Below are 108,199 nucleotides of genomic sequence, written 5' to 3'. Positions count from 1 at the left end.
CGCGGCCCGAGCGACGAGTAGTCCTGGGCGAGCGACTTTATCATCCGCGGCGCGCCCGTCCACGAACCGACAAGCATCCCGAGCCCGCCGCCGACGAGCACGGCGAACGTCGAGACCATCCCGACCTCGTCGAGTAGCGGGAGCAGCGGCCCGACGGCGAGGCCGACCTGACTCCCGCCCGCGGAGAACGCCACGAGCGAGCCGAGTGCGAGCAGCACGCGCCGAAGGCCACCGTGTTCGTCGCGACTGACATCCCACCAGACGGCCGCCGCAACGGCCAGCGCCGCGAGGCCCGTAATCCCGACCGCCGTCGCGATCCCGTCGACTGCTAGCACCCGCTGCCCGAGCCCGCGGACGGTTCCCGATGTGCTCCCCTCACCCAGGAAGCTGAACCGGACGTTCACGAGGACTGCCCCGACGAGCCCGGCGAGGACGGGAACACTGTACCGTTCGGGGACGCCGGGACGCGGAAGCAAGCTCGCGATGGTGAACGCGATACCGCCGCCGACGAAGGGGGTCAGCACCCAGACAGCGGCGATCTGCTGGTACTTCGACCAGACCGGCGTGCCGCCGAGGGCGAGGCCGACGCCGATGACGGCGCCGGTCACGGTGAACGCAGTCGCGATCGGATAGCCGGTCGTGATCCCGACCGCCATCAGCCCCGCGCCCAGCACGAGCACGAGGATGACGCCGGCGATCGGCAGGCTGATGCCGCCGACGAGGCCGCTCCCGACGGCTTCAGAGACGTTGCCGCCCTGTGTGACGGCGCCGGCGAAGCCGAAGATGCCGACCAGAAAAGCGGCTCGCATCGTCGCGATGGCGTTCGCGCCGACGGCGGGAGCGAAGGGGGTCGCGCCGCTCGACCCGGCGCCGATGACCCACGCCATGAACAGGCTGGCGAGCGCTGCACCGGCGAAGAGGGCGACGAGAGCGGGATCCATAGAAGCGGGTTAGTCTGCGCCCGTGGGGGCGGTATCTCGCGCGTGGTTCCGACTCCGCCAGTAGCCCTGGGCGTACGCGCCGAGGAACATCCCGGCGAGCGCCCAGAGGATCGTGACGTTGCCGACGCCGAGGCTCGCGTACGCCGCGCCCGGACAGATGCCCGAGAGGCCCCAGCCGACGCCGAAGACGGCGCCGCCGACCAGGACGTTCCTGTCGAACGGCTTCAGGCGCCGCTCGTAGGGGTCGCCCGTGAGCGGCGCGGCGTCCCGAATACGGGGCAACAGGGCGAACGCGATCCCGGAGACGATCGCAGCGCCGAACATCACGAACGGGAGGCCCAGATCCTCGAACTGGAGGAAGTTCAGCACGACCTCCGGGCGCGCCATGTGGCTGAACCCGAGCCCGAACCCGAACACGATGCCGCCGACGAAGACGAGCGGCTTGAACAGCGGGTGCCGGTCGCTCATGGGCTCACCCCCAGCGCGGCGACGACCTGTGCCGTCCCGATCGCGACGGTCAGGAACGTCAGGACGCCGGCCAGCGACGTCTTCGACGCCGAACCGACGCCGCAGACGCCGTGGCCGGACGTACAGCCCTTGCCGATCCGGGTTCCGATGCCGACCAGGATACCGCCGACGAACAGCCGCCACGGCTGGACGTCGGTCTGCCAGAGCGTCACGCCGGCGACCTCGTAGAGCTGGCCGGTCGTACCGGGCTCGTACAGCGAGCTCGTGACCAGGCCGGACTGGACGGTAGCGGCGAACGCCAGCCCGCCGAGGATGATACCGGCCGTGAACACGAGCCGCCAGTCCCGCGAGGCGACGTACTGCTGGAACCGGGACTGGTCGGAGACGTACGACAGCGTCGACTCCAGGAACGTGCTGGCCCCGGCCGGGATGCCCGTCCCGACGTATATCAGGACGGTCCCGAGGCCGACGAGCAGGCCGCCGACGGCGTACCGGCTGATCCCGTTCGGGAACAGGTCGGCGGCCGCCTGGAGCAGTACTGGGTCAGTGACCATCGGCGTCGTTAGTCACCCGCGAGCGAGTCCTGGCTGGCGGCGCAGTTGTTCGGCCCCAGTTCCAGAGTGAACGCTTCGTCGTCGTCGACGGCGTTCTGCCCGAGGTTCGTCGCGATGATGTCCTCGTAGTTGGCCGGCCGCGGCGGCATGTCCGAGAGGATCAGCTCGACGAAGTCGTCCTCGTCCATCCGTAGTGCGTCCATCTCCGCGACGAGCTCGCCGATGGGCGCGGTGTAGGTGCCGTCGGCGGCGGGTTCGGCGGCGTCGCTGAAGTGCGCGCCGCCGACGAGCGTGTCGTCGGGCAGCGCCAGGACGCGCTCTTGCAGCGACTCGTGGAGCATGCGCGCGGCGTCGGGCGCGCCCTCGTCGCCCTCTTCGAGGTCGGGGCGGGCGACGCTCTCGACGAAGAGCCCGTCGCCGGTCGCGAGCAGACTGTCGTCGACGAGGTACGAGGTCATCCCGGTCGTGTGGCCGGGCGTGTAAACGGTCTCGATGGTGGCGTCGCCGACTTCGAAGGTGTCGCCGTCCTCGGCCGTGGTCAACTCGTCGGCGTATGTGACGCCGCGGTCGACCGCTGCCTCGGGGACGACACCCTCGACGCCCTCGTCGTCGAGGTCACGCACGGCCGAGATGTGGTCGGCGTGGATGTGCGTGTCGAGCGCGTACTGCAGGTCGACGCCGAGGTCGTCGGCGTCGTCGAGATAGCGGTCGGTGAACGCACGCAGCGGGTCGATGACCGCTGCCTCGCCGTCGTCGTAGAGGAGGTAGCCGAGACAGCCCGAGGAGGGACGCTGGTACTGGACGAGTGTGCCAGCGCCGTCGTAGCGGTCGACTTCGACGGCCTCGTAGATGCTCGCCCAGCCGTTCATACCGTCTTCGAGATGGTTCACCTCGTAGCCCCGCTCCGCGAGCGTCCCCGCGACGAACTCGCTGGCGCCGCCCTTCGCGCACAGGACGGTTACCTCGCGGTCGTCGGGGATCTGGTCGAACACGTCCTCGTCGATGTCGTCCTCGAGGAACTGGAAGTACGGGACGTTGATCGACGTGACGTTCTCGCCGTCGATGCGCCACTCCTCGTAGTCCGAGCTCATCCGCGCGTCGAGCAGCGTCACGTCCTCGCCCGCATCGATGCGATCCTTCAGCGTCTCCGGGGCGACCGTCTCCACGTCGGCGTCCGGAGTCGGGAAGTCTTCTGCGTTCATGTCGTGCACCCCCATCTATCGGACGGACGTACTAAAGGGTTTGCATAGTATTCCACCTTCTGCACAATATAGAAATGCCCTTCGGATCTGGTGGGGGCGGTATATACGACTACACACCCGATGGTGGGGTGATTGCGATTTCATCCATGGCCCAGTAGTTTGCGGACGCCACAAGAATCGGCATTCTTTTAACCACGGAGCCAATATTGTGCGTTAGCTCCAAGACGGACCAACGGAGCGGACACAACAATGAGTGCAGAATACGACATCGCGGAGACGCTCGACGTGAAAGGCGCATCGTGCCCGATGCCGGTCGTCAAGACCAAATCGGCGATCGACGACCTCGGCGCCGACGAGGTCCTGGAGGTACTCGCGACGGACTCGGGCAGCATGAGCGACATCGACGGCTGGGCCGACGGCACGGACGGCGTGGAACTGCTCGCGCAGGAGGAGAGCGGTGACGTGTACAAACACTACGTGCGCAAGACGGAGTGAAGATGAGCACGGACACGTCAGACACGACAGCCGAGGACGCCCCCGACGCGGCCGAGGGTGACGCCCCCTCCCGCGCGGAGCTGGCCGCACGCGTCGCCGAACTGGAGGAGTCGCTCGCCGAGGCGGAGGCGAACGACGACACGAAGAAGATGTCGATCATCGCGACGAAGGGGACGCTGGACATGGCCTACCCGCCGCTGATCCTCGCCAGCACCGCCGCCGCCTTCGGCTACGAGGTGACGGTCTTCCACACGTTCTGGGGACTGGACATCCTCCACGAGGAGCGCTCGAAGGACCTCAAGCTCAGCTCCGTCGGCAACCCCAACATGCCCGTGCCCAACGCGGTCGCCGCCCTGCCCGGGATGGATCGGGTGACGACGAAGATGATGGAGAAGAAGATCGACGACAACGATACCGCCACCATCGAGGAGCTCCTCGAGACGAGTCTCGACATGGGCGTCGAGTTCCAGGCCTGTCAGATGACCATCGACCTGATGGACTACGACGAGGACGACTTCTACGACGGCGTCACCACTGGCGTCGGCGCGGCGACCGCCCTGCAGGACATGGCCGACGCCGACATCCAGCTCCTCGTCTAAACTCCGATGAACGAACTCGAAGGCCCGGTTCCACAGGTCGTCGATGCCGTCGCGGAGGCAGAGGGCGTCGAGCCAGCCACACTCGACCCGCCGCTAACCGAGGTCGTCGACCCGGACGCGCTCGAAACGTTGATCGAAGATTCGACGACGTCTGCCCTCGAAGTTCGATTCGCGTATCGCGGTCACGATATCGTCGTCGACGACAGCGGTCGCGTACGGGTCGACTGAAGCAGACGGGACATCTCTCCGATAGCGGTATCCACCGACGGCCACTCCAGCAGCGCCGTCCGATTTCAACGAGTAGTCTCTGAGAAACTATCGTAGCAGGGGCAGCGGAGAACGGTGGTCGCGTTAGGGCCACTCCGATTCGAGGGCGTCCAGCAGGCGCTCGACCTCGGCGTGCGTGTTGACCGCGTGGACAGACGCGCGGACGGCATCGGGCGTCGGCAAGGCACGAACGACGATTCCCTCCGACGCGAGTCGGTCGACCGTCGCTTCGGGGTCGTCCACGTCTATCGTCACGAGACCCGACTCGGGATCCGAGGGACCGAGAAGTCGGTCGTCGGGGACGCCATCGGCCAGTTGACCGGCCAATTGCTGGCTCCGGTCGGCGATACGCTCGACCCCCACCTCGTCGATAGCGTCGATGGCCTCGGCCAGAGCGACGTGCGGAGCCGGATTGGACGACCCGACCTCGAATCGACGGGCTCCGGCCGCGAACTCGTAGGGGTCCGCGGTCGGGGTTTCGACGCTCCGGTAGCCGACTGTGGCGGGCCGGAGCGCTTCAGCGGCGGTGCGGTCGACGTAGAGGAAACCGCCGCCCCACAGCCCCAGCAGCCACTTGTGGCCGGCCGCCGCGACGGCGTCGGCCCCCCACTCGCCGACATCCATCGGGAGCTGTCCCGGCACCTGCACGGCGTCGACGAGCGCGAACGCGCCGGCGTCGTGGGCGATATCTACGAGGTCGGCGACGGGCAACCGGGTGCCGTGCGTCCAGGTCACGGCGCTGAAACACGCCAGCCTCGCTCCGTCGACGGCCTCGGCGAAGGCGTCGAGATCCACACGGCCGTCCGCAGTCTCGACGACGCGAACGTCGACGCCCTCCTGTTCCAGGCGTTGCCAGGGAAGTGTCCCGGCCGGGTGTTCGAGGTCGGTCCGAACGACAGTATCGCCGGGCTCCCAGTCGATGGCGTTCGCGACGGCGTTGATGCCCGCTGTCGTGCTCTCCGTGAGCGCGATCTCGTCGTCGGCCGCACCGACGAAGGCAGCGACGCGCTCTCGCACCCGGTCGTACGCGTCGAACGCCACCTCGTAGGGGTCGTTTCGCGTGCTCGTCTCGTACTCGTGGGCCCGCACGAACTCGTCGGCTGCCTCGACGACGTACTGCGGACTCGGGCCGTGGGCACCGAAATTCAGGTAGACGTCCTCGTGCAGGGCGGGCGTGTCGGCGCGGAGTTCTCTGGGATTCATTTCGGTCTCCGCGAATTAGTCACTGTACCGGCCGATCAGTTCCCGGAGCGACTGTTCGGTCTGGCCGCCGCGGAGCCGTTTCACCGGCTCACCGTCCACAAACAGGACGAACGTGGGCGTGCTCTGGGCACCGAACTCGATCGCAGTTTCGAGGTTCGATTCGATGTCGACCGTCAGGACCGTCGCGTCCGTGTCGACGGCGATCGTCTCGAGAACCGGCTCCATCCGTCTGCAGGTGCCACACCACTCCGTGTAGAACTCCACGAGCGCGACGCTGCTGTCTTCGACGACCGCTCCGATGTCGTCATCGCCGAGCGAAACCACGCTGTCGGTCTCTGCTGTCTGTGTCGCCATTATCTTACTGTACGCCCCGCATGTTTAATAGTATTGGGGTTGATGCACAATACAACCCTCCGCGGACGGGGGCCGTCGGGATCGAGCGGTAGAGTGCCCGAATCGGGGGAAACTCATCAGTCCGTCTCCCCGGGGGACCGGTCACGGCCGATCGCGCCTGCAAGCGCCAGCAGGTAGCCCAGTCCGTACTGGACATCTGGGTCGCGTACTCCGCGAAGCAGGCCGAGGGTTCCGACCTGCTCGGGGGGATTCCGCTCCGCTTTACCGACACTCTCCAGCAGCCGTTCGAGGCCGTCACGAGTATCGTCGTCGGACGCGGTCTGCGCGACCTCCCCGAGCGCGGCGCCGGTACCGGCCAGTGACGTGACCATCTCGTCGTCGAGCGCCGCGGTCGCGAGCGACCCGACCTCCGCGAGTTCGGCCAGCTCGTCGAGGGTGCCGCTGCGCTGGAGCGCGAGCAGCGTGTCGAGTGCCTCCCGCAGTTCGTCCCCGTTCTCCCCGACCGTCTCGGCGAGCGCCACGGTCTCGTCGGTCGCCAGCCCGTCGGCCGACTCCGCCAGCGTCGACCCCGTGGCCGAGAGCTCCCGGACCATCTCGTCGTCGAGTGCGCTCTCGCCCAGCGAGAGCACGTCCAGGAGCTCGTTGACCGCGTCGAGGTGGTCCACGAACTCGGCGACCGCCTCGGGGTTCTGTTCGATCGCCGCCTCCAGCTCGGACCGCTCGGGACTCTGCTGGTCGGACATGGTCAGAGCAGTCCCCGTGCAGTCAGCCAGTAGGACTCGTTGTACGCCAGCTTCGACCAGTGGAGTTTCTCCGAGGGCGGCGCCGGCGACGGCGGAGTCTCGTAGTCGAACTCGACGAACGAGGCCGCGTCCATTCCCGTCTCGATGAAACACAGCGTCTTGCCGTCGTAGGTCGCCGTGGCTGGACGACCGCGGATCTCGCTGGCGAGGCGCTGGCCGACGACGCCGGCCTGGTAGTGGGCGACGCTCCCGGCGTTCGGGACGCCCGTCGCGGCCGTATCCCCGAGCGCGTAGACGTTTTCGGCGGCCTCGGCTTCCAGCGTGTGCTTGTCGACGTCGACCCAGCCGTCGTCGCCGAGCCCCGCCTCCTCGATCAGGTCGACGCCGCCGTGGGGCGGGATCGTCACGAGGAGGTCGTAGTCGAGTTCGGTCCCCTCCATCGACGTGACCGTCTCCGTCTCGGGGTCGACCGACTCGGCGTTGAAGAACGTCTCCACCCCGATGTCGCGTTCCTCCATGATAGGCCGGGCCCACTCGGCGATGTGGGGGTTGCCGTGGACGCGCTGGACCGGATACGTGTAGGTGATGTCGACGTCTTCCCGCAGGCCGCGCTCGCGGAACCAGTCGTCGGCCATGAAGACGAACTCCAGCGGCGCCGCCGGGCACATATGGGCGGTTCCGATAACACTCAACACGAGGTCCCCCTCAGTGAACTCGAGCAGTTCGTCGCGCAGGTCGGTCGCACCCGACTCGCTGTAGTAGTCGTGACCGCCCTCCGCGAGGCCGGGGATCTGCTCGGGCTCCAGCGTCGACCCGGTCGCCAGCACGAGGTAGTCGTACTCGATCGGCGAGGTGGCTCCGTGGAACCGGAGTCGCTGGCCGTCGGTGTCGATGTCGGTCACGCGGTCGATCCGGATGTCGACTGCGTCGTCGACGAGTTCGCCGAGGCGACGCCGACCGTCGGCCGGTTCGCGCTTGTCGAACGGCACGTACAGCCAGACCGGTTTGTAGACGTGGTCGGGGTCGTCGTTGACCAGCGTAACGCGAACGTCGCCGGCGTCGAGTTCCGAGTCGAGCCGGTCGGCGAGGTCGTTCGCGAGGACGGTCCCACCGGTCCCGCCCCCGACGATGACGACGTGCTCGGTCATGCTTTCTCCACGTAGAACGCGCTGTGGTCGTCGCGTTCCTCGACCGCGAGTAGTTCGTTGCCGGCTTCCTCGGCCCACTCTGGCACGTCGGTGAGCGATTGTTCGTTGTCGCTCAGCAGTCGGATCACGTCCCCCGACTCGGCGCCCCGGATCGTTCCGATGAGGTCCATCAGCGGGCCGGGACAGGCTGCGCCTCTGGCATCGACGGTATCGTCAGGCTCGATGTCGGTCATGGATGTCTCACAGGCGGCAGTTGGGAACGGGCAGTATTAGTATTGTGTGTTCATTCCAAGATTCTGAAAATCCATGGAGTGGTTATCGGGTGGTAATCGGAGAACCGCGGGGAGAGTTGTGCGACTACCGTTCGAACACGAGCGCGTAGTGGTACGGCGGCAGCTCGACCCGGCGGTCACGCTCGAAGGGAGCCGCCGAGAGCACGGCCTCTTCCGTTTCTCCCGGGGTCATCCGAAGCTCCGTCGGGGGTCCCCGACGTTCACCGCCGACGGTCGTCGTCTCGCGCGGGCGGTCGTGCCAGTTGACGACGACCAGGCGCCCGCCGGATTCGACGGCCTCGAACGCTTGCTCGACGAAGTCCGGCTGGTCGTCGACGCCGTGGAACGTGTTTGCCACGACGAGCGTGGTAACTGGTTCGGGGATGACGCCGGTCAGGTTCCGGGCGTCGCCGCGGATCGGGATGACGTTCTCGATGTCCTGCTGTTCGGCGAGCTCATCGAGTTCGTCGAGAAGTGTCTCGTCCAGGTCGACCGCATACACTGGCTCGGACTCGGCGATGCGAGCGGCCGGGAGCGCGAAGTAGCCGCTCCCACAGCCGACCTCGGCGACCGACTCGCCGGACGCGAGTCCGAGGTCCCGGAGCGTCGCACCGGGCGTCGGCCAGAGTCTGCTCCACCAGTCCCAGTCGGGCTGCCCGGTGTTCTGGAACCGATCCATCGCTACCGGGAGCCCGACGTGTCGACCCCTATCAGGCGGTACAGGAGACAGACCCGGACGAGCCCGGTGCCGACGAGCACGAGACCCAGCAGCGTCAGAACCGCGCCGGCCGCGAGGCCGAAGCCGAGCAGGTCGCCGAGCGACGCGAGTCCCACGGCCGCGAGTGCGATGCCGGCGGCGATCCGGACCACTCTGTCCGTGGCACCGATATTGTTCTTCATACCCAACAGTACACAACACAGAAACCTAAGTCTTGCCCGGAGCGGGCCGCCCGCGATCCGCTCGCTCCGCCCGGCGGTCGTCCGGCGGGCCGCTACCGTTCGGTCGCCGACGCCCACGCCGCCGGCAGTCGCGCGTAGACGACCGCGTTGTCCACGAGCGCGTCGACGGTCGTGTACTCGTCGACGGCGTGGACGGTGTCGGTGCCGAACGCGAACTCGACGGTCGGGATATCGGCGTTACGGAGCGTCTTGGCGTCGCCGCCGCCGGTGGCGCTCCGTCGGAAGACGCGCTCGCCGCTCACCGACTCCGCGGTCGACGCCACCGCGTCGACGAGCGGGCTGTCTATCGGTTCGGCCGTCCCCACGCTCCAGGACACGTCCGTGATGGAGACGCCCTCGCAGTCGGCCGCACAGGACCTGATGTCGGCGAGCACTGACGACGTCTCCACGCCCGCCGCGAGCCGGACGTCGATCTCGGCGCGGGCCGACTGGGGGACGCTGTTGATCGCCTCCCCGCCCTCGAGCGTCCCCAGGTTGATCGACGGGTACGTGAAGAGATCGCGCGCGACCCCCCGGCCCATCGACGGCGCGTAGTACTCGACGGACTCCTCGACGACCGGTTCGACACTCCGGGGGATCTCCAGCCGGCGCTGCCCGAACCGCTCGCGGAGGGTCTCCACGGCCCCGTAGAGTCGGTCGATCGCGTTCTCACCGAGCACCGGCCGCGACCCGTGCGCTGCGTCTCCGGTGGCTTCGAGCGTCAGCCAGATGCTGCCCCGGTCCGCGACCGTGACGGAGTGGCGACCCTCCTCACAGGTCGGCTCACCGATCACACACGCGTCGGCATCGAGTTTCCCGGCCTCCAGTAACGCGGGTAGCCCGGCGTCACCACCCACTTCCTCGTCGCTCACGAACGCGAACAGGAGGTCGACGGGCGGATCAGTGTCGGTGGCTGCGAAGGCTCGAATCGCGAACAGCATCGACGCCACGGCGCCTTTCATGTCGGTCGCGCCGCGACCGTAGACGCGGTCGTCCGCGCGCTCGCCGAGCGGATCGCGGGTCCACGCGTCTGTGTCGAACGGCACCGTATCGAGGTGCCCGTTGTACAGCAGCGTGCGGTCGGACTCGCCGGGGACACGGACGAGGAGGTTCGGCTTCGCGGGGTCGGCCGCAAAACGCTCGACATCGACCGAAAGCGGTTCGAGGAACTCCTCGATCTCGATGACGATCTCGCGCGTGTCGCCGGGCGGGTTCGACGTGTCGATCGCGAGGAGGTCGAGGGTCAGCGAGAGCAGTTCCTCGCGGTGGGCCCGCACGTGCTCGGGGGGAGTCGTGTCGCTCATTCGCTCTCAAACTCCCCCTCGAGAACTTTCGCCGCCGTGAGAATCGGGTCCCAGACGGGGCTGAACGGCGGCGCGTACGCCAGGTCGGCGTTCCGGAGCTCGGTCACCGTCAGGCCCGCCCTGAGGGCCGTCGCGACCGTGTCGATGCGCTTCGCGCCTTCCCGGCCGACGACGCTCCCGCCCAGCAGCCGACCGGAGTCGCGGTCGGCCAGCAGCGTGACGGTGAGCTCGGCACCGCCCGGGTAGTAGTGGGCTCGCGTCGGCGCCGATATCGTGACCGAGACGGGGTGGAAGCCGGCGTCCCGGGCCCGCTCCTCGTCGAGGAGTCCAGTTCGGGCGGCCCCGAGGTCGAACGCCTTGACGATGGCCGTCCCGGCGATCTCGCCGACCGGCTCCGGACTCCCGGCGACGGTCCCCCCGATGGCGCGACCGGCGCGGTTGGCTGTCAGCGCCAGCGGGACGTGGTCCGGCTCGCCGGTCACGACGTGGCGCGCCTCGGCGCAGTCGCCCGCCGCGTAGACGTTCTCGTAGTTCGTCCGACCGTACTCGTCGGTCGCGATCGCCCCGGTCTCCCCCAGTTCGATGCCGGCGTCCGCCGCGAGGTCGGCGTTCGGTTCGACACCGACGCCGACGATCGCGACCTCGGCGGGGTGGGACTCGTCGTCGAGCGTGACGCGCTCGACGCGCTCGGCACCCTCGAAGCCCGAGACGGCAGTGTCGAGGTGCAGCTTGACTCCCTGCTCGCGGAGATAGTCCTCGACGACCTCGGCCACCGCGTCACCGAACGGCTGGAGGACGTGCGGCAGCATCTCGTAGAGGTGGACGTCGACGCCGTGTGCCGACAGCGCCTCGGCCATCTCGATGCCGACGTATCCGCCGCCGACAATCGCTGCGGAGTCGGGCGAGTGTTCGGTGACGTAGGTCTCGATGGCGTCGGCCTCGTCCATGTCGTGGATGGTGAACACGCCGTCGAGACCGAGCCCGTCGAACGGCGGTTCGATGGCGCTCGCGCCCGTCGCGACCAGGAGGTGGTCGTAGGGCTGGTCGAACGTCTCGCCGTCACCCTCGACGGTGACGGTTTCGGCCTCGGGGTCGATACCGACGACCTCGTGGCCGGTCCGGAGGTCGATATCCCGCTCGCCGCGGAACTCCTCGGGCGTCACGGCGACCAGGTCGTCCAGGTCCTCGACCTCGCCCTTGACGTAGTAGGGCATCCCGCAGGCGGCGTAGGACACCCACTCGCCCTTCTCGAAGACGACAACGTCCAGTTCCGGGTCTTCGCGCCTGGCCTTGCTCGCGGCGCTCATCCCCGCGGCGTCACCGCCGATGACCACGAACGTGTCGCTCATAGCCGTAGGTTCGACTGGCTCGAACTAAAGTATTTCGCGAATTTCACAATACCGGGAACGGGGGCTCGACCGCCAGTCTCAGGTATCGAGGCGATCCCGCCCGAGGTATCGTCGAAGGTCACAGACCAGCCGGTTCGGCGACTGCGTCGTCCGCACGGTCGAACAGCGCCGCGAACAGCTTTCGCTCCGCGGCGCGGAGGTGCTGAGTGAACGTCGACTGGTTGATCCCCATCGTCGCTGCGACTTCCTCGCCGCTGGCGTCGCGCGGCCACTCGAAAAAGCCCGCGAAGTAGGCCGTCTGGGCGGCCTCCAGCTGGCGGTCGGTCAGCGACTCCTCGAAGGCGGTCCGGAGTTTCGTCTCGGCGGCCGCGTCGGGTTCGCACTCGCGCTGGGCGACCAGGTCCAGTTCCGGATACGACGACTGCACGGCCTCGACGACCGACCGGATATCGTTGGACCGGGCGATATCGGCGACGAGACGACCGTTACCCTCGGTAACCGTCTGCGACTGGACGGCTGCACCGTACCGGGCCAGCGTCGTCACGACGGCGTCGTCGAGAGTCAGCCTGACGCCGCACCGCTCGTCGCCGTCGCACAGTACTTCGGCCCGTTCGATCCCCGGAGCGTCGCCGGCGTGAGCCGAGACGGCGTCCGGTTCGCAGCCCCTCACGGAGACGTAGGCGGCACAGTCGCCCTCCTCGTCGTCCCCGACCCGGTCGAGTTCGACCGTGCACTCCAGCGCCGACGCCAGCGAGACCAGCGGGTCGTCCGTCCCGTCGAGCCGGAACTCGAGGCGAGTTACCTCGTCGGACGCGAGCGTCCGGCGGTTCTCGGCCGCGTTGATGGCGTCCCCGACAGCCAGCCCGAGCTCGGCGAACACCGACCGATCGATGGCCTCGAACGCGCCGTCCGTCCCGGCCTCGACGAACAGCGCGCCGTAGTCGGCGTCCTGATACGATAACGGGACGACGACGCCCGCGGCCGCTGCGGGGTCGTCGACGGGCGCCCCACCGTCGTCGACGAATGCCGGTCGCCGCTGTTCGAGGACCGTACCGGCGACGTCACGGTAGGTCGACGAGCCGTCGAGGCGTGCTTCGACCGCCTCCGGGTCGACGCCGGCAGCGGTCCGGACCGCGACGTCCCCGTCGACGAGTCTCCGGGTGCCGACCCAGGCGGCGTCGAACAGATGCGATGACGCGAACCGGTCGCAGAGCGCCCGCTCTACTTCGCGCCGGTTCGACGCCGCCACCAGCTCCCGGTTGACGTCCCGGATGACCTCGTTCGTGTTGTTCAGCCGCTCGAGGCGGTCGTTTTGCTCCTCGATCCGGAGCTGTCGCTCCTTGCGCTCGGTCACGTCCCGCTCGACCGCGACGTACCGCTCGACCGTCCCTCCCTCGTCGGTGATCGGCGCGACGGTCGTGTCGACCCAGCACAGCTCCCCCGACTTCCGACGGTTGACGATCTCGCCTTCCCAGACGTCGCCCGAGGATATCTGCTCCCACAGTTCCGTATAGAAGGCTTCGTCGTGCTCCCCGGACTGCCACAGGCGCGGGTTCTCGCCGACGACCTCCTCGGGGCCGTAACCGACGACGCTCTCGACCGCCGGGTTCGCGTACTCGATGGTCCCGTCGGGGCCGGTCAGGAAGATGGCGTGACCGGCGTGCTCGATCGCCTTCCGGAACCCTCTGAGACGCTCGGTGACGCGCCGCTCCTCGACGACGTAGCTCGACAGGTAATACACGGTCAACAGCGCGAGGACGCTGACCGCAAGCCCCGGAAGCTCCTCGACCGGCGTCGTCGAGTTCCGGGCGGACAGCAACTGACGGGTGGCCATCAGCGACAGCATCACCGTCAGGAACCCGAACCGACGGTCGCTGCTCCGGGCGAGCAACACCAGCGAGTACCCGACCCCGGCCAGCCTGAGGATGACGGACGCGACGAGGACCCCGTTCACGAGCGTCCACCTCCGACGACGGGTCGGGCGTGTCGGTCACCGAGCGCGGTCATAGCTCGAACTTGTTCGCACCACCTCGTATAAGCCCTCGGGCTTTCCCAGTCGCTGGGACGCGGTCCAGCGGGCGACCGGCACGGGCCCGTTCCCGGCGTTCCAAACAGTATTGGGTCGGGAGTTATCCCCCGCTTCGGGCCCGTCCGGCGGGGCAAAGAGTATCGGTACCACGCTCACCTCCCCGGCTCGTGTAGGTCTACGCGTATGCCTCAGTTCGACCGGCCATACGGACGCGGCCCGACGTGCGGGTGGTACCGATGAGCGGCGCGAGCGACGACCGGCTGCCGGGCGTCCCGGACGTGGGCGCCGCCGACCCCGACGCGATGGTCGACGCCGAGGCGGCCGATCCCGGGGACGAACTGTCGAAGACCGACCACGACACGGATCTCGGGATCGCGATGGCCGAGGACGCCAAGCGCGTCTCCCGGGGCGAACTGTCGGCCGAGGAGTACTGGGAGCGATACGACGAGGCCGCCGAACGCGAGTTCGGCGACGCCTATCGCGAGACCCCCAACCCGTCGATCGAGAGCGGCGACCAGACGATCGCCGACGAGACCGCGGACTCGCTGGGCTGTTCGGTCGGTTCGATGGACTCGGTCGCTTGCGAGCTCTCCGCCGACGGAGACGGGGCCGACGCGACCGGCGACGGAGCGGACGGCGACGAGCGCTGGGGAATGGTCATCGACCTCCAGAAGTGCGTGGGGTGTGACTCCTGTACGGTCGCTTGTAAGGCCGAGAACCGGACGCCGCCGGGCGTCTCCTACAACGTCGTGATGGAGGAGGAACACGGCGAGTTCCCGGAGGTCACGCGGACGAACGTCCCCCGGCCCTGCATGCAGTGCGAGAATCCGCCGTGCGTGCAGGTCTGTCCCGTCAGCGCGACCTACAAGATGGACAACGGCGTGGTCAACGTCGACTACGACCGCTGTATCGGCTGTCGGTACTGCATGATCGCGTGCCCGTACGGGGCGCGCTATTTCGACTTCGGCGAGAACTACGACGACGAGGTCGACGAGGCCGGCGAGGTGACCAGCCCCGAGTACGGCGTCGACCGCGGGAAGCGCGAGGGCGACGAGTCGCCGGTCGGCAACGTCCGCAAGTGTAGCTTCTGCACGCACCGCCTGGAGCGCGGCGAGGAGCCGGCCTGCGTCGAGACCTGCGTCGGCGACGCCCGGAACATGGGCGACCTCGACGACCCCGACAGCGAGGTCGCCGAGATGGCCGACTCCTCGCGGGCGTTCCAGCTGAAAGAGAGCGAGGGGACCGACCCCAACGTCTACTACCTCAAGTGACCATGGCGACCGAACACTCGCGGTTCGAGTTCGACCCCGGGTTCGTCAGCGACCGCCTGCGCGTCGCCTGGTACGCCGTCCTCGGCGCGCTCCTGCTCGTCGGCGGGTACGCGATGTACCTGCGGATCACGCAGGGGATGGCGAGCACCAACCTGACGAGCACGACCCCCTGGGGCGCCTGGGTCGCCTTCTACATCTACTTCGTCGGCCTCTCGGCGGGGGCGTTCCTCGTCAGCACGCTCGCGAACGTCTTCGGCGTCGAGGCGATGCACCGGATCGACCGCGACGCGCTGTTCGCGGCGATCGTCAGTATGGCCGTCGCGCTGCTGTTCGTCTGGACCGACCTCGGCCGGATGGACCGGATGTACCACCCGTTCGTCTGGCGGCAGTTCACCTCCGCGCTCTCCTGGGAGGTCCACGCCTACGTCGCCTACATCGGCGTGCTCGTGACCGAGCTGTACTTCTCGATGCGCTACGACCTCGCCCGCGTCGCCGAGCGCGGGTCGGGACTGCGCGCCCGACTCGCTGCCCTCCTGACGCTGGGTCGCCGGGCGACGACCGAGGCCTCCCGGACCACCGACCGGACCTGGCTCACGCGAGCCGGGATCGTCGGCATCCCGCTGGCCATCTTCATGGTCCACGGCGGGACGGGCGTCCTCTTCGCCGTCTCGAAGGCCCGCCCGTACTGGAACAGCGGGCTGTTCCCGGTGATCTTCATCGTCTCGGCGGTGCTCTCCGGGACGGCGCTGGTGATGCTGTTGTACGTTCTCCGGACGAAGCTGTTCGACGACGAGCCCGTCGACCGGGACCTGCTCGACCAGCTCGCGAAGCTGCTGGCGGCGTTCGTCGTCGTCGACGTGGCGCTGACCGCCATCGAGGCGCTGATCGCGATCGTCAGCTTCCACCCCCACGTCGTCGAGACCTGGCAGATCATCGCGTTCGGCGAGATGTCGTGGTCGTTCTGGTGGTTCATGGTCGGGTTCGGGTGGGTGTTCCCGCTCGTCATGCTCTCGAAACGGGAGTGGCGACGCACGCCGTGGCTGATGGCGCTGGCCGGCCTCAGCGTCGTGATCGGGGTCGTCGCCGTGCGGTTCAACATCGTCGTCCCGCCGCAGATCCGCCCCGTCATGGAGGGACTGCCGCACGGTTCCTACTTCCCATCGGCCGTGGAGTGGGCGACCAGCGCCGGGATGATCGCGGTCGGACTGCTGCTGTACACGATCGGCGCGGAACTGCTGCCGCTGACGCCGCTCGACGGAGGTGACCACTGATGTCAACCGACGACACCACCGACGCAGACGCCGGAGGGACCGAAGACGAGGGACCGTCGCTCACGCGACGCGACCTCGTGAAGGCGGTCGGGGCCGTCGGCGCCATCGGCGCCGCCAGCGCCGCGACCGTCAACGTCGACACCGACGACCTCTGGACCGACGACACCGAACACTACGTCGGCGACGACCACGGCGAGTACGGCGCGAGCGACGTGATCCACACGACCTGCGGGCAGTGCAACACGTTCTGCCCGATCAAGGTCCGACTGGCCGACGACAGCGGGACCGGCGAGTACAGCTCGCTCGTCCGCAAGCTGGCCGGTAACCCGTACTCGTTCCTGAACACTCAGCCGTTCTCGCAGGTGCCCTACGACAGCGACCCCGAGGACGTGGCTATGGGCGACGTGGCGGGAAGCGGTACCGTGGACGCCGACCGGTGGTCGCTGTCGGGCGGCCGGATCTGCCTGAAGGGCCAGGCCGGCATCCAGACGGCTTTCGACAGCTACCGGGTGCGCAAGCCGATGAAACGCGTCGGCCCCCGCGGCTCCGGGGAGTGGAAGACCATCTCCTGGGAACAGGCGATCGGGGAGATCGTCGAGGGCGACGACGACCTGGGCCACCCCGGGTTACGCGATCTGTGGGGCTACGCGCCCGAGGACGAGGTGATGGACGACTGGGAGGCCGTCCAGTCCGGCGAGCTGGACAAGTCGGCCTTCGACGAGAAGTGGGGCGACGCGCTCATCGACACCGACCACCCCGACATGGGGCCGAAAGCAAACCAGATCGTCGACGTGGGCGGGTTCCGGCGCAACTTCATCCGGACGCGCCTGTGGCACCAGGGGCTGGGGTCGATCAACAGCGTCCACCACGCCGGGACCTGCGGCTTCTCCAGCGTCATGGGGAACGTCCGCTCGCACGCGGCCCGGAAGAAGCGCCAGTACCCCGACGTGGAGAACTGCGAGTACCTGCTGGTGTGGGGGACCAACCCAATGGTCGCCAACAAGGGACCGACGTGGCTCGCGCCGAAGCTGACCAACGCTATCGAGGACGGGATGCGGATGGACGTGGTCGACCCGAGGCTGTCGAAAACCGCCGAGAAGGCCGACACCTGGGTCCCGGTCGAACCCGGCGCGGACGGCGCGCTCGCGCTCGGGATGGCCCGCTGGATCCTCGAACACGACCGCCACGACGTCGAGTATCTCCGCAACCCCGCCGAGAGCGCCGCCGAGAGCGACGGCGAGCCGACCTGGAGCGACGCGACCCACCTCGTGCTCGTCGACGAGGAGGGGGGTCCCAAGGCCCGCGCCGCCGACCTCGGGCTCGTCCCGGCGGACCACGAACTGGCTGACGACTTCGTCGCGGTCGACGCATCGACCGGCGAGCCGCGGCCGGCCAGCGAGGTCGAGACCGGTGTCCTCGACGTGTCGCTGACCGTCGACGGAACCGCCGTCGAGAGTGTCTGGAGCCTGTACCGCGACCGGGTGTTCGAGCACACCGTCTCCGAGTACGCCGAGATGTCCGGCGTCTCGGCCGACCGGATCGCCGAGGTCGCCGACGAGTTCACGAGCCACGGCAAGCGGGCGGCGATCATGGCCTACCGCGGGCCGGCGAAACACACCAACGGGTTCTACAACACTCGCGCCATCGCGACGCTGCAGCACCTCGTCGGCAACTACGACTGGAAGGGGGGCCAGATCACGCCCTACGCTGGCTACAGCACGATGTCCGGCCGCTACGAACTCGGGCAGGTCCCCGACGGCCACTCGCCGTGGGGGATCCCGCTGCTGCGCGGCGGGGTCAACTACGAGGACACCACGCTGTTCGAACGCGACGACGGCTACCCCGCGAAGCGTCCCTGGTTCCCCGTCGCGCCGCCCCAGGCCACCCAGGAGCTGTACGGGAGCGCCGCCGACGAGTACCCCTACGGCGTCGAGGCGCTGTTCATCCGGCCGTACTCGAACAACCACGTGATGGCCGTCGCCGGCGGGGACCGGATCCCCGACATCCTCGGCGACCCCGACACGATCCCGCTGGTCGTCGCCTCCGACACGGTGATCGGCGAGACGAGCAAGTACGCCGACTACATCCTGCCGGAGCCGACGTACCTCGAACGGTGGGAGAACTTCGGCACGTACCCGAACAAGCGGCTGGCCGACGAGAAGATCAGCCAGCCGGCGGTCGAGGTGGTCCCCGACGCGCGGCCGTTCGAGGAGGTCCTGATCGACCTCTGGACGGAGCTGGACCTCCCCGGCGTCGGCGAGGACGCGATCCCCGACGCGGACGGGGAGCTGTGGCCGCTCGAGCGGGCCGAGGACTTCTACCTGAAGCTCGCGGCGAACATCGCCTACGACCGCGAACCCGTCCCCGATGCGAGCGAGGAAGAGATGCGGGTCTTCCGCGGGAGCCACGAGCAGGGGCTCGGCGACTCGTTCGACCTCGACCGCTGGAAGCGGGCCGTCAGCGACGAGGAGTGGGCGAAGGTCGTCACCGTGCTCAACCGCGGCGGCCGCTTCGAGGAACCCGTCGACGACTACGCCGACCGGTTCGCCGAGCACGGCCACGAGTACGACTACGCCGAGCGCTTCGACGACAGCAACGCCTACGACGGCGACCAGATGCGCTACAAGCTCGGCTCGCGCGTGGACTTCTACAGCGAGGTCGTGCCGAAGGGGAAACACTCCTACACCGGCGAGCGGTTCGACCCGCTCCCGCGGGTCGACGACGTCGAACACTACGACGGCGGCGTCCAGGCGCCGGTCACCGACGACGGCGACCCCGAGCGCCCCCTGCGGCTGATCAACTGGAAGCCCCGGACCCAGGGGATGCACCGCACCACGAACAGCCCGTGGCTCCGGGAAACCAGGCCGCAGAACCCGCTCTGGATCAACCCGCGCGACGCCGAGGAGCGCGGCGTCGAGAACGGCGACGAGGTCGTCATCGACGCCGGCCGACGCACCGCCGAAGGGGTCGCGATGGTCACGAATGGTATCCGTCCCGGCGTCGTCGGTGCCATGTGGGGCTGGGGTCGGTCCGGCGACGGCGCGGTCGAAGAGACCATCGACGGCGAGACCCGCGGCCCGGTCGAAGACGACGGCCACACGCCCTACCAGTTCGACGAACCGATGACTGAAGAGGCCGGACTGGCGAAGGGCCGCGACGCCGGGTTCGCGATCAACCACCTCCAGCCGCTCGACGAGGACCTCGGCGACACCGGCCTCTCGGACCTCGTCGGCGGGAGCAACGCCCAGTACGACGCCTTCGTCGAGGTCGAACGGAAGTGATCCCGATGGACGACGCCACCACCACGGCCGTGGGCGGTGAATCCGGTGGCGACGCCGACGCCGCCCGGGCGAGAGCGGCGGTGTACGGGCTGCTCGCCGCGGCGTTCGACGGCGACCACGAGACGCTCGCGGCCGCGCTCGGCGACGGGACCCTGACCGACCTCGTCACCCGGTTCCCGGGTGACGCGGACGGCGATGCGCTCGACCGCCCCGACCTCGACACCGAGGGGCTCCGGGTCGGCTACGACAACCTGTTCGTCGTCCCCGGTCCGCACTACGTCCCCCCGTTCGCGTCGGCCTGGGCCGACGACCCCAGCGAGGACTTCGAGTCCGACTCGCCGTACCACGACGCCGGGGCGGCGGGCGAACTGCTGGGCGACCCCGCCGCCGCGGCCGCGCGGTCCCACGCGGCCGTCGGCTTCGAACCCGAGCGCGGCGACGCCATTCCCGACCATCTCGCCGCCGAACTGGAGTTCATGCGCGCGCTCTGCGAGCGGGAGGCCGCCCTGCTCGCCGACGCGAGCGACGCCGCCGCCGAGGAGCTCGCAGCGGTCCGCGAGCGCCAGCGTGAGACGGTCGGGCGCCTCGGCTGGCTCGACGACTTTCACGAGACCGTCGAGGCCGAAGACGCCGCAGAGGGTGTCTTCGCGGCCCTCGCCCGACTCGCAAGGACCTTCGTCGCCTGGGACGCACGGAGCGGAATCGCCGCTCCAGACAGTGGCACGGTCCCGCCCCAGTGAGCGACCCCAAAACACAAGCGAGACCTGGCGGTAGCAGAAGCCGGGAGATGACCGACGCGGACGACACTGCCGAGTCGACGCGATCGCACTGGTCGTTGCTGGGGATCGGCGGCGCGTTGAGCCTCTGCTGTCTCGTCGCGGCCCCGGCGTCGACCGGCGCGGCCGGCGCCGTCGCTGGCGGCAGTACTACCGCCGTCCTCGGTGGGAACCTGGTCCAGATTCTCGTGACGGCCGTGACCGTCGGTCTCCTGGCCGGCTTCGTCCGGCTTCGGACCGGCGGCGAGTGAACGGTCAGCGGCCACACGCCTCACAGCGCCGTCGCTGATAGTAGAGCAGTCCGCCGAAGGCGGCGACGCTCACGGCGCCGAGCGCCGGTCGCAGCGGGTCGAAGTACGTCATCAGCGCCGAGGAGCTGAACAGCGCCAGCAGCACGGCGTTGCATATCGGGCACCCGAACGCCAGGAACCCGCCGACGATGCCGCCGGCGGCGTAGCGGTCTCCGATCGGGTCGTCGGTCAGCGACCGCTGGTAGACGAAGCCGGCGGCGAACGCCGCCGTAGCGACCAGGAAGAGGTAGTCCGCCGGGGTACGCCCCACCATTCGAACGTACAGGGGGTTCGGGATCAGCCCGGTCACGACCCCGAACAGCAGGAAAGTCCCGACGCCGACGCCGGCGCTCCTGGCGAGTCGGGAATACGGGAGAGCCGTCACTGTCCCACCTCCCGTCGTCGAGTGCTATTCGTTCGGTCGTCCGATGCATTCCACGTCTCGATCATCTGTCGTCGGTTGTTCCATCGCGTCAACTACCCCGGCGTAAACGCCGGGGCTTGTCGGTGAACTCCCGTTCAAGCCGAAACTTCGGCGGACGTAAACTCGTCGCTCACGTTCAACGTTCCCGACTTTAGGGCCAGTTGACGGTTGGCCCGTCCGCTCGGAGACTTCTGCCCCGCGCGGACGTGTTTGATTCCAATATTCTTCGCCGCATTGTAGTCCGCGTGAACCTCGTAGCTACACTTCTGGCAACAGAACCGTTCCTGCTTGGGGCGGTTCCCGCGTTCAGTGTGACCGCATTTCGAACACCGTTGGGACGTGTACGTCGGGTCCACCTGTTTGGTTCGGATGCCAAACTCGGCGGCTTTGTACTCGACGTACTCGTAGAGCCGCCGGAACGCCCACGCGTGGAACGCTTTCGCGCCCGACATCCGCTCCCGAATATCGGTCAGGTCCTCGAAGGCAATTGTCGAACAGTCGTGCGTTATCGCCTCTTGAACGAGGGCCTTCGATATGCGGTGAAGATAGTCTTCCGCCCACCGGCTCTCCCGGTCGCCTATCGAGTCGATAGTGTGGTGAGCCGATTCCGTCCCGGTCTGTTGGAGTGAGCCACGAATCTGCTCGTATTCGCGGCGTCGGTGGTTGAGGTATCCGCTGGACCACAAACGGCCCGTTGAGGTGGCGGCTATCGTCTTCACGCCGAGGTCTACGCCGAGGACCGTCCCGCCCTCGGCTTCCTGCTGCTCGTCGTCTTTTGCTACGCCGACGTGAAGGTAGTAATCGCCATCGCGGTAGTGCAGCGTCGATTCCCGAAGTTCCCACTCGTCGTTTCGCAGGTACGTTGTCTGGGGGTTCTCGCCTTCCGGCGGGAGAACGTACTCGGCTTTCACACGCCCATTGACCGCCGCGAGCGTACAGTGGTCGTCACGGTACGTGACCGCGTTCTTGTTGTAGACGACTGTGTTCGCGGTGAACGTCGGTTGCGTCGCGTACTTCCCGTTCTGCCATGCCGAGGTGACGCCCCTCACTGAGTCCGCCGCATAGTTACGAGCGGCACAAACGAGATCGGCATTCAAACCATCGGTGGCTTCGCGGACCTGCTGGTACGTGAGTTCGTGGAGTTTCGTTTTCGACGTGATGACGTAGCCGTCGTCGTCGCGCTCGAAAGCGCGGTCTGCGACCAGTTGGGCGGCTTGACGGAACCGTTCGGTGGTTTCGCGGAGGTCGTCGTGCCGCTCTTGGGGAATGGCTAACTTGACAACGACGGTACGCCGTATCACAATCCCATATGCAACGGAAGCTATCATAAATGTTTGGGAGTTAGACGGCTGTATACGGCGGTTGCGTAGTGGGAATTACGCGATTCCCGCCCGGCCTAAAGGCCGAGATTCCCTCGCTGAATTAAGATGGTTACGTCGGGTCGATCGAGCACGTCCGCGGATCACCCGCGCGCCCGAGGAAAAAGAGGAGCAGGACGATACCGCCCACGCGGAGAAGGTTGCCGTCGTACGGTAGCGCCGCCATGGCACCGACGAACCCCAGCGCTCCGAGCACGCCCGCACCGCAGCTCGCACAGCCGGCGGCGACCACTCCGGGCAGGACGCCCACGATGGTTGATGCACCTCGGCGACGCGCACGGCCGACCAGCGCCAGCGCGTTGGTCGTCGCGATACCGGTCAGGACCGCGTATCCAGTGACCAGAACGAGACCGACCGCCCCAGTGCTCAGGTACACTTCCCGGGTGAGTGCGCTGACCGCGTAGACGACGTCGCCCGGGTCGTTCGCGAGCACCTGGACCGAGAACTGAGGGAACGAACTCAAGACCAGGACGACGTACGTGACGGCCGTCCCGGCGGCGGTCATCAGCAGCCGTCGATCGGACGTGAGCGGGTACGCGAGCGCGCCGCGGAGGCTGCGAGCCCAGTCGCGACTCGCGATGGTCCGTCTCACGCTCACGATTCCATCACCCGGTCGATGGCGTCGGCGAAGTTCTCGTAGGGGTGGGCCCCGACAAGCCTCCCGGCAGCCCCCGACTCGCGATTGTAGATAACGAAACCCGGTGTGCCCTGAATCCTCGCCTCGCGGGCTACGTCGAGGTTTGGACCCATGCTCTCCCGAATCGAATCCCCTCGCTCCTCGCGGCAGGTATCGACCGAGGATACGTCCACACCGTCTACCCGCTCGGTGACCCTGGTAAACGCATCCTCGTCGGCCCAGTCCGTTCCGGAATCGGGCTGTTCGTCGAACGCCGCCGCGTGCCAGCTCCAGAACGCGGCGGGGTTGCTGTCGGCGACCTGCGACCACACGCAACGCCCCCAGACTGCCGCTGGCATCGAGTACTGTCCGATGTTCGGATAGGAGAGCGCCACCAGGCGGGCGTCGCCGGTGTCGAGGTAGTTGCGGCCGACATCGGGGAGCGTCTCCGTCTCGAACTTCTTGCAGAACGGACACAGATAGTCCGTCCAGTAGTAGATGTCCACCGCAGCGTCGCGCTCGCCGGCGATCGGTCGCCCTGCGAGTTCGACGCCGAAGTCCGTCGTCGCAGTGCTGCCGTGAGAGGTAGCCGGAACGTAGCGCTGCCCACTCGGTTCAGGCTGTGACGCGACGTACGCGACACCGCCCCCGAGTGCAAACACCCCGCCGCCAGCGAGAAGGGCGCGTCGGCGAGTAATATTGCCCTTGCGGTCCATTGTTACCCAATACCACTGCTCGTCGTCTGAAAGACGTTGCGGTCCCCTATAGAGGCTGGAAATAACCGGGTCTACGCCGCGTTTTCGACTGTCTCAATCAGCCATAGGTACCCGTTCGAACCGCATCGACTTATATTTTTGTGTATTTCACACAATACTGTTCCGCCAGAGCGTCGAGACAACGGGAGTCAGGAACAGGACTGCAGCGACTGGTTCTCTCGGTCGTCCGAGTCCCGACTATATCGGTCTTCGAACTCCTGAATGAGCTGTCCGATGTCCGCATACCAGTCGTTGAGCAATCGCTGCATATCGTGAGCGATTTCCTCGGGTGTCCGCGGCCAATACACGTAGTAGTACCCTCCGTTCTCGTAGTTTATTTGTTCCTGTAGGACAACGCCAGCCTCGTGGAGTCGAGAAATCGAGCGATACGCCGTCGATCTCTCGCAATCCAGCCGGTCTGCCACGTCATCGACGGTGAGTCCTCCCTCTGCCTGTTGTAGCAGCTGAAAGGCCATCTGATCCCGCTCGTTGAGTCCGTGAACGCATCCCAGCAGGTCGAGACACCCCATGTCACGCTCAAGGTCCTCACGCACTGAAGCGGTCATCATATCTGGGGATAGGGTGACAGAGAAGATTAAAGCTGTTCCCGAATCTCACAATACTATTATAGCATAGAATGTAGTCGGTGATTCTATCCCCGTATTTAGCGCTTTTTCGGAATTACATCCGAAGAGACTTTCCTCTGTAGACCCAAGATAATACACGAATGACGCTCCCAATCGACCCGAGCCAGATCGACCCGGAAGACATCGGCGAAGAACGTGTGACCCTCGAAATGAGCCACGAAGATGCCATCGAACACGTCCGCGACGTGTTCACCGACGCCGGGTTCGGCGTCCCCGTCGAGTTCTCGCCCTCGGAGATGCTCAACGAGAAGGTCGACGCGGGCCGCGACCCCTACTACGTACTCGGTGCCTGCAACCCCGAGGTCGCCGACCGCGCGCTCGACGCGACCGACAACAAACTCGGTGCGCTAATGGCCTGTAACGTCGTCATCTGGGAAGAGGAACCCGGCAAGCAGGTCGTCTATCACGTCTCCATCATGCGCATCGCCCGGCTGGTCGGGATGGCGCCCGATGACGATGAGATGGCGGACATCGTCGCCGACACCGGCGAACTCGTCGACGAGGCGTTCGCGAACCTCTAGCGTGGGCACCACACGTTCGACGTCGACAGACTCGCAGACGGACGGCGACGAGACTGTGACGGACCCCGGCAGCGGGACCGGGTCCGACACCGACGACGTCGCATCTGCTGTCGACCGCGTGTACGCCGTCGATATCCGGGAAAGGGTGGGCGACTGCTACCGTGAGTCCCCGAGAACGTCGCCCTCGTGACGAGTGGCGTCGACGAACTCCCGCTCGATACCGGAGGCCCTGACGCTGCCTTTTTGACGATGACCTGCCACGAGTTCGCGAGCGACGACGCGCTCGACGGGATCGACCCGAACTGAGGGTCTCCCCGTCGCGGACAGCGGGTTTCCGTGGGCCGACGACCTACTGAACGGCGGACCGGCGCGGACGACCGTCTGCACGCCACGATACCGGTCCGGCGCCGGGGGCGAATGCGACACCGAGTCGGGAGCCGGACCGGCGTTTCGGATCCGAAACCCGGGGTGGCTCGGGCTATCGAACACCGACCCGTTGAATTCGCACGGTTGACCGCCCACCAAGCGTCGATAGCGAGGGCGCGATCAGCCACCGTCGTGCTCCGGCTCCCGCGACCGCCGACCACCGTCCGTTCCGCGAAGAAGCACCCGCAGTACGGTTTTGGAGCGGAGATCAACGGCGGCTGTCAGACTGGTTTCACAGTCACAATCGGGTTAGGGACGGACGCCCATCTGTCTGATATGGAGCGTGCGGAATACGCGATCCTCGCGGTCGTCGCGCTCGCGACCGTCGGCATCGGCGTACTCACCACCCCGGAGCCACTCCCGACGTTTCTCGTCGAGAGCACGCGGGAGTTCCTGACGACGACGGCCGCGATGGCGTGGATCACGTGGTGGGCACTGGTCGTCGGGTTCGCCATCGCCGGCGGGGTCGAGGCCTGGACCTCCAGCGAGGCGGTCTCGGACCTGCTGGAGGGCCACGGGCCGCGCGAGATCGGGTACGCGTCGCTGTTCGGCTTCGCCTCGTCGTCGTGTTCCTACAGCGCCATCGCGACCGCCAAGAACCTCTTCAAAAAGGGCGGGTCCGCCGCGGCCACCCTCGGCGCGTTCATGTTCGCCTCGACCAACCTCGTCATCGAGATCGGCGCAGTCATCTGGCTGCTGCTCGGCTGGCAGTTCCTCCTCGCGGATATCGTCGGCGGATTCACACTCATCGGCCTGATGGCGGTCGGGTTCGTTTACCTGGTCCCCGACGAGGTCGTCGAGCGGGCCCGGGAGAACGTCCGCGACGAGGGTACGGAGACCGTCCGGGATCCGGTCTGCGGGATGGAAGTCGACCCCGGGGAAGCCGACCACTCCGTCGAGCACGACGGGCGGACCTACTACTTCTGCTCGCAGTCCTGCAAGGAGAGCTTCGACCCCGAGGCGGCCAACACGACGGTCCGCGAGAAGGCGACCTCGCTGTCGGGCTGGAAGGAACTCGCGGACAAGCAGTGGAAGGAGTGGGGGATGCTCTGGGACGAGATCGCGATCGGGTTCGTCTTCGCCGGCCTCGTCGCCGGGTTCATCCCCGAACAGGTCTGGATGTCGGTGTTCTCCGGGCCGACGTTCGGCCTGCCGGTGTACGTCTTCTGGACGGCGGTCCTCGGCGCCGGTATCGGTGTCGCGACCTTCGTCTGCTCCGTGGGGAACGTCCCGTTCGGTGCGGTGCTCTTCAGCAACGGCCTTCCCTTCGGGTCGGTGCTCTCGTACATCTACGCCGACCTCATCGTCCCGCCGATCGTGGACGCCTACCGGGAGTACTACGGGACGACGTTCGCGGCCCTCCTCTCGGGGATGATCTTCGTCTCCGCCGTCGTCACGGGCGTCCTCATGCACTTCCTGTTCCTCGGCGCCGGGCTGATCCCCGACCCCGCCAGCGTCCAGGTCGCCGAGGTGGGGATCGAGCTGAACTACAAGCTGGTGTTGAACGTCCTCGCCACGCTGCTCTTCCTCGTGCTCTACTGGCTGCACCGGCAGGACGCGGTCGACGAAACCGGCCAGCGCGGTGAGCACGCCCACACCGCCGACTGACACCGCCACACTGCCGCGTGATAGGCAACACTGCTGACCGAGACCGCCCCAATCCGGTCGAAACAGCCGCTGTGAGTCCACTACAGACAGACCGACCCACCGGTGGCGGGCAGCGAACCCCGATCCCGGAAACGCTTTTGACCGTGCGGTGTGATACCAAGACGATGGAGACCTCACACCGGACGGACGATCCCCTCTCGCGGACGCTGCGAGAACACGTCCTGGAACCGCTCTCGACGGCCGAAGAGCTGGTCGGGGCGGAGCGTGCGGAGGTCGAAGCCGAGCGGCAGGCGTACGTGCGGTTCGCCGACAGAGTCGGGGGAATCGACACAGTGAGCAGGCAGCCTGCGGGGGTAAACCGGACGCGACAGCTGACCGACTCGCCGCCGCGTCGCGTCGAGCGGCTCCGCAGCGCGTTCAGGGAGACGGTCATGAGCGTCGACCACTACGACGAGGTGTACGGCGAGTCGCTGGTCGAGCACGCCGCGGCCGAGCTCTCGGCGGACGTGGCGACCGGGTTCCGCCGCGAGGGCGGCACCCAGTTCACCGAGTTCTACAGGTCGACGCTGGTCTCGGCCGTCGAGGAGGCCGTCGGGTGGCGCGAGCGGCTCGTCGACCAGCTCGACGAGGAGCTGGCGTCGCTGGACCGGAGCCGCGACGCGGTCGAGGACCTGCTCGACCGCTGGGAGGGCCCCGGACCGGCCGAGGGCGTCGAGTCGGACCTGGACGACCTCGCCGAGCGGCGCCAGAACCTCGTCCAGCGGCGCGACCCGCTCTCGGGGACCGACGGCCACGAGCTCTGCCAGTACGTCTACGCCGACGCCGAGTGGACCTATCCCGTCCTGACGGCGGTCGCGCGGGTCCGGACCGCCGCGCTGTAACCACCGCGCCCTCTCCCGCTTCTCTGGGGGTGCGGGAATCGGCGGATGTCACCCGGGCAGTGTCGTCGACAGCCGGACGGTCACGAGAACCGGAAGACGGGTTTGCAGGTCTCGCCGGCGAGGAACGCCTCGAACGCCGCGGACGGGTCGTCCGTCGCGAACGACCGGTCGGCGACGGACTCGACCGGGACCTCGCCGCGCTCCATCAGCCGGAGCGCGCGCTCGAAGTCACGCCACAGCGAGCCGTAGGAGGTGGTGATGTCGACCTCGCCGCGGACGGCCTCGGTGAGCGCCACCTCACTGGCCTCGTTGGGGATGCCGACCACGACGACCTGGCCGCCCTTGCGGACGTGCTCGACGGCCGTCCCGGCGCCGCTGTGGTGACCCGTCGCGTCGAACACCACGTCGAACCCGCGGCCGTCGGTGACCGCCCCGGTCCGCTCGCCGAGGGCCGCCTCGTCGAGGTTGACCGTCGCGATCCCCAGGTCCTCGACCAGCGGGAGCCGGTAGTCGGCGTCCCGTGCGAGCCCGGAGACCACGACGTTCGCGCCCAGCGAGTCCGCGACGGCCGCGACGAGCACGCCGATGGGGCCGGGGCCCTCGACCAGCACGTCGTCGCCGGGCTGTGCCGCCGACCGTTCGAGGACGGCTCGCGTCGCGATGCTCGTCGGTTCCGTCACGGCCGCGTGGCCCAGCGGCACGTCCGCCGGGACGGCGTGGAGGTGGTCGGGTTCGACGGCAGTGAACTCCGCGAAGGCGCCGTCGCGGTGCATCCCCGTGATCGAGAAGTTCCGGCAGACGTTCGCCTGGCCGTTTTGACACTGGAAACACTCCCCGCACTCGTGGATCGGCTCCTCGACCACGGGGTCGCCGACCCCGAACTCGTCGACCTCGCTCCCGACCTCGACGACCCGGCCGCTGTACTCGTGGCCCATGATCCGGGGCATCTGGATCCACTCGTAGCCGGCGTCGTAGACGTACGCGTGGGCGTCGCTCCCGCAGACGCCCGCCGAGTGGACCTCGACGAGCACCTCGTCGGCGCCGATCGCTGGGCGGTCGCGCTCCTGCAGTTCGACCGAACGGGCGTCGGTGTGGACGATTGCCTTCATTGGTCCGACCGAGAACTACACGCAACGACCTGTCGGAACGGCTAATACTTTGCGATGGGGGCGAGCGGCGCGGCGATGTCTCGGGACCGAGCGGTCCACTGAAGCCTCGGCCAGCCATTCACTCAAGAACGTGCCGGCGGAACGACCGACCGGTGATCCAGGTCCGGTCGGACTCCGAGAGGCCGTCGACGTGGTCCAGCCAGCGGAGGCTCTCGCCGTAGGTCGCCACGTCGCTGACGTTCGGGTAGTCCGAGCCCCAGATCACCCGCTCGCGGCCGAACTCCTCTACGAGCCAGCGGACGTGGTCGTGCATATCCTCGTAGGGGAACGCCGTATCCGAGGCGTGGGGCATCTCGGAGACCTTCGCCGCGACGCCGTCGTACTCCGCCAGGTCGGAAAAGCGGGCGAACGTCCCCTCGCCGGTCGGCGTCCCCGGACCCGCGTGGGCGAAGTGGTCGAAGAGGTAGGTCAGCCCGGGGTAGGCCTCGACGAGTTCGAGCGCCTGGTCGAGCTGGCGGTGGTCACAGAGGATCTGGACGGCCGCGTCCGTCTCGACGGCGGCCTCCCAGAAGGCCCGCTCCTCGATTGCGTCGCGCAACCACGTCGCCTCGGGGTCGAACGTCTCCCACATCCGGTCGTACGGGCAGGCCGCCCCGAGGCGGACGCCGACGACGCCGTCGACGGCCATGCACTCGCGGAGGTGGTCGGCCGCGCCCTCCGCGAACGGGTCGACCATCACGATCCCGTACAGCCGGTCGCTGTCGGCGACGACCTGGCGGGTGTAGTAGTTGTCCGTCCACTCGGGGAGAGGGTAGCCGACGACCACCGCCTCGTCGACCCCGGTGCGGTCCATGTCGTCGCGGAGTCGGTCGGCCGTGTAGACGGTGTGGGTGTCGAACCCGTCGACGTCGTCTACCAGCGCCGCGTTGACCCACGGGTGGGCCTCGCTCGGCGGCCCCCAGGCGTGCGTGTGGGTATCGAGCACCATACTCCCCGGGTGGACGGCGGAGCGGGTCCTAAAGATTGCCCCGCCGGAGCCGCCACTGAAGGGGTGGCGGGCGATTCACCCGTCGAGGCGCTCGACGAGCGGGTCGAAGTGACCGAGGCCGACGACGGCGACCACGTCACCCTTCCGCCGGAGCGCCCGGATCCGGTCGGCCATGTGCGCCTCGCGCGTCTCCGAGCGGATCCGCGAGGCGGGCGGTTTCTCGAAGGCGTCGAGGACAGCCGTCGCCGCTCCCGCCTGGCGGCGTTCGTCCTCGGCCTGTCGCTCGGGGGAGTCCGCGGCGGAGACGTCGTACTCCGTCCGGGACCCGACGGTCGGCGACAGCGGCGTCCGGCGCGCGACGGCGGCCGCGACCCGGCAGGCGACCGCCGTCCGCGTCACCGACGCGACGCCCCTCAGCGAGCGGGCGACCGTCCCCGCGGCGGGACGCTCCCGCGCGAACCGCGTCGCGAGTTTCCGACAGAACCGACGGGAGGGGCCGTCGATCCCGACGACCCGGTCGGTCTCCGCGGCCGCGATCGCGGCGCTCATCTCCCCGCCGAACGCCAGCGGGTCGGTCCCGCCGCCCGCGTGGGCCTCGTACAGCCCGACCGCCAGCGGCGGGAGTTCGAGCGCGAGCACGTCGGGTCGACGCCGCTCCACGACCCCGCTCACCCGCGCCACGCTCGCGGGGTGGTCGTGGACCACGCCGACCAGCGTCACTCCCTCCCCGAGCGTCGTCTGATACGCCGATCCCAGTCGCGGGTCCCCGGACGCGTCGTCGGTCATTGTCCCCTCATCGGTTCGGTAGCGTCGGCGTACTCTCCGAAAGGTGAACGTAATAGTGTTGCGCTTCCAGTTTCTTCGCTATAATTATTCGAATACAGTTATGGAATATCGAGAGTGCGTTTCGTTACGTCTCTACCGCTATTATTTCAGATTTAGTTACCAACCATTCATCATATACTAACTCGTAGCGTTCGTATTCGTCGTCATATTTTGAATACGCGACCGGATCGGGCCGGTCGGGCAGTCGAGCCTCGGCGCGGGCGGGCGGTCCGGAAGAGGAGGTGCCCGGATATCGGCCCGTCAATGCGATAGCGCGGCGTTACGTCCGATATTAGCTCTATTACAAAGAGGGCGACGCGAGTAGCCTGTGGTGAAGACCCATGTACGGACTCACTGCGGTCGGCGGTACGGCAGTCGGCGTCGCGACGCTCCCGTTGCAGTTCTTCACGGGGAACTTCATCACGCTGGCCATCGCGTTTTTCCTGCTCGCCATCGTGGCGGCGCTCCTCGGCGCCCGCGGCGTCGCGGGGCTGAGCATGGAGATCGCGAAGTGGCTGGTGCTCATCTTCCTCGTGCTGGCGGTCGCGTCGCTCGTGCTGTGACGCCGGTCACTCGGCGACCCGCGTCAGCGCCCGCCGGCGAAACGTCGCGAGCCGGTAGCGCGTCACGAGGGCGGAGTAGACGACCGTGGCCGCGGCGACCGCGGCGAGCAGAGGGAGATACGACCCGTGAACGAGCGCGTTCGCGACCTGTGCTGCGCCGACGACGAGCGGCCCGAAGGTGAAAAGCGCGGTCCGGAACGGCGTCTCGCGGCACATCTGCCGGAACGACGGCTGCTCTCGCGTAGCCATTAAGGGCGGCTTTCGAACCGACGCGTAAAACGGCTTCGGTCGCCCGCCTCAGATCCGGGGCGACTGTTCCCGGACCGTGGTCGCGAGCTTGTCGAGTTCGCCCGTCAGCAGGACCAGCGCGTCGTCGAGCGTGACGATCCCCTGGAGGCGCCCGTCGTCGTCGACGACCGGGAGCCGGCGGATCCCCTCGTCGCTCATCAGCTGCAGCGCCTCGAAGATTGTCGTCGAGGTGTCGACGGTGACCGGGTCCCCGTCGGTCAGCTCCTCCGACGGCCGGTCGACGATGTCCGGCGTCTCCTCGAGCGCGAGCGCGACCGAGCGGTCGGTGACGACCCCGACCGGTCGCCCGTCCTCGGCGACGACGACCGATCCCACTTCGCGTTCACTCATCTTCGCTACCGCTGTCCGGACCGGACTGTCGCGCTTGACGGTGACCACGTCCTCGGTGACCACGTCGTCGACGGTGACCGGCCTGAGTAGTGGGCGCCCCGGGCGGGTCTGCGGCCGGGTCTGGGGGCGAGACTGGGGCTGGTGCTGGGGAACCCCCGGCTGTGTCCCGGCCGTCCCCCGGGAAGCGGCGGCCTGCTGGGACGCCGCGGGTTGCCGGGGCGGTGCGGCCTGTTGAGGTGGAGCAGCCTGCTGAGGGGGCGCGCCCTGCCGGGGCTGCCCTCCAGTCGGCTGTGCCCCCTGGGTGGCCCGCCCGTGTGCCGACTGACTCTGTCCCGACTGGGGCCGGGTTCCTTGCGGCTGGGTCCCCTGCTGGGCTCCGTACACCGGTGTCTGCCCCTGCTGGCCTCCGGACGGGCCTGGCTGCTGGGCAGGCTGTGACTGCTGGGAGGGTTGCGGTTGCTGGTGGGGTTGCTGGGGCGGCTGTCCGAGTGGGAAGCCCTGGGTGAACTGCGGCGGTCGCTGTGCGGTGCCTCGCTGCTGTCGTGCCCGCGGGTCTGACGGGTCGCGGTCCTGGTTCGGTGACATTGTGATCGTCGGCGCGGACGCTCGCCGGCCGACGGGAGCCCGTCCGCCCGGCCGGTCAATAAACCCCGAAGACCGTCCGCAGGCCGCCCCCGCTCGGACGCCCACCCGGCGGATCGTTCCGGCGCTGCTTACCGTCGAGTACGCGGTCGAAACCAACGGACTGCGACAGGTCAGGACCCTGCCAGGGGAGTCGCTTATACCGGTCGATCCCCTACTCATCTCGACCGGCGACCGCCCCAGAGATCCGCGGTTCGCCGGCCGTCCACCGTGGGATCGAGAAACATGAGCACCCACAACAACGCGGTCAGATCCGTCGCACCGTCCTACCCCGACGCCGAGCCGGTCGGCCCCCACCTCGTCATCGACAAGACCGAGTGGGTCCCCGGCCGCCACCCCGAGTCACACCGCGGGTTCGAAGACCAGCGCGGCTACCGGGAGTCGTACTACCGCTGTGTCGTCTGCGGCGCCGAGCGGCTTTCGAAAGGCGACCTCCCGGAGGAGTGTCCCGGCCGGCGCTGAGCCGACCGCCATCGGCCCGGAGCGACCCGACGCCCCGACCGGCAGGCGACACTGCGCGGCCCGAACTGCCGTGTGTGTCCAGTAGGGGCCGACAAACCGGTCGAATCGTCACGCGATTTTATGCACCCGGCGGGTAACCGTCCCGTGTCAGCACGCTTGACGGCTGGCGCTTACCCATGAGTCCCGACGACACCGACCCGGACCGCGACGAGGAGCGCGAGGCCGACCGGTCCGAAGCGGACGCCGACGACGGCACCGGCGGCCAGCCCCGCGACCCCGAAACCGGACAGTTCCTGCCGAAAGACCAGCGGGGAGACGCTGGCGACGGCGGTGACGACACCGGCGATGGCCTCGACGACAGCAGCGCCGCCGGGACCTGCAGCGAGTCGGCGGCCCCGCACCCGGACCGGGGCGACACCGCCACGGAGCGGACGGGCTCCACACTCCGTTTCACGCGGGTTTCGCCCGGGACCGAACGCGGCCGCCCGCCCGGTCGTTCGCAGCCGTGGGGGGCCGACCCCGTCCTGCCGCTGTCGCTCCACCTCGTGCCGATGCAGGTGCAGCTCACGGGCGAGCGCGTCCGCGGACCGACTGCCAGCGAGCCCGCTGATCGCGGCGGAAGCCGCCGTCTGTCGCGACAGCCGTGACGCCCCAGATGGGGAGAGAGCGAATCGGCGGATCGGAGGACGACGGGACGGAGGGGCCGACGGCCCTGCGGGTCGTAGTCAGGTCGATTCGAGGTGAGCCTCGATGGCCTCGACGTTCCGGAGGTTCGACTTCCAGACGGCGTCGACGAGCGTGCCGAGGACGGGGATCGACCCGACCGCCAGGTCGACGCCGATCCGGCCGAGCATCACGGCGGTCGTCCGCTTCGGGACGCCGACGGCGACGGCAGCGTAGACGACGTACAGCGAGGCGGCCGCGGCGACCAGGTCGCCGGAGAACGGCACGATCCCGAGGATGGGGTCGAGCCCGACCCGGTACCCGACCACCGGGATCCGGACCGACTCGTCGAGCAGTGTCGCGACCGCCCGCGCTCGTTCGAGCGTCGCCTCCTCGGCTGCATCGGCGGTGTCGGTCGCGGCCGAGTCCGACTTCGGGATGACGCTTGTCATGGACGCGGTTGGTGCCGGACCCGATTAGATGTTCCCCCGGCCCCTGCGGCCCCGAGGCGGAGTGCGGTTCCGAGCGATCGACCGACTCCCCGGCGGCGGACGTGAACACCGGCGGCGGACACGAACACCGGGCGAGAAGAGAGGGCGTCGTCAGTCGGCCTCGTGGCGAATGCGCGGCGACACGTCGTGGTCGCGGCGGTGGATCTTGTGGTACAGCGCGTTCGTGATGACCGTCTCGTGGGCGCGGCGCAGCCGCTCGGACAGCGCCTGGTGGGACACGTCGAAGTGCTCGGCGAGCTCCTCCTGGTTGACGGTGCGGGGCACCTCGTAGTAGCCCGCCTCGTAGGCGTCGACGAGCGTCTCGTACTGCCGCTCTGTCAGCCCGAGGTGGCCGTACTCCGAGGCCTCCGAGAGACGGTTGACCCGTTCGAGCTCCAGGTCGATGCCGAAGTCCTCGCAGAACTCGCGGGTGGCCGAGACCAGCTCGTGGTCGGGGAAGAAGACCTGGAGGTGCCAGGTGCCGTCGCGGCCGCAGGCGTCGAGGATCGTCGCGTCCTCCTCGGCGACGATGGAGACGAACACCCGCACCTTCGCCGACCAGTCGACTCTGAATAGCGCCTCGCCGTCGAACTCCGAGAGCAGCGTCACGGACTCGGTGGTCGGGTCGTCGGCCAGCGCGTCGCGGACCCGGTCGGCGTCGTCGCAGCCGGCCCAGACGAACGGCATCACGTACTCCGACCCGTGCGCGACGAGTCGCACCATGCGGATCTCCGTCGTCGGGACTCTCGACAGCGCCTCCGGGAGCGCGAACTGGTCCGCCGGGACTGTCGCCTCGACGATCGTGCTCATCGGGTAGGCATTCGCAGGCGCCAAGAAAAGAACACGGCGCCTACGCAAGCCCGAATCGTTCGGCCCGTTCCGTCCGCCCGTCACGCGATTCTCGCCGAGCCAGTGCCGGACGATAGGGCCGGCTTACCGTCGACTCCGCGCCCCGGCTTACTGGCGGGATCCGGTCGTACTGTGACCGTGCTGGCGCGAGACGGTCGGGGGGCCGACCGCCGGAGACGCCGAGGGCACAGCCGGCCGGCGCGCCCCTCGTCGCTGGCGCCTGCAAGCCGGCGGGCTATCCGGCGACGGCCCGAACCGTCCACGAATGGACATCTCGGAGGCCCTCACGACCGAGTACCGGGAGTTCGACCCCGAGACGCCGGTGTCGAAACTGCTCGGCGCCTTCCAGACCCACCGGGACCCCGCGCTTCTGGTCGGCGACAGCGACGGGGTCGCGGGCGTCGTCACGCGGAAGGCGCTGGTCAGCTCCCGCCACGACCCCGAGGAGAAGGCCCGGTCGGTCATGCGCGAGGACGTGCCGGGCGTCGACCGCCGCGACGACATCCGCGAGGTCGCCCGCCGCATGGTCGAGAGCGAGTACCCGCTCGTCCCGGTCTACGACGGGAAGGTCTTCGAGGGCGTCGCGACCGCCGAGAGCGTCGCTGCCGCCACCGAACCGTTCCTCGACGCGCTCGACGTGAGCGACGTGTACACCCGTGACCTGCGGTCGATCGAACCCGAGACGACCGTCGGCGAGATTATCCACCGGCTGCGCACCGAGGGGATCTCCCGGGTCCCAGTCGTCGACGAGGCCGGCGACGTGGTCGGGATGGTGAGCTACTTCGACCTCCTCGAGTTCGCCGTCCGCGAGACCGACCAACAGCAGGGCGGGTCGGTCGAGGGCTTCGGCCGGGGCGGTGCCAGCTCCACCGACGCCGAGCGGGCCGACCAGGGCTACGGCGAGCGCGCCGGCGTCGAGCACCGACTGCTCGACATCCCCGCCCGAGACGTGATGAACCCGCCGGTCGCGACGACCGGCCCGACGGCCGGCCTCGACGACGCCGTCGGCGAGATGCTCGACGACGACTACTCGTCGCTGGTCGTCGAGGTCCCCGCCGAGGGCGTCGACGGCATCGTCACGCTGACCGACGTGTTGCGCTCGCTCACGTGGACGCCCGACGAGGGGACCCGCCTGCAGGTGTTCGGTGCGCGCTACCTCACCACGATGACCCGCGAGGAGGTCGCCGACCTGATCGACGACGTGACGGACAAGTTCGAGGAGATGGACGTGATCGAGGCCTACGTCGTCCTCCACCGGCACAAGGAGCGCCAGCGCGGGTCGCCGCTCATCCAGGCGACGATCCGGCTGTTCACCGACCGGGGGCGCTTCGCCGGCACCGGCGAGGAGTACGGCGACGCCCCGGCGATCCGGAGCGCGCGCGACAACCTCGAACGCACGGTGCTCGACGAGAAGGGCAAGACGATGGGCGAGCGCCGCGGCAAGCGCTCCGCCGAGGACGCCGAACACCTGCTGGGCTGGTGGCTCGAGGCCTGACGACCGCGACAGCCACACTCGCTCTACACACCGGATTTCACCAACTCCAGGCACCACCCTCACGCAACCCCTACCCAACCCACCAATGGACACAGTCTCCAAGATGCGCGGCCTGCACCCGAACGGCGAGATGGCTATCATCGGCTACGTCATCGGGGCGCTGATCGCCCTGGCGATGTTGCCGCTGCTGCCCTTCTTCCTCCTGTACCTGCTGGCCGACTGGCTGACCGGCGTCGGCCGCGACCCCGAGTACTGAGCCGGCGCCCGTCGCCTCACTCGCCCTCGGCGAGGTCCTTCGCCACCCGGAGGTCGCGTTCGAGCATCGGCTCGATACCGTCGTCGTAGAACGTCGCCGCGGGGTGGTACGTCGGCAGGACCAGCCGGCCGTCGACCTCGTAGGTCTCGTCGCGCAAGTCTCCGACGGGCTCGTCGGTGTCGAGGACCGCCCCGCTGGCGACGGCCCCGAGCGTCACGACGACAGCCGGGTCGACCTTGGTCAGTTCCGCGTCCAGCAGCGGCTTCCAGACGCGGCGCTCGTCGGCCGTCGGGTCGCGGTTCTCCGGCGGCCGCACCTTCACGAGATTGGTGACGTAGACGGCTTCGCGGTCGATCCCGACCGTCTCCAGCAGGCCGTCCAGCCGGCTCCCGGCGCGGCCGACGAAGGGTTCGCCCTTCTCGACCTCCGTGGCGCCGGGGGCCTCACCGACGAAGGCGATCTCGGCGTCGAGCGGGCCCGCCGCGGGCACGAACCGCTCGGCGTCGCGGTGCTCGTCGGGCACCACGTCGAGTTCCGCGGCGAACGTCGCCTCGAAGTCGAACTCGGACACGTCCCCGGTTGGGCGTCGACGGTAAACGGGCTTTCGCCGGCGGGAGCCAGTCGTTCCGTCCCGCTTCGTCGACGCGGCGACTGCCTCGCGGACGCGCGCCGTTGCCGCCGGCCGCCGCGCCGTGGCGATGCCCGGGACCAGACCTTTCCGCGTCGCTCGGCTAGTCGGGTCGATGCCAGACGACGGCGACTCGTACGACCCGGACCCGGAGCGCGTCCAGGAGAGCGCGGTCGACCGCCGCCGCGAGCGCGACGAGATCGTCGAGGACGAACTCGGCCGCGTCGGGGAGATGCTGGGGGAGGCCAAGTACCCGACCACGTCGGAGGAGCTGGCCGTCGAGTACGGCGACGAGCAGATCGACCTCGCCAACGAGACGGAGTCGCTGGGCTCCGTCTTCGACCGCCTCGTCGACGAGCGCTTCGAGTCCGCCGCGGAGGCCCGCGAAGCGGTCTACTACGAACTGACCGGCGAGGCCGCCGGCCCCGAGGAGTACAACGAGCAGCGGCCGGTCGGCCCCATCGACGACGACGAGCGCGACGGCGGCATCGAACGCGAGGGGACGACCTCGGTGGACCCGCGGGCTGACCCCGAGGACGGCGGGAGCAGCGGAGACGCCGAGGGCAACGAGGATGTCGACGGCGCACGGAACACGGGGGACACCCGGGAGGAACGGTGACCGGCCGCGGCCAGGTCACCGAGGCGGACGTGGGCAAGCCGGTCGTCCACGACGGCGAGCGGGTCGGACGGGTCGTCGACTACGAGAACGAGACGGCGTTCGTCGACCCGAATCCCGGTGTCGCCGAGACCGTGGCGGCGAAGCTCGGCGTCGAGGACCACGGCAAGGAGGCGTTCCCGCTCCAGCGCGAACTCGTCGCCGGGATCGGCGAGGAGGCGGTCCGGCTCAGGGCGGAGATCTGACGCGACCGGTCACGGCCCGTCCGCGTCAGGCCGCCTCGCCGCCGTAGTCCTCCTCGGCCGTCTCCTCGTCCTCGAGGACGACGGGGCGGTTCTCGTCGACGGCGGCCTCGTCCTCGCGGTAGATCGCGGCCAGGTCCTTCCCCTCGAACTCCTCGCGGAACTGCTCCCACGAGATCTCCTTCAGGTCCTCGTCGCGGTCGCGGAAGCCGACGCGGAGCAGCCCGCTGTCGCCCTCCCCCTCGCTCCCGGGGACGTGGGCGGGGTAGCCGTCGCGCTCCTCGATGACGCTGCGGGCGAGCGTCGGGTCGGTCGTGTGCCGAACGGCCGACTCCTCGGAGTAGTCTGACGCCATGTCTCGACGGTGGGGCGGCGGACACTTAGGGCCACGGCCGCCCCCGAAGCCCGGCGTAGCACGGACGACTCAGGGCCGTCCGCGCCGGAACCGTGGTGGCCACGGTGCCAGCCGCTCGCGCGGCGCTCGGGGCTTGCACACCCACGGTCAATGTTGATGACAGGTCGTTACGTAGCGGGCGAGTGCCTATGAGCCAGAACATCCAACACCAGCAGTCAGGCCAGTCCGGCAACAGCTCCGGACAGACACCCGCCGGCGGGGGGTCGGCGGCCGCCGGTCCCGTGGGACAGGTGTTCCCGACGCGGAACTACCTCCCCGAGACCGTCCGGACGACGAGCATCAGCGCGCTCACGCAGTGTCTCGCGGACCTGACGACGATCAACATGCAGCTCAAGACGGCCCACTGGACCGTCAAGGGCCACGAGTTCTACCAGCTCCACGAACTGTTCGAGGAGCTGATCGAGACGTTCGACCCCCACATCGACGCGGTCGCCGAGCGCGTCAGCGCGCTGGGCGGCCGGCCGCCGGGGACGGTCCACGAGGTCGCACAGGCGACGATCGTCCGCCCGTTCCCGCGGGACACCTACGACGGGATCGCGCTGGTCGCCGCGCTGGCCGACCGGATGGCGACGCTCGACGCCAACCTCGCCGAGCAGATCCGGATGGTCGACGACGGGGGCGACCTCGACACCGCGGACCTGCTCAACGAGGTGTCCCGCGAGGTGTCGAAGTCGCTGTGGTTCCTCGAAGCGCACCTCCAGGGGGCGCCCGCGTCCCACGGGCAATACGAGCAGGCGTCCGGGATCTCGACGGGTGCGGTGACCGGCCAGCCCTCGCCGAACTCCCAGTAACCACCCGACTGCGACCGGGTCCCCACCGCCGCTCGAACCGACCGCTCCTCACACCGATGCATCCGCTTTCTCACAGCACGCGACCGCACCGCCGACCAGACACCGGACCGTCCGCACGTAGCGAGCGCGAATGGAGGGGACACCGTGGTTGAGATCGGGTACGCGCTGTCCAGCGAGGAGCACCCACCGGACGACCTCGTCGACCACGCCGTCGCCGCCGAGGCGACCGGCTTCGAGCACGCGCTGATCTCCGACCACTACCACCCCTGGGTCGAGCGCCAGGACGAGGCGCCGTTCGCCTGGAGCGTCCTCGGCGCGATCGCCCGCGAAACGGACGACCTGCGCGTCGGGACCGGCGTCACCTGCCCGTTCCAGCGCTACCACCCCGCGGTCGTCGCCCAGGCCGGGGCGACCGTCGCCGACATGTTCGACGGTCGGTTCTTCCTCGGGGTCGGGACCGGAGAGAACCTCAACGAGCACGTCACCGGCGAGGGGTGGCCGGCCTTCGACGTGCGCGCCGAGCGACTGGCGGAGAGCGTCGAGGCGATACGCGAGCTCTGGACGGGCGAGCACGTCACCTACCGCGGCGACCACGTCACCGTCGAGGACGCGAAGCTGTTCACCCTCCCCGACGAGACGCCGCCGGTCTTCGTCTCCGGGACCGGCCCGAAATCCGCCGCGATGGCCGGCGAGATCGGCGACGGGCTGGTCAGCACGGCACCCGTCGGCGAGTTCGTCGACCGGTTCCGCGAGGGCGGCGAGGGGCCGCGCTACGGCCAGGTGACGGTCTGCTACGCCGACGACGCGGCGTCGGCCCGCGAGACGGCCGCCGAGTACTGGCCCAACGGCGCCTCCCCCGGGTCGATCAACTGGGAGCTGCGGACGCCGAAGGACATCGAGGGAGCCACCGAACGCGTCGACGAGGACCTGATCGCCGAGAAAGTCGTCTGCGGGCCCGACGCGGACGACCACATCGAGCAAATCGAGCGGTTCGTCGGCGCCGGCTTCGACCACGTGTACGTCCACCAGGTCGGTCCCGACCAGTCGGCGTTTTTCGAGTTCTACGAGTCCGAGATTCTCCCGTCGTTCGGGTAATCCCCGGATTATTCGCCGTCCGCACCCGAACGGACACAAGGAACTTGATGGAGGGGCAACAGGGTCCGGGCATGGCAGAGGTTCCAGACGGCGAGCAGATAGTCCACCGCGAGTTCGACACCGACCAGGACGACCCGGCGACCGCGGTGGCCGAAGCGGTCGCGGACCTCCGGGGGGAGGCGACGACCGACATCGCGACGATGTACGAGACGGTCGACCACATGATCGACCACCTGTTCTCGACGCCGCCGTCGAAGGACGCGCAGGTCCAGGTCGAGTTCACCTTCGAGGGCTATCGGATCACGGTCGATCAGGACGGCAACGCCCGGTTCGTCGCGGTGAACTGACCGCGGACCGGCCGCGAGCGCGGGCGACGTGAGTGGCCCGCAAACAGAGTTTTCCACGCGGGACCCCTACGGGAGGTATGAGCGGACGAGGCGAGACTCCGGGGGAAGAATCGGACGGCGAAGCCACCGAGGAAGCCACGTCGCTGTCGTTCGGCCAGACCCTCTACGACGAGGATGGGAACTCCGTCGGGACCGTCCGCGGGATGGAGGAGGGCGGGGTCTTCGTCACCACCCGCGATGGCGTCGAGGGGCTCAGCGTCGAGCACGCCCGGTCGGGCCACTCCTTCGGCGAGGCGGAGCTGATGTGGCGCTGCACCGTCTGCGGCGAGATGGGCGAGATCGACGAGGGGCTGCCCGACCGCTGTCCCAGCTGCGGCTCCGAGAAGGAGTCCCTGATGTACTACACGGAGGACTGAACCGGCCGCGACCGACCGCCGATTCGACGCCGTTCTCCGACGTTCGACGCCCGATAGCGCCGGCCGTCGCTCGAAGACTCGCGGCGGGAGAACTCGAAAGGGGAGACGACCCCGGACCGTGCTTCGGGGTGGTCGAGCGTATCTTCGGGTCGACAGTGACTGAGAGCGGCGGGCGTTCCGGACCGGCGTGGTTGTCTACTGGTTTCCGGGGCCGTAGGGGTCGCTGGACTGCCCGCCGGGGAACCCCTGGACCTGCTGTTGCTGGGCCATCCCGCCGCCCTGGCCGGTCGGGGCGCCCGGCGGCGCGCCGCCGCGACGGGGCTCGGGCGCGGGCGCCCGCTGGCCCCGGCCGCTCGCCTGGAGCATCTCGTCGGGGACGACGAACCGGAGCTCGGTGATCGGGACGAACCCGGCGGCTCGGCGCTCCTCCTCCGCTTCTTCCTCCCCCTCGCCGCGTGTTTCGCGGCCGGGCGAGTCCTGATACAGCAGGACGCCCGAGTCGATCGCCTCGAAGTCGGTACACTGGATCGCCGTGCCGTCCTTACAGACAACTTGCATCGTGAGACACCACCGGCGCTTGGCCGGCGCGGCGCATAAGTATCGGCGAGCTAGTACGCCCGTCGCCGACGGGTATCGTCGGGTTACTCTATTCGCACCGAACCGGTCACGGTGAAACGGCCAGTACGTCGACCGAACGGCCGTTAGATCGGCGGAACGCCCTCAGGCGTTGTCGGCCGGCGGCTCCGCCTCGCGCTCGCTCTCGCCGACGACTGCGGGCTGGGCTGTGGGCCGCTGGCTGTCCTGCATCGTGCCGCTCGGCGGCTGTTCGGTGATTCGCTGCTGCTCGGCGGTCGGCCGCTGCTCGGCGACCTGCCGAGGCTCGGCCGTCGGTGCCTGCCCGGCCGGCGTCGGGGTCCCTCCCGTCGCAATCGGCGGCCACGGCTGGGGTGCCGGCTGTCCCATCTGGGACACTCCCTGCGGGGGCTGTTCCGCCGGCGCTCGCTGGTGCGGGACCTGCTGCGTCGGCTCCTGCTGCGTCGGCCCCTGCTGGGTCGGAGCCTGCTGGGTCGGCGGATGCTGCGGCGTCGTCTGCGCCGATGGCGACTGTTGCGTCGGCGTCCCATCGGAGTACTGCTGCGGTGTCTCCTGAATCGGAGTCTGGTGGGTCGACAGCTGCTGGGTGGATACCTGTCGAGTCGACGGTCCCTGGCCCGGTGCCCCCTGTGTCGGCAGCTGTTGGGACGGGATCCACTGCGTCGGCGACTGTTCTGGTTGATGCGACTGTGAGGACTGCGCTGGGGGCTGTGGCGGCTGAGCGGGCGGCTGCGGGGACTGGGCCGGTGGCTGCGGGGCCCGAGCGGCCGGCCGAGCGTGTCCGCTCGGGCCGGGGGCGCCCGCGTGCGGCTCCCCGATAGACGCTCCCTGCGGAGCCGGCGCCGGGACCGACTGCGGATTCGACGCCGCGACCGACTCCGCCGGCGTCCGGTAGCCGGGCGGCGCCCCCGCTTGCGACCCGGCGTTCTGTATGGCCTGTCCGTCGCCGGCCATCCCGGACGCGAACTGCTGGGTGGAGTCGAGGCCGCGCTGGCCGGCCGTCTCCGCGCTCCGGATCCCGCGCTCGGTCAGCTCCGAGGTGTCGCGGGCGGCGCTCTCGACGGTGTCGAGGTAGGAATCGAGGGCGTCGCGCGTGAACTCGACGCTCCGGGTGCCCATCCAGTTGCCGATCTCCAGCCCGTCGAGGACGAGCTGGGCGGCGTTGCGCTGGAGCGCCACCGACTGCTGGAGCGGCAGCTCGACCGCCTGCTCCATGGCCCGCTGGCTGTTCTCGAGTGTGTTCCGCTGGAGTTCGATCGCTTTACTGACGAGTTGGTCTGTCTGGCTCATGGGTAGATCTCCGCGAACGTGCAGTACCGACGGCGAGCTCGGGCGTTCGGAACCACAGCGCGACCCCGCGAGTGCCGCCGTTGCACTCGGGACGACCCGCGCGCCGTTCATAAATCGCACCCACCGTTCAGCGACGCCGCCGCGTTTCGGCGGGGCTACGCGCCGGAAACGGGACTGTTCCAAGCGTCGCGACCGACGAAACGGCCGCCACGCCGGGGATGCGGTCCGACAGCGCACACTACCGGGGCCGCGGAGTAATCGCACCCGAGAGAAAGACCGCGAAACGAGGGGGTCGTTACCGCCCGCGACCCGGACCCTGCTGGGGGGCCGGCGGCTGGTTCGGCGGGACGATGGCGATCTGGCCGTCGCTGTAGACGGTCACCTGGTAGCCCCAGATCGTGAAGGAGAGGTGGCCGTCGACCCGGGCGGTCCCGTCGTCTTTCGGCTTGAACAGGCGGTCGAGCGCCTCCGGGTCGACGTGGTCGTTGAGGGTGAAGCCCGTGTCCGTCACGTCGACGCCGGTCACGTCCGAGATTGCGTGTGCAAGCGTCGTCGTCAGCTCCGCGGCCCCCCCGAAGTCGTGTTTGACGTAGTACGTCCCCGCGTCACCGACCGTCTGCCCGCGCTGGCCGGTCGGTTCGACGTACGATTGGTTGCGATACATTGGTTGTGACAGCCTCTCATTATCCATCGACTATTAAAAGCCTTTCTCCTGCTGGAGCGTTCGGTACAGGGTGCCAAATCGGGGACGGGACGGGGACGGCGGGCTCTCCCGGCCGGGTTCGCACCGTTCGACCCGCCGCCGGTAACCCGCCGCTATCGCGGGTACGATAGCGTTACCGACGGTGGATCGCGTCTGCGACTGCGTCCGGTTTCCGCGGGGCGCCGGGGACAGCCGCGACAGCGGAGCGGCCGATGGACGAGGGCGGGGATACGGGGGGGCGTTTCGGCCCCCTGTATCCGCAAGCCCAACGGTATCGGGCGCAGCGGTACTCGACGGGAACGCATGGCAACAGAGCAGTCATCCGCGAGTTCGAAGCGCGAAGCGATGACCGACGGCGCGCGCTACGTCGTCGCCGAACTGGTGCGCGAACCGGTCAAGGAGAGCGTCCGGGAGGCCCTGGCGGAGGAGGCCGTCGCCGTCCGCGCCAGCGAGGGCGAAACCGAGGGCGGTCGGTCCGGACCGGACGACCGCACGGCGCCCACCGATCGCCCAGCGTCCGCCGATCAGGACGACGGCGACGGCGGCGGGTCGAAGGTCGGCCTGCTCCTCCTGAGCGTCGCCGCCACGGGCGCCGCCGCCTACCTCGTCCGGAAGCGGCGGTCGGACACAGAGCAGTCCACCTGGTCGGAGTTCGAGGAGGAGCAGACGGACAGCGGACGAGCGCGGACGGAGGACGGGCGGGAGGAACACACGCCGGGGTCGGCCGAAGCCGGGAGCCCGCGGGCCGGCGAGTCGACGGCCACGCCCGGCGCCGACGAGTAGGCCGCGCCCGGTCCCGACTCCTTCGCCGGCGGCTACGGGCTGACGACGTTCTCGATGAGCGCGAGGTGTCCCCGGCGGAGCCGCTCGGACAGCGCCTGGTGGGACACGTCCAGTTCGTCCGCCAGCTCCTCCAGCGTCGTCTCGCGAGGGACCTTGTAGTAGCCCCGCTCCAGCGCCGTCCGGACCGTCCGGAACTGCTCGTCGGTGAGGTGGAACCCGCCCAGCGAGGGTGCGTCGTCGAGGTGGTAGATCTGGGTCACGTCGATGTCGACGTCCTGGTCCTCGCAGGCGGCGTAGGTCGACGAGACGGCGTCGTGCTCCGGGAAGAGCACGCGGAACGTCCAGCCGTCGCTCGTGCCGCGCGCGCTGACGACGGCCCCGTCCTCCTCGACGAGGACGTGCGTGACGAACCGGACGTCCGCCGTCCAGCGCATCCGGAACAGCGAGTCGTGGTTGCGTCGGGAGACCAGAGCCACCTCGTCAGTCGACTCGTCGGCCGCCAGCGCCTCCGCGACCGCCGTCGAGTCGGCGTCGGTCGCCCACAGCAGCGGCACGACGCGGTCGGTGCCGTGCGTGACCAGCCGCACCGCGTCGAACTCCACCGCCGGGACCGCGTCGAACGTCTCCGCGAGCGCGAACTCCTCGGCCGGTAGCGTGGCTTTCACGATAGTGCTCATTCGGGTGCTTCCGCGTTGCTCGCCCGCCCCCAATAGTATACACAGCCCACCGTTGCAAGTGCCGGGTTACGGCCCCGAAAGGGTCGGGCTACCCCGCGGCAGCGCCAGTAAAGGTGTTCCTTGCGCTCGCAGGTGCTCGCCCGGAAGCCGGGAGTGGTCGCCCGGGTCGCCGCGCGCCCTCGGCGGTCGCGAATGTACAGATCCCGCTCGACCGCGATTCCGCCGTCACTGACCGTCGAAGACGGCGGTTTCGCGGCCACGACCGGCCCCGTCGTGGGGCCGGTCGCCGCGGGCGCCGCCGTCGCGTTCGGGCGGGCGGTCGACGCGGTCGGGCCGCTCCAGCCGGGCGAGCGGGAACCGGTACCGGCGCGGCGGCCGGTCCGTCGAGACGGCTCGCGGGTACACCACCTCGACGACGGGCTCGTCGGCCGCGTACCCGTCGTTGCCGGGGTAGTCGGCGACCGACCGGTCGTCGTCGGGCAGCGCAACCACGTCGGCGGGTCGACCGGGTTCGGACACCACGAGCAGCGGCGTCTCCTCGTCGCCGGCCTCGTCGACGACGAGGTCGCCCGGCTCCAGGCGACACTCGGCGCACAGCGGCGGCGGCGAATCCGCCGCGGAGACGGCGACCTGACGGTCACAGCCCGCGCAAGGGACCGTCCGCTCCGAGGGCGGCGGCACCCTGCCCAGGTTGATCTCGATGGCCACCCGGCGGACGTGCTCACAGCGGTCCGCCGCGGGCGAATCGCCGCAGGAGCACGTGCTCGGCCCCAGCCGGACGTAGTGGGTCCCGTCGTCGCAGTCGACCAGGTAGCCGTCGCCGAACGGCCGGACGGTCATTGCCTCCGACCACGCCCGGCGGGAGGCCTCGTCGAGCCGGGTGCCGTCGGCCCGGTCGGCCGGTACCAGCGGTGAATCAGACAGTGACGCCTGGGTGTCTCTCGGGCGCGTCATGGGTGTGCGGTCGCCCGCGGTCGTCGACGGCCAGTCCGGGACCACCTCGGTCGCGCTCGGCCCCGGCAGTCGGCCGTCGTCGGGCGATTCGTTCTCCCTGGGTACGACCGCGACCCGTCTAAACCCTTCGGGGGTAAGTCCGCCTTACCGGCCGATCTCGCGGTCGAGCGGCGGCGGGACGGGTTCCGGGTCGGCCTACAGGTACGAGGCGTCCCAGCGGGTCGCCTTCCGCCGGTTCCCGCAGTCGTTGCATTCGATGTGGCCCATCGAGTCCATCGCCGTGCTGACCGACTCGCAGTTGCTGCAGTACCAGCCGTACCGCTCGGCCAGGTCGCGACTCCGGTACGTGGCGTAGAACGGCGCCTTCGACCCGCGCTCGCCCTCGCTGAAGTTCACGAACAGCTCCCCCGCCGGCGTCTCGACCGCCTCGACGACCAGGTCCTCGGCCGCCTCCTCCATCGCCCGCTCGTAGACGTACTCGTCGTAGGCGTCGCCCGCGACGGTCACCTCGCGCTCGTCGACGCGGTCGAAGCCGTCCGCCTCGTAGAACGACCAGCCCGCCTCGTTCTCGGCGAGGACGGTCCCGCGGAGCCGACCGGCGCCGCGCTTCTCGAAGGTCTCCTGGATCCCCCCGAGCAGCTGCTGGGCCAGCCCCTCCTCGCGGGCGTCCGGCGCGACGTGCAACCAGTGGATCTCTCCCACCGGCGGCTCGGCGTCGACCAGGACGCCCTGGACGAAGCCGACGACCGCGTCGTCGTCCTCGGCGACGAGCCAGGCGCTGTCCTCGTCGTTGACCTGGTCGGCGACCCGCTGGCCGTCGTACCACTCCTCGACCACCTCGTCGATCGTCCCGTCGGCGAGGAAGTCGTACGACTCGCGCAGCGACGCGCGCGCCGTGTCCGCGATCCCCTGTGCATCGCTCGCCCGTGCGTCTCTGATCTCCATACATCCCGGTTGGACCGCCCACCACGTAAACGTCGGGCCGACCGGGCTCTTTTCCGGCGGGGACCCCAAGCGGAGCCACGATGACAGACAGCGAGACCGCCAGCGACGACGCGCCGAGCGGCGCCCGGATGACGCTCGGACCCGACGCGATCCTCAAGGACAGGGACGGCATCGCCCTCGACTGCCCGGCCTGCGGGACGACCGTCACCGTCATGCAGGTGATCGAGGACGGCCACTGCCCGAACTACCTCGACGAGGACGACGTCGAGGTCGAGGAGAACGCCGGCGAGGTGCAGGGCTCCGGCTGTACGGCCGAACTCTCCCTGGAGCTCGTCTGGGAGGACTGAGCGCGTCCGCGGACGACGACGCCCCGGTGCCCGGGGAGCACTACCCCGACGGCGACGGCCGTCCCGCCGGTAGGCCTCCGTTACGCGGGCAGCTCGCCGGTAACCGACGGGGCTTCATTTGTCGGAGGCCGCCCACCGGGGAGTATGTCGAAGGCAGTCCTCGCGGAGCTGCGCACGCAGGGCCGCGGCGTCGCCGGCGCCCTGCTAGTCGTCGGCGTCTCGATGCTGGTGACGATGGAGACGTGGTGGCTCAGCTGGCGGCTCCCGATCGCCCACCTCGTGGCGTTCGCGGCCGTCGGTCTGGCCGTCGTCTTCCTGCTCGTGCGCAGCGTCGGCTTCCGCCGCCTGGACGGCGACGAACGGGAGTCCACGCTCCGGGTCGTCACCGACTTCGCCGAGCTGGTGGCCCAGAGTATCGTCGCCGCGCTCGTGGTGCTGCTGGCGTTCGGCGTCGTCACGCTCGGAGACTCCCCCTCGACCGTCGTCCGGATGGCGCTCGTCCTGGTGGTCCCGTTCGGATTCGGCGCCGCGCTGGCCAACCGCCTGCTCGGCCAGACCGACGCCCCCATCGAGGAGGAGGCGTTCCCGCACAACCTGACCGTGTTCACCCTCGGCGCGGTCTTCCTCTCGGTCCCGGTGGCGCCCACCGAGGAAGTGGTCGTCATCGCGCGCAACGCCGGCTGGCCGCGGCTCGCGCTCGTCGTCGTCCTGTCGGTCGGCGTCGTTCACCTCGTCCTCCACGAGCTGGAGTTCCGCGGCCACCGCGACCGCATCGAGGGCCGCACCCACCTCCTCCAGATCGGGACCGCGGCGACCGCCTACGCCGTCGCGCTGGCCGTCACGGTCGTCCTCCTGGCGGGGTTCGGCCAGTTCAACGGCCGCGGCGTCGCCGAGTGGGTGCAGCTCACTATCGTCCTCGGGTTCCCCGCCGCGACCGGCGCCAGCGCCGGCGAGGTGGTGCTCTGATGGGCGAGCCCGGACGCGACGACGACACTCCCGAGGAGGCCGCCGTCTCGACGATGGAGCGGGTCGTGATGGTCGTCGCGGTGGCGCTGACCGTCGGGCTGTTCGGCTTCGCCGTCTGGTACGCCTTCGCCGGCGCGGCGGCGGCCGAGCCGACCGCGAGCGTGGTCGACGAGCGCGGATCGGGCGCGAATGCGACCTACTACGGCGTGACGCTGCGCAACGAGGGCGACGCCGGGCTCGTCTCCGCGACCGTCAGCGTCGCCTGTCCCGACCCCCGCCGGCAGGTCACCTTCGAGAACGTCCCGGCGAACGCCCGCCGCAACGCGACGGTCGGCTGTCCGCCCGGCACCGGGCCGCCGTCGGCGGACGTCGTCTCCTGGATACCAGCCTGATACCAGCTACCCCTGCCGGTCGACGCCGAGGACGACCTCGTCGTCCTCGATGCGGGCGACGTGGTCCTCGTCGACGGGGTAGGTGTCGTCGTCGTCGTTGCCCCACCCCAGCGCCGTCCGGATGCGGTCGGTGATCGAGGGGTGGGGGTCGACGTACATCCGGTCGTTCTCGACGGCGGCGACCATCCCGACCTCGTCGCCGCTGGCGTTGACGACCGTCTTGCCCACGTCGTCCTCGGTCGGCTCGATCCGGGCCGGGTCGTCGGCGGCTCCCGACCGCTCGGCGGCGGCCGGCTCCTCGGTCGCCGGCTCGTCCGCCTCCAGCGTCCCGGTGTCCTCGACGCCCGCCGCTGCGCCGGTCGCCGCCTCGCGGTCCTCGACGACGAGCTCGGCGTCGTACTCCTCTGCGTCGACGATCTCGCTCTCGACGGCCGCGTGGGAGATGGTCTCCGAGGAGAGCGTCTCGGCGTCGGTGATCTCGCCGGTCACCTCGCGACGGACGGACACGTCCTCCTCGACCACCTGGCTCCGGAAGAGGTGGGTCTCGATGGCGTCGTCCTCGCGGAACCGGCTCTCGACGTTGCCCTCCTCGACGGCGACCTGGGCCGTCTCGGGCGAGTCGACGAGTTCCCCCTCCAGCACGGTGCGCTCGACGCCCTCGATGTCGACGGTCTCCCGGACGGCGTCGGACTCGACGGTCTCGGTCTCCTCCACGTCGGCCTGGACGACCCGGCTCTCGATGGTGATCCGCTCGACGTTCTCCTTCGTGACCGTCCACCCCTCGTCGAGCGTGACCGCCACGTCGCAGGCGACCTCCGACCGGGTGCCGGACCCGAACGTGTCGATCGCCTCGATCCCCGCGTCGGTCGTGTCGACGCTCGTCACCTCGCAGTCCTCGACCTCGCGGGAGACCAGCTCGGCGTCGACGGTGTCGGACTCGACCAGCTCGCGGTCGACCACCTCGCTCTCGACGGTCACCTCCTCGACGACGGTGTGCTCGACGACCGCCCGCTCGGTGAACTCCGACTCGATCGTCTCGCCCTCGATCAGCTGCTCCTCGACCTCCTCGCTGGAGAGCGCGGCGGTGCCGACCGCCTCCGTGCGCTCGACCACGTCCATGTCGCCGGTCTCCTCGTCGTGGCGGACGACGACCATCTCCCGGTCGCGCAGCTCGGTCTCGAACTCGTCCCAGTCGAGGCGGCTGTGCCGGTCCGCGACGTCCGACTCCCGGTACAGCCCGAGTCGCGTCTCGCCGTCCTCCTCGTAGCGGACCGGCACCCGGTCGTGGGCGTCGCCCCACTCGCGGATCCGGTTCGAGTCTGTCGTGATCTGGCTCCCTCGTGCGGTGTCTCGGTTCTCGGACATCGCCGAAACGTTCGCCCGGACGCCGGAAAAGGACACAGTCAGTTCACCGGAGAAGGTCTCGGTATCTCCGGCATACCGGCCGTTTGGCCGGGGATTCCGCGGATGGGTTGCGAGCGCAACCTCCCGGTTTTCGAGTCGCGCGGCCGAACGGATCGGCGGTATGATCCCGTCGGGCGGGCCGGCCGCCGCAATGTCGGTGTTGCTGCCGGCGGTGCTGTCGCTCGCGCTCGCGAGCGTCCACGTCCTGACGCGCAGCGACCCGATACTGGACCGGCTCTCGGAGGGGCGGCTCCTCTCGTTCGGCGGCGGCGTCTCGGTCGCGTACGTCCTCGTCCACGTCCTGCCGCGGATCGACGAGTTCCACGCTCCGGTCGAGCGCCACCCGATGACCCCGGTCCCGAGCGGCCGGGACATCTACCTCGTCGTGGTGGTGGGGTTCGTCGTCTTCTACGGGCTCGAACGGCTGGCCCGGCGGTCGGCCGCCGAGTCCGGCGACGACCGGCCGACTCCCTGGGTGTTCCGCGTCCACGTCGCCTCCTACGGGGCCTACAACGCCGTCGCGGGCTACCCGCTCGTCCACCGGGAGACGCCGGCGGTCGGGAACCTCCTGCTGTTCGCGTTCGCCCTCGGCGCCCACTTCCTCCTCAACGACGTGGCCCTCGAGGCCCACCACCGGGAGGCCTACCACCGGCGCGGGCGCTGGGTGCTCGCCGCCGCCGTCCTCGCCGGCACGGCCGTCGGGTTCGCGACCGAACTCACACGCCCGACGCTCGGTGCCCTCTTCGCGTTCCTGGCCGGCGGTGTCGTCCTCAACGTCGTCCGGGAGGAACTCCCAGGCGACCGCCGCGGGGAGTTTCTCCCCTTCGCCGCCGGCGTCGCGTTCTACACCGCTGTCATCCTGTTCGTGTGACCCCGGACCCAGCGCGTGTCCCCCTTCCGACGGTCGTCCACCGTCCACTCAGCCGTCTTCCCGCCCGGTGCCCGTCGGCGCCGTCCAGTCGGGCGCCGACTCCCGGCGGAAGGCGTCGAGCTGGTCCCGCGCCGTCGTCAGGTGCGACACGGTGAGGTCGTCGACGTCGTCGGCCAGCGCCCCGAGCTGGCGCTCGATCGATTCGAGTCGCTCCCCGGCCTCGGGGTCGGTGACCGCCCCCTCGTCGGCCGCGCCGTCCGCGAGCGCGTCGTCGATGCGCTCTATCCCCTGCCGGACGGAGGCGAGCTGCTCCACGGCGGTCGCGTCATCGGTTATCTCCCTGGCCTCGTCGACGGCGTCCCTCGCTCTGGCGAGTCGGTCGTGCACGGAACCGGATAGGTGCTCGGGCCTGAAAGACCCCAGGCCGCCGGTAGAACGGCTGGGACCGACCGTCTCACAACCGGAGGAGGTGACGAGGGCTATTCCTTTAGGCGCCGCCCTCATGGGGGTCGGGGAGAAACGTGTCTTGCATGACTCACGGGGCTGACGAAAGCGCAGTGGTCGACAGACACGGGACCGACACGGACGCACGCGGCGAGCCCCTCGTCGACACGCTCGACGATCCGCACTGCCGGTACCTGCTCGCGTACCTCCGGGACGCCGACGAACCCGTCAGCGTCGCCGAGGTGGCGACACACGTCGTCGCTCAGATCACCGACGACGACCCGGAGAACGTCTCGGACGACGTGAAACAGCGCGTCCAGACGTGGTTCTACCACGGGCAGTTGCCGATGCTCGACGACCACGGCGTGATCGAGTTCGACCCGGACGCCGGGACCGTCCGACTGGCCGACGAGTCCGTCGTCTGAACCCGCGCGGGCCGGAAGCCGACCGGACGCAGTCGGGCGGCGACGGCGAAAGCGACCGGGACGAACGGGACGGGAGGCTAAGCGCCGGCTAACTATGCGCGTCCGGCCGCTCGTCTCACTCGGGCCGACCGGACGGACAAGGTGAAATCGCGGCTCGGCTGGAGCGACGCCGACGAGGACGACTACCCGCTGGCCGACGACGAGATAGCGACGATCACCGACGACGAGATCCGTCTCGCCTGACCCGGCCGCCGCGGACCGCCCGGCACCGCCGAGGGCGATCCCGACACGGGTGACCCCGAGTATTTCTTCGCGATACGGTCCTTCGAGCGCGTCGGCCGCCGTTCGCCCGCCTCGTCGGTCGCCGCCAGTTCGGTCTCGGAACTCATCTGTCGGTCACTCCGGTCGCTATCGTGCCCTTCCGTCTCGGTAGTCAGAGTGGTCCGACCGGCTGTCGACCGAGCGCTGGCCGTCTCCCCGGTCGGCGCGAGGCGCCGTCGCGTCTCACCCGGACGGCTGTCTGTCCTCGTGGACCGGGAACGCCACCTCGACGGTCGCGCGGTACTCGGTCACTTCGCCGTCTTCGACGTTCGCCGTCCACTCCTCGACCTCGACGCCGCGGATGTCGTCGATGGTCCGGCTGGCCTGTGCGACCGCCTCCTCGGCCGCGTCCGGCCACGACTCCTCGGAAGTCCCGAGAACTTTGACGATCTTGACTGCGGTCATGTGACCGCCTTTGGTCGGTCCCGCGGGAAGTCGTACGGCAGGCCTTCGCAAGCGGACCGAGAGGGGGTGTGAGGGGGTCTACAGCGCCAGGACGGCCCGTAGCCAGCCCGTCAGTCGGCTTCCTCGGGCTGCGTGAATCCCTCCTTGTGTTCGGTGCGCCACTCGTCGATGGAGTTCATGACCGGGGCCGCCGAGATGCCGTGCAGCGTCAGCGACGCGACGACGAGGAACCCCAGAAACGCCCACAGTTCCTCGGCCGCGATGACGAGTTCGATTTCGTTGAAGGAGGCGGTGTTCAGCGCGTACGCGAGATAGAAAAAGGAGCCGATCCCGCGGACGCCGTAGGCGGAGATGACGGCCTGCTCCTGCCACAGCGAGTTGGAACCGAGCATTCCGACGATGCCCGCGAGCGGTCGGATCACGAGCAGCACCGCGAGCGCGATCAGGACGTGTTCGACCGTCAGCGACTGGAGGAGTCCGCCGACCAGGGTCCCGCCGAACAGGACGAGGACGGCGGCCATCAGCAAACGCTCGACCAGCACGGCGAAGTCGTGGAGCTTCTGGTAGTACTCGTGCTCCCACTCGTAGTGGCGGAGCACGAGCGCGGCGACGAACACGGCGACGAAGCCGTAGCCGGCGACGAGGTCGGTCGCCGCGTACGCCAGCAGCGTCGCCGCCAGCGCCTCCGCGCCCTCCATGACCCGCGCGAGGTCCGTGCTGGAGGGCTTGCCGAAGATGAACTCGGCGATGATGTACCCGACTGCGACCCCGCCGACGACCCCGACGGCGATCTTGTAGACGACGTAGAAGCCGAACCACTCCGAGAGCCACGGCCACACCGACCCGAGCGCGGCCTCCGCGGACCCGGCCGCCCCGGTCGCTTCGAGGCTCACCCCCGCCATGACGATCGCGAGGTACGTGAACGGGAACGCGAGCCCGTCGTTGAGCCACGCCTCGGAGGTGAGCGCGAACCGGATCGCCCCCTCCTGGTCGTCAGGGTCGACCTCGGCGTCGGTCTCGGCGGTCGGCGGCGTCGCCTCGACGGTCGAGGCCAGCACCGGGTCGGTCGGCGCAACCACCGCGCCCATCAGGACGGCGGTCGCCGGGTGCAGGTCCAGCACCGCCCACCCCAGCCCGGCGACCGCGAGGATCGTCAGCGGCATCGTGACCCCCAACAACCGCCACGTCGGGGCCCACGCCCGCCAGTCGAACGGCCTGTCGAGTTTCAGCTCCGCGCCCATCAGCGCGATGATGACCACCAGTTCCGTCAGGTGCTCGGTCAGCGCCGGCGACTCGACCGGGTCCGGCGCCGGGATCCCCAGCGGGAGCGAGAAGATAGCCGCCCCCGCGATGACGTAGATGAGCGGGAACGACATCGGCTTGTCCGCGAAGACGCGCGGGAGAACGACGGCCCCGAGGATCGCGATGCTCACCACGAGGAGGGCGATATCGTAGACTGCCATGGGATCCGTTGGGGGCGGCCACGAAAGGAACTTTTGCCGGTAAGGGATGTCTTCCGTCCGATCTATCGGAATTCGGGCTGTCGGCCTCGGTCGGCGATCCCACACCCGACGGGGTCCGCCCGGTTGCCAGGTTCACCCGTCCATTCGACGCCCCTCCGGGCCGCCGTCGGCTGCGTGTCGCCCGTCCTCGTCCCCGCTCGTCGCCTTGGCGTCGTCGTCCTCCCGGTCGGAGCCGCTGTCGACCTCCCTGTCGGATCCGTCGCCGGTTCCCCCGCCGGCCGCTTCGTCCGGCGCCGGTTCGCCGGCCGGGTCCCCGTCGCCGGTAGTGTCCACGTCCCGTCCGTCGTCGGCCTGTTCCTCCCACGCGTCCGGTTCGATCTCCACCTGCATCTCGACGATGTCGTCGTGTTTCGGCTGGCGGACGAGGAACGGACCGGCCGCCAGCGTCTTCAGCGTGATCGCCGCGACGCGGACGACGTAGGCGGTCAGCACCACGTACGGCGCGATCGAGACCGTGTACGCGAACATGACGAACAGCGGGAGCGACACGAGCGGTCCGACCCTGAAGACCGGGATGATCCCCGTGTTGAGCGCCAGCAGCAGGTAGGAGATGAAGACGACGACCGGCAGGGAGACGTACAGCAGGTTGCTCGACAGCCGGGCGACCTCCCGCTTGTAGTACAGCGACTGGAAGTACTCCCGGCCGGTGGCGAGGAATTTCAGCGTGTCGATGAGCTCCTGGAGCGCGTCGTTCGTCCGGTCGTCCAGCTGGTCCTCGTAGCGGTTGCGGATCCGCCTGGCCGTGTTGAGCTGCCAGGAGTAGTCGTAGTGGAGCCCCGCCGAGAGCACGTCGAACGTGCCGAACCGGGCCCCGTCCAGCGTCTCCGCGGCGTCCCGGGCCTCGTCGACGATCTCGTCGGTGAGCGCGTCGATCTGGTCGCGACACCCCTCGTCGTCGCAGTTGTCCGCCGCCCGCTGGAGCGCGCGCGCCTCCCGGTAGATCGAGTAGAGGATCACCTCCAGAAACGCCGCCGGTTGGCTCGGGCTGGCCTCGACCTCCGCGAGGTTCTCCGCCCGCCGCCGGAACTCGATGGAGGCGTCGATCCGCGACTGCTCTGTCTCGATGTCAGTGATCTCCTGAGAGAGCACGATCGAGCTGATCGACGAGACGATCGAGACGATGAGGATCGCACCGCTCAGCAGCGTCGTGAACAGCGTCTGGAGCGTGTTCGTGTCCGTGAGCAGCTGCTGGATGTCGACCGGCCGCAGCAGCGCCAGCGTGACGAGGAACGCGAAGACGCCGGCCAGCAGCACGACCGTCACCGCGGGCCGCGCCCCGTCGAACAGGATCCACGAGACGGGGCGGCTGGACTTGACCCGGCGGTAGAGCGCGTTGAGCCAGTCCGCCGCGGTCGCGACCCGCCTGCCGGACAGCCCGAGCGGGTCGGTCACGCGGGCGGCCCCTCCCGGTCGGGGAACGGCCCACAGTTCCAGGCTGAAGGAAGTCGACACGCCTGTGACGACGGCTGTCGACGGGTCCGGGCCACGTCAGGTCGCCGCATCGTACCCGGGGATCCGGTGGCGTCCCGAGAGCACCACGTTCGTCGCCCCGCCGAGCAGGATGACTACCGACCCGAAGTAGAGCCAGGTGATCAGCAGGATGATCCCGCCGAGGACGCCGTACAGCTCGCCCGTCGAACTCATCGAGACGTACACCTGAAACAGCGCCTGCAGGAGCGTCCAGCCGACGGCGGCGACGGTCGCGCCCGGCAGCGCCCGCGTGAGCGTCATCTCGACGTTCGGGAACACGTAATACATCGGGAGGAAGGCGACGATCAATCCGAGTATCAGCCCGACGAACCCGAGGATCTGCACCACCGGGAGGCGAGTCTCGACGCCGGGCGAGAACGTCGGCGCGTACGCCACGACCGCCCCGGCGGCGACCATCGCCAGGAACGCGACCCCCATCCCGCCGAGCACGAGCAGTCCGTCCGAGACCTGCTCGACGATGCCGACGTCGGTCTCGACCGCGTAGAGCTCGGAGAACGCCGTGTCCAGCGAGCGGAACACCTTGAGCGTGGCCCACAGCAGCGCCGCCCCGCCGATGATCGAGAACTGGGTGCGGCTCTGGGCCCCGTCGAGCGACTGGCTGACGAGGTCCCGCGCCGTGGGCGTGAGGTACTGTTCCGTCATGCTGAGCAGCTGCTGCTGCAGCGACTCCCCGCCCAGCACCGAGGCGGCGACGAGCGCCAGCAACAGCAGCGGGACCAGCGACACGAACGCCGCGTACGCGATGCTCCCCGCCATGAACGGCACGTCCCGCTTCCGGTACACCGAGACCAGACTCCGCAGGAACGTGACGGCCCGACTGACCGGCCGCCTGGTCGCGAGGCTCATCGGGTAGCCACGCCTCCCACGGCCGGATCGGTCCCGATCCGAGACATGGGAGCCGTTGGGTCGGGACGCACTTAACGCCGTGGCCGGTAACCGCCCGTTACCCGGCTGTGAGTCCTCCTGGCGTCGTAGCCCGCGTCCCTGCGTTGCACCCGACACCTCCGCGTTGCGGCCCGTTTCGTGGTTCAGCCCTGCCCGGTCTTCACGTCCACGCCCTCGAAGGTGACCTCGACGGGTTCGCCGTAGCGGTCGCCGTTCTCCTCGTCGTGGCGGTGCATGGTCGGGGGCTCGACGCGGACATCGAGCGTATAGGTGCCGTCTCCGGGGACGCGGACGTTGGCGCCGTAGTGATACAGCCCCGGGTGCCACAGCAGCGGGAGCGTCGCCGCTTCGACCTGCTCGCCGTCGCGGTCCGAGATCCTGATGCTCACCTCCGCCCCGGGGACCATCCGACCGTCGTCGGCGTCGGCGACAACCACCTCGATGTGGGCGTTCTCGTCGTCCGGTTCCCGCCATGCGAACTCCCCCTCGCCGACGAGTTCGTAGAGGCCCTCTGCCTCCTCCTGGGCGAAGCCGACGACGTAGTCGCCGGCCTCGCGGGTGTCGCCCGTGTGGACGACCTCCTCGATCATGTAGTCGACGGCCGCTCGGTAGGCGTCGCCCGCCTCCTGCGCCAGTCGCAACTGTCGGTCGTCGACCTCCTCGCTCGGCTGTTTGCCGTGTTGGCTCATGGCCGCAGGTACGGCCGGCGACTCGGTAGTCGTTCGGCCAGCGATCGAAGGGTCGCGTCGCTATCGGCGCTGGACTCCCGACTTCGGCCCCCGCGCACGTCCCGGGCGAATCTTCATACCGCCGCCGGGCGTGTCTCTCCCGATTCGGAGGCTTGGACCGATGACACCAGACCCACCTGCGGGCGATACCGATCGGGACGGCGACCGCAGCGAACCGGACGGCGACCCGGCCGGTCGCCACGAGTCGCTGTGGACCGCCACGTCCGAACCGACGGACTACGGGCCGCTCGACGGCGACATCCGCGTCGACGCGGCGGTCGTCGGCGGCGGCATCGCCGGGATCGCGACCGCATTCGAACTCGTCGAGCGGGGCCGGTCCGTCGCCGTCGTCGAGCGCGAGCGGATCCTCGACTGGACGACCGGCCGCACGACCGCCAAGGTGACCGCGCTGCACGGGCTCGTCTACGACCACCTGATCGACCACTTCGGCGTCGAGCGCGCCCGCCAGTACGCCGACGCGAACCGGGCGGCGATCGACCGCATCGCCGACACCGTCGACCGGCTCGACATCGACTGCGAGTTCGGCCGCGTCCCGGCGTACACCTACGTCGAATCGTCCGCCGACCGCCGCGACGTGCGCCGGGAGGTCGACGCCGCCCGGCGGCTCGGCCTCCCGGCCTCGTTCGTCGAGTCGACCGAACTCCCCTACGAGGTGGCCGGCGCCGTCCGGTTCGACGACCAGGCGTACTTCCACCCGCGGAAGTACCTCCTCGCGCTCGCCGAGCGGGTCGCCGACCAGGGGACCGGCGAGGGGGGCGGCGCCGGCGGCCAGTCGGGTTCCGCCGGCGGCGGGATCTACGAGGAGACGGTGGTCACGGAGGTCGACGACGGCGACCCCTGCCGGCTCGAAACGGACCGCGGCGAGGTCGTCGCCGACGACGTGGTTCTGGCGACGCACTTCCCCGTCTCCGACCACGCGCTGTACTTCTCGCGGCTCTCGCCCAAGCGGTCGTACGTGCTCGCCGCCCGGCTGTCAGGCGACCCGCCGGACGGGATGTACTACGACCCCGGCGAGCCGTACTTCTCGGTTCGTCCCCACGCCGGCTCCGAGTCGCTGGTCCTGATCGGCGGCCAGAATCACCGTACTGGCCACGCCGACAGCACGACCGACCGCTACCGGAAACTCGAACGGCGAGCCCGCGAGCGGTTCGACGTCGAGGCGGTCGAGTACCGCTGGGCGACCCAGGACTACGTCTCGGTCGACAGCGTGCCGTTCGTCGGCCGGGCGGCGCCGCAACTCGACGGCGTCTACGTCGCGACCGGCTTCGGCGGGTGGGGCATGACGAACGGGATAGCCGCCAGCGTCGTCCTCCCCGACCTGATCACCGGCCGGTCCAACCCCTGGAGCGACGTGTACGACCCGACGCGCTTCGAGTTCGGCGCTTCGAAGTCCGACCTCGTCTCGCACAACAGACACGCGATGGAGCACTTGCTCTCCGGTCGCGTCCGCGGCCGACCCGACATCGACCTCTCGGGGCTGGCTCCCGGTGAGGCGACCGTCGCCGACGAGCGCGACGACCCCGTCGCCGTCTACCGCGACGAGGACGGCGCCGTCCACGCGGTCTCGGCGGTCTGTCCGCACATGGGCTGTCTGGTCTCGTGGAACGACGGCGAACGCTCCTGGGACTGTCCCTGTCACGGATCGCGGTTCGATGTCGACGGGAGCGTCCTCGACACGCCGGCCGTCGACGACCTCGATCCCGTGGACCTCGGCGTCGGCGACGGCGGCAAGGGGGACGAAAGCCGATCGCGCGATGACTGTCCCCCTCCCCAGCGGTGAGATTCACGCAGCTGTCCCGGTACGGTCGATCCCGCGACACGCGTCAGAAAAATACGAATCGGTCGTCAGCTCCGTACCGGGCCGGGCGTCGGATCCGTTCGTCGCCGCGACGTGGCTGTCGCGAGACCGTTCCGTCAGGTCCGGGCCGCCGGCGTCGCAACGTCCGTGTCACGAGCCTCGTAAGCGCTGTAGGCGCCGAGGACGAACACCAGAAGTCCGACGACGATGTCGTTCCAGAACTCCAGATCCGTCTCGACTGCCGCGAACCCCTCGGTCGACCCGAGGATGAACGGCGTCGCGATCAGCCAGAGGCCGAGCAGCGCGACGAACGCGCCGACTCCGACGCTGCCCAGCTGCTCGTTCGAACGGCGGTAGAAGTTGTACCCGCCGAGCACGACAAGCGCCGCCCCGACGATGATGTCGCTCCAGAAGTTCCCCGCGACCGGGTTGAGGATGAACGCCTCTGCGAGCATCCACAGCCCGAGCAGGGCCACTAGAGCGGACACCCACTTGCCGGCCTCCGTCGGGTTCGTGTCGACTTCCTGCCTGTCGTGGTCGTCCTCGCGATGCTCCTGTTGGTCGTAGACCTCACTGTCGCTCATTGGAGATCGCCACCCGATCGTTCGATCCGGACGCGTAAGTATTGCCGACTCGCTCCATCGAACTGATCCGGAGAAAGGCCGCCCTAGACGGTAAGCCATTGAAATACCCGGGAACCCCCGGACATCGCGCGCCGTGCGCTTACCCACACTGTTCCCATGTATGAGAGACAACATGGGTCGAAGGTTTACCGCACTTCGCGACCAGCGACGAGAGGACACCGACGCGAACAACGCTGCCACACCGGAGGGTTCGGACGTGGCTGGCCGGATCCGTCGCGGCATCGAGGGCGGCGCGCTCGCGACGGTAGTGATGACGGTCTACCGCCTCCCGGTGACTCGTTCGCTCCCGCCGTCGGCGGAGTTCTGGGCGACGTTCGTCGCGGGCGGGCGACCACAGGACCATCCGCTGGCGGCGCTCGTCCTCCACTTCGTCTACGGGATCGGTGCCGGTGGCGTCTTCGGCGCGCTGGTCTCCGGCCGCGCGTCGCTCGACCGCGAGCGGACGCGGTCGTTCCTGGACGACAGCGTGAGCGGACCGCCCGATCGCTCGGGCGAGGTCGCCGTGACGATGGCCGGGTTGCTCTACGGCGTCGCGCTGTCCGTCGTCGGCGAACGAATCGTCCTCGGTCGACTTCTGGGCACGGAGCCCGACGACAGGTTCGCCTTCCACGTCGGGCACGTCCGCTACGGGGTCACCCTCGGCGCCTGGGTCGGGACGCGAACCCGTCGCGAAAAAAGGGAGTGAGCGCGGTATCGACGCCCGCAGGACCGCTCCTGCGGAGACGGTCCGCGAGTTCCCGCGAGCTCGAGTTCCCGCGAGCTCGAATTCACTGGTGTCAGAAGCGCTGCTGAGATCCTGCGCCGATCAGCTGGTCCGTCGCGGCGAGCGTCTCGCCGAGGACGGACGCACACTCCTGGCAGTGGGAGTGCTGGTGCTGGCTGCACTCCTGGGCGCACGCCTGGGCCGCACGCTGGAACGTCTCGACGATCTCCCCGGCGAACCGGGAGTTGCGCGGCACCGTCGCGAGCACGGTTTCGCCGAGCTCGACGACGTCCTCACAGAGACGGATACACTCCGTCATCATCGGGTCCGCCTCCTGGATACACTGGTCGGCACACCACCCGCAGACTTCGATCGCCTCGGCAACGCTCGCGAGCGACGTGCGGTACTGCTGCGGGAGCGTCCCGCCGGTCTGCATCCCTGTCGACTGCATTCCGGTCGACTGCATGCCCGTCGATTGCGTTCCGGTCGATCCCATCGATCCGCCGGCGGACTGCATCGACCCCTGTGTCGGTTGCATCTGCTGCATCGCGGCCTGCTGATTGGTCGGCTGCGCATGCTGTCCCTGTTCCGTCTGTGCGAGGTGTTGTGTCATAGTTCTGTCCGGGTCGCTACCCGTCCGACGGTTCACCGATCGGCCACAAATAGCGGTTCGATAGTTTCCTCCGATAACTGTCTCTTACTTCGATATTCCCTGGAATTCGACCACGAAGCTGTCGTATTCGGCTGGAAAACGCGACCCTACTCGCGAGGTAATCTCCCCCGATCCGGCGGTCGGATCCTTCCCGGGTCGGTGACAATCTTATGTAACAACTTTCTTGCCTGTGCGGGAGGTATTGTTACATAAGATATGACGGACGATATCTCACCCCCTCCGTCGCTGCCGAAGTACCTCGCCGAGGGGCTGCCGAAGCAGGACGTGTCGACGCTGAAAGCGACGAGAGAGTTCGTCGACGAACTGATCGCGGAGAAGGAGCGGCCGGTCGAGTCGAGCGACCTGCCCGACGACGCGACGGTCGTCGACGACGGCCCGGACGGATACGTCGTCAAAGAACTCGTGAAGTGTGGGAAAGACAGCTGCAAATGCGCCTCGGGCGCGGAGAGCGATATGCACGGGCCCTACGAGTACAGATACTACCGCGACGACGACGGGACCCTCCGAAAGGAGTACGTCGAAAACCAGTGAGTCGAGCGAGGATCGTTGACCGGACAGTTCGTCTACCGGGGTGACGAGTCTTCGGTGGATAGCCCCCGCGAATGGGTCGTGGGACGAGTCTGATGAAGTCCAGATCCTGGACCCCGACGAGTGGGTGACGGGACGAGACACACACACCGGGTTTCCGGTGAAACGGGGGAGCAGGTGGGGTTAGCTTGACGGACTGCGAGGGGGGTGAGGGAGATCGAATCGTTCCTGTTGAGAACTGAATTGCGATAGATAGCAACTCTACAGACGGATCGTGGAGTGTACACGGATCAGCTGACGATCGATGCTCCGCCTGACCGTGACCTGACCGTGAAAATATTCGGATGACTGTGACAACACCGGATAGAATATAAAAGACTGACCTATCTCTTAGCGGTTCCTGAAAACAACAGTTTGAATTTCTCTACCCATGCACTAACTAACACTATAGAAAGATTTAATATAATATAATAGAGTATGACCCCAGAAGATAGTCCACGGGAAATGAGGTAGAACAGTCCATCGAGACACAGACACAGTCCATCGAGACACAGACAGACTAAACTTCGACTCCCTGTCAATCTCTATCAGCTGAGTGCTCGATATCACTGCATTCTTTCTATCTCCACCTGTCACCTCATCCTCCTTTTTGTGTATCATTCTCTCTTGGTTCGGTCCCTACCAGTCGTGATTCCGTAGCGATTGACTGCTGGCACACCGGGTTTCCGGTGAACTATTCCCCACCCATCGTCGGGTCGTTCGTCTATGCTCATTCTTTCGATTCCAGGGATTCAACCTCTATTCGAGTCGATCTGCGCCACCAGTAACGTTGTCCCTCGTAGCCCTCTTCTCGATCTCGGCCAACACTGCGGCATTCACCGGAACGCTCTCCGTTCACCGGAACGCTCTCATTTTATCGTACCCACGGAGGCTCAGCCACTGCCGACGATCGTGCCGGTCAGAACTGGTTGAATCCACTGTACCGGACGGATCTATTGTGTTGGTCGAATGCACTGCATCAGTCGAGCAGATCGGTCGGATTCATGCTGTCCGTCGTGTCATGCATCGTCATGCTGTCCGTCGTGTCATGCATCGTCATGCTGTCCGTCGTGTCATGCATCGTCATGCTGTCCGTCGTGTCATGCATCGCGATCCCGTGCTACATTATTTCAGATCCGCTCGGTCGCGATCCCGAACCCCCGTTTCAACTGCACCCCTCCCCACCCCCCTCCCCCCGTTTCACCGGAAACCCGGTGTGTGTGTCTCACCACTCTACTCCCCCATCCCCCACCGAATTTCCGTGCTCTAGGAAAGAATAAAGTGATTTCACCGGAAACACGGTGTCACAATCGCATGTCAGGCTCCGACGATCTGTTCATCAGGGAAGACCCGATTTTCGTCCAGAAGGAACTGCTCGAGATCAACCACCTTCCGGACGAGGGCCGGATCGTCGGCCGCGACGAGGAGATCCAGAACCTCGCGAACGCCGTCAATCCCGCCATCTTCGGACAGAGCCCCAGCAACGTCCTCATCTACGGGAAGACGGGCACGGGCAAATCTCTCTGTGCGAAACACGTTTCGCGACGGCTCACGTCGACGGCGAACGACGAGGGAGTGGCCGCGACGTTCGCCTACGTCGACTGCGCCCAGGACTCCACCGAGACGCAGGCAGTCCAGACCATCGCCGCGACGCTCAACGACCGGTCGCGGACCGACATCAAGATCCCCGACAAGGGGATCGCGACCTCGACGTACTACAAGCGGCTCTGGCGGATCCTCGACGAACTGTACGACGTGGTTCTCGTCATCCTCGACGAGATCGACAAACTCGAGGACGACGACATCCTGATGCAACTCTCCCGCGCCGGCGAGGCCGGCAAGATCGAGAACTGCAAGATCGGCGTCATCGGGATCAGCAACAAGATCAAGTACAAGGAAGAGCAGCTCAACGAGCGGGTCAAGTCGAGTCTCTGCGAGCGCGAGTTCGTCTTCCCGCCGTACGACGGCACGCAGCTCAACCGGATCATGGAGGCCCGACGGGACGCCTTCAGGGATGGCGTCCTCGAGGACGGCGTCATCCCGAAGGCGTCGGCGCTGGCCGCTCGCGAGCACGGTGACGCCCGCCAGGCCATCGATATCCTCCGCTACGCCGGCGAGATCGCCCAGTCCCGCGGCGCCGACCGCGTCACCGAGGAGTTCGTCGTCGACGCCCGCGAACGCGCCGAGACCGACCGGTTCCGCGAGTTGATCCGCGGCTCGACGCCCCACTCCCGGTACGTCCTCCAGGCGCTCACCGTGCTCTCGCTCAACGAGGACAATCAAGACGGGTTCCGGACCACCGAGGTCTACGATGTCTACAAGGAGATCTGCCGCCAGGAGAGCTCCGACACCCTCTCGCTGCGGCGGGTTCGCGACCTGCTCAAGGAGCACGCCTTCCTCGACATCATCGAGCAGTCCCGCCACAGCGGCGGGAGCGCCGAGGGGAGTTACACGAACCACAAACTGCTCGAAGACCCCGAAGTCGTTCGCGACGTACTCGCCGACACGATCGAGTGACCTCCGTCAGCCCGATCCGCTCGACCCCCCATCCGCTCCGGGCTCGCTCGAACCCCTCTCCGATCGTTCTACTAATCTCACATTACTGCTCCATTCACCGGAAATCCGGTGTGCCTCACGCTCGAGTAACGCGCTGCTACCCGGATTTCACCGGAAATCCGGTGTCCCCGAACGGCCGTCCGAACCTCCGAACGCCGGTTCACCGGAAACGCGGTGTCCGCGAACGTGGCGGCTTTCCGGGACCGGTCCTGCGATCGTTCTCCGATTGCGTCCGTTCCTCCGCTGACCGGTCGTAGCAGCCCCGGATCCCCGTCGTGTGTCGCCCCGTTCACTGGCGGAGTGCGAGCGCTATCGCCGGCGGGCTGCGAGGAACCAGGACGCCCGGGCACACGCCGGGTCGTAATCCCCGGAGTCGTCGGCTTCGCCGCCTTTCGACGCCTGCTGTCGGGCGATCTCGGAGGGAAGGTCCGGGCATCGGGGCGAGGCCCGCTCGGTCGAAGACTGCCCCATCCGGGACTGCATCCCGACTGTCTCGTAGTCGCCGTCCGATCTCGACCGGTCGTACTCGATGACTCGGCGGACGTACGCGGGGGTTTCATTCGGGACCGTAGCCTGATCCGCGGCGGTCGCAGGTTCGGACTCCCCGTCGTCGGTACCGTCGGTGGTGGCCTGTTCACTCGCACTGACGGCGGCTTCCCCCGTGTCCGGATTGGTCGTGCCGCCGGGGCCGCCGCTGGATGGGGACCGGTGGCTACCCGTGCCCTCGTCGGCGCCGTGGTTGCCTGGAGCGTCCGCGTTCGGACCACTCCGAGGCACGTCGTTGCGTTCGCGATTCGAATCCCGTCCGCCCGAGATCTCGTGTAAACTCATGGTGTGTCTCGCTGGGGCGCGTCGCAGCCAACTCTACAGGACGGTCCATCATAAACTGGCGATACCGTTCTTTCGCTCCCGACGGGGAAAGTCGCCGTTACTCGCAACAGTGGAGCACACGGTCCGATTACTCGACCCGATACTCCGGTTACCTGCTTCCGTCGACCCGGTCGTCCCAGTTTCGTTCGCACATTCTCGGTTCCGCTCGCGTGAACTCCCCGAGAGATCCGTCGTTACCCGGACGACCGGTGGCAGGGATCACGGAAATGCGTCAGTAAATTACAGAGATACCACTGTAAGGGGGTGTCGAGTCCGGAACGGCTCCAGGAAGGCCATCCGATCGTGTCTTACAACTATCCCATTAATGTCTAATGAAATATAAATATACATACATAAATTCGGTCGGTGTGGTGGTCCGGGTCGGCAGCTGTCCGGGAGGAGAAACCGCGAAAATCGCGAAAGTGAACACTGAACCGATCAAAGAGTCAATGACCGAGGAGTCACGTGGGAATCGGAAGTCTCGATCGAAGACGGCCAGTTCTGCATACTCTCGCCGCTTGCGGACCGAATTCGTATGGGTCTCTCGCCGACGAACGGATCGGACCGTCGATCCAAATTATAATACGAAATCTGCCACTTCTATATAAAGAAATCTGACATACAGTTCCTGAACTGATCGGTGGCGTCCCGGTCCTACGAGGTTCCCTATCGCTCCGTTCGCGACACCGCAGATTTCATGCCGGTGCGCGGAGAGGGCCGCGCATGGACTACATCTGGATCGCCGCCGGAGCGGGGCTCGTGGTGGTGTCGCTCGTCGCGATCGCGGTTCGGCGTCGCCGGTCGTCGGGGAGCCGAGCGTCCGAGCGCGCCCACGAGGCGGCACAGGAGCGGGATCCGCCCGTCGAGATCGGGGAGTCCTACACGGTCGGAGTGACCGAGTTCTCGGATCACCACTCGGGCGAAACGGTCGCGGTCGGCAAAGTCGAGGGGTTCGTCCTGTTCGTTGAGGACGTTCCGTCGGGCGTCGATGTCGGCGACGCCATCCGTGCGAAGGTGGTGTCGTTCAACAGAGGGCACACGTCGGCCGACGCGGTCTTCGTCGAGCGCGCTTGAGACAGCGTCCCGCGTCCGCTCGTCGTCCGCTCGTCGACTCTCGGATTGACTCGCCCGGGAGACGCTATTAGCGCTCGGTTTCGGTCCGGACACGAGGGTCGAGCGAGCCGTAGAGCACGTCCTGGAGGAAGTTGCCGGTGATGCCGATGAAGACGACGACCATCGTCGTCCAGATGACGAGGGCGGTGTCGCTCTCGCGGATGGCGCGCAGGCTGGCCCCGGCGAGTCCGGGGATCCCGACGACCGCCTCGATGATGTAGATGTTCAACACGAGGACGGCCAGCAGCTCGGTCATCGACAGCGAGACGATCGGGATGGCCGCGTTCCTGAGGACGTGACGCGCGAGCCGGAGGCGGTCGGCGCCTTTCGCGCGGAGCATCTTCACGAACGCCCGTCCGGTCTGTTCGAGCGCGGACGCGCGAGCGAACCTGACCTGTCCGGCGAGGAGACTCGCCGCGACGGCGGTCGTCGCGAGCGCCCACCGACCGAGGGAGACGGGGATCACGCCCTCCGCGGAAAAGTACTGGAGGTAGATCACGAGCATGAACACCGGGACGCCGAACAGCGCGTAGGCGGCCAGGCGGACCGACCAGTCGAAGGTCCCGTCCTTCGCGAGCGCGGCGAACAGCCCAAGTAACACGCCCGCGAGGACGGCGACAACGACGCCGGGGACGACGTAGCCGAGCGTCGCCTGGACGCGGCCGTCGAGGACCGCGACCACCGGCTGGCGGTAGGCGAACGAATACCCCCAGTCGAGCGTCGTCACGTCGACGAGCCAGCCGACGTAGCGTTCGTGCATCGGGGTGTCGAGGTCACGCGCGGCGACGAACCCCTCCCGGATCGATTCGAGCTGTTCCTCAGACGCGCCACCCCACGAGGCGAGCGCGAGTCGCTGTTGCAGCCGCAGCCTGACCGTGCTCGCGATGACGAAGAAGGTGATCGTCACGACCAGATATGCCGAGAGGACGGCGAACGCGGCGCGCCGGAGGACGTACCGGAGGTAGCTCATCGCGGCCGTCCCTCCTCCGAGGGGCGCGCAGCGAGGGCGGGCCGACCCGCGGCGGAGCTGCGAGAGCGTGCGGGACCTTCCGGGACGGAGCGACGGAAGCGTGGGAGGCCATCGCGGTCGGAGGGCAGTGGTACCATCGGTCGTGGCTTGTTTTGTCATCACACGGTATAAAATTTGATTTGGTCGGCTGTGCCATGGGTGGGCATGCCCTCCAGCGATTCCGATCCCCCGGAGTTCGCGCGGGTCGACTGGGACGCGGCGGCGTCCGGTCGCCGGCGACCGTCCGCGCGGACGGCCGGGTTCGCGCTCGCACTGCTCGCGGTCGCAGGACTGCTCGCCTACGACCTCGCCGTCGCGCCCGAGAAGACGCTCCCCTTCCTCGAGTGGGACGTCAACCGGTCGGGCTGGCTGGTCGTCGTGGCACTGGTCGTCCTCGGGCGGTACGTCCTCGTGCCGCTGGTGGCCGACCGCGACCGGACCGCCCGACACGTCCGGGCGTTCCTCGCCCGGCCCGCTGGCGTCTTCGCGCTCGGGTACCTCGTCCTGTTCGGCCTGCTCGGCGTGCTCGGGCCGGAGCTGTTCCAGTTCACCTACGCGAAGCTCGACGCCCGGCTCCAGCCGCCGGTGTTCGCGGGTGTGAACGCCAGTATCGCCGAAACCTACTCCTGTGTGGGGCCGGTCGTCGACGGCGTCTGTCGGGGGACCTGGCAGTACCCCCTCGGGACGAACTACATCGGCGAGAACGTCATCGAGGGGCTGATCGGCGGGATGCACGTCGCGGTCAAGGTCGGCGTCGCGACCGCGGTGGTGATGGCCGCCGTCGCGACGACGGTCGGGACGGTCGCCGGCTACTACGGCGGCTGGGTCGACGACCTGCTGATGCGCTACGTCGACGTCCAGCAGACGGTCCCCGCGATCGTCGTCTACATCGTCCTCGCGACGCTGTTTTTCGGCAACATCGAGGGGGTCTCCGACGGCGGCATCTTCGCGTTCGTGCTCGTGTTCGGCCTGCTCGACTGGGGCGGGATCGCTCGCCTCGTCCGCGGCGAGGCCATGCAGCGGCGGAGCGCGGGCTACGTCCGTGCGGCGAAAGCGGCCGGCGCGAGCGACCTGCACGTGATCCGCCGCCACGTCGTCCCGAACGCGACGGCCACCATCGTCACCGCGCTCACGCGGCGAATCCCCCTGCTCGTGCTCGCGCAGGTCGGGCTCGCGTACCTCGCGCTCAACTCGGCGCGGCCGGCCTCGTTCGGCGAACTCCTCCGGGTCAGCCTGGAGGGGCGACACATGCCCTGGCACGTCCAGTGGTGGACTTCGGTGCCGGCCGTCCTCCTGCTGGTCGGGCTGGTCGTCTCCTTCAACGTCTTCGGTGACACCGTCCGGGACGTGCTCGACCCGCGGGAGGAGGTGCGGTAGATGGCCGACCCGCTCCTCGCGGTCCGCGACCTGCGGGTCCGCTTCGAGACCGACGAGGGTGTCGTCCGCGCGGTCGACGGCGTCGACTTCGACGTGGGCGAGGGCGAGACGGTCTGTCTCGTCGGCGAGTCGGGCTCGGGCAAGACCGTCGCCTGCGAGTCGATCACCCGACTGCTCCCCGACTCCGCCGCTGTCGACGGGAAGATCCGCTTCGACGGGACCGACCTCACCGACTGCTCGGCGTCGGAGCTCGAATCCTACCGCGGCGGCCGTATCGGCCACGTCTTCCAGAACCCCCAGGACGCCCTGGACCCCGTATACACCGTGGGCGAGCAGGTCGTCGAGGCGATCCGCATCCACCGCGACGTGTCGAAGGCGACCGCCCGCGAGGAGGCCGTCGCGCTGCTGGACCGCGTCGGGATCGGCGAGGCCGAGGCTCGCTTCGGCGACTACCCCCACCAGTTCTCCGGCGGGATGAAACAGCGCGTCGTCGTCGCGATGGCCCTGGCGCCCGACCCCGACCTGCTGATCGCCGACGAGCCGACGACGGCGCTGGACGTGACCATCCAGCGCCAGGTGCTGGAGCTCCTCGCGGACCTGCAGGCCGAACGCGGGATGGCGCTTTTGTTCGTCACCCACGACCTGGGCGTCGTCGCTGAGATCGCCGACCGCGTCGTCGTCATGTACGCCGGGAAGGTGATGGAGACGGGCGGCGTCCACGAGCTGTTCGACGACCCGGCGCACCCGTACACGCGAGCGCTGCTGGCGTGTCTCCCCGGCCGGGGCGAGGGGTTCGAGACGATCGGCGGGTCGATCCCGGAGCCGACCGACCCGCCCGACGGCTGCCGGTTCCACCCGCGCTGTCCGCACGCGGTCGACGACTGCGAGACCGGCGACCAGCCCGCGTTCCGGGCCGTCGACGGAGGCCGTGCCGACACCGACAGCGGAGGGTCGGGAGGTCCGGAGGGGGACACCGATGCGGGTGGGACCGACCACGAGGTCGCCTGTCTGCTCTACGACGACGACCACGCGCTCCCGCCGGAGCTGGGGGTGAGCGATGACTGACACCCCGCTTCTCGACGTGCGGGATCTCGAGAAGCACTACCCGGTCCGGTCGGGGCTGCTCCGGCGGGTGACCGGCCACGTCGAGGCCGTCGACGGCGTGAGTTTCGAGGTACGCGCAGGCGAGACGGTCGGGCTCGTCGGCGAGTCCGGCTGCGGCAAGTCCACGACCGCGACGACGCTGCTGGGGCTCGAAGAACCGACCGGCGGCGAGGTACGCTTCGACGGCGACCCGGTCGCGGAGCTGACGGGCGACGACCGCGACCGTTTCCGCCGGCGCGCGCAGGTCGTCTTCCAGGACCCCAACTCCGCGTTCGACCCCCGGCTCACCGTCGGCGAGTCGGTCGCGGAACCGCTGGCGATCCACGGCCTGCGCGACGCCGAGCGCCGCCGGGAGATCGTCGTCGACACGCTCGAACGCGTGGGCCTCTCGGCGGCCGACGCCGACCGCTACCCCCACGAGTTCTCCGGCGGGCAGAAACAGCGGATCGCGCTCGCCCGCGCGCTCGTGCTCGACCCCGACCTGCTGGTCGTCGACGAGCCCGTCTCCGCGCTGGACGTGAGCGTCCAGGCGGAGATCCTCTCGCTGCTCGACGACCTGCAGGCCGACCTGGGACTCGCGATGGTGCTCATCAGCCACGACCTGGGCGTCGTCCGCCAGATATGCGACCGCGTCTGCGTCATGTACCTCGGCGAGGTGGTCGAGCGCGGGCCCACCGAGGCGCTGTTCGACGACCCGCGCCACCCCTACACCGAGGCGCTCCTGTCGGCCATCCCCGAGCCGGACCCGGACGCCCGCGACGCGGCCGTCGAGCTGACCGGCGACGTGCCAGACCCGTCGAACCCGCCCGCAGGCTGTTCGTTCCACCCGCGGTGTCACCGCGTCATCCCACCGGAGGGGCTCGATTTCCGGGACGGCGCCTTCCGCGCGGTCCTCGACCTCCGGCTCGCCGTCGAGCGCGGCGACGTGGACGCCGACGAGTTCGAAGTGCCCGAGGCCGTCCGCGAGGCGTTCGGCGTCCCCGACGATCTGTCAGACGACGAGGTCGAGCAGCCCCTCGCAGAGGCGGTCGAGGCGGTTGCGGCGGGTCGGATCGACGAGGCGGCCGACCGACTCGACGCCTTCGAGAGCGTCTGCGAGCGCGAGGACCCCGCGCTCGAACCGGTCGACGGGGAAGGAAGTGGAGGCGAAGGTCACCTCGCCGCGTGTCTCCGGACCGGCGAGTCGATCGAGGGATCGTCGACGACCGAGTGATTCCACCACGTCGAGCAACGGTCGCCGACCTGGTCAGGCGGCGTCATCGCAGTGGCACTCGGCCCCCTGGGCGGACCGACGGGCGATCGGGTCGTGATGTACCTATTCCGCGGACTCGATCTCCGCCAGCGCCGACCGGAGTGCCTGCTCGACGATGCGCTCCTTGACCGTCGCGCGGTCGCCCTCGAAGCGGTGGTGTTCGACGGTCGCGTAGGGGTCGCGGTCGTCGCCGCCGGCGTACGCGATCCCGATGTAGACCGTGCCGACCGGGGTGTCGGTGTCGCCGCCGGTCGGGCCCGCGAAGCCGGTCGTCGAGACGCCCCAGTCGGCGCCGGTCTCGTCGCGGATGTGCCGCGCCATCGCGCTGGCGACCGTCTCGCTCACCGCGCCGTGGCGCTCCAGGCTCTCCCGGGAGACCGCGAGCAGCTGCCGTTTCGTCCGCTCCGTGTAGGAGATGACGCCGCCGACGAAGTAGTCGCTCGAGCCGGCGACGCCCGTGATCGTCGACCCGAGCAGCCCACCCGTGCAGGACTCCGCGACGGCCAGCGTCTCCCCGCGCTCGCCCAGCGTTTCCCCCAATCTGGTCGCACTCGATCGGTCGGTATTCATACCCGCGGCTACGACCGCTCGGGGTGAAAACGCTCCGCTTCGTTGTGGCTTCTGTGTAATCGCCTCTATCTTATGTAACAATAACCACCATTCCGGACACATTTGTTACATAAGACTCGGTTGTGATCGCGGCCGAGAGGCCTCTCAGGATTGGGACGGTCAGTGGTCCAGATAATAATAAAAATTATATTTTCTACATAATTTTAAATATAGTTCAGTCTCAGAGGGGTAACTCATCTCAATGGGACCCGGGCGGAAGAGGAATAGATTCCTCTGTCCGTATTTCCTGGCTTGGGCCCTATTCTAGCGGAAATTCGCCACCAACCGCTCAGATTGGAGGCCGGTCGGCAGTCTTGGCGGATTCCTAGAGCTGAGTAACACAAATAGCTTTGAAATCGCGTAATAACCGATCGCAAGGGCATTATATCGCCGAATTAACTCACTGACGATTTGAGCCAGCCACGCCAGCTCGATCGGCGGAGAATGATATAAGATTATCTAGACTACGATCAAAAGATAAAATATAAAACCGTATTGCTGACAGGACGGCTGCCATGTGGACGATCAGTAATCGCGGAGGTTGACCTCGATACGGTTCTTGGCGGCACGTAGCCGGTCCGGAAGCGTCTCGCGGTACCACTCGTCGGTCATCTCGGCTGCGGGACCGGAGAGGCTCACCGCGCCGACGACTTCGTCGTCGACACCGAAGACGGGGACCCCCACGCATCGGAGGCCGCGCCCGTACTCCTCTTCGTCGAAGGCGACGCCGCGCTCTCGGACGAGTTCGAGTTCAGTGCGTAACTCCGACCTGTCCGTGATCGTGTGCTCGGTGTACTCGGTCAGCTCGAGCGACTCGATTAGCGAGTCTAGACGCTCGGACGGGAGATGGGCGAGCAGGGACTTTCCGGTGGCCGAACAGTGCAAGTCGTGCGTCTCACCCGCTCGCGTCGAGAATCGAACGTCGTCGCTCCCTCGCGAGCGATACAGGTAGTACCCCTTCCCCTGTTCTTCGACAGCGAGATTCCCGACGAGATCAGTTCCCTCCACCAGGCCCTCGATCTGGGGTCGCGCGATCTCGTAGAGGTCGGTCTGGAGGCGCGTTGACTCGCCGAGTCCGAGAAACCGCAGTCCAAGTCGATAGTGTCCGTCCTCGTTGACCACATAGCCCCCGTCCCGAAGCGTCGTGAGGTGATTGTGGACTGTGCTCTTGGAACTGTCGACGTTGTTCGCGATTTCGGTTACCCCCGCTGACCCGACTGCTTCCAGATACTCCACGATGGAGAGAACCGTCTGGACCGACGCGACGGGTGTGTTCTCCCGGTCCATACCGAAAGGGAGATGCCACCATCACTTGTACCTGTCCCCACGCTCCGTTCTGATAGCCAGAACGAATGGATCTGATCCCTGAACTGTCCCCGTGTGGTCACTGGGCTTCGGAGGTCAAGTGGACGGGAGGCGATTCTAATTACAGTTTTATGTCTGTAATTCCTTCCGCGAACAGTCGGCTATCAGACCGTACGACGTTCTGTCCGCTATGCGCGTGGATCGGCTGTGAAATGAGCTTTCACTGCTCTACATGGTACGATCCCGCCGAGCCTGGTTGTTCTGCCAGTAAGAACGCATGGTCTTGCGAGGGTGTCTCCGGTTCGGGTTCGAAATGATTCGGCGGTACGAGGCGTGTGCGGGAATTCCGATGGGTCCCGCGGTGAGTCACTGCGCGCTGTAGTTGAGTTCGATGATGTTGACAGTCGACAGCAGTTCGCTCTGGAGCTCGTCTTTGATGTCGCTCTCGGCGAGTCGGTGTGCTGGGCCGGTGACGCTCAATCCGCCCAGTACGTCGCCTGCGGAGTCCTGGATTGTGGTCGAGATCGTCGTCATCCCGGTCCTGTACTCCTCTCGGTCGAAGGCGACGCCCTCGTTGCGGATGCGTTCGAGTTCAGCGTCGAGGTCGTCGCGGTCGGTGATCGTGTTCTCGGTGCGCGCAGGCATACCGTGTTGCTCCAGGATCGCCGTCACACGCTCGTCGTCGTACTGCGCGAGCATCGCCTTGCCGACGCCGGAGGAGTGCATGTGGAAGTGCGTCCCCTCGGAGAAGTCGTAGGCGACGTTGCGCTCGCTCTGGACGACATCGAGGGCGACGCACAGCCCGTTCTGTTCGACCGACAGCGTGACGAGTTCGCTGCTCGAACTCTCGGCGAGGCGATTGACTTCCGGTTTCGCTACCTCGTACAGTGACACGTCGTCCCGGACGCTCCCGCCCAGTTCCAGGTACCTGAGGCTGAGCCCGTACGCCCCTCCGTCCGTCTGGACCACGTATCCCAGCTGCTGGAGTGTACTCAGGTAGTCGTGGACGACGCTCTGGGGTCTGTCGATGGCGCCACTCAGGTCCGTCACGCTCGTGGGCCCGTCGCGCTCGAGCGCGGTCACGATGTCGTCCATCGTCAGCAGGGCCTTGATCGGTCGATTCGCGTCTCCGTCCATACTGTGAGTCAGGCCCCGTCCCACATAGTCGTTCGGAACTGTCGAATCTCTTCCTCCGTGTGACGACATTCCGCCCTGCGGGGACCGACCAGCCGCCGGGTTCTATGTCGATATCCGGACAACGGGTTCGATAAACGGGAATCTTCTCGCTCTCGTTTAAGTCAGATCCAGTAGTCGATTCGGCCGAATCTTCGGGGTTGAAACGTTCTGTAGCCCATACAGTCAAATGATGATAATAATCTTTAACTGTGGTTGTGTCCGTATGGGTAAACGCACTCATGTCACAGGATGCCCAGGGAGCGACACCAGACAGTCGCTCCGAATCGGAGCTGACGCTCGTCGACGCGGACATCCACCAGCGGTGGGCGGACGACGAGGCGATCGTTCAGTACCTTCCCGAGCGGTACAGAGACGACGGGCTGGTGCTTCCGGAGCTCCTGTATCGGAATCCGGGGGAGTTCCTTCGCCAGGACGAAAAGACCGAGGACGGCAACAAACCGGGAACGGACCTCGGGAAGATCGCGGACGAGCACCTCGACGAGCACGACATCGACTACGCGATGTTGACCGGCAACTCGTGGTTCAACCTCGCCGCGCTCCCGAACCGCGACTACGCCCACGAGCTGGCCCGCGCGTACGACGAGTGGCTGGTCAACGACGTGCTCCCGGTCGACGACCGGTTCATCGGGTCGCTGTACGTGGCGCCCAAAGCACCGGAGAAGGCGGCCGACCTCATCCGTGAGTACGGCGACCACCCCCAAGTTCGACAGGTGCTGCTGCCCGGCGGCGCGGAGGTGCCCTACGGGCGGCCGCAGTACTGGCCGATGTACGAGGCGGCCGAGGAACAGAACCTCGCGATGGCCGTCCACCCCTTCTCGGAGGGCCACGGGACGAGCAACCCGCCGACGGGTGCCGGGCACCCGAACAATTATATCGAGTGGCACACGCTGCTAGGCGCCTACTACATGGGACAGCTCGCCTCTATCGTCACCGAGGGCGTCTTCGTCGAGTATCCCGACCTCCGCTGGGCGTTCATCGAGGGCGGCTACGGCTGGCTTCCGCACTTCATGTGGCGCCTCGACAAGAACTGGAAAGGGCTCCGCTCACAGGTGCCGTGGCTGGAGGAGAAGCCGAGCCACTATATCAGGGAGAACGTCTGGTTCGCGAGCCAACCAGTCGAGGAACCCGAACGCCCGGAACACCACGACCAGATCCTCGAGATGATGCACGCCGACGAGACCCTGATCTACGCGTCGGACTACCCTCACTGGGACGGCGACGACCCGACCTGGGGGCTGCCACCGATGGACGATGAGATGGAACGCGCGATCAAACACGAGAACGCGGCAGAGCTGTGGGACCTGCCCACGGACGGCAGCGAACTCGAGTGATTCCGATGACAACGAAACGTTTCGAGATCTGCCCGGCCGCGGAGTTCGAACCCGGAGAGCGTCGGATCGCCGAACTCGACGGGTTTTCGGTCGGGGTATTCAACGTCGACGGGGAGTACTACGCGATGAAAAACGACTGTCCGCACCAGCGCGCGCCGCTCTGCGAGGGCAAACTCGGCGGGACGACCGAGTCGGACACCCCTGGCGAGTACGACTGGGTCAAGCCGGGCCAGGTCGTTCGCTGCCCGTGGCACGGCTGGGAGTTCGACGTCACCTCCGGCGAGTCGGTGTTCAACCCGCACAAGGTGAAGGCCAAGACCTTCGAGGCCGGCGTCGAACCCGGCGAGGACGACTCACGGACGCCCGACGGCGAAGTGAGCGTCATCGAGAGCGAGCAGCCCGTCACCGACGGCGGCTGTGAGGGCTGCGGCGTCGACCTCGAGGGGGACGAACCGCCGGTCGAGACCTACGAGGTGGACGTCGAGGAGGGAACGGTGGTGGTGTACCTGTGAGCACCGAATCCAGTGGCGCCGGTGGGTCCTTCAGGGAGAAGATCGACCCGTTCGTCTTCGTTGGGGGTGCAGTCGTTACGATCGTGGCTATCCTGTACATCGCCGCTCGTCCCGACGCGGCGGCGACGCAGCTCACGGCGATCAACACCTTCCTCTGGAGCGAACTCGGCTGGGTCTTCCTGTGGGCGATGTTCCTCGCGGTCGCCTTCTGTCTCTGGCTGCTGGTCGGTCCGTGGGGGAGTATCAAGCTCGGCGGCCCCGACGAGGAGCCAGAGTTCTCCTACTTCTCGTTCCTCGCGATGCTGTTCTCCGCGGGCCTGTCGACCGGGCTGGTCTTCTACGGGCCGGCCGAGGCGCTGTACCACTACTCCTCGGGGATGCCCTTCTTCGACTCGACAGCCGAGTCCGCCGCGATCGCCCCCGACGCCGTGCAGTACACGATGCTTCACTGGGGTATCTCCCCGTGGTCGGCGTACCTCCTGGTCGGAGTGACGATCGCGTACTACGTCCACCGGAAAGGCGCGCCGATCAAACCCTCGACGGTCTTCGCACCGTTCATCGGCGTCGAGAACCTCGACAAGAACTGGGTCAAGCCGCTCGACCTGCTGATGGTCGTCGTCTCGGTCGGGGGTGTCGCCGTCTCGCTCGGCTTCGTCGTGACGCAGTTCCTCACGGGGATGTCCTACAACTACGGCGTCGAGGTCGGCGACCTCGGCACGATACTGGTGACCGTCGGGCTGACGGTCGGGTTCACCGCCTCGGCGGCGCTGGGCGTCAAACGCGGGATCCGCCGCGTTTCGACGTTCAATATGTACCTGTTCCTGACGCTACTCGCCGTCGCCTTTGTCTTCGGCCCCACGTCGTACCTGCTCACGACGGGGACCGAGGCGCTCGGCGGCTACGTCGACGATTTCGTCGGGATGAGCCTCTACATGAACGCCGCGGGCGACGTCTCGTGGGTCGGCAGCTGGACCGTCTTCTACTGGGCCTGGTGGTTCTCGTTCGCCCCGATGATCGGCATCTTCATCACGCGGATATGTCGCGGACGCACCATCCGACAGGTCGTCTTCGCCGGTCTCATCGGCACGACGGCGGCTACTTTCCCGTGGTTCATCGTCATGGGCGGGTCGTCGCTGTGGGTCCAGACCAGCGGGACGCTCGACATCCTCTCGATCGTCTTCGAACAGGGTCGAGCGGTGGCCGGGTTCCCCCTGTTCGAAGCGCTCATCCCCCTCGGTGGCGTCTTCTCGGCCGCGTACCTGCTGCTGGTGCTCACCTTCCTCATCACGACGGTCGACTCGACGACGCTGAGCCTCGCGATGTTCACCACCGACGGGAGCGAGAACCCCTCGACGATCAACCGCGTCACCTGGGGCGCGCTCGTCGGCCTGCTCACCTCGCTACTGCTCGTCAGCGGGGGCCTCCCCGCACTCAAAGACCTGGTCGTCCTGCTCGGCTTCCCTATCGCGCTCGTCCTCGGGCTCTGCATCGTCGGCCTCGTCACCGAGTTCGAACAGCTCGACCCCGTCCTGCTGACCGAACGCTACGACGACACCGACGAGGACGCAGACCGGCAGACGGTCGCCGGGTACCTCTCTGACCGCCGACCCGGCTGGACGCGAAGCGCCGACGACTAACCTCGACTCTCCGCGCCGCACCGCGCTGACCGAACGCTGTCGCGCAGTTCAGCGACCGTTTCCGGTCCCGCACCCACCGGTCCGTTCTCTTCCTCGCGTCGACGCGCCCGCCTTCGGTCGGTTCTCGACCGCAAAAAAAACGAGTGTGACTTGCTGTCGCGTACGGCGGCCGGGTAGCCGTGATCGGCCGTCGCTGTTCGGTTGTCACTCCAGGACGACGTTGACGACGGACACCGGCGACTCCAGCATCACGGCCTGGGTCACGCTGCCGAACAGCGCCTTCCCCGTCGGCGTGCGCTGTCGGCCGCCGACGACGAGGTAGCGAACGTCGTCGTTCTCCGCGGCGTAGCTCACGATCTCCGCGCCCGGGTCGCCGACCCGGACCGCGACCGTCGGGTCGCCGCGCGTCGTGTCGGGGAGCGCTCGCGAGACGATGCGTTCCGCTCGCTGCTGGACCTCGTAGTTGTCTCTCGGGTCCTGCCCCTCGACCTCTTTCTCGAGTACTTCGACCAGCTCAGCGCGTTCTAGGACGTGCAGCGCGTGCAGTTCCTCGTCAAACTCGTTCGCGAGGGTCGTCGCTTCCGCGAGGACGGCCGTTGCTCTGTCCGAACCGTCGACTGCTGCTACGATCGCCATACGTCGACCACTCGATCCGAGGTAAAAGAAGTACCGGCGGACGGCGAGGCCGGTCGGCCACCGACCCGCCGCGGGTCGCTCACCGGCGCCGAGCCAGTCCAGTGTCACCGCTGCCAGCCCGAAGTACGCGGCCAGGCTGGCGAACGAGCGGGTGTACCCAAAGTGGGTCGCTAGGGTGCCGACGTAGAGGGGGCCGAGACTCCCGACGGCGAAATAGACGGCCCGCAATGCGCCGAGGTCGCTACCGACGGTCTCGGGGTCCAGTACGTCGACGAGATAGACGTAGATGACCGACCAGATGGCGGTCAGGCCGACGGCGGAGACGACCAGTCCGGTCGCGACCGCGACTATCCCGGTCGCCTCGATGAGGACGACGAATCCGGCGATACTGGCGCCCGTCGCGGGGAGACCGAGGCGGATCGGCGTACAGCGCTCGCCGAGAGGCCGCTCCCGAGGTTGACGGCGGCGTCCCTGAGTCCGAACGCGCGACCGCGACCCTCGTCGAAACGGTCCTGTATCAGGACCATCCCGGCGGGTTCGAACAGGCCGTACCCGAACCCGATCAGGTCGAGACCGCGACGAAGACGGGGAACGTCGCCGGATGGAACAACAGCAGGAACCTGCGGTCATCACGCCCCGACTGGCGAGCAGGACGACGCTCGCCGAGAGCCGTTCGGCGTATCGGCCGCCCGGGTACTGCGCGAGGGCGTTGCACGCCCACGTGAACGAGATCGATGCGCCGGCCGCCGCGTCGATGATCCCGAACTCGTCGACGATCGACGGCAACAAGGGGGCGACCAAGAGGACGCGGACAGCGCGACGACGATTCCCGGGGTGTGAACGTCCAACTGGCGACCGTTGTGGCCGCGAATCGTCTCTAGCATCTGTCTTCTGTCGTCCCCGGGGGCGCGTGCGTTCCCGATCCACGGTTTCCGGTCGCGATCGCGGGTACGATGTCGATCGGCTCACGGACGCGTGCGCTCATCGAGAGAGGAGGACGACAGCGACCACCGCGAACCCGAGCCCGGCCAGCTGGTTCGCGGTCAGCGACTCGTCGAGGAAGACGATAGCCAGCACCGCCGTCCCGAGGATGTACATGCCGCTGATGGCGGTCCCGATGGCTGCGGACCCGGAGCGGAGCGCCAGGTAGTACGAGATGGTTCCCGCGCCGAGGAATAGTCCGGCAGCGAGAGCGAGACCGATGCTTCCGGGGGCGGTCACGATAGCGTCGCCGCTGATGGCGACGTACGCCACGGCGACACCGATCCCCGCCGCGTACGTGTAGACGACGGCCTGCTCGGCCGGGATCCCGTTGGTCGCTAGCTTCGCGAGAAATGCCCACCCGGTGTACAGCGCCATGGCTCCGACTGCGAAGGTGACTGTCTTGCCCATCGGTGTCAGCAACTGCTCGGTCCCGTCTGATAGCTTTTACGGGGTGCTCCCTCCCTCGACCGGGGACGGGACCCTTTCATTAATTTTAAATACTATCGGTGAGGATGCATAAAACGATTCATGAGCAGCAAGACCGTCGTACTAGGTGGCTCCGGAGCGATGACATCGGGCTGCGTCTACGACCTGTACCGGACCAGTGACTTCGACGAGATCGTCGTCGCCGACGCGGACGAGGAGAACGCGCGCCGGCTCGTCGACATGCTCGACGACCGGTTCCGGTTCGAACCGGTCGACGCGACCGATACGGACGACATCGAACGCGTCCTCGAGGGCGCCGACTACGTGGTTAACGGGTTGCCCTACGCGTTCGAGTCGAACGTCCTCGACGCGATGGAACGCGTCGGCGACCTCACCGGGGTCGACCTGAACGCCTTCGACTTCGACGAGGTGCTCGGCCGTTCCGAGGAATTCGCCGCGGCTGGCAACTCGCTGTGGTTCGCCAACGGCGGGCTCGTGAGCACGATCGCGCTGGGCATGGTTGCCTGCGAGGAGTTCGACGACGTGGCGGACGTGAACTTCTACTGGGGGATGTGGCGCCTGCTCACCCAGACGACGCCGGGGCTGACCGACACGGTGACCTACGAACACGACCCGAACGTCGACGAGCGCGCAAAGTGGGAGAACGGCGAGGTTATCGACGACCTCCCGGCGTTCAGCGAGCAGCGTGAGTTCGAGTTCCCCGACCCCATCGGGCGACAGAACACCTACGTCATCTCCCACCCCGAGCCGATCACGTTCCCGGAGGCGCCGGTCGCCCAGGAGAAGAACGTCGACCGGATCATCACGCGTGGGGCCTGGCACGACGAGTGGAAGCGCTACGAGCGGACGCTCCACGCCGCCAACGCCTTCGAGACCGACGGCGTCGAGGTCGACGGTCGGGAGGTCGACCCGGTCGAGGTGATGCAGGAACAGGTCAAGGCCGAGGGACTGGCTCGCGAGTCCGAGTGGAAGCCCCCCGAGGAACTCTCCCCCGAGACGGAGTGGACGCCCCAGACGGTCCTCTCGGCGGAGGTGACCGGGACGAAGGGCGGCAGCGACGACCGCGCGGTCTTCCACTTCGAGCAGCCGTTCCCCTTCTTCGACGGCAACGACATCACGCTGATGCGCGAGTACGGTTGCTACGTCGGCGTCCCGCTGTCCGTGACGCTCCAGCTGATGGCCGAGGGCGCCGTCGACGAGGAGGGGGTCTTTATCACCGAGACCAGCGGCCTCGACGCCGACCGGTACTTCGATGAAATGGAAGCGCGCGGTTTCGACCTCGTCGCCGAGGCGACACCCGACGAGGCCGTCGCCGCGGACGACTGACCTCGCGCCATTCCCACTGGTGGTGCTAGATCGGGAGGAAGTACTAATCTCCGATCATATATCGGATTCAAATAGGAACGGTAATTCGGACTGGTGGGGCGCGACTTCCGGCGCCGGCGGTCGAGATCTCGACGGTACGCAGATCTGCAACCTAAATCGCCTGTGTGTGGAGAAATCTATCTACAGCGCCGATACCGGAGTATTTCCTACCGACGACCCAGCGTGAACGGAAGTACTTGGACGGAGTTCCGATGGTCGTGGCGGATCCCTCAATAAACGCCCGATAAGAGCCTGTTAGGCCTTGTTTGGTCCGTGTGCGATCTTCGAACTCATCGCTTGAACCGAACGGTACCGTTGTCAGAACATCCGTCCGGCACTCACGATTCACACGCCGGCGTTAGTATAGGTCTAATTACTATATAGTTGATATGTAAGATTTTATAAATTCATACCGTAACGATCGGTGGTCGGCTACCCCTCGGTGATCTCGAAGTCCTCGATCGACCGCCCCTCGCGGACGACCTGGTCGCTGACGAGGAACTTCTCGGCGCGGTCGAGCCGGTCCCAGTCGAGGTGTTCCGGCGGCGAGTCCTCGAAGGCGCGGTACTGCTCGAACACGTCGTCGTTGACGAACCGGGCGAACTCCCCGCAGTCCTCACAGGTCACCGAGAGGTGAGACACGTCGAAGTCCCGCGCGACGGTGCTGTCGAGGCAGTTCGAGCACCGGTACGTGCGCTCTACCATTGCCCGTAGTACGGGGCCGTAGCTGTTCAATCCCTCGATCCGGCGGGGAGTGGAGACGCCGCCGCTCCCGCGGCGACACGGTCGGCAGCCGGCGACGGGTGCCGCGTCCCGACGCTTTAGGTGGCTGGCCCCGGGGTTCAGTCCATGAACGACACAGCGGACGACCGGAGCCAGCCGGCGCCGACGGACCTGACCGTCGAGTACGAGCGGGCGCCGGGCAACGTCGACCCGACGGACGAACCGCGGTTCGGCTGGCGTATCGTGACCGACCGCCGCGGCGCGCGCCAGACCGCCTACCGGGTCGTGGTCGGGCGCGACCGCGAACGGGTCGCGGCCGGCCGCGGCGACCTGTGGGACTCCGGGCGCGTCGACTCGGAGCGCGCGACGAGCATCGCGTACGGCGGCCCCGACCTCGCGGCGGACGCGACCTACTACTGGTCGGTGAAGCTGTGGACCGACGCGGGCGAGACGGCGTGGGCCGGCCCCGCCGAGTTCGCGACGGCGCTCGCGCCGGAGGACTGGCGCGGCGAGTGGATCACCCACCAGCCCGGCGAGGGCGACACGAACGGCTGGCGCAATCGGTGGCGTGACCCCGACGTGGTCGCCGGGTCCGACACGGGCGGCACCGGCGACGGGGTCGACCCGTGGGTCCAGGTCGACCTCGGCGAGCGGCGCGATCTCGGCAAAATCGAACTGCACCCGGCCGACCCGGTCACCGTCGTGCGGACGCCCGACGACTACGCGGTCACGACCTCGTGGGACGACGACCCGCTCGCGGCGTTCGGTTTTCCGGACGCCTATCGCGTCGAAGTCGCCGACGACCCCGCTTTCGACGCGGCGACCACAGTCGCCGAAGTGACGGACGGTTCGGTTGCCGACGCCGAGTCGACCGACGGCCAGCCGATGTCGGCGGTCCGCGCCCGGACACACGACGCCGGCGACGCCCGCGGGCGGTACGTCCGCGTCACCGCGACCGATCTCCCCACAGTGACGCCCGCCTCGGGCGACCCGTCCTCCGCCGACGCCGACCGACGCGTCGAGTCACACGACGAGTGGGCCTGTTTTGCGCTGGCCGGGCTCACCGTCGAGGGGTTCGACGGCACCGACCTCGCCCGCGGCAGCGACGTGACCGCCTCGTCGAGCGTCGAGACCGATACCTGGGGCCGGGAGGACCTCGTGAACGGCGTCACCGAGTCGCGGATGGCCGCGGCGTCGCCGCTGCTCCGCCGGGAGTTCGACCTCGACGGCGCGGTCGCCGCGGCGCGGGTCCACGTCGCCGCCGTCGGCTACGGCGAGCTGTACTGCAACGGCGACCGGGTCGGCGACGGTCGGCTCGACCCCGTCTGGACCGACTACGAGTCCCGGGTCACCTACGCGACGCACGACGTGACCGACAGGCTGACGGCGGGCGAGAATGCCCTCGGGATCTGGCTCGGCCGGGGCTGGTTCGCCAGGCGCAGCGCCCACTGGCTGGCCGACGGGTCGCCCCGCGCTCGCGCTGTCCTCACCGTCGAGTTCGAAGACGGCCGGACCCACCGGCTCGCCACCGGACCGGACTGGCGGGCGGCGGAGAGCCCGATCGTCGAGAACGACATCTACGACGGGGAAACGTACGACGCTCGCCGCGAACGGCCGGACTGGGCCGCCCCGGGGGCGGACGGCGACGACGGAGACGGAGACTCCAGCGCCGGGGACCCCGACGCCGACTGGGACTCGGCCACCGTCGTCGACGCGCCGGGCGGGACGTTGCGGCCCCAGCGGGTCGAGTCGATGCACGTGGTCGAGACGTTCGAGCCAGAAAGCGTCCGCGACCACCCCGACGGCCCGATCCTCGACTTCGGGCAGAACCTCACCGGCTGGGTCGAACTCGCGGTCGAGAGGGCCGACGCGGGCGACGAGATCACGGTCCGCCACGCCGAGGCGCTGACCGAGGCGGGCGACCTCTCGACGACCGACCTCCGCAGCGCCGACGCGACCGACACCTACGTCGCCCGCGGCGACGCCCGCGAGACCTACGAACCCCGGTTCACCTACCACGGGTTCCGCTACGCACAGGTGAGCGGCTATCCCGGAGATCTGGACCCCGAGGACGTGACCGCGAAGGCCGTCCACACGGCGATGGACCGGCGCGGGAGCTTCGACTGTTCGAACGACGACCTCACGCAGGTCCAGCACAACGCCGTTTGGGGGCTGCGGGGCAACACCCACGGGATCCCCGAGGACTGCCCCCAGCGCGACGAGCGGTTCGGCTGGACGGGCGACGCCCAGATCTCCACGCGGGCGCTCCTCTTCAACTTCGACGCCGTCCGCTTCGAGGAGAAGTGGCAGCGCGACCACGCCGACGCCGCCTCGGAGATGGGCTACGTCCCCGACGTGATCCCCGACAAGTCGCCGGAGGACCCCGCCGACCCGACGTGGTCGGTGACCCGGGTGATGCTCCCGTGGTACTGTTACCGTCACGACGGCGACCTCGGGATCCTCCGCGAGCACTACGAGGGAATGGCCGACTACGTGGACTACTGGCTCTCGGTCGCCGACGACGGGGTCCTCCCCGGCGAGTACGGCAAGTACGGCGACTGGCTCGCCTTCGAGAACACCGACCCCGAGGAACCCCGGCGGGGGCTCCCCCACGACCTGTTCAACACCGCCTTCCTCTACCAGGTGACCGGGACGTTCGCCAAGATCGCCGACGTTCTCGACAACGACGCGGACGCCGAGCGCTACCGCGAGCGGGCCGACGATGTCGCGACGGCGTTCCGCGACCGCTTCTTCGACGCCGACGCGGACGAGTTCGGCCCCGGCACGCAGTCGTCGTTCGCCGTCCCGCTCTTCCTCGGACTCGTCCCCGACGACGAGGTCGACCGGGTCGCCGCCAACCTCGCCGAGAAGGTGCGTTCGGACGGCGGCAAACTGCGGACTGGCTTCCTCGGCACGCGACCGCTGATCCACACGCTCGCGGCCCACGGCTACGCCGACGTGGCCTACGAGGTGGTCAGCCAGCCCGAGCGGCCGGGCTGGGTGTACATGGCCCGGCAGGGCGCGACGACGATGTGGGAGCGGTGGGACTCGGACGACAGCGTCGGATCAGGGATGAACTCGCTCAACCACTCGCCGTTCACCCACGTCTCGGAGTTCTTCTACGAGGTGCTCGCGGGGATCCGGGTCGGCGACGAGCCCGTGACCGACCACGTGGAGATCGCCCCGGCGCTCGTCGACGACCTCGACTGGGCGGAGGCCAGCGTCGAGACGCCCAACGGCGAACTCGCGAGCGCCTGGGAGCGCACCGACGACGGGTACTCGCTGTCGGTGACCGTCCCCTGGTCGGCGACGGCGACCGTCCGCCTGCCCGACGCCGCCGACGCGACCGTTCGCGAGTCGGGCTCGTCCGTGGACGGGTCGCTTCCCGACGGCGTGACCGAAACCGCCCGCGACGACGGCGACCTCCTGGTCGAGGTCGGCGCCGGGAGTTACGAGTTCACCGTCGCCTGACCGGCTTCTACGGGACTTCTCGTACGGGTCCCGTTCGCTGTCTCCTACATGTCGTCGACAACCGCCGCGACGCTCGCTCGTTGGTAGCCGTGCCTGGGTCCCCTGCTCGTCTTATGTAACATTGCTGGGCGATGACGACCAATTTGTTACATAAGAACCTCACTGATGCCGGCCCCCACCTCGCGGCGACCACTTATACCGAAATATAATATATCTGTCTTAATGCTCGTTAAGTATAGGTGGGCGCGGCCGGTAGGTGCGACCATGAGCGAACGAGAGATCGGCGACGAGACTCGGCCGGCCGCGTACGACCGCGTCGAGCGGGAGCTGCTGGGGGACTCTCTGGACTTCGACCGGGAGGTCGAGCGGATCGACGCGATGGGCGACAAGACCCGCTTCGCGATCCTCTACTACCTCTCACAGGAGGGGGCCGTCGCCAGCGGCGACCTCGCGGACGCGCTCGACCGCCGACAGAACGACCTCTATCACCACCTCAACGTGCTCGAGGAGGCGGGGCTGGTCGGCAAGTTCCGCGACGGCGGCAGTCGGATCTACGAGCTGTCCCCTCTCGGCGAGGGAACGGTCACGCAACTGTTCGACTCCATCGGCGCACGCGCCGACGGATAACCAGGACCCGGCGCTCGACGACGCGACCCCTCAGAGGACCCCTGTCGATGCCAACATCACGACCAACACCAGCAACGCCGTCGCGACGGCGGCGACGGCCAGCGGCACGTTCTCCTGTGCCTTCTCGTGGACCGGCATGGCCTCGTACTCCTCGCGGAAGGCCTCACGGTTGGCCTCGTCGTAGAAGTACTTCGTCTTCAGCGCGAATCGCTCGGTGACGGCACAGCCCGTACACACCGGCTCGCCCTCCAGGCGCTCGGCCCTGACGTGGCTCGAACAGCTGATGCTGCCGCAGTTCTCGCAGTAGGTGTAGGTCTCGTCGTCGCCCGCCGTCTCGCAGTGGACGCAGCGGTGGATCCCGTCCTCGACCGTGACCCGCGAGGGGCCGGCGGCGTAGTACTCCAGCGGGTAGGTGTACTCGCCGGCGTCGACGGTCTGGCGGACCTGCGGCAGGTACACCGGGTCGATGGCGCGGACGGAGATGTCCGACTGGTTGGGCTCGCAGGTCTTCTCGTAGGTGACGTTGTTGTCGCCAGTGTAGGTGACCGTCGTCGCGTACCGCTCGCACAGGCGCTCGACCGCCCACTCCTTGTACTCCGTCTCGGTCTGGCCGAACCGCCGCTCGGTCACGGCGTCGAACTCCGCGGTCAGGTCGTCGTCCAGGTCGACCCGCGCGTGGGAGTTGTTCTCGACGAGCCGCGCGACGGTTCCGCTCGCGACCTCCGGGTGGTCGCGGTCGGCGTGGACGACGATCGTCGTCCGGTCGTCGACACGATGGATCACCCCGACGGAGGTCTCGAAGACGGCGTCGGCGTCGGCGGTGACCGACACCACCGGCCGGAAGGTCACCTCGGCGTGGGGCCGCGGCAGCGCCGCCGGGTCGAGGTTCTCGATGTCCCGCAGCGCGGTCTCGACCGGCCGGTGGACCCCGCCCGCGGGGTCGAACGGCCGCAGCGTCTCGTCGCAGAGGATCTCGATCCGCCCGTTGTACAGGTCCAGCCCGACCTCCTCGGCGATCTCCCGCAGGTCGGTGCCGTCGACGAGTTCGATGGGATAGGGGTCGTCCCGCTCCCGGAGGTCGGCCGCGTACGCCTCGGCCGGCCCCGTGAACCGGCCCGTCGTGACGACCATTCCGCGTTTCGGTCCGTCGAACTCGAAGGTCGCGATCGCCGAGTGGAGCTTCTGGACCACCGGCCGCCCGACCGATTCCGTGTGCTTGCACTCGACGACGACGGCCCGGCGACGCCCGTCCACGACCTCCTCCATGAGGATGTCCCGCCCCTCGTCGGCGGTCTTCGCCGCCTGGCGCACCCGCTCGTACCCCAGGTTGCGGAACACGTCCTCCATGAGGTCCTCGAACTCGAACCCCGAGAGGTCGTCCAGGACTGCCATCTGCGTACCGATTACTGCGTATCGGTCCACAAATACGTTCCCCCTGGAGATCCTCGTCCGGATCTCGGCCCGGCCCCACACCGCGTTTCCGGTGAACGACCCGTCGACTGGCCGGTCCGTCCCCCGAAATCCGATCGTACTCCCGTCAGATCCGGTACCGGCGCCGTCGCGATCACCGCGCTCCGGCGGTGTTCCGGCACTCCGGATCCCGACGCTCGAAATCGGGAGTTACCGACGAAAAATCACTTCCTACGGTTCCGATATCGTCCCGTATAGCCCCTCTGTACCCCGTCCTCGGAGACATCCCGAAACGGCCCCCTCCGAACGTCTCCCGCCGGATTATGCGCCCCCCATCGCCGGATGGGACAGTTCGAACTCTCCGGAATCCGAGCAACGTCGTTCCCCCTTCAAGGGGGTCTGAGACGGTGGTGTAGCCATGCGCGAAGTCGTCTGCGAGGACTGCCAGCACGTACAGCAAGTCACCGACCTCGAAGCCCCGGAGTGCAACAAGTGCGGTTCCCGGTCGCTGACCGCGACCGCCGGCTACGAGTCGGCCGGTTCACCCACGGCCTGACAGCGCGAATCGTCGAGGCGGCCGGCAACCCGTACTCCAGCGGAGCGCGGCGAGCGGGGGCACATCGCTCGCCCCATCCAGGCCGCGTTCCCGGAGCTCGATCCGTGTTTGCATCACAACAGGGACGGGCATGTGCGGGGCATCTCGTTCCAAGGACCGATGTGGGGATAGATAGCACAACCTCCTTTCACTGCGGGCGGCCTGACGTTCGCCCAGTGAGTCGAACCGGATCCGCTGTCGGACGGACACAGCACGGCAGCCCCGGATGCATTCCCGTCCCGATTTGCGGTCCCTGCTCCCCTGTCGGTCCCGGCGTCACAGAAGTATAAGATATATTGTGGTTCAAACCTCATATCGGATATCTATATATATATATATATCGGCGGCACGTCTTCTATCCGGTCGCCCCGGTCGAAGCAACCCGAAGATCGTCCGATACTCTGTTCGTACGCGGATGGATATACGATACGACCCCATCTATGCTGTCCGAAACCGGCGGCGTCAGACTTCGATAGCGGAGGGGAAGTCAGCAACATCGATCCGACATCGGCTGACGGGGGTCGCAGCCCCGAACTGCCGACGGAGTAACCCGCGCTTGACGATATTCCGGGACTCTCCCTCGCCGTATCCTCTCGTCGTGTTCCGTTCCCAGCCCGGTCATGAGCACTCGCTCGGATCCGATGGTTCCAATATATATTCTATATCGTATTATTATATTCATCTGTTAATTAGGATGGATCGTTCATGACGACACCGCTGTATCCCCGGATGGGAAGGCCCCGGTTTCGGAGCAGGTATCGTCGATTCGTTCTCCCACTCGGAGGAGGGACCGCGTCGACGACACCTCTGGAACGGGGGAAGGGAATTTTCCGATCCGTTCCACTATCGGTGGATTATAGCTCGAAATTCCAGTGTTATACCTGTAATTCAATCCACGCCAATTTTCGTGGTAATAGGTAACATTATACATGGTTGGGAGATCCGATCTCGGCGCTGTCGAAGGATCATGACGAACGATCCTGCTAGATTCACAGTCCATCGATGGTGGAAATACTGTGTTACTCGTTGGCGCGGGAACGGCGCCGCTGGCGGCCAGTTCGGTCGAGTGGATCTCTCGCAGGGGGAGCAGGGTGTCCGGTCGCCGAGCAATTTCGCTGAGTCGGACAGGCCGGGATGGTCGGGCGTCGACGACAGCGCGTGGTCCCCGGGCTGTGGCGCTGTGGCTGTATCGGTGTGTCGGGCCCGACGGCTGCGTTGGGGTCCGGAAGCGACGGTTCGGTAGCGATCCGACGGTGAAAAATTCGGTCGGTTCGGTGTCGAGGGCGGTGACTGGCGAGCGTGTCACTCGGGCGGCTCGAACTCGGTGTCGAAGCTGGCCTGGGTCACGCCGCCGAGGACGGAGGCGTCGACGACTCCGGCGCGCTTGAAGTCGAGCGCCCTGTTGTCCGCGGGCGGCCAGTCGAAGTCACGGACGTTGCCCCAGGCGCCGGCCAGTCCCTGGCGGAACACGAAGTTCGGGAGGTAGAAGTTGTACCACCGGGCGCAGGTGCGGTACAGCTCCATGAGTTCCTCCTCGGAGTTGCCCGGCTGCTGGATCCGCTGGACGATCTCGAACATGTCGACTTCCTCGCCGTTCTCCAGGTCCGGTTCGAGCCCGGCCTGGTCGGGCGCCTCGATCGACCCGACTTCGCTGGGGATCTCGCAGTAAACCGGCCGACCCTGGGTGTCGTAGTCGTCGTCCTCGGTGAGGCGGTAGGGGGACTCGGCGGTGGGGCTGCCGCCCAGCAGCGTCTCGCCCCACCACGCGCCGCGGTCGGTGTAGTAGCCGAAGACGTTGTTCGTCCCCGCCCAGAAGATGGTCGAGTCGTAGTTGAGGCCGCTGTTGGGGTCCATGTTGTTCGACCACGTCGAGTAGTTCACCGTGTTGAAGTTGACGCCGAACCCCCAGTTGGCGAGGTTCGCCCGGATCGTCTGACAGCCCTGGACGTAGCCCGTTCCGCCGGAGTGTTGCATCAGGTCGATCTCGGCCGGGTTGCCGTTGGGACCGACCCACTGGCCGCCCTCCTTGCTGTAGCCGGCGTTGCGCATGTACTGGTTGGCGTTCTCGAGGTTCTGGTCGCGCGAGTAGGTGTGCAGCTGGTCGAGGAACTCGTCGGAGAACGTGCTCTCGGACTGGGCGTCCAGCAGGAACGTGTCGTGTTCGGTGACGATCGACGACTCCTCGCCCCAGCCGTTGGCGGCGACGGCGTTCCAGTCGATGGCCTCGACGAGCGCGCGGCGCACCCAGAGATTCTGGAGGTGTTCGTCGCGCATGTTGAGCTTCCAGACGTGGCCCGCGACAGCGTCGAGGAAGCGGGTCACCTCCTGCATGTGGTCCGGCAGCGTCTCGCGGTTCATCGACCCGCTGGGGGTGACCGCGCCGGCGTTGAAGTCGACCGCGCCGTTGCTCTGGAGCGTCTGCAGCCGGTCGCCGGACGCCCAGAGGATCTCCAGTTGCTCGACGTTGGTGTTGTCGGCGTTGGGGTGGTCCTCGTTCTTGTGGAGTACCATGCTCTCCGAGCCCACGTCGTCCATCGTCTCGAGGACGTACATCCCCGAGCCCCAGCCGTTGCCCTCCTCGACGGCGAGCTCCCGGAGCGGGATCCGGTCGCTCTGCAGGTCGTCCGTGATGGACTGGCTCTGGTCGGCGTTGCCCGCGTCCTGGTAGCGCTCGATGTACGGCTCCGTGAAGTCGGGGTGCATCATCGCCGAGAGCTGCAGCTCGTAGGCCGCGGCCGCGATGACCTGGCGGGCCTGCGGGCTGGGATCCTGTTCGGGGACCTCGCCCTTGTCGAACCAGCCGTGGTATCGCCACTGGGACTCGGCCTCGGAGTTGAACGTCGCTCCCTCGCTGAACTTGTTCCCGGCCTGGAAGAAGTTCACGTGGTCGTGTTTCTCCCGCGTGACCGCGTCGTAAGGGTCGCCGTTCCAGAACCGCGCCCGGTCGTCGAGGTCGTGCCACCAGTCGAACGGCGGCTCGACCTCCTGGCTCTCGAACCAGGTCATGACCTCGATCTCCTCCCGGTCGGGCTTGTGCGGTGCCGGCAGCGTCACACCGCTCATGTGGACCTCCCGCGTGTGGACGTTCCGGAGGCCGGTCAACTCCTTCATCATCTGGTCGCCCGCCGCGTTGTCCTGGGGCGTCCAGGGGTTCCAGTCGAACACGCTCGGCGAGTTCAACACGGCGTACGACAGCGTCTCCGTCACCGGCTCGCGGTCGGTCGCCGGGGGTTCGGTCCCGGCGCTGGTCTCGGTGCCCTCCTCGCCGCTGTCGGTCCCGTCGTCCGCGCCGCTCGGGCTACTCGTCGCCGTCCCGTCTCCGCTCTCGCTCGGGCAGCCCGCCAGGCCTGCGGCGCCCATTCCGGCCAGCAACTGTGCGTATCGACGGCGCGATACCTTCGGATTCGAGGTACTGTCACTCCCTCGCATACCCCGTACCCACTCCATGCCGGTTGAAAAAAGTTGTGTAGGTAGAGGATCACGAACGCCGCCGGAGGGGACGTTGCGGGGGGAGCGGTGCCCGACCGACCCCTCTGCGGGAAAGCCCGACTACTCGTCGTCGGTCTCGCTCCGCCGCGAGAGCCCGTAGCCGGCGAGACCCGCGAGGCCGGCGAGGCCGGCGACGGCGCCCGAGCCCGGCAGCGCGCCGGTCCCGGAGGCGGTCGTCCCGGTCGCGGCGTCGTCGTCCCCGCCCGCGGACGCGTCGGTCGCGTCCCCGTCGGTCGTGGCCGTGGGTGAAGTCGTCTCGGTGGGCGTGGCCGTGCCGGTGGTCGTGTCGGGCGCGTCGGTTTCGGTCGGCGTCCCGGCCTGTTCCGACCCGTCGAGCGTGATCTCGATGGTCCCAGCGTCGCCCGAGACCGTCGTCGTGACGGCCGCCGACCGGTCGCCGTGGGAGGCGGTGACCTCGTAGGCCCCCTCGAACGCGCGGGTCGAGTACGTCCCGTCGCTCGCGGTTTCGCCCGACTCGTCGGTCCACCACTCGTCGAAGACCAGCCGCTGGTACTCCTCGCCGTGGGGGCGCAGCTCCCAGTCGGCGCTGTAGTACCGCCGGGGGTCGCCGTTCTCGTCCCAGAGACACCACGACATGACACCCTCGACGGCCTCGTGGCTGAACGCCGCCGTCAGCACGTCCCGGACGTAGTCGGCCTGGGCGGCGACCTTGGCCTCGTTGTCCCGGGTGTCCATCTGCACGTCGAACTCAGTGATCTGCAGCGGGACGCCGTGCTCGCCGAACCGGTCGAACACGGACAGGAGCTCCTCCGGCGGGGTCAGCGCGGTGATGTCGAAGTGGCCCATGAAGCCGATCCCCTCGACGCCGGCCTCGTTGTCCATCAGCCACGAGACGAACTCGTCGTAGGGGTCGCGGTAGCTGCTGCCCGCGACGACGTTCATCTCGTTGACGTACATCTGGGCATCGGGCGCGGCGTCGTGGGCCGTCTCCCACCACTCGAGGGCGTGCTCGCGGCCGATCTGGTCGCGGATGTTCGACTGCCAGACCGGGTGGTTGTGCATGTCCCACTCCGGGAGGTCGCCCCGGAACTCCGAGGCGCGGTTCCGGATCCGTTCGGTGACCTGCTCGTTGATCTCCTCGTCGGACCCGTCGGAGTCGACGTTCATCCAGTCCCACTCCTCCCAGACCAGCGCGTGCCCGCGGGTCGGCACGTCGTTGTCCAGCAGCCACTGGACGGCCCGCGTCGCGGTTTCCTGATTGACCGCCTCGCCCCACTCCCCGTTCCAGGGCGAGACCTTCAGCCCGTTCGTGAGCGCGGCCTTGTTGAAGTTCTCCAGGTGTTTCTCGCGGTAGGTCTCCGCGATCTCCGAGTCCCACCGGTCGCCGATCTGCGACAGCGTGAACTCGCCCCCGAAGTCGAACGCGTGTTCCTGCATGGCCACGTCGACGGTCGCCCCCTCGACCGGGTCGCCGTCCGGCCCGACGACTTCGACTTCGAGGTCGGTCTTGCGGATCTCCTCGATCCGCTCGCTGGCCTCCCGGCGCCACTGGGCGTCCTCGGCGCGACCATCGTAGTCGTATGAGACCAGCGCCTCGTTGAGGTCTTCGACCGTGGCGCCGGTGTCGCTGTAGTCGACGAGCGCCAGCCCGCCGAAGTCGATCGTCTGCTCGGCGAACCCCGTCCAGAACTCCACGTAGGGCTGGAACTCCGATCCGTCGGGCTTGGCGCCCACGTCGACGACGAAGTAGTACCGCTCCCAGTCCGACCCCGGCGAGACGCTGGCGGAACTGGCGACCATGTTGGCCGAGTAACCCGTGTCCCCCTCCGGATTCGTGTACTGCCACTTGAACCCGGCCTGGGTCTGGGGGGAGGTGTCCTCGCCCGCGGCGTCGACCCCGCGGAGGTACGCGACCGCGAGCAGGAGGTCCCCTTCGCCGAACGACCGGTCCTCGATGTTCGCCTTGTACGTGTAGGAGTAGGCGTTCGCCGGCGCCTCGGTGATCTCGACCCGGTCGGCCACCGTGATCGGGACGCCCTCCGCCGTCACGTCGATCTCCGACTCGGTCCCGTTCTCGCCGCCCTGGAGCGAGAACGCCTCCAGCGCGGCCTCCTCGGTCGTGGCGTACACGAACTCCCCCTCCGGGAGCCCCTGGCCGTCCGTGAGGTCCTCCCGGAGCGTCTCGTGGTAGTCGTCCAGCGACGACTGGGCGCTGACCGGCGCGGTCGAGACAGCCGCCCCCGCGGACACCGCCGCTACCGATTTCAGGAACGATCTCCGCTCGTGCTCGGTAATCCCGTCTCTTGTCATGTGGGTGCGTCTATCAGTCCAGTTTTCACTTTCTCACTTATCAGTTTCGGTGCCATCTCGGTCGCGGGCACCGTCTGGGGCCACCCCGAAACACTCAAATAAGTTATCTATCGGGAACGTTTTGTATGATGGGGTAGATTACCCAATATGAGTTTTGCGGAAGCGGCTGACGACACCCACGAGGCGATCATGGGTGCGACCTACAGTGCGCTGTGCGAACACGGGTACGCGCGGCTCACGATGCAGGACATCGCCGACGAGTTCGACAAGAGCCGGTCCCTGTTGCACTACCACTACGACACCAAAGAGGAGCTGCTCGTCACCTTCCTCGACAGAGCGATCGGGTGGCGACGGGAGCGGCTGGCGGAGTCCGACGCGGAGGCGCCGCTCGCCCGGCTGGAGGAGTTCGTCGACAGGTTCGTCATCGAACCGGGCGAGGAGAGCCGGGAGACGTTCGCACTTGCTATCACCGAACTGCGCGTGCAGGCGGCGCACAACGATCAGTTCCGCGAGAAGCTCTCGGCCCGCTACGAGGAGAACGTCGAGACGATCGCCGAGATCGTCGTGGACTGCGTCTCCGCCGGCGTCTTCCGGCAGGTCGACCCTTACGAGACCGCCCACGTCATGTACACGTCGCTGGTCGGTGCACGGACGGTACAGGTCACCTTCGGCGTCGAGCGAGCCACGTACCGGATGCGCGAGGGGATCGCCCGGTGGGTCGACCGGGATCTCCTCACCGCCGACCACGAGGTCGGCGAGTACCAGGGCGGTAACTTCAGCAAACAGTAGCATCGAGGTCGCGACGGACCCATAACGGCCGCTCCACCCCTCCCCGTTCGACGCGGACGGGGTATCCTGTATCGCTCCACGGGCTCGCACAGTCCCGGTGCCCCCAACTCGACGCGGTTCCGCCGCTCCCCTCGGCCGTTCCCGTTTCCGTGGGAAGGACTTCGCTATCGGAGGTGTTCGATGTCCTCTCCGTCTCGCGCCGGTTCTCTCGATTCTCGTAGTTCTCGGCTGTCCGTCCGACTAAATCGGATACTATTTCGGAATGGCCGGATCTGGATCCGCGTTCTCTGACCCCATTGCCCGCGACTTTCCGCCGTTTCGTGCTTGAAAGCCCTGCGAACGGTTTCCGCTGCGGTCCGGCCGCCGTTCGTCCGGTTCGCCGCGGAGTTACTGCCGACGGCCGAATGACCCGCACTCGACAGTATTCACGGCCGTGGCTCACGCGGCGTTCGGTGACACTCTCTCGACCACGGAGTGTCGTTCGTACTATAGACCGGCGGAAGGGCGTCTGAGCCGCCGTTCGGGGTTCCGAGAGCTGTCCGGTAATGTCGGCCGATCCCGTTCCGTTGATCGTTCGGGCCGGGGAGTGACGCGATAGTCGCCGACACGGCGTTGGTGTTGCCCTGACCGATCCGTTGTGGCCAGCTGGACTACCCGCGCTGCGTCCCCTCGCGGCCTCGAACGCTGGGCGCTCGATCGGGAAGCCTGCGGGAACTCCCACTGAGGATCCGGGCACGTATTTATCCGATTATATCGGACGAATTGCGGGTTCGACGCCCATAAAATTACGACGATATCATCGTAATATATTGTGGCCTGGAGTCGATCTGTCGCGGTATGCCGCCAGTAAGTGCGGGATCTCGGAGATCCTCGATGTGTCCATATATCCGGCAATACCGGAGTCGGATACCGGTGTCGGTGGTCGGTTCGGCTGTGTTCCAGTTCGCGCTGGCGAACCACGGGACGCGGTACCGGATTGGCGCGGCGAGACGGACGCGGGCGAACGCGGGCAGTTCCCGGTCCGGCCCGGAGCGGCGGGCGGCTCCGGATCGCCGATGGCTCAGGCCGACTCGACTGACAGGCCCGCGACGCTGTTCGGCGGGAGGTCGACGACGAGGTCACCGTCTTCGGTCGTCACGTCGAGGTCGGCGGCCTCGAACTCGGCGGCGTTCCCGCGGGTGGAGTAGTCGGAGGGGTCGTGGTCGGCGAAGAGGACCTCGCCGGACGCGCCGCCGATGTCGTCCCGCACGGCGACGCGTACCGTCCGTTCCTCGTCGAGCGAGCGGTTGCTGAGGGTGACGTACGTCCCCTCGTCGCCGTCGGTGGCCGAGGCGCTGACCAGCGGGACCTCCCACAGGTCGGTCTCGACTTCCTCCGTCTCCACCGAAGTCCGGACGGCCGTGGCGCCGACGTGGGGGCTGTACAGGTCCAGCACCCGGTAGGTCGGGGTCGGCCACGCGGCCTCCTCGTCGGTCTGGACCACACACTGCAGGACGTTCACGGTCTGAGCGAGGTTGGCCATCGACACGAGGTCCGCGCGGTGGTTGAAGTCGTCGAGGACGCCCGCGGCCGCCACCGCGTCGCGCACGCTGTTCTCCTGTTCGAGGCCGTTCTCGCTGGTCGCCTCCGGGTGCCAGGCGCCCCACTCGTCGACCGCGATCCCTACGTCGTCGGTCGACGCGTAGGTGTCGATGGCGGCCGCCGCGCTGTCGACCTGGCGGCCGACCTTCAGCGACTCGGCGAACAGCAGGTAGTACTGCTCGTCGTCGAACTCCGTGGCGCTCCCGCAGTCGCCGTCCCAGCGGCCGAAGTAGCGGTGGATCGAGAGGTGGTCCAGCAGGTCCGGCTCGGTGAGTTGCGCGAGGAACCGCCGGTTCCAGTCCTCGTCGACGTGCCCGCAGGCGATCGTCTCCTCGGCGCCCCGCAGGCGCATGTAGTGGGCGAACCGGCGGAACTCGTTGGCGTACGTCTCCGGGTCGAACTGCCCGCCACAGCCCCAGTTCTCGTTGCCGACGCCCCAGTAGGTCACGTCGTGGGGGTCCGGCGAGCCGTTCTCGGCCCGCTCCCGGGCCAGCGCGGTGTCGTCCTCGCGGTTGCAGTACTCGACCCACTCCTTGGCCTCCTGGGGGTCGCCCGAACCGACGTTCGCGGCCAGGAACGGCTCCGCGTCGACGAGCTCACAGAGGCGCACGAACTCCTCGGTCCCGAAGGCGTTGGACTCGACGAACGCCTCCTCGCGGCCCTGTGCCCAGAAGTCGTTCGGGCGGGTGGGCCGCTCCTCGCGGGGCCCGACCCCGTCGCGCCAGTGGTACGCGTCCGCGAAACAGCCGCCCGGCCACCGGAGCTGGTGGACCCCGAGGTCCGAGAGCCGCTCCACGGTGTCCTCGCGGATCCCGTCTGTCGTCGGGAGCGGGTCGTCTTCTCCGACCCAGAGCCCGCCGTAGACGCACCGGCCGAGGTGCTCGGCGAAGTGGCCGTGGATCTCCGGATTGACGCGGTCGATCTCCTCGCTGGTTCGGACGCGGATAGTATCGGGTGTCATCGACGATATCCGTCCCCGACTGCCGTGAAGGGCAAATAAGTTCGTGAAGCGGCCGTCCCGGACCCGACAACGTAGCTATTCGGCTGAGCTCAGCCGATGAGCTATACTTTCAACATACACGTAACGGGTCGTTTCTACGGACTTCGCCCTCCCCCGCCGACACAGACGCGGCGCTCCGGATGCCCAGCCTGCTGCGTTCGGAATGCTACTGCGGATCGATACCGTGATAGTATAAGATATACATATATGACTGGAATATGTTATTCGTCGCGTTTTCTGACATCGACTGGTGGTGTCTGCGAGCGCGACGGCCGGGCAGTTACAGAAGTACTGTCCGGAATAGACGGTGCATCAGCGCAGTATACGCCGGAAATTCGCTCGATCTGACCGCCATCCTCGTGCTATCGAGGGTCGTCCACCTTGCGGCCGCCAGCTGTGGGCGATACTTCGGAATACGAACCCGAAATCGGTGGCGTTCGCCGATACTCTGGTCCACGTCGCTGTACGCACATTGGTGCCGCGCGGTTCGACGGTTCCGGAACGCTCGTCCGGACTGTAGTATATGAAATATAATTATTCCTTTGTATTCAAAGACTTCTTAGGTATGTCCCTGACGGCCAGTCGACTCCCACGCAGCGAGCGCCCTGCCGGTCGCCGGCAGCGATGCGTCGTTCGGAGCGGCCGGAGAGGGGACCGATCGTCTACCGGGGAGTCCGTGGACCGGACGGGTGGGTCCCGCTCTCTGGGGGAGAACGGGGCCGGAAGCCGCCGGAGATCGGGGGACGTGCGGTATCCCGGGCGGTGGGCGGTGAGTGTCGTCCGAGTGGAGTCAGTCGTCGACGGAGACCCACTCGTCGCGGTCGGCCGAGTCCCAGGCAGCGTCCATGACTCGGAGCAGCTGGACGGTGTCGTCGACGGCCGCGGGTACGTCGCCCGTCTCGTAGCCCTCGAAGTGGTCGTAGACGAAGTCCCCCCAGGCGGGAACCGGTCGTAGGTACAATCGTACTGGACGGTCCGCTTGGGCGCGGCCGACCAGTCGGGGTCGTCCGAGGTGATCTCCAGGGGGGATCGTCGGCTCGTGCTGCAGCGAGTCGTGGTGCAGCGGCGTCTGGGCCTGCGCGTCGGTCCCGTAGAGCCCGAAGTGGGTGTCCTTGCCGCGGTCGCTCAGGTAGTAGCCGGTGTGGCAGGTCCCCAGCGTCCCGCTCCCGGTCTCGAACTGGAGGACGGCGCCGGCGTCCAGCTCACCGAGGCCGCTCACCTGTCTCACGAGGAAGGCCGCCGCGTCGAACCGTCCGAACGCGACAACTGAAGAAGACGACCGCGTTTTCGATTCTCTGCCGTTCCGTCGCGGTTTCAGTCCTCACCCGACCCGTCGTCGACCGCCTCGTGGGCCGGCGGCGCCGCGAAATCGCCGTCGTCGAACTCGACGGGCGAGGGCTCCGCGACCACGCGGAGGCCGTCCCGTTCGCGCGCCTCGTCGACGAGCGCCGGCGAGGCGTAGAGGTGCTGGAGGTGCATCGTGTCGGGGGCACGGACGACCCGCACGGTCTCGGGGTCGACGATGCCGATGGTCGACAGCGCCGCGGTCAGCCCAGCGCGGTCGGTCTCGACCGCGGGCGGGAGCCGGACACCGCGGGTCGTGCTCGCCGTCAGGGCGTTGATGAGCGTCGTCGGCATATCGATTCCCGCGAGGAGGTCCGCGTGGACGAAGTCGGCCGACCCCATCCCCATCGCGTTGCCGTGGGTGGTCTCCGTCAGCCCGCGCGTGTAGATCCGCTTGATATCGGGCGTGTCGGGCTCGGGCTCCTGGATGGCGAACGGCCGGCGGCCGATGACGTTCGTGTCCATGCCCTGGCCGCTGATGTCCTTGCCCTGGCGGTCGAGGACGAGCACGTCGATGTCGTCGAACGGGAGCGTCGGCATCTCGTCGTAGGCCCGCTCCAGTAGTTCGGCCTCGCGGTCGAGGAAGCCTTCGGGCGGGACACCCTCCAGCAGGGCGGTGTCGTCGCGCTGGTCTTCGAGGATCGCGACGCCGCCGACGACCGGCAACTCGTCCAGCAGGCGTTCGGTGATCTCGGGGATCATGTTCCGCAGCGACCAGTCGACCGCCCAGTCGTGGGCGGTCTTCGCGCCGCGCTGTTTGCCCATCCCGATGACGAGCATCTTCGAGAGCCCGCTCTCGACGGTGCCATCGAAGTCGGTGTGTGGCTTCACCCGGTTGACCGGAACGATGGCGTCGGCTTCGACGGCGTTTTTATCGGCGACGACCGGCACGTCGCGGTCTTCGGTCCGGCCGACCTCGACGGTGTCCATGCTCGACCGGATCTCGCAGCCGACGGTCGCCTCGTCGACGCCGAGTTCGGCCAGCATCTCCCGCTGGCCCTCGGCGGTCGCGCCGCCGTGGCTGCCCATCGCCGGGAACACGAACGGTTCGTAGCCCCGTTCCTGTGCCTCCGAGACGACGCCCGCCACGATCTCGCCGAGGTTCGCGATACCGCGGCTGCCGGCGCCGATGGCGATATCCCCGCCGTCGGGGACCTCGTCGAGCGGGAGCGACGCGAACGCCTCGCCGGCCCGCTCGGCGATCTCGTCGGTCGGTATCGGGTCGGTCTCCCAGACCTGCTCGATCACGCCCAGCTCCGGCAGCGGCGTCTCGCCGCAGGCCTCGCCGATCGCGTCCTCTGGCACGGCCAGCGAGTCCCTCGATAGATCCGAGTCCATACCACAACGTTGCCCGGTCCAGTCTTAAAGATGTCCGTGCCACGGCGGGGACGCCCCGGCTCGGGCTGCTGGCCGCCTCGATCGGCCAATTTAAGTGAGAGTGCCGACCTATCCCGATCGATGCGATTCGTTCGATACTCCGACGGAAGCGGTCCCGCCTGGGGCGTCCAGACGGACGCGGGCATCCACGCGCTCGCGGCGGATCCCGCCGGCGAGCCGTCGTACGAGGACCTGACCAACCAGCGCTACCTCGACCGCCTGGCGAGCGCCGTCGACGACGGCGCGCTCCCGGTCGTCGACCCCGACGAGGTCGACCGGCTGGCGCCGGTCCCGAGGCCCGGGAAGATCGTCTGTGCCGGCCTCAACTACCACGACCACGCCGAGGAGCAGGACGAGGAGGTCCCCGATGTCCCGATGCTGTTCTCGAAGGCCTCGACGGCCGTCACGAACCCCGGGAGCCCGATCGTCCACCCCGGCGGCGACGAGCAGGTCGACTACGAGGTCGAACTCGCCGCCGTGATCGGCCGCCGCGCCACCGACGTAGATGAGGACGAGGTCGACGACTACGTGGCCGGCTACACGGTGCTCAACGACGTGAGCGGCCGCGACGCCCAGATGTCCGACGGGCAGTTCTTCCGCGGCAAGAGCTACGACACGTTCGCGCCGCTGGGCCCGACGCTCGTCGCCGGCGACGAGTTCGACCCCAACGCCGTCGACGTCGAGCTGCGCGTCAACGGCGAGACCAAGCAGTCCTCGAACACCGAGCAGTTCATCTTCGACATCCACGAGCTGATTTCGTACATCAGCGCGGACATGACGCTCGAACCCGGCGACGTGGTCACGACCGGGACGCCCGGCGGCGTCGGCATCTTCCGCGACCCGCCGGAGCTGCTCGAACCCGGCGACACCTGCGAGGCCGAGATCGAGGGCATCGGCACGCTCGAAAACCCCGTCGTCGCCGAGTAGCACTCCCTCCCGGCGGTCGGGCCGGACTCGATCCCTTCGGCCGCCGGGCTCACGGCCGCCCGCGAACGAGTCGAGGAGGCGGGACCGGCCCTGACCGGCATCCAGTCGCTGCCCTACTCGCTGTACGGCGACATCATGTTCGACCGCTCGCCGACGACGATTGCGACCACGTCGTTGACGTTCGTCCCGGTCGGGCCGGTCTCGATGGTCGCGCCGACCTCGGCGAGGTAGGTCCCCGCGTCGTTGGCGGCCAGGTGCTCCCGGGCGCGCTCGCGGTCGCCGTCGCCGACCGTGGCGCCGTCGACGATGGCCCCGGCGGCCTCGGAACTCCCGTCCTCGCCGTCGGTGTCGACCGCCGCGAGGACGACGTCTTCTCGTTCGAGTGCCGCCGAGAGCGCGATTTCCTGGTTCGGCCCGCCGCTCCCGCCGTCGCCGGTGATCGAGACCGTACACTCGCCGCCGGCCAGCAGGACCGCCGGCGGTTCGACGGGGGTGCCCGTCGCCGCGGCCTCCGCTCCCATCGACACGAGCGATTTCCCCACCTCCCTCGCCTCGCCGCGCAGCCGCGAGGTGAGTACCAGCGGCTCGTACCCGGCCGCCTCGGCGGCCTCGGCCGCGCCCTCCAGCGCGGTCATGTTGTCGGCGATCAGGTGGTGGGTGACCCGGTCGAACACGGGATCGGACGGCCCCGGGGTCTCACCGCCGGTCTCCGCCCGCAGGTGCTCGCGGACGGCCTCGGGGACGGTCACGTCGTACCGGTCGAGGACACCGAGCGCGTCGTCGAACGTCGTCTCGTCGGGGACGGTTGGCCCGCTGCCGATCGTCGAGAGGTCGTTGCCGACCACGTCCGAGAGCACGAGCCCGCAAACGGTCGCCGGCGCCGCCTCGTGGGCGAGCCGGCCGCCCTTGACCGCCGAGAGGTGCTTGCGGACGGCGTTGATCCCGCCGATCGGGACGCCGCTCGACAGGAGCGCCTCGGTCGTCTCCTGCAGGTCCGCGACCGTCAGCGACCCCGCTGGCGCGGCCAGCAGCGCGCTCGCCCCGCCGGTCAGCACGAACAGGACGAGCGTCCCCTCGTCGGCGGCCCGGACGGTCTCGACCAGGTCGGTCGTCGCCTCGACGCCCCGCTCGCTCGGATACGGGTGGTCGCCGACCGCCGCGCGGACCCGCTCGGTCTCGACTGGGTGTTTCGTGACGACGACGCCGTCGGTGATCCCGTCTCCCAGGACCGATTCGAGCGCGCGAGCGACGCCGCCGGCCGCCTTCCCGGCGCCGACGACGACCACGTCGTCGTACTCGTCGAGGTTGTAGGTCGAATCCTCGACTGAGAGCGTTCCACCGTCCAGCCCGACCGCCGACCGCGTCGCCCTCTCCGGCGCGGCCGCGTCGATCGCCGCCTCGATGCAGTCCAGCGCCGTCTCGCGGTCGGGCCCGGTGGCGATCCGGCCCCTGTTCGAGATCATGCCCGTACCCTCGACCGCGGCGCTCAAAACTTCTTCTACCGCCGATCCTGTTCGAGCCCTCGCGCCACCGATCGAATTTATCTCTCCTCGCCGGCCATCGAGAGGTATCATGGACGAGAGCGAGGCCGAGGACGGTGACGGGCATCTCTATCCGGAGGGATGGACCGGGCGCCTGTTCCGGGACCACGAGCGTCGCCACGCGTGCGGCGGCGAGACCGGAGACGGCAGCCAGCGGTCGTTCGGTACGCGCGAATTCGGGATCTGGGTCGTCGAGAAGCGGTCTATACCCGACATTCGCGTCCATCGGAGAGCTGACAGGGCCGTCTCGGGCGACCGAACGACTGTGGGCGGCGGTTAGATTACATTAGTATTGTTGTAAGGGTCCGTGAGGCAGGAACCGGAGACGCGTGGGAGCGGGCGTCAGCGGCTGCCTTGGAGGCGTCCGACGAAGAGTCGGCGGCATCCAACCGTGAGTGTGTGACGGAACGGCAAACACCGACTTACGCGGTGCGGTGGTGGGGACTGGTGGTGGACGACGAACCAGCCACGCCAGGGTCTCGATCCTCGAAGTCGTCGCGGCCGCCGACCGAAGGGTTCGACCTGCCGCCGCTGTCCGTGATGGTGGACCCCGAGGTGCTCAACGCCCTGCTCGAGCCATCCGGAAACGCGGGCACGCCGGTTCGCGTCTCCTTCGACTACGCCGGGCGAACGGTCACCGTCCGACGGGACGGCAGTGTCGTCGTCGATCCGCCGCGAGTGTCCGGCGTCGACCGTCCGACCGTCACCGACGCCGCTCGACGAACCCGAACACGGGCTCTCCGAAACCGTGCTCGCCGAGACTGACGTGCTGGTCCGGTGATCCCACTGCGCCAACGACGAGCTGAGCGACGAGGTAGCTGACCGGGCGGTCGGGTTCGAGGACGCCAGACGCATTCGATACGAGTTCACGCTCGAACGGTTCGGCGACGCGACCGTCGATCCGTCCCGGTGGTACGACGGGACCTGCTGACCGTCTCGGAACCCGACCGCCGTCTCCCTCCGACGGGGGCTCGATATCGTCTATGATTCCAGTACTGTCCATAGATACATAAGAATACTATAAAGTATTGCCCGCTCGTCGGTCCCGTGGTCACGAGTCATCTCCTGTCGCCTCGTGAATCCCTCTTGTCCGGTATTTTGCCGCCGATCGTCGTATCCATGGGAGTCGACGAAGCCGAAGTCCGTGTTCCCTCAGATCCGTCGTCGAGTACCCGGATACAGACGATAGTTGCTCTATATCGCGGGTATTCGACGGTATCGGTCCGGGGCCGGAGACCCAGCGAGCGTCGCGGTCGAAGACTGGTATTCGAATCGGCACGCATACATATGTGATTTCGAGAATATTTTCCAAATTTAGGGGAGCCGGGGATGGTGGAACGGAAGTGACGACTTCGCCGTCGACTCGGTCGGACACCTGTCGGGACGGGACTGGGTAGGACGACAGGCCGAGGCGGGGAGCCGGTTCCCGGAAGCGGGTCGGCGTACACTGGGGTTCCGATGAACGACCACTCGTCTCACTCGACCATCCAGAGGAGGCTGGTGAGCGCGGTCGCGGCGGCGAACGCGGCGGCGAGCAGCCAGAACGCGGGCCGGAACCCGGCCGTCTCGGAGAGGTAGCCGACCAGCGCGGGCGAGGCAGCGCCGGCGACCATCAGGAGCGTGCGCACGGCGCCGAGGCTCCCGCCGGCGACGGAGTCGGGGATCACGGTCATCAGGTAGGCGCCCCGGACCGGGCGGTAACCGTGGGCGCCGAGGCCGAGGCAGACGACGGCCGCGCCCAGGGCGAGGACGCCCTCACCGGTGAGCAGGACGACGCCACCCAGCCCGGCCGTCGCGAGCGCGAGCGTCAGCGCCAGCACCGGGAGCGCCCCCGTCCGGTCGCTGACCTCGCCGGTGACCAGCTGGACGAGACTCACGACGAACAGGCCGCTGTAGAGCGCGTTGGCCGTCGTCGACGCGAGCCCGGCTTCCCGGGTGAGATACAGCGGGAGGAAGGCGACGACTGCGTTGTGTGCGAACGAGAACAGGATCGTCACAACTGACCGACTAGACTGACCAACTCGCCTGGCCAGGGCCGCTTCCCGGGATAGTGGAAACACACAGCTACCAGGACTAGCTGCGAAAGGTAGGCACCCTGAACAGCTGAATGGCTCAGCTAGCTAACTCAGTCAAAGGGTATAGCCAAGCAGATTAGCTGATCCGAGCAACTCATCTAATTCGACTCTTCGCCCAGGGGAGTGATACAAACCAATACACTGTAATAGCTTATCGGTTTAGCTCATCCACTTAGATTATCTATATAGTCCATCTGATTACCTCCTCCCAGAACCGACGATGATCCAGTCAGAGGTATGTTCAACCAGAATTACTAAACCCCACGAAACACAAGTTTCAGGTACTTTTACAGTCGATTAGTGGCTCGCCCGGTCGTTCTGAATTCGAGTGACCGTGCGGGAGAGCTATCTAACTTAGCTAAGCCACTCAGCTATACCGTCTGACTAAGTTTTATAGCTGATCGGGCCGACGGGCCGGATATGCTGGCCTATACGGTGTACTCGGAGGCGGGCGGTGTCGGGAAGACGACGCTCGCCGCGAACCTCGCGAAGGCGGAGGTCCGTGCCGGTCGCGACGTGCTCGTCGTTGACCTGGACACCCAGGAGGCGTCGCTGTCGTACCTGCTGGACGTGGCCGACGACCGCGACGACGACCAGGCCGACAGCCTCCTGCGACACATGATCGACCGTCCGCGCGGCGACTTCGCGGACCTGATCCGGACGAGCGAGGGGATCGATATCGTGCCGTCGCACAACATCCTCGAGTACGCGTCGAAGCATCTGCGGCGCCGGGAGGAGGAGGCCGCGGACTTCGGCGAGTCGTGGAACCCGAACAAGCAACTGCTGCGCGTGCTCCGGGAGGCAGGCGTCCACGAGGCGTACGACACGCTCATCGTCGACCCGCCGGCGACCGCCGACATCAAGCTCCACAACGCGATCCACGCGACCCGCCACCTCGTCATCCCCTTCGAGCCCAGCGGGAAGGGCTACGAGTCCGTCCAGGGGCTCGACCAGCTGGTCGGCGGGCTCGAAGACCAGCTCGGGATCGAGGTGGGCGTCCTCGCGGTCGTCCCGAACCGCTACAAGGGGATGAACGACCAGGACCGGTTCCTCGAGGAGATCGAGGCCGACGGCTGGGAGATCCCGATCCGGCTGCGCGAGCGGTCGTCGCTGCTGGAAGGGTGCTGGGCCGAGCAATGTACCGCATTTCGCTATATCGACGAGTATCGCGAACGCGAGCGCGACCACGAGCTCGAGACGATCGAGAAGGTCGAACGGCTCGCCGAGCGCATCCGCGAGACCCAGGCGGTGGAAGCATGAAACAGGGGTCGACCGACGACCCGTTCGTCGAGGAGCCGACCGGGAGCGACGCCGACGAGCCGGACGCCGCGCCCGACGACCAGGTCGGCGCGGCGGACGCGGTCGGGACAGCCGACACAGCAGAGACGGGCGAGACGACTGACACCTCGTCCGCCGACTCGACCCACGAGAACGTCCAGCGCGGGTCGCTCCCGTACATCCACGCCCGCGACGGGGTCAAGGACGGCCGGACCCAGCGGCCGGTCTTCCTGCGCGACCACGTCGAGGCCGGGATCGACGACCTCGTCGCCGAGATGGAGGCCGAGCTCGGCGAGGACGTGTACAAGACCGACGTGACCGAGGCCGCGATGGCCGTCGCCCAGGAGAATCCGGAGCTCGTCCTCGCGAAACTCGAGGAGTGGGGCTACGGCTGGAGCTGAGCCGCCGAACGGGGCACCCCACCTCGATCAGTTGTCGGCCCCTACAGGCGCCAGTTCACCGTGTTCGGCTTCGACCGCGTCCATCGGGATCGCCAGCGTCGTCCGGTCGCTCCCGGCGAACAGCAGGTCCGTCGCGCGGAACCCGTCCTCGCCCTCGACCCCGATCAGGCTGCCGCTGTCGCCGGCGGCGCTCATCGGCCCGAACACGTCGACACCCGTGAACAGCGTCGGCTCCTCGTGGTAGCCTCGGACCCTGATACGGGCGTCCCGACCGCGCAGGTCCCCCGTCGTCACGCCGGTCGTCCGCCCGCTCTTCGTGAACGTCGCGTCCGTCGACGGCTCGGTGAACCCGGCGAAGGGACCGACCCCCAGGACCGAATCCTCGAAGTCGTCGGGGTCGACTGCCACGATGGCGCTGTCGGTCGTGTTCGGTTCGCCGGCGACGATCTCGCTGCCCTCGACGAGCGACCCGACGACGTCCTCGTCGGTCCCGCCGTCGGCCGGGCCAGGCTGGAGTACGTCGTCGCCCGGTTCGGCGGCCCCGATCGGTGCCGCGACGTGCGCGTTCGTCAGGACGACCGTGGTCCCGTCCTCCGTTTCGAGGGGCGGACTGCCGAGCGTCCCCGCGGTGGTCTCGACGTGGCCGAACGAGACGCCGGCCGGCGCCGGCCGCCAGCGGCGCTCGCGGTCGTACCGCTCCTCGGGTTCCGTGGCCGCCTGCGTCCGCACGTCGCCGACCTCTTGCACGTCGGTTTTGCACGTCGTGTCGTCGAACTCGATCTCCTCCGGGATCCGGTCGCGCTCCGAGAGCTGCGCCTCCGGGAGTTTCCGGGAGACGAGCACGATGAGCGCCTCCTCGTCGGTCTTCCGGTCGCCGACGCGCTTGGGACCGACCGCGGTCCCGACGACGTTCGCTCGTGACTCGATGTCGTCGCGGACCGATTCGGGGATATCCATACGGAGTGTCAGCTCGGCTGTCACAAAACGGTTGCGACGACAGTATTACACGATGGCAGAAACAAACGGATTACATGTCAGGTGATTCGCCGGACGGCGGGAACGTCGAATCGCTGCGGATCGCTCGGGAGGAGGCCCAGCGGACGCTGCGTGCGCAGCTGTCGACGCTCGACGACATCGATTCGAAGGCTGTGTCGGTGTTCCGGCTGAACGTCGCGGTCGTCGGCGTGCTGTTCTCGGTGCTCTCCGTCGCGGGCGCCAGCGACGCTGCCGCGGTGGCAGGTGTGTTGAACCCGGCGGTCGGCGCGGGTGTCGCGCTGTTCGTCCTCTCGGCGGCCGCCGCGGGGTTGACCTACGCGACCGCGGGCCAGCGCGTCGGCGCCGACCCCACTGGTCTGGAGGGAGTCGGCGACCGCTCGGAGGCCGCCGCGCTGGAACACCTCGTCGACAGCTACGCCGACTGGATCCGCCACAACCAGCGGACCAACTTCCGGAAGGCGCTGCTGGTGACGCTGGCCATCCTCGGCACCGTCGCCGGCACGCTCGCACTGAGCGTCGGCGTCGTCGCCGCGTTCACGGACCTGCTCGTCCTCCCGGCGGGCGTCGCCGTCGCCGCCGTCATTCTCCTGGCCGCCGTCGTCAACCTCCCCGGGCAGATCGCCCGGATCACCCGCGAGTCCGACGCCGTCCCGGGGACCGTCGCCGTCGAGCGGACGGGCGACTCGGTCATGCCCGGCCAGCGCGCGTTCAGGGGTCGCGAGAGCGAGGAGTGACCTCACCCCGGCCCCCCGCGCCGAAATCCTCTTTACGGCGTATATCCGAATATACGACATGGTCAAGACCATCCGCGTCTCCGAGGAGTACCACGAGTGGCTCTCGGCGCACAAGCGGGCCGACGAGACGATGGAGGAGACGCTCCGGCGGATGACCCGCGGGCCGA

Annotated in this window: 112 protein-coding genes and 3 pseudogenes (2 of these 115 cut by a window edge); 55 read left to right on the top strand and 60 right to left on the bottom strand. The window is 67.9% G+C overall.

The features are described 5' to 3' along the window. The 4 genes in view from ACMGFG_RS13905 to ACMGFG_RS13890 are tightly spaced (at most 9 nt apart) and all read right to left on the bottom strand, a layout consistent with a single transcriptional unit that may run on beyond the window. Positions 1–941, bottom strand: the 5' portion of a protein-coding gene (locus ACMGFG_RS13905) for an inorganic phosphate transporter (RefSeq protein ID WP_436930925.1). Its footprint begins 235 nt before the window's first position; the window shows 941 of its 1,176 coding nt (coding positions 1–941); the start codon lies at positions 939–941; the stop codon falls past the left edge of the window. A gap of 9 nt (positions 942–950) precedes the next feature. Next, on the bottom strand, positions 951–1,409 hold the full coding sequence (locus tag ACMGFG_RS13900) for a YeeE/YedE family protein (RefSeq protein ID WP_135366483.1): 459 nt from the start codon (positions 1,407–1,409) through the stop codon (positions 951–953). Next, positions 1,406–1,963, bottom strand: coding sequence for a YeeE/YedE family protein (locus ACMGFG_RS13895; RefSeq protein ID WP_436930924.1), 558 nt, complete (start codon positions 1,961–1,963; stop codon positions 1,406–1,408). Before ACMGFG_RS13895 ends, ACMGFG_RS13900 begins: the two co-directional genes overlap by 4 nt. An 8-nt stretch (positions 1,964–1,971) precedes the next feature. After that, entirely contained in the window at positions 1,972–3,165 is a 1,194-nt protein-coding gene (locus tag ACMGFG_RS13890) for an MBL fold metallo-hydrolase (protein ID WP_436930923.1), read from the bottom strand. 249 nt (positions 3,166–3,414) lie between these two features. On the opposite strand from ACMGFG_RS13890, the gene ACMGFG_RS13885 reads away from it, so the two are divergent. Genes ACMGFG_RS13885 through ACMGFG_RS13875 form a run of 3 tightly spaced genes read left to right on the top strand, consistent with a single transcriptional unit; the run spans position 3,415 to position 4,487 of the window. Next, the gene (locus tag ACMGFG_RS13885) at positions 3,415–3,660 is read left to right on the top strand and encodes a sulfurtransferase TusA family protein (RefSeq protein WP_436930922.1); all 246 of its coding nucleotides are present in this window, start codon (positions 3,415–3,417) and stop codon (positions 3,658–3,660) included. Between the two features lie 2 nt (positions 3,661–3,662). Further along, entirely contained in the window at positions 3,663–4,259 is a 597-nt protein-coding gene (locus ACMGFG_RS13880) for a DsrE/DsrF/DrsH-like family protein (RefSeq protein WP_436930921.1), read from the top strand. Between the two features lie 6 nt (positions 4,260–4,265). Continuing rightward, positions 4,266–4,487 carry a HalOD1 output domain-containing protein gene (locus ACMGFG_RS13875; RefSeq protein WP_436930920.1) on the top strand — a complete coding sequence of 74 codons (222 nt, stop codon included), beginning with the start codon at positions 4,266–4,268 and terminating at the stop codon, positions 4,485–4,487. Between the two features lie 123 nt (positions 4,488–4,610). On the opposite strand, the gene ACMGFG_RS13870 is transcribed toward ACMGFG_RS13875, so the two are convergent. The 10 genes from ACMGFG_RS13870 to ACMGFG_RS13825 form a co-directional block, all read right to left on the bottom strand. Beyond that, positions 4,611–5,729, bottom strand: a complete 1,119-nt coding sequence (locus tag ACMGFG_RS13870) for an aminotransferase class V-fold PLP-dependent enzyme (RefSeq protein ID WP_436930919.1) — start codon at positions 5,727–5,729, stop codon at positions 4,611–4,613. A gap of 15 nt (positions 5,730–5,744) precedes the next feature. Then, positions 5,745–6,083 (bottom strand): thioredoxin family protein, encoded by a 339-nt coding sequence (locus ACMGFG_RS13865; protein WP_436930918.1) that lies wholly within the window; start codon positions 6,081–6,083, stop codon positions 5,745–5,747. A 116-nt stretch (positions 6,084–6,199) separates the two neighbouring features. Further along, positions 6,200–6,826: a helical membrane plugin domain-containing protein gene (locus tag ACMGFG_RS13860; protein WP_436930917.1), complete on the bottom strand. Its 627-nt coding sequence runs from the start codon at positions 6,824–6,826 to the stop codon at positions 6,200–6,202. Between the two features lie 2 nt (positions 6,827–6,828). Beyond that, positions 6,829–7,974, bottom strand: a complete 1,146-nt coding sequence (locus ACMGFG_RS13855; protein WP_436930916.1) for an NAD(P)/FAD-dependent oxidoreductase — start codon at positions 7,972–7,974, stop codon at positions 6,829–6,831. Beyond that, positions 7,971–8,207 (bottom strand): sulfurtransferase TusA family protein, encoded by a 237-nt coding sequence (locus ACMGFG_RS13850; protein WP_436930915.1) that lies wholly within the window; start codon positions 8,205–8,207, stop codon positions 7,971–7,973. The genes ACMGFG_RS13855 and ACMGFG_RS13850 overlap by 4 nt, the downstream gene beginning before the upstream one ends. A 124-nt stretch (positions 8,208–8,331) precedes the next feature. Further along, entirely contained in the window at positions 8,332–8,925 is a 594-nt protein-coding gene (locus ACMGFG_RS13845) for a class I SAM-dependent methyltransferase (protein ID WP_436930914.1), read from the bottom strand. 2 nt (positions 8,926–8,927) lie between these two features. Then, entirely contained in the window at positions 8,928–9,146 is a 219-nt protein-coding gene (locus ACMGFG_RS13840; RefSeq protein WP_436930913.1) for a YgaP family membrane protein, read from the bottom strand. A gap of 92 nt (positions 9,147–9,238) precedes the next feature. Beyond that, positions 9,239–10,489, bottom strand: a complete 1,251-nt coding sequence (locus tag ACMGFG_RS13835) for a M20 family metallopeptidase (RefSeq protein ID WP_436930912.1) — start codon at positions 10,487–10,489, stop codon at positions 9,239–9,241. Beyond that, on the bottom strand, positions 10,486–11,838 hold the full coding sequence (locus tag ACMGFG_RS13830; RefSeq protein WP_436930911.1) for an FAD-dependent oxidoreductase: 1,353 nt from the start codon (positions 11,836–11,838) through the stop codon (positions 10,486–10,488). The genes ACMGFG_RS13835 and ACMGFG_RS13830 overlap by 4 nt, the downstream gene beginning before the upstream one ends. Before the next feature lie 118 nt (positions 11,839–11,956). Beyond that, on the bottom strand, positions 11,957–13,792 hold the full coding sequence (locus ACMGFG_RS13825; RefSeq protein ID WP_436930910.1) for a bacterio-opsin activator domain-containing protein: 1,836 nt from the start codon (positions 13,790–13,792) through the stop codon (positions 11,957–11,959). A gap of 311 nt (positions 13,793–14,103) precedes the next feature. Here ACMGFG_RS13825 and ACMGFG_RS13820 point away from each other — a divergent pair, with 311 nt between their 5' ends. The 5 genes from ACMGFG_RS13820 to ACMGFG_RS13800 are packed head-to-tail and all read left to right on the top strand — an operon-like array spanning position 14,104 to position 20,717. Further along, positions 14,104–15,138 (top strand): 4Fe-4S dicluster domain-containing protein, encoded by a 1,035-nt coding sequence (locus tag ACMGFG_RS13820; protein ID WP_436930909.1) that lies wholly within the window; start codon positions 14,104–14,106, stop codon positions 15,136–15,138. 2 nt (positions 15,139–15,140) lie between these two features. Further along, the gene (gene nrfD / locus ACMGFG_RS13815; protein ID WP_436930908.1) at positions 15,141–16,409 is read left to right on the top strand and encodes an NrfD/PsrC family molybdoenzyme membrane anchor subunit; all 1,269 of its coding nucleotides are present in this window, start codon (positions 15,141–15,143) and stop codon (positions 16,407–16,409) included. Beyond that, positions 16,409–19,690 (top strand): molybdopterin-dependent oxidoreductase, encoded by a 3,282-nt coding sequence (locus ACMGFG_RS13810; protein ID WP_436930907.1) that lies wholly within the window; start codon positions 16,409–16,411, stop codon positions 19,688–19,690. Before nrfD ends, ACMGFG_RS13810 begins: the two co-directional genes overlap by 1 nt. Before the next feature lie 5 nt (positions 19,691–19,695). Continuing rightward, positions 19,696–20,430: a TorD/DmsD family molecular chaperone gene (locus ACMGFG_RS13805; protein WP_436930906.1), complete on the top strand. Its 735-nt coding sequence runs from the start codon at positions 19,696–19,698 to the stop codon at positions 20,428–20,430. 47 nt (positions 20,431–20,477) lie between these two features. After that, positions 20,478–20,717, top strand: coding sequence for a hypothetical protein (locus ACMGFG_RS13800; RefSeq protein WP_436930905.1), 240 nt, complete (start codon positions 20,478–20,480; stop codon positions 20,715–20,717). 4 nt (positions 20,718–20,721) lie between these two features. On the opposite strand, the gene ACMGFG_RS13795 is transcribed toward ACMGFG_RS13800, so the two are convergent. The 5 genes from ACMGFG_RS13795 to sta1 all read right to left on the bottom strand — a co-directional run bounded on the left by ACMGFG_RS13795 (position 20,722) and on the right by sta1 (position 24,496). Continuing rightward, the gene (locus ACMGFG_RS13795; protein WP_436930904.1) at positions 20,722–21,141 is read right to left on the bottom strand and encodes a hypothetical protein; all 420 of its coding nucleotides are present in this window, start codon (positions 21,139–21,141) and stop codon (positions 20,722–20,724) included. A gap of 134 nt (positions 21,142–21,275) precedes the next feature. Beyond that, positions 21,276–22,481, bottom strand: a complete 1,206-nt coding sequence (locus tag ACMGFG_RS13790; protein ID WP_436930903.1) for an RNA-guided endonuclease InsQ/TnpB family protein — start codon at positions 22,479–22,481, stop codon at positions 21,276–21,278. 130 nt (positions 22,482–22,611) lie between these two features. Then, positions 22,612–23,064: a hypothetical protein gene (locus tag ACMGFG_RS13785; RefSeq protein ID WP_436930902.1), complete on the bottom strand. Its 453-nt coding sequence runs from the start codon at positions 23,062–23,064 to the stop codon at positions 22,612–22,614. 89 nt (positions 23,065–23,153) lie between these two features. Beyond that, positions 23,154–23,891 carry a DsbA family protein gene (locus ACMGFG_RS13780; protein WP_436930901.1) on the bottom strand — a complete coding sequence of 246 codons (738 nt, stop codon included), beginning with the start codon at positions 23,889–23,891 and terminating at the stop codon, positions 23,154–23,156. 188 nt (positions 23,892–24,079) lie between these two features. Beyond that, positions 24,080–24,496 (bottom strand): Sta1 family transcriptional regulator, encoded by a 417-nt coding sequence (gene sta1 / locus ACMGFG_RS13775; RefSeq protein WP_436930945.1) that lies wholly within the window; start codon positions 24,494–24,496, stop codon positions 24,080–24,082. A 161-nt stretch (positions 24,497–24,657) separates the two neighbouring features. On the opposite strand from sta1, the gene ACMGFG_RS13770 reads away from it, so the two are divergent. From ACMGFG_RS13770 to ACMGFG_RS13755, 4 genes and pseudogenes are all read left to right on the top strand, one after another. Then, a complete protein-coding gene (locus ACMGFG_RS13770; RefSeq protein WP_436930900.1) occupies positions 24,658–25,098 on the top strand; it encodes a DUF302 domain-containing protein in 441 nt (146 codons plus the stop codon). Positions 25,099–25,144: 46 nt separating this feature from the next. After that, positions 25,145–25,383: pseudogene (locus ACMGFG_RS13765) on the top strand (methyltransferase domain-containing protein); the annotation flags it as partial. A gap of 417 nt (positions 25,384–25,800) precedes the next feature. After that, positions 25,801–27,132, top strand: a complete 1,332-nt coding sequence (locus ACMGFG_RS13760; protein WP_436930899.1) for a permease — start codon at positions 25,801–25,803, stop codon at positions 27,130–27,132. A gap of 164 nt (positions 27,133–27,296) precedes the next feature. Continuing rightward, positions 27,297–28,013: a DUF7260 family protein gene (locus ACMGFG_RS13755; protein ID WP_436930898.1), complete on the top strand. Its 717-nt coding sequence runs from the start codon at positions 27,297–27,299 to the stop codon at positions 28,011–28,013. Positions 28,014–28,093: 80 nt separating this feature from the next. Here the strand turns inward: ACMGFG_RS13755 and ACMGFG_RS13750 are convergent, their stop codons facing one another. The 3 genes from ACMGFG_RS13750 to ACMGFG_RS13740 all read right to left on the bottom strand — a co-directional run bounded on the left by ACMGFG_RS13750 (position 28,094) and on the right by ACMGFG_RS13740 (position 30,896). Continuing rightward, positions 28,094–29,122, bottom strand: coding sequence for a zinc-dependent alcohol dehydrogenase (locus ACMGFG_RS13750; protein WP_436930897.1), 1,029 nt, complete (start codon positions 29,120–29,122; stop codon positions 28,094–28,096). Between the two features lie 118 nt (positions 29,123–29,240). Further along, the gene (locus tag ACMGFG_RS13745) at positions 29,241–30,107 is read right to left on the bottom strand and encodes an amidohydrolase family protein (protein ID WP_436930944.1); all 867 of its coding nucleotides are present in this window, start codon (positions 30,105–30,107) and stop codon (positions 29,241–29,243) included. 78 nt (positions 30,108–30,185) lie between these two features. After that, the gene (locus ACMGFG_RS13740; RefSeq protein ID WP_436930896.1) at positions 30,186–30,896 is read right to left on the bottom strand and encodes a hypothetical protein; all 711 of its coding nucleotides are present in this window, start codon (positions 30,894–30,896) and stop codon (positions 30,186–30,188) included. Positions 30,897–31,276: 380 nt separating this feature from the next. Here ACMGFG_RS13740 and ACMGFG_RS13735 point away from each other — a divergent pair, with 380 nt between their 5' ends. Continuing rightward, complete coding sequence (locus tag ACMGFG_RS13735; protein ID WP_436930895.1) at positions 31,277–31,498, top strand: DUF1328 domain-containing protein; 222 nt, start codon at positions 31,277–31,279, stop codon at positions 31,496–31,498. A 6-nt stretch (positions 31,499–31,504) separates the two neighbouring features. On the opposite strand, the gene ACMGFG_RS13730 is transcribed toward ACMGFG_RS13735, so the two are convergent. Both ACMGFG_RS13730 and ACMGFG_RS13725 read right to left on the bottom strand, forming a co-directional pair. After that, entirely contained in the window at positions 31,505–31,747 is a 243-nt protein-coding gene (locus tag ACMGFG_RS13730; RefSeq protein WP_436930894.1) for a hypothetical protein, read from the bottom strand. A gap of 48 nt (positions 31,748–31,795) precedes the next feature. Next, entirely contained in the window at positions 31,796–32,722 is a 927-nt protein-coding gene (locus ACMGFG_RS13725; RefSeq protein ID WP_436930893.1) for a CBS domain-containing protein, read from the bottom strand. Between the two features lie 282 nt (positions 32,723–33,004). Here ACMGFG_RS13725 and ACMGFG_RS13720 point away from each other — a divergent pair, with 282 nt between their 5' ends. Together ACMGFG_RS13720 and ACMGFG_RS13715 are read left to right on the top strand one after the other, a co-directional pair. Then, positions 33,005–33,241 carry a hypothetical protein gene (locus ACMGFG_RS13720; RefSeq protein WP_436930892.1) on the top strand — a complete coding sequence of 79 codons (237 nt, stop codon included), beginning with the start codon at positions 33,005–33,007 and terminating at the stop codon, positions 33,239–33,241. Positions 33,242–33,417: 176 nt separating this feature from the next. After that, positions 33,418–33,888 carry a hypothetical protein gene (locus tag ACMGFG_RS13715; protein WP_436930891.1) on the top strand — a complete coding sequence of 157 codons (471 nt, stop codon included), beginning with the start codon at positions 33,418–33,420 and terminating at the stop codon, positions 33,886–33,888. A gap of 78 nt (positions 33,889–33,966) precedes the next feature. Here ACMGFG_RS13715 and ACMGFG_RS13710 read toward each other — a convergent pair whose 3' ends face one another. Together ACMGFG_RS13710 and ACMGFG_RS13705 are read right to left on the bottom strand one after the other, a co-directional pair. Continuing rightward, complete coding sequence (locus ACMGFG_RS13710) at positions 33,967–34,356, bottom strand: DUF4112 domain-containing protein (protein WP_436930890.1); 390 nt, start codon at positions 34,354–34,356, stop codon at positions 33,967–33,969. Positions 34,357–34,506: 150 nt separating this feature from the next. Beyond that, positions 34,507–35,205, bottom strand: a complete 699-nt coding sequence (locus ACMGFG_RS13705; protein ID WP_436930889.1) for a helix-turn-helix domain-containing protein — start codon at positions 35,203–35,205, stop codon at positions 34,507–34,509. Between the two features lie 304 nt (positions 35,206–35,509). On the opposite strand from ACMGFG_RS13705, the gene ACMGFG_RS13700 reads away from it, so the two are divergent. Together ACMGFG_RS13700 and ACMGFG_RS13695 are read left to right on the top strand one after the other, a co-directional pair. Next, the gene (locus ACMGFG_RS13700) at positions 35,510–36,739 is read left to right on the top strand and encodes a CBS domain-containing protein (RefSeq protein ID WP_436930888.1); all 1,230 of its coding nucleotides are present in this window, start codon (positions 35,510–35,512) and stop codon (positions 36,737–36,739) included. 85 nt (positions 36,740–36,824) lie between these two features. Further along, positions 36,825–36,995 (top strand): DUF7535 family protein, encoded by a 171-nt coding sequence (locus tag ACMGFG_RS13695; RefSeq protein WP_436930887.1) that lies wholly within the window; start codon positions 36,825–36,827, stop codon positions 36,993–36,995. 16 nt (positions 36,996–37,011) lie between these two features. Here the strand turns inward: ACMGFG_RS13695 and ACMGFG_RS13690 are convergent, their stop codons facing one another. Beyond that, entirely contained in the window at positions 37,012–37,566 is a 555-nt protein-coding gene (locus ACMGFG_RS13690; protein ID WP_436930886.1) for a uracil-DNA glycosylase, read from the bottom strand. 172 nt (positions 37,567–37,738) lie between these two features. Between ACMGFG_RS13690 and ACMGFG_RS13685 the strand changes: the two genes are divergently transcribed. Further along, positions 37,739–38,242, top strand: coding sequence for a DUF5789 family protein (locus ACMGFG_RS13685; RefSeq protein ID WP_436930885.1), 504 nt, complete (start codon positions 37,739–37,741; stop codon positions 38,240–38,242). Further along, positions 38,239–38,484, top strand: coding sequence for a DUF8593 domain-containing protein (locus ACMGFG_RS13680; RefSeq protein WP_436930884.1), 246 nt, complete (start codon positions 38,239–38,241; stop codon positions 38,482–38,484). The genes ACMGFG_RS13685 and ACMGFG_RS13680 overlap by 4 nt, the downstream gene beginning before the upstream one ends. A gap of 25 nt (positions 38,485–38,509) precedes the next feature. Here ACMGFG_RS13680 and ACMGFG_RS13675 read toward each other — a convergent pair whose 3' ends face one another. After that, entirely contained in the window at positions 38,510–38,836 is a 327-nt protein-coding gene (locus ACMGFG_RS13675; protein WP_436930883.1) for a hypothetical protein, read from the bottom strand. A 188-nt stretch (positions 38,837–39,024) separates the two neighbouring features. On the opposite strand from ACMGFG_RS13675, the gene dps reads away from it, so the two are divergent. The 4 genes from dps to ACMGFG_RS13655 all read left to right on the top strand — a co-directional run bounded on the left by dps (position 39,025) and on the right by ACMGFG_RS13655 (position 41,545). Next, entirely contained in the window at positions 39,025–39,687 is a 663-nt protein-coding gene (gene dps, locus ACMGFG_RS13670; RefSeq protein ID WP_436930882.1) for a DNA starvation/stationary phase protection protein Dps, read from the top strand. A 144-nt stretch (positions 39,688–39,831) separates the two neighbouring features. Continuing rightward, on the top strand, positions 39,832–40,782 hold the full coding sequence (locus ACMGFG_RS13665) for a TIGR03557 family F420-dependent LLM class oxidoreductase (protein ID WP_436930881.1): 951 nt from the start codon (positions 39,832–39,834) through the stop codon (positions 40,780–40,782). A 71-nt stretch (positions 40,783–40,853) separates the two neighbouring features. Beyond that, entirely contained in the window at positions 40,854–41,129 is a 276-nt protein-coding gene (locus tag ACMGFG_RS13660) for a HalOD1 output domain-containing protein (RefSeq protein WP_436930880.1), read from the top strand. 77 nt (positions 41,130–41,206) lie between these two features. Next, positions 41,207–41,545, top strand: a complete 339-nt coding sequence (locus ACMGFG_RS13655) for a DUF7130 family rubredoxin-like protein (protein WP_436930879.1) — start codon at positions 41,207–41,209, stop codon at positions 41,543–41,545. A 195-nt stretch (positions 41,546–41,740) separates the two neighbouring features. Here ACMGFG_RS13655 and ACMGFG_RS13650 read toward each other — a convergent pair whose 3' ends face one another. The 3 genes from ACMGFG_RS13650 to ACMGFG_RS13640 all read right to left on the bottom strand — a co-directional run bounded on the left by ACMGFG_RS13650 (position 41,741) and on the right by ACMGFG_RS13640 (position 44,093). Beyond that, entirely contained in the window at positions 41,741–42,103 is a 363-nt protein-coding gene (locus tag ACMGFG_RS13650) for a hypothetical protein (protein ID WP_436930878.1), read from the bottom strand. Positions 42,104–42,265: 162 nt separating this feature from the next. Next, positions 42,266–43,429: a hypothetical protein gene (locus tag ACMGFG_RS13645; protein WP_436930877.1), complete on the bottom strand. Its 1,164-nt coding sequence runs from the start codon at positions 43,427–43,429 to the stop codon at positions 42,266–42,268. Positions 43,430–43,724: 295 nt separating this feature from the next. Beyond that, positions 43,725–44,093, bottom strand: coding sequence for a HalOD1 output domain-containing protein (locus tag ACMGFG_RS13640; protein WP_167837501.1), 369 nt, complete (start codon positions 44,091–44,093; stop codon positions 43,725–43,727). A gap of 342 nt (positions 44,094–44,435) precedes the next feature. Between ACMGFG_RS13640 and ACMGFG_RS13635 the strand changes: the two genes are divergently transcribed. Then, on the top strand, positions 44,436–44,915 hold the full coding sequence (locus ACMGFG_RS13635) for a hypothetical protein (RefSeq protein WP_436930876.1): 480 nt from the start codon (positions 44,436–44,438) through the stop codon (positions 44,913–44,915). A gap of 32 nt (positions 44,916–44,947) precedes the next feature. Here ACMGFG_RS13635 and ACMGFG_RS13630 read toward each other — a convergent pair whose 3' ends face one another. From ACMGFG_RS13630 to ACMGFG_RS13620, 3 genes are all read right to left on the bottom strand, one after another. Continuing rightward, positions 44,948–45,592: a helix-turn-helix domain-containing protein gene (locus ACMGFG_RS13630; protein WP_436930875.1), complete on the bottom strand. Its 645-nt coding sequence runs from the start codon at positions 45,590–45,592 to the stop codon at positions 44,948–44,950. Between the two features lie 225 nt (positions 45,593–45,817). After that, positions 45,818–46,546, bottom strand: coding sequence for an SWIM zinc finger family protein (locus ACMGFG_RS13625; protein ID WP_436930874.1), 729 nt, complete (start codon positions 46,544–46,546; stop codon positions 45,818–45,820). 195 nt (positions 46,547–46,741) lie between these two features. Continuing rightward, positions 46,742–47,491 (bottom strand): GNAT family N-acetyltransferase, encoded by a 750-nt coding sequence (locus ACMGFG_RS13620; RefSeq protein ID WP_436930873.1) that lies wholly within the window; start codon positions 47,489–47,491, stop codon positions 46,742–46,744. 80 nt (positions 47,492–47,571) lie between these two features. On the opposite strand from ACMGFG_RS13620, the gene ACMGFG_RS13615 reads away from it, so the two are divergent. The 3 genes from ACMGFG_RS13615 (at position 47,572) to ACMGFG_RS13605 (ending at position 49,196) form a co-directional block, all read left to right on the top strand. Beyond that, positions 47,572–47,838, top strand: coding sequence for a hypothetical protein (locus ACMGFG_RS13615; protein ID WP_436930872.1), 267 nt, complete (start codon positions 47,572–47,574; stop codon positions 47,836–47,838). A 144-nt stretch (positions 47,839–47,982) separates the two neighbouring features. Next, positions 47,983–48,804: a DUF2391 family protein gene (locus ACMGFG_RS13610; RefSeq protein ID WP_436930871.1), complete on the top strand. Its 822-nt coding sequence runs from the start codon at positions 47,983–47,985 to the stop codon at positions 48,802–48,804. Then, positions 48,804–49,196 carry a hypothetical protein gene (locus ACMGFG_RS13605; protein WP_436930870.1) on the top strand — a complete coding sequence of 131 codons (393 nt, stop codon included), beginning with the start codon at positions 48,804–48,806 and terminating at the stop codon, positions 49,194–49,196. Before ACMGFG_RS13610 ends, ACMGFG_RS13605 begins: the two co-directional genes overlap by 1 nt. Before the next feature lie 6 nt (positions 49,197–49,202). Here ACMGFG_RS13605 and ACMGFG_RS13600 read toward each other — a convergent pair whose 3' ends face one another. After that, complete coding sequence (locus ACMGFG_RS13600; RefSeq protein WP_436930869.1) at positions 49,203–50,561, bottom strand: DUF8593 domain-containing protein; 1,359 nt, start codon at positions 50,559–50,561, stop codon at positions 49,203–49,205. Between the two features lie 190 nt (positions 50,562–50,751). Between ACMGFG_RS13600 and ACMGFG_RS13595 the strand changes: the two genes are divergently transcribed. Next, positions 50,752–51,471 (top strand): hypothetical protein, encoded by a 720-nt coding sequence (locus ACMGFG_RS13595; RefSeq protein WP_436930868.1) that lies wholly within the window; start codon positions 50,752–50,754, stop codon positions 51,469–51,471. A 48-nt stretch (positions 51,472–51,519) separates the two neighbouring features. On the opposite strand, the gene ACMGFG_RS13590 is transcribed toward ACMGFG_RS13595, so the two are convergent. Further along, a complete protein-coding gene (locus ACMGFG_RS13590; RefSeq protein ID WP_436930867.1) occupies positions 51,520–51,858 on the bottom strand; it encodes a DUF7553 family protein in 339 nt (112 codons plus the stop codon). A gap of 170 nt (positions 51,859–52,028) precedes the next feature. Between ACMGFG_RS13590 and ACMGFG_RS13585 the strand changes: the two genes are divergently transcribed. Together ACMGFG_RS13585 and ACMGFG_RS24275 are read left to right on the top strand one after the other, a co-directional pair. Beyond that, positions 52,029–52,340 (top strand): DUF7344 domain-containing protein, encoded by a 312-nt coding sequence (locus tag ACMGFG_RS13585; protein ID WP_436930866.1) that lies wholly within the window; start codon positions 52,029–52,031, stop codon positions 52,338–52,340. A gap of 141 nt (positions 52,341–52,481) precedes the next feature. Next, positions 52,482–52,583, top strand: coding sequence for a DUF8593 domain-containing protein (locus ACMGFG_RS24275; protein ID WP_495849352.1), 102 nt, complete (start codon positions 52,482–52,484; stop codon positions 52,581–52,583). Positions 52,584–52,844: 261 nt separating this feature from the next. Here ACMGFG_RS24275 and ACMGFG_RS13580 read toward each other — a convergent pair whose 3' ends face one another. The 5 genes from ACMGFG_RS13580 to ACMGFG_RS13560 all read right to left on the bottom strand — a co-directional run bounded on the left by ACMGFG_RS13580 (position 52,845) and on the right by ACMGFG_RS13560 (position 57,654). Further along, positions 52,845–53,066 carry a dodecin family protein gene (locus tag ACMGFG_RS13580; RefSeq protein WP_436930865.1) on the bottom strand — a complete coding sequence of 74 codons (222 nt, stop codon included), beginning with the start codon at positions 53,064–53,066 and terminating at the stop codon, positions 52,845–52,847. 110 nt (positions 53,067–53,176) lie between these two features. After that, positions 53,177–54,529 carry a cation:proton antiporter gene (locus ACMGFG_RS13575; protein WP_436930864.1) on the bottom strand — a complete coding sequence of 451 codons (1,353 nt, stop codon included), beginning with the start codon at positions 54,527–54,529 and terminating at the stop codon, positions 53,177–53,179. A 132-nt stretch (positions 54,530–54,661) separates the two neighbouring features. Further along, positions 54,662–55,981, bottom strand: coding sequence for a DUF7972 family membrane protein (locus ACMGFG_RS13570; RefSeq protein WP_436930863.1), 1,320 nt, complete (start codon positions 55,979–55,981; stop codon positions 54,662–54,664). 96 nt (positions 55,982–56,077) lie between these two features. Further along, positions 56,078–56,926: a YihY/virulence factor BrkB family protein gene (locus ACMGFG_RS13565; RefSeq protein WP_436930862.1), complete on the bottom strand. Its 849-nt coding sequence runs from the start codon at positions 56,924–56,926 to the stop codon at positions 56,078–56,080. Positions 56,927–57,108: 182 nt separating this feature from the next. Continuing rightward, positions 57,109–57,654 carry an iron transporter gene (locus tag ACMGFG_RS13560; protein ID WP_436930861.1) on the bottom strand — a complete coding sequence of 182 codons (546 nt, stop codon included), beginning with the start codon at positions 57,652–57,654 and terminating at the stop codon, positions 57,109–57,111. 160 nt (positions 57,655–57,814) lie between these two features. Between ACMGFG_RS13560 and ACMGFG_RS13555 the strand changes: the two genes are divergently transcribed. Continuing rightward, the gene (locus ACMGFG_RS13555; RefSeq protein ID WP_436930860.1) at positions 57,815–59,494 is read left to right on the top strand and encodes an FAD-dependent oxidoreductase; all 1,680 of its coding nucleotides are present in this window, start codon (positions 57,815–57,817) and stop codon (positions 59,492–59,494) included. Positions 59,495–59,628: 134 nt separating this feature from the next. Here the strand turns inward: ACMGFG_RS13555 and ACMGFG_RS13550 are convergent, their stop codons facing one another. Then, complete coding sequence (locus ACMGFG_RS13550; RefSeq protein WP_436930859.1) at positions 59,629–60,096, bottom strand: SPW repeat protein; 468 nt, start codon at positions 60,094–60,096, stop codon at positions 59,629–59,631. Between the two features lie 256 nt (positions 60,097–60,352). On the opposite strand from ACMGFG_RS13550, the gene ACMGFG_RS13545 reads away from it, so the two are divergent. Then, positions 60,353–60,841: a hypothetical protein gene (locus tag ACMGFG_RS13545; RefSeq protein WP_436930858.1), complete on the top strand. Its 489-nt coding sequence runs from the start codon at positions 60,353–60,355 to the stop codon at positions 60,839–60,841. A 91-nt stretch (positions 60,842–60,932) separates the two neighbouring features. On the opposite strand, the gene ACMGFG_RS13540 is transcribed toward ACMGFG_RS13545, so the two are convergent. Continuing rightward, on the bottom strand, positions 60,933–61,472 hold the full coding sequence (locus tag ACMGFG_RS13540; protein WP_436930857.1) for a four-helix bundle copper-binding protein: 540 nt from the start codon (positions 61,470–61,472) through the stop codon (positions 60,933–60,935). 255 nt (positions 61,473–61,727) lie between these two features. Here ACMGFG_RS13540 and ACMGFG_RS13535 point away from each other — a divergent pair, with 255 nt between their 5' ends. Together ACMGFG_RS13535 and ACMGFG_RS13530 are read left to right on the top strand one after the other, a co-directional pair. Further along, positions 61,728–62,063: a DUF6788 family protein gene (locus ACMGFG_RS13535; protein ID WP_436930856.1), complete on the top strand. Its 336-nt coding sequence runs from the start codon at positions 61,728–61,730 to the stop codon at positions 62,061–62,063. Positions 62,064–63,413: 1,350 nt separating this feature from the next. Beyond that, complete coding sequence (locus ACMGFG_RS13530; RefSeq protein WP_436930855.1) at positions 63,414–64,616, top strand: orc1/cdc6 family replication initiation protein; 1,203 nt, start codon at positions 63,414–63,416, stop codon at positions 64,614–64,616. 348 nt (positions 64,617–64,964) lie between these two features. Here ACMGFG_RS13530 and ACMGFG_RS13525 read toward each other — a convergent pair whose 3' ends face one another. Then, a complete protein-coding gene (locus ACMGFG_RS13525; RefSeq protein ID WP_436930854.1) occupies positions 64,965–65,486 on the bottom strand; it encodes a hypothetical protein in 522 nt (173 codons plus the stop codon). 762 nt (positions 65,487–66,248) lie between these two features. Between ACMGFG_RS13525 and ACMGFG_RS13520 the strand changes: the two genes are divergently transcribed. Further along, a complete protein-coding gene (locus tag ACMGFG_RS13520; RefSeq protein ID WP_436930853.1) occupies positions 66,249–66,599 on the top strand; it encodes a TRAM domain-containing protein in 351 nt (116 codons plus the stop codon). A 67-nt stretch (positions 66,600–66,666) separates the two neighbouring features. Here the strand turns inward: ACMGFG_RS13520 and ACMGFG_RS13515 are convergent, their stop codons facing one another. Continuing rightward, a complete protein-coding gene (locus ACMGFG_RS13515; RefSeq protein WP_436930852.1) occupies positions 66,667–67,608 on the bottom strand; it encodes an ABC transporter permease in 942 nt (313 codons plus the stop codon). Between the two features lie 204 nt (positions 67,609–67,812). On the opposite strand from ACMGFG_RS13515, the gene ACMGFG_RS13510 reads away from it, so the two are divergent. Genes ACMGFG_RS13510 through ACMGFG_RS13500 form a run of 3 tightly spaced genes read left to right on the top strand, consistent with a single transcriptional unit; the run spans position 67,813 to position 71,341 of the window. Continuing rightward, on the top strand, positions 67,813–69,024 hold the full coding sequence (locus tag ACMGFG_RS13510; protein ID WP_436930851.1) for an ABC transporter permease: 1,212 nt from the start codon (positions 67,813–67,815) through the stop codon (positions 69,022–69,024). Then, a complete protein-coding gene (locus ACMGFG_RS13505) occupies positions 69,025–70,089 on the top strand; it encodes an ABC transporter ATP-binding protein (RefSeq protein ID WP_436930850.1) in 1,065 nt (354 codons plus the stop codon). Further along, positions 70,082–71,341, top strand: a complete 1,260-nt coding sequence (locus ACMGFG_RS13500) for an ABC transporter ATP-binding protein (protein ID WP_436930849.1) — start codon at positions 70,082–70,084, stop codon at positions 71,339–71,341. The genes ACMGFG_RS13505 and ACMGFG_RS13500 overlap by 8 nt, the downstream gene beginning before the upstream one ends. A 102-nt stretch (positions 71,342–71,443) precedes the next feature. Here ACMGFG_RS13500 and ACMGFG_RS13495 read toward each other — a convergent pair whose 3' ends face one another. The 3 genes from ACMGFG_RS13495 to ACMGFG_RS13485 form a co-directional block, all read right to left on the bottom strand. Beyond that, entirely contained in the window at positions 71,444–71,950 is a 507-nt protein-coding gene (locus tag ACMGFG_RS13495; protein ID WP_436930848.1) for a CinA family protein, read from the bottom strand. 564 nt (positions 71,951–72,514) lie between these two features. Next, on the bottom strand, positions 72,515–73,276 hold the full coding sequence (locus ACMGFG_RS13490; protein ID WP_436930847.1) for an IclR family transcriptional regulator: 762 nt from the start codon (positions 73,274–73,276) through the stop codon (positions 72,515–72,517). A 384-nt stretch (positions 73,277–73,660) separates the two neighbouring features. Next, positions 73,661–74,431: an IclR family transcriptional regulator gene (locus ACMGFG_RS13485; RefSeq protein WP_436930846.1), complete on the bottom strand. Its 771-nt coding sequence runs from the start codon at positions 74,429–74,431 to the stop codon at positions 73,661–73,663. A 278-nt stretch (positions 74,432–74,709) separates the two neighbouring features. On the opposite strand from ACMGFG_RS13485, the gene ACMGFG_RS13480 reads away from it, so the two are divergent. From ACMGFG_RS13480 to ACMGFG_RS13470, 3 genes are read left to right on the top strand one after another with little or no spacing between them, the layout of a single operon-like run. Next, positions 74,710–75,822 (top strand): amidohydrolase family protein, encoded by a 1,113-nt coding sequence (locus ACMGFG_RS13480; RefSeq protein ID WP_436930845.1) that lies wholly within the window; start codon positions 74,710–74,712, stop codon positions 75,820–75,822. A 5-nt stretch (positions 75,823–75,827) separates the two neighbouring features. Next, on the top strand, positions 75,828–76,334 hold the full coding sequence (locus ACMGFG_RS13475) for a Rieske (2Fe-2S) protein (protein WP_436930844.1): 507 nt from the start codon (positions 75,828–75,830) through the stop codon (positions 76,332–76,334). Continuing rightward, positions 76,331–77,971, top strand: coding sequence for a BCCT family transporter (locus tag ACMGFG_RS13470; RefSeq protein ID WP_436930843.1), 1,641 nt, complete (start codon positions 76,331–76,333; stop codon positions 77,969–77,971). Before ACMGFG_RS13475 ends, ACMGFG_RS13470 begins: the two co-directional genes overlap by 4 nt. Positions 77,972–78,175: 204 nt before the next feature. Here the strand turns inward: ACMGFG_RS13470 and ACMGFG_RS13465 are convergent, their stop codons facing one another. Then, positions 78,176–78,607 (bottom strand): universal stress protein, encoded by a 432-nt coding sequence (locus ACMGFG_RS13465; RefSeq protein WP_436930842.1) that lies wholly within the window; start codon positions 78,605–78,607, stop codon positions 78,176–78,178. Positions 78,608–78,893: 286 nt separating this feature from the next. On the opposite strand from ACMGFG_RS13465, the gene ACMGFG_RS13460 reads away from it, so the two are divergent. Continuing rightward, complete coding sequence (locus ACMGFG_RS13460) at positions 78,894–79,067, top strand: hypothetical protein (protein WP_436930841.1); 174 nt, start codon at positions 78,894–78,896, stop codon at positions 79,065–79,067. Between the two features lie 521 nt (positions 79,068–79,588). On the opposite strand, the gene ACMGFG_RS13455 is transcribed toward ACMGFG_RS13460, so the two are convergent. Beyond that, a complete protein-coding gene (locus ACMGFG_RS13455; protein WP_436930840.1) occupies positions 79,589–79,999 on the bottom strand; it encodes an EamA family transporter in 411 nt (136 codons plus the stop codon). 120 nt (positions 80,000–80,119) lie between these two features. On the opposite strand from ACMGFG_RS13455, the gene ACMGFG_RS13450 reads away from it, so the two are divergent. Beyond that, positions 80,120–81,364 (top strand): saccharopine dehydrogenase family protein, encoded by a 1,245-nt coding sequence (locus ACMGFG_RS13450; protein ID WP_436930839.1) that lies wholly within the window; start codon positions 80,120–80,122, stop codon positions 81,362–81,364. A gap of 471 nt (positions 81,365–81,835) precedes the next feature. Here the strand turns inward: ACMGFG_RS13450 and ACMGFG_RS13445 are convergent, their stop codons facing one another. After that, positions 81,836–82,108 carry a hypothetical protein gene (locus tag ACMGFG_RS13445; RefSeq protein ID WP_436930838.1) on the bottom strand — a complete coding sequence of 91 codons (273 nt, stop codon included), beginning with the start codon at positions 82,106–82,108 and terminating at the stop codon, positions 81,836–81,838. A gap of 144 nt (positions 82,109–82,252) precedes the next feature. Between ACMGFG_RS13445 and ACMGFG_RS13440 the strand changes: the two genes are divergently transcribed. Beyond that, positions 82,253–85,597, top strand: coding sequence for a family 78 glycoside hydrolase catalytic domain (locus ACMGFG_RS13440; RefSeq protein ID WP_436930837.1), 3,345 nt, complete (start codon positions 82,253–82,255; stop codon positions 85,595–85,597). Between the two features lie 264 nt (positions 85,598–85,861). Beyond that, positions 85,862–86,224, top strand: coding sequence for an ArsR/SmtB family transcription factor (locus ACMGFG_RS13435; protein WP_436930836.1), 363 nt, complete (start codon positions 85,862–85,864; stop codon positions 86,222–86,224). A 30-nt stretch (positions 86,225–86,254) separates the two neighbouring features. Here ACMGFG_RS13435 and ACMGFG_RS13430 read toward each other — a convergent pair whose 3' ends face one another. Beyond that, entirely contained in the window at positions 86,255–87,616 is a 1,362-nt protein-coding gene (locus tag ACMGFG_RS13430) for a restriction endonuclease (RefSeq protein ID WP_436930835.1), read from the bottom strand. 436 nt (positions 87,617–88,052) lie between these two features. On the opposite strand from ACMGFG_RS13430, the gene ACMGFG_RS13425 reads away from it, so the two are divergent. Next, positions 88,053–88,190: a hypothetical protein gene (locus ACMGFG_RS13425; protein ID WP_436930834.1), complete on the top strand. Its 138-nt coding sequence runs from the start codon at positions 88,053–88,055 to the stop codon at positions 88,188–88,190. Between the two features lie 1,341 nt (positions 88,191–89,531). On the opposite strand, the gene ACMGFG_RS13420 is transcribed toward ACMGFG_RS13425, so the two are convergent. Further along, positions 89,532–91,658: an ABC transporter substrate-binding protein gene (locus tag ACMGFG_RS13420; protein ID WP_436930833.1), complete on the bottom strand. Its 2,127-nt coding sequence runs from the start codon at positions 91,656–91,658 to the stop codon at positions 89,532–89,534. A gap of 120 nt (positions 91,659–91,778) precedes the next feature. Beyond that, entirely contained in the window at positions 91,779–93,989 is a 2,211-nt protein-coding gene (locus ACMGFG_RS13415) for an endo-1,4-beta-xylanase (RefSeq protein WP_436930832.1), read from the bottom strand. A 147-nt stretch (positions 93,990–94,136) separates the two neighbouring features. On the opposite strand from ACMGFG_RS13415, the gene ACMGFG_RS13410 reads away from it, so the two are divergent. Further along, complete coding sequence (locus tag ACMGFG_RS13410; RefSeq protein WP_436930831.1) at positions 94,137–94,778, top strand: TetR/AcrR family transcriptional regulator; 642 nt, start codon at positions 94,137–94,139, stop codon at positions 94,776–94,778. A gap of 1,060 nt (positions 94,779–95,838) precedes the next feature. On the opposite strand, the gene ACMGFG_RS13405 is transcribed toward ACMGFG_RS13410, so the two are convergent. From ACMGFG_RS13405 to ACMGFG_RS13395, 3 genes and pseudogenes are all read right to left on the bottom strand, one after another. Continuing rightward, positions 95,839–97,320, bottom strand: coding sequence for an alpha-N-arabinofuranosidase (locus ACMGFG_RS13405; protein ID WP_436930830.1), 1,482 nt, complete (start codon positions 97,318–97,320; stop codon positions 95,839–95,841). A gap of 829 nt (positions 97,321–98,149) precedes the next feature. Next, positions 98,150–98,563: pseudogene (locus tag ACMGFG_RS13400) on the bottom strand (Gfo/Idh/MocA family protein); the annotation flags it as partial. Between the two features lie 110 nt (positions 98,564–98,673). Next, positions 98,674–100,041: a nickel pincer cofactor-dependent isomerase, group 22 gene (locus tag ACMGFG_RS13395; protein ID WP_436930829.1), complete on the bottom strand. Its 1,368-nt coding sequence runs from the start codon at positions 100,039–100,041 to the stop codon at positions 98,674–98,676. 120 nt (positions 100,042–100,161) lie between these two features. Here ACMGFG_RS13395 and ACMGFG_RS13390 point away from each other — a divergent pair, with 120 nt between their 5' ends. Next, positions 100,162–101,007, top strand: a complete 846-nt coding sequence (locus ACMGFG_RS13390) for a fumarylacetoacetate hydrolase family protein (RefSeq protein WP_436930828.1) — start codon at positions 100,162–100,164, stop codon at positions 101,005–101,007. A gap of 113 nt (positions 101,008–101,120) precedes the next feature. On the opposite strand, the gene ACMGFG_RS13385 is transcribed toward ACMGFG_RS13390, so the two are convergent. Continuing rightward, positions 101,121–102,470: a glycerate kinase type-2 family protein gene (locus ACMGFG_RS13385; protein WP_436930827.1), complete on the bottom strand. Its 1,350-nt coding sequence runs from the start codon at positions 102,468–102,470 to the stop codon at positions 101,121–101,123. A gap of 109 nt (positions 102,471–102,579) precedes the next feature. Here ACMGFG_RS13385 and ACMGFG_RS13380 point away from each other — a divergent pair, with 109 nt between their 5' ends. From ACMGFG_RS13380 to ACMGFG_RS13370, 3 genes and pseudogenes are all read left to right on the top strand, one after another. Continuing rightward, positions 102,580–102,828 carry a hypothetical protein gene (locus ACMGFG_RS13380; protein ID WP_436930826.1) on the top strand — a complete coding sequence of 83 codons (249 nt, stop codon included), beginning with the start codon at positions 102,580–102,582 and terminating at the stop codon, positions 102,826–102,828. Between the two features lie 260 nt (positions 102,829–103,088). Continuing rightward, positions 103,089–103,160 (top strand): annotated as a pseudogene (locus ACMGFG_RS13375) (hypothetical protein); the annotation flags it as partial. Positions 103,161–103,203: 43 nt separating this feature from the next. Beyond that, complete coding sequence (locus ACMGFG_RS13370) at positions 103,204–103,329, top strand: hypothetical protein (RefSeq protein ID WP_436930947.1); 126 nt, start codon at positions 103,204–103,206, stop codon at positions 103,327–103,329. A 694-nt stretch (positions 103,330–104,023) separates the two neighbouring features. Here the strand turns inward: ACMGFG_RS13370 and ACMGFG_RS13365 are convergent. Then, the gene (locus ACMGFG_RS13365; protein WP_436930825.1) at positions 104,024–104,545 is read right to left on the bottom strand and encodes an MFS transporter; all 522 of its coding nucleotides are present in this window, start codon (positions 104,543–104,545) and stop codon (positions 104,024–104,026) included. A gap of 498 nt (positions 104,546–105,043) precedes the next feature. Here ACMGFG_RS13365 and ACMGFG_RS13360 point away from each other — a divergent pair, with 498 nt between their 5' ends. Together ACMGFG_RS13360 and ACMGFG_RS13355 are read left to right on the top strand one after the other, a co-directional pair. Further along, a complete protein-coding gene (locus tag ACMGFG_RS13360) occupies positions 105,044–105,883 on the top strand; it encodes a ParA family protein (RefSeq protein WP_436930824.1) in 840 nt (279 codons plus the stop codon). Then, complete coding sequence (locus ACMGFG_RS13355) at positions 105,880–106,302, top strand: DUF7970 domain-containing protein (RefSeq protein WP_436930823.1); 423 nt, start codon at positions 105,880–105,882, stop codon at positions 106,300–106,302. Before ACMGFG_RS13360 ends, ACMGFG_RS13355 begins: the two co-directional genes overlap by 4 nt. A 27-nt stretch (positions 106,303–106,329) precedes the next feature. Here ACMGFG_RS13355 and ACMGFG_RS13350 read toward each other — a convergent pair whose 3' ends face one another. Beyond that, the gene (locus ACMGFG_RS13350) at positions 106,330–107,259 is read right to left on the bottom strand and encodes a hypothetical protein (protein WP_436930822.1); all 930 of its coding nucleotides are present in this window, start codon (positions 107,257–107,259) and stop codon (positions 106,330–106,332) included. 74 nt (positions 107,260–107,333) lie between these two features. Here ACMGFG_RS13350 and ACMGFG_RS13345 point away from each other — a divergent pair, with 74 nt between their 5' ends. Both ACMGFG_RS13345 and ACMGFG_RS13340 read left to right on the top strand, forming a co-directional pair. Further along, positions 107,334–108,032, top strand: coding sequence for a hypothetical protein (locus ACMGFG_RS13345; protein ID WP_436930821.1), 699 nt, complete (start codon positions 107,334–107,336; stop codon positions 108,030–108,032). A 58-nt stretch (positions 108,033–108,090) separates the two neighbouring features. Beyond that, positions 108,091–108,199: the start of a hypothetical protein gene (locus ACMGFG_RS13340; protein ID WP_436912351.1), read on the top strand. Its footprint extends 134 nt past the window's final position; 109 of the gene's 243 nt are visible here — the first part of the coding sequence; its start codon is at positions 108,091–108,093; its stop codon lies off the right edge, out of view.

The organism is Halosimplex halobium, from assembly GCF_051414055.1.
GTDB lineage: Archaea > Halobacteriota > Halobacteria > Halobacteriales > Haloarculaceae > Halosimplex > Halosimplex halobium.
Note: the sequence above shows the minus strand (reverse complement) of the source record. Positions and strands in the feature narration are given on the sequence as shown.

Bases quoted from the DNA above. Each gene is read 5' to 3' on its own strand.
- ACMGFG_RS13900 (WP_135366483.1), bottom strand. From the start codon at position 1,409: ATGAGCGACCGGCACCCGCTGTTCAAGCCGCTCGTCTTCGTCGGCGGC.
- ACMGFG_RS13895 (WP_436930924.1), bottom strand. From the start codon at position 1,963: ATGGTCACTGACCCAGTACTGCTCCAGGCGGCCGCCGACCTGTTCCCG.
- ACMGFG_RS13890 (WP_436930923.1), bottom strand. From the start codon at position 3,165: ATGAACGCAGAAGACTTCCCGACTCCGGACGCCGACGTGGAGACGGTC.
- ACMGFG_RS13885 (WP_436930922.1), top strand. From the start codon at position 3,415: ATGAGTGCAGAATACGACATCGCGGAGACGCTCGACGTGAAAGGCGCA.
- ACMGFG_RS13880 (WP_436930921.1), top strand. From the start codon at position 3,663: ATGAGCACGGACACGTCAGACACGACAGCCGAGGACGCCCCCGACGCG.
- ACMGFG_RS13875 (WP_436930920.1), top strand. From the start codon at position 4,266: ATGAACGAACTCGAAGGCCCGGTTCCACAGGTCGTCGATGCCGTCGCG.
- ACMGFG_RS13870 (WP_436930919.1), bottom strand. From the start codon at position 5,729: ATGAATCCCAGAGAACTCCGCGCCGACACGCCCGCCCTGCACGAGGAC.
- ACMGFG_RS13865 (WP_436930918.1), bottom strand. From the start codon at position 6,083: ATGGCGACACAGACAGCAGAGACCGACAGCGTGGTTTCGCTCGGCGAT.
- ACMGFG_RS13860 (WP_436930917.1), bottom strand. From the start codon at position 6,826: ATGTCCGACCAGCAGAGTCCCGAGCGGTCCGAGCTGGAGGCGGCGATC.
- ACMGFG_RS13855 (WP_436930916.1), bottom strand. From the start codon at position 7,974: ATGACCGAGCACGTCGTCATCGTCGGGGGCGGGACCGGTGGGACCGTC.
- ACMGFG_RS13850 (WP_436930915.1), bottom strand. From the start codon at position 8,207: ATGACCGACATCGAGCCTGACGATACCGTCGATGCCAGAGGCGCAGCC.
- ACMGFG_RS13845 (WP_436930914.1), bottom strand. From the start codon at position 8,925: ATGGATCGGTTCCAGAACACCGGGCAGCCCGACTGGGACTGGTGGAGC.
- ACMGFG_RS13840 (WP_436930913.1), bottom strand. From the start codon at position 9,146: ATGAAGAACAATATCGGTGCCACGGACAGAGTGGTCCGGATCGCCGCC.
- ACMGFG_RS13835 (WP_436930912.1), bottom strand. From the start codon at position 10,489: ATGAGCGACACGACTCCCCCCGAGCACGTGCGGGCCCACCGCGAGGAA.
- ACMGFG_RS13830 (WP_436930911.1), bottom strand. From the start codon at position 11,838: ATGAGCGACACGTTCGTGGTCATCGGCGGTGACGCCGCGGGGATGAGC.
- ACMGFG_RS13820 (WP_436930909.1), top strand. From the start codon at position 14,104: ATGAGCGGCGCGAGCGACGACCGGCTGCCGGGCGTCCCGGACGTGGGC.
- nrfD (WP_436930908.1), top strand. From the start codon at position 15,141: ATGGCGACCGAACACTCGCGGTTCGAGTTCGACCCCGGGTTCGTCAGC.
- ACMGFG_RS13810 (WP_436930907.1), top strand. From the start codon at position 16,409: ATGTCAACCGACGACACCACCGACGCAGACGCCGGAGGGACCGAAGAC.
- ACMGFG_RS13805 (WP_436930906.1), top strand. From the start codon at position 19,696: ATGGACGACGCCACCACCACGGCCGTGGGCGGTGAATCCGGTGGCGAC.
- ACMGFG_RS13800 (WP_436930905.1), top strand. From the start codon at position 20,478: ATGACCGACGCGGACGACACTGCCGAGTCGACGCGATCGCACTGGTCG.
- ACMGFG_RS13785 (WP_436930902.1), bottom strand. From the start codon at position 23,064: ATGACCGCCGCCGGGACGGCCGTCACGTACGTCGTCCTGGTCTTGAGT.
- ACMGFG_RS13780 (WP_436930901.1), bottom strand. From the start codon at position 23,891: ATGGACCGCAAGGGCAATATTACTCGCCGACGCGCCCTTCTCGCTGGC.
- sta1 (WP_436930945.1), bottom strand. From the start codon at position 24,496: ATGACCGCTTCAGTGCGTGAGGACCTTGAGCGTGACATGGGGTGTCTC.
- ACMGFG_RS13770 (WP_436930900.1), top strand. From the start codon at position 24,658: ATGACGCTCCCAATCGACCCGAGCCAGATCGACCCGGAAGACATCGGC.
- ACMGFG_RS13760 (WP_436930899.1), top strand. From the start codon at position 25,801: ATGGAGCGTGCGGAATACGCGATCCTCGCGGTCGTCGCGCTCGCGACC.
- ACMGFG_RS13755 (WP_436930898.1), top strand. From the start codon at position 27,297: ATGGAGACCTCACACCGGACGGACGATCCCCTCTCGCGGACGCTGCGA.
- ACMGFG_RS13750 (WP_436930897.1), bottom strand. From the start codon at position 29,122: ATGAAGGCAATCGTCCACACCGACGCCCGTTCGGTCGAACTGCAGGAG.
- ACMGFG_RS13740 (WP_436930896.1), bottom strand. From the start codon at position 30,896: ATGACCGACGACGCGTCCGGGGACCCGCGACTGGGATCGGCGTATCAG.
- ACMGFG_RS13735 (WP_436930895.1), top strand. From the start codon at position 31,277: ATGTACGGACTCACTGCGGTCGGCGGTACGGCAGTCGGCGTCGCGACG.
- ACMGFG_RS13730 (WP_436930894.1), bottom strand. From the start codon at position 31,747: ATGGCTACGCGAGAGCAGCCGTCGTTCCGGCAGATGTGCCGCGAGACG.
- ACMGFG_RS13725 (WP_436930893.1), bottom strand. From the start codon at position 32,722: ATGTCACCGAACCAGGACCGCGACCCGTCAGACCCGCGGGCACGACAG.
- ACMGFG_RS13720 (WP_436930892.1), top strand. From the start codon at position 33,005: ATGAGCACCCACAACAACGCGGTCAGATCCGTCGCACCGTCCTACCCC.
- ACMGFG_RS13715 (WP_436930891.1), top strand. From the start codon at position 33,418: ATGAGTCCCGACGACACCGACCCGGACCGCGACGAGGAGCGCGAGGCC.
- ACMGFG_RS13710 (WP_436930890.1), bottom strand. From the start codon at position 34,356: ATGACAAGCGTCATCCCGAAGTCGGACTCGGCCGCGACCGACACCGCC.
- ACMGFG_RS13705 (WP_436930889.1), bottom strand. From the start codon at position 35,205: ATGAGCACGATCGTCGAGGCGACAGTCCCGGCGGACCAGTTCGCGCTC.
- ACMGFG_RS13700 (WP_436930888.1), top strand. From the start codon at position 35,510: ATGGACATCTCGGAGGCCCTCACGACCGAGTACCGGGAGTTCGACCCC.
- ACMGFG_RS13695 (WP_436930887.1), top strand. From the start codon at position 36,825: ATGGACACAGTCTCCAAGATGCGCGGCCTGCACCCGAACGGCGAGATG.
- ACMGFG_RS13685 (WP_436930885.1), top strand. From the start codon at position 37,739: ATGCCAGACGACGGCGACTCGTACGACCCGGACCCGGAGCGCGTCCAG.
- ACMGFG_RS13675 (WP_436930883.1), bottom strand. From the start codon at position 38,836: ATGGCGTCAGACTACTCCGAGGAGTCGGCCGTTCGGCACACGACCGAC.
- dps (WP_436930882.1), top strand. From the start codon at position 39,025: ATGAGCCAGAACATCCAACACCAGCAGTCAGGCCAGTCCGGCAACAGC.
- ACMGFG_RS13660 (WP_436930880.1), top strand. From the start codon at position 40,854: ATGGCAGAGGTTCCAGACGGCGAGCAGATAGTCCACCGCGAGTTCGAC.
- ACMGFG_RS13655 (WP_436930879.1), top strand. From the start codon at position 41,207: ATGAGCGGACGAGGCGAGACTCCGGGGGAAGAATCGGACGGCGAAGCC.
- ACMGFG_RS13650 (WP_436930878.1), bottom strand. From the start codon at position 42,103: ATGCAAGTTGTCTGTAAGGACGGCACGGCGATCCAGTGTACCGACTTC.
- ACMGFG_RS13645 (WP_436930877.1), bottom strand. From the start codon at position 43,429: ATGAGCCAGACAGACCAACTCGTCAGTAAAGCGATCGAACTCCAGCGG.
- ACMGFG_RS13640 (WP_167837501.1), bottom strand. From the start codon at position 44,093: ATGTATCGCAACCAATCGTACGTCGAACCGACCGGCCAGCGCGGGCAG.
- ACMGFG_RS13635 (WP_436930876.1), top strand. From the start codon at position 44,436: ATGGCAACAGAGCAGTCATCCGCGAGTTCGAAGCGCGAAGCGATGACC.
- ACMGFG_RS13630 (WP_436930875.1), bottom strand. From the start codon at position 45,592: ATGAGCACTATCGTGAAAGCCACGCTACCGGCCGAGGAGTTCGCGCTC.
- ACMGFG_RS13625 (WP_436930874.1), bottom strand. From the start codon at position 46,546: ATGACGCGCCCGAGAGACACCCAGGCGTCACTGTCTGATTCACCGCTG.
- ACMGFG_RS13620 (WP_436930873.1), bottom strand. From the start codon at position 47,491: ATGGAGATCAGAGACGCACGGGCGAGCGATGCACAGGGGATCGCGGAC.
- ACMGFG_RS13615 (WP_436930872.1), top strand. From the start codon at position 47,572: ATGACAGACAGCGAGACCGCCAGCGACGACGCGCCGAGCGGCGCCCGG.
- ACMGFG_RS13610 (WP_436930871.1), top strand. From the start codon at position 47,983: ATGTCGAAGGCAGTCCTCGCGGAGCTGCGCACGCAGGGCCGCGGCGTC.
- ACMGFG_RS13605 (WP_436930870.1), top strand. From the start codon at position 48,804: ATGGGCGAGCCCGGACGCGACGACGACACTCCCGAGGAGGCCGCCGTC.
- ACMGFG_RS13600 (WP_436930869.1), bottom strand. From the start codon at position 50,561: ATGTCCGAGAACCGAGACACCGCACGAGGGAGCCAGATCACGACAGAC.
- ACMGFG_RS13595 (WP_436930868.1), top strand. From the start codon at position 50,752: ATGTCGGTGTTGCTGCCGGCGGTGCTGTCGCTCGCGCTCGCGAGCGTC.
- ACMGFG_RS13580 (WP_436930865.1), bottom strand. From the start codon at position 53,066: ATGACCGCAGTCAAGATCGTCAAAGTTCTCGGGACTTCCGAGGAGTCG.
- ACMGFG_RS13575 (WP_436930864.1), bottom strand. From the start codon at position 54,529: ATGGCAGTCTACGATATCGCCCTCCTCGTGGTGAGCATCGCGATCCTC.
- ACMGFG_RS13565 (WP_436930862.1), bottom strand. From the start codon at position 56,926: ATGAGCCTCGCGACCAGGCGGCCGGTCAGTCGGGCCGTCACGTTCCTG.
- ACMGFG_RS13560 (WP_436930861.1), bottom strand. From the start codon at position 57,654: ATGAGCCAACACGGCAAACAGCCGAGCGAGGAGGTCGACGACCGACAG.
- ACMGFG_RS13555 (WP_436930860.1), top strand. From the start codon at position 57,815: ATGACACCAGACCCACCTGCGGGCGATACCGATCGGGACGGCGACCGC.
- ACMGFG_RS13550 (WP_436930859.1), bottom strand. From the start codon at position 60,096: ATGAGCGACAGTGAGGTCTACGACCAACAGGAGCATCGCGAGGACGAC.
- ACMGFG_RS13540 (WP_436930857.1), bottom strand. From the start codon at position 61,472: ATGACACAACACCTCGCACAGACGGAACAGGGACAGCATGCGCAGCCG.
- ACMGFG_RS13535 (WP_436930856.1), top strand. From the start codon at position 61,728: ATGACGGACGATATCTCACCCCCTCCGTCGCTGCCGAAGTACCTCGCC.
- ACMGFG_RS13530 (WP_436930855.1), top strand. From the start codon at position 63,414: ATGTCAGGCTCCGACGATCTGTTCATCAGGGAAGACCCGATTTTCGTC.
- ACMGFG_RS13525 (WP_436930854.1), bottom strand. From the start codon at position 65,486: ATGAGTTTACACGAGATCTCGGGCGGACGGGATTCGAATCGCGAACGC.
- ACMGFG_RS13520 (WP_436930853.1), top strand. From the start codon at position 66,249: ATGGACTACATCTGGATCGCCGCCGGAGCGGGGCTCGTGGTGGTGTCG.
- ACMGFG_RS13515 (WP_436930852.1), bottom strand. From the start codon at position 67,608: ATGAGCTACCTCCGGTACGTCCTCCGGCGCGCCGCGTTCGCCGTCCTC.
- ACMGFG_RS13510 (WP_436930851.1), top strand. From the start codon at position 67,813: ATGCCCTCCAGCGATTCCGATCCCCCGGAGTTCGCGCGGGTCGACTGG.
- ACMGFG_RS13505 (WP_436930850.1), top strand. From the start codon at position 69,025: ATGGCCGACCCGCTCCTCGCGGTCCGCGACCTGCGGGTCCGCTTCGAG.
- ACMGFG_RS13500 (WP_436930849.1), top strand. From the start codon at position 70,082: ATGACTGACACCCCGCTTCTCGACGTGCGGGATCTCGAGAAGCACTAC.
- ACMGFG_RS13495 (WP_436930848.1), bottom strand. From the start codon at position 71,950: ATGAATACCGACCGATCGAGTGCGACCAGATTGGGGGAAACGCTGGGC.
- ACMGFG_RS13490 (WP_436930847.1), bottom strand. From the start codon at position 73,276: ATGGACCGGGAGAACACACCCGTCGCGTCGGTCCAGACGGTTCTCTCC.
- ACMGFG_RS13485 (WP_436930846.1), bottom strand. From the start codon at position 74,431: ATGGACGGAGACGCGAATCGACCGATCAAGGCCCTGCTGACGATGGAC.
- ACMGFG_RS13480 (WP_436930845.1), top strand. From the start codon at position 74,710: ATGTCACAGGATGCCCAGGGAGCGACACCAGACAGTCGCTCCGAATCG.
- ACMGFG_RS13475 (WP_436930844.1), top strand. From the start codon at position 75,828: ATGACAACGAAACGTTTCGAGATCTGCCCGGCCGCGGAGTTCGAACCC.
- ACMGFG_RS13465 (WP_436930842.1), bottom strand. From the start codon at position 78,607: ATGGCGATCGTAGCAGCAGTCGACGGTTCGGACAGAGCAACGGCCGTC.
- ACMGFG_RS13460 (WP_436930841.1), top strand. From the start codon at position 78,894: ATGACCGACCAGATGGCGGTCAGGCCGACGGCGGAGACGACCAGTCCG.
- ACMGFG_RS13455 (WP_436930840.1), bottom strand. From the start codon at position 79,999: ATGGGCAAGACAGTCACCTTCGCAGTCGGAGCCATGGCGCTGTACACC.
- ACMGFG_RS13450 (WP_436930839.1), top strand. From the start codon at position 80,120: ATGAGCAGCAAGACCGTCGTACTAGGTGGCTCCGGAGCGATGACATCG.
- ACMGFG_RS13445 (WP_436930838.1), bottom strand. From the start codon at position 82,108: ATGGTAGAGCGCACGTACCGGTGCTCGAACTGCCTCGACAGCACCGTC.
- ACMGFG_RS13440 (WP_436930837.1), top strand. From the start codon at position 82,253: ATGAACGACACAGCGGACGACCGGAGCCAGCCGGCGCCGACGGACCTG.
- ACMGFG_RS13435 (WP_436930836.1), top strand. From the start codon at position 85,862: ATGAGCGAACGAGAGATCGGCGACGAGACTCGGCCGGCCGCGTACGAC.
- ACMGFG_RS13430 (WP_436930835.1), bottom strand. From the start codon at position 87,616: ATGGCAGTCCTGGACGACCTCTCGGGGTTCGAGTTCGAGGACCTCATG.
- ACMGFG_RS13425 (WP_436930834.1), top strand. From the start codon at position 88,053: ATGCGCGAAGTCGTCTGCGAGGACTGCCAGCACGTACAGCAAGTCACC.
- ACMGFG_RS13420 (WP_436930833.1), bottom strand. From the start codon at position 91,658: ATGCGAGGGAGTGACAGTACCTCGAATCCGAAGGTATCGCGCCGTCGA.
- ACMGFG_RS13415 (WP_436930832.1), bottom strand. From the start codon at position 93,989: ATGACAAGAGACGGGATTACCGAGCACGAGCGGAGATCGTTCCTGAAA.
- ACMGFG_RS13410 (WP_436930831.1), top strand. From the start codon at position 94,137: ATGAGTTTTGCGGAAGCGGCTGACGACACCCACGAGGCGATCATGGGT.
- ACMGFG_RS13405 (WP_436930830.1), bottom strand. From the start codon at position 97,320: ATGACACCCGATACTATCCGCGTCCGAACCAGCGAGGAGATCGACCGC.
- ACMGFG_RS13395 (WP_436930829.1), bottom strand. From the start codon at position 100,041: ATGGACTCGGATCTATCGAGGGACTCGCTGGCCGTGCCAGAGGACGCG.
- ACMGFG_RS13390 (WP_436930828.1), top strand. From the start codon at position 100,162: ATGCGATTCGTTCGATACTCCGACGGAAGCGGTCCCGCCTGGGGCGTC.
- ACMGFG_RS13385 (WP_436930827.1), bottom strand. From the start codon at position 102,470: ATGATCTCGAACAGGGGCCGGATCGCCACCGGGCCCGACCGCGAGACG.
- ACMGFG_RS13380 (WP_436930826.1), top strand. From the start codon at position 102,580: ATGGACGAGAGCGAGGCCGAGGACGGTGACGGGCATCTCTATCCGGAG.
- ACMGFG_RS13360 (WP_436930824.1), top strand. From the start codon at position 105,044: ATGCTGGCCTATACGGTGTACTCGGAGGCGGGCGGTGTCGGGAAGACG.
- ACMGFG_RS13355 (WP_436930823.1), top strand. From the start codon at position 105,880: ATGAAACAGGGGTCGACCGACGACCCGTTCGTCGAGGAGCCGACCGGG.
- ACMGFG_RS13350 (WP_436930822.1), bottom strand. From the start codon at position 107,259: ATGGATATCCCCGAATCGGTCCGCGACGACATCGAGTCACGAGCGAAC.
- ACMGFG_RS13345 (WP_436930821.1), top strand. From the start codon at position 107,334: ATGTCAGGTGATTCGCCGGACGGCGGGAACGTCGAATCGCTGCGGATC.